We start from the raw sequence: 115,343 nt of genomic DNA on the forward strand, positions 1-115,343 counted from the left end.
TCGGCCACAAAAATTTCTTTCCAAAAACGCCAAAACAAGAAAGCACGGATGAAGTCTTACAGGCTTTTATTTCTCAGTATTATCAGGACAAGCCGATTCCCGGCACAATCGTAATCAATATCAAATTGTCCGAAAAAAAATGGTTGGAAACAGCTCTTTCACAAGTTTCGCAATCCAGTGTGCAAATTATTTCCACTCCTCGTGGTGATAAAAAGAAAATGCTGGAACTCAATATCACCAATATGAATAATGCCTTGGAATTGCATATTTCCAAGAAAGCCAACTGGCAACATAAATGGCAAATGTGGGTGAAACAGTTACAGCTCAAAAATCCACCAAACAGAGTCGAATGTTTTGATATTTCGCATGTTTTTGGTGAGCAAACCAGAGCTTCATGTGTTGTTTTTGACATGAATGGTGCCAAAAAAAACATGTACCGGAATTATAAAAATATCCGACATCACCAAAGGTGATGATTATGCAGCCATGGCACAGGTGATTGAAAAACGCTTGGAATCTCTGAATAAACACAAATACGATTATCCTGATGTTTTTTTAATTGACGGTGAAAATAAAGGAATCAAGCTCAAAAGATTCTAAATCAAAACAAAATTACCAATATTGAAATCATCGGCATTGCGAAGGATGAAAACCGCAAAGCAGGAGAGGAAAGACTATTTGTGCTTAGTCAAAACATTATAGTCAAGCCGGAATCCAATTCTTTGCTTTCCCACATGGTTCAGTATATTCGTGACGAAGCTCATCGCTTTGCAATCACAGGACACCGAAAAAGCATTAGCAAAATCTCGTAAAAAATCATTACTGGAAGGGATAGATGGTATCGGTGAAAAGCGTAGAAATTTGTTACTGCAACATTTTGGTGGTCTTCAAGGATTGAAAAAAGCCGGTGTGGATGAGATGGCTCAATTAAATGGAATTAGTCGTGAAATTGCACAACGATTATATGAACATTTACATTAGTTGATATATAATATTTCTGTTTAAAATATTCAGAATAATTCAGGGGATGTTATGACCAGAATCGCTTTTGTCGGACTTGGAAATATGGGCGGTCCGATGGCTGAAAACCTTATTAAAAACGGACATTCATTAACAGTTTACGACTTAAATCATGCCGCTGTGGAAAAACTGGTTGATTTAGGTGCGAAATCAGCTGATACCGCAAAATCCGCTATCACCAATGCACAAGTTGTTATTTCAATGCTACCAAACGGCTCAATTGTTAAATCACTTTATACCGGAAAAACCGGTTTGGTGAATCATTTGTCAAAAGATGTGCTGGTGATTGATAGTTCCACTATTGCTGCGGATGATGCCAGAACCGTTGCTCAGGCCTGTAAATCCAAAGGAATCAGCATGATTGATGCTCCGGTTTCCGGAGGAACTGCCGCAGCACAAGCAGGGACTCTGACGTTTATCTGTGGTGGTGAAAAAGAGGATTACGAAAAAGCGAAGCCAATTCTACAATGCATGGGTAAAAACATCTTCCACGCTGGAAGTTCAGGAGCAGGGCAGGTCGCCAAGATTTGTAATAATATGCTTTTAGCAATTCACATGATAGGAACTTCTGAAGCTCTGAATATGGGTGTTAAACAAGGTCTGAAAGCCGATGTTTTATCACAAATTATGAAAGCCAGTTCCGGTAATAATTGGTCACTTCAAGTTTATAATCCATTTCCGGATGTAATGCCGAATGTACCATCCAGCAATGATTATCAAGGCGGTTTTATGGTTAATCTAATGAGTAAAGACTTAGGCTTGGCTCAAGAACTTGCCAGTAACCACAGCCCGATTCCTTTAGGCTCAGCTGCTGCACAATTGTATGAATTGCATAAATACAACGGTGCAGGGATGAAGGATTTTTCCAGTATTTTACAAATGTTGCAGGATAAAAGTTAAATTTGTTTCTGTGATTTTTAGGAAATTACCTTTAACAGCAAATTAATACTAATGTAATAAAAGCAATGTACTATCTGATATGCAGAATAGATACATTGTTATGTTGACGAGTATATTTTTGAGCGACGGTAATATTGAAACAAGTGATTACAGAGAAAAACTATTTTTATTTGAGCAAAAGAAAAGATATCGAAAAAAAAAATAATTTCTCTACTTAAAGATTCAACTCTGAATACCAAATTAAAGTTGAACGATTAAAAGTTTTCTGTAATGAGTCTTTTGATTGATTATTTATACTCCACACTCACCAAATAGTAGGTTTTAATTCCACCGGGAGTCTGGACTTCAATTTCATCATCGACCTCTTTGCCAATCAGTGCTCTGGCAATAGGTGAAGAGATTGAAATTGACCGTGACGATGTCAGCCTCGACATCACCAACAATTTGATATTTAACGATATTTTCATCGTCATCTTCAAGTTCCACAGTCGCGCCGAAAACAACTTTATCGCCGACATTTAAAGAAGAAACATCTATAATTTGAGCATTGGAAATAGTCGCTTCCAGAAATTTAATCCGAGCTTCATTTAAGCCATGCTCTTCGCGTGCCGCATGATATTCGGCATTTTCTTTTAAATCACCGTGTGCACGGGCTTCTGCTACCGCTTCAATAATTCTTGGTCTTTCAACGGTTTTTAATCTTTTTAATTCTTCCGATAATTTCTCTGCACCCTTTGCAGTCAATGGAGCTCTGCTCATCTATTTTTCCTCAATTCAGTCCTGTTCACCAAATCATGCAATTCATCGAGTGAATAAATTTCTTTTATATTCAAATGCTTATACGCTTCCAATGTTGCTGCAGCTCCGTATATGGTTGTCGAATAATTAATTCGATGCTGCAAGGCTTCTCTGCGTATGGAATAAGAGTCCGAAATGGCTCTTGATCCTTCGGTTGTGTTGATGATGAAGTCTATTTCATCTGACTTAATTTTGTCAACAATATGAGGGCGGCCTTCGGCAACTTTATTCACTCTTTCGCAGTATAAACCATGTTTGCGCAGTAAATCACAAGTTCCGCCGGTTGCAACCAGTTCAAAGCCCATTTGTTGCAATTTTTCAGCTAAAGGGACAACTGATTTTTTATCGGCCTCTCTAACGCTGATAAATGCTGTTCCTTGCAGTGGCATGTGAGTAGCACTGGCTTGTTTGGCTCGTGCAACAGCCGCGCCAAATGTCGGACCAACGCCCATGACTTCACCTGTTGAACGCATTTCAGGTCCGAGAATCGGGTCAACCCCGGGAAATTTGAGGAAAGGAAAAACCGGCTCTTTGATTGAAAAGTGTTTAAGATTCAAACGCTCTTTCACCCCTTGTTGTTTTAAGCTGACTCCTGCCATGCATAATGCTGCAATTTTTGCTAAAGCCAAGCCGGATGCTTTTGAAACAAACGGAACTGTTCTTGAAGCTCTGGGATTAACTTCCAAAATATAAATATCACTTCCCTGAATAGCAAATTGAGTGTTCATCAAGCCGACAACCCCCAATTCTTTTGCCATGAGTCCAGCTTGTCGTCCAAGCTCTTCCTGAACCTCTTTGGATAACGAAAAAGGAGGAATACAGCAGGAAGAATCACCCGAATGCACACCGGCTTGCTCAATATGCTCCATAATTCCGCCAATCAAAATATCCTCACCATCACATATTAAGTCAACATCAACTTCAGTGGCATGATCAAGGAATCGATCCAATAAAACCGGTGAATCTTTGGAAACCTTAACGGCTTCATGCATGTAGTTATTCAATTCTTTGTCGTTGTGAACAATTTCCATGGCTCGACCACCAAGAACGAATGATGGCCTGACAACCAGCGGATAACCGACTTGTGAAGCCAAATTCAGTGCTTGTTCTACACTTTTGGCAATTTGATTCGGAGGTTGTTTTAATCCTAATTTATCTAACATGGCTTTAAACAACTCTCTGTCTTCCGCCATATCAATGCATTCCGGTTGTGAACCTATAATTGGTACACCGGATTGTTTTAATTCAGTCGCAAGATTTAGTGGGGTTTGCCCACCGTATTGCACAATCACGCCCATTGGTTTTTCCAGATGAACAATTTCCATCACATCTTCGTGCGTCAATGGTTCAAAAAACAAACGATTTGCGGTGTCATAGTCAGTTGAAACCGTTTCAGGATTACAGTTCACCATAATAGTTTCAAATCCGGCTTCTTTCAGCGATAAAGCCGCATGAACACAGCAATAATCAAACTCAATTCCTTGCCCAATTCGATTCGGACCGCCACCAAGAATCATAATTTTCTTATTATCAGTTGGCTCAGCTTCACAAAATTGCTCGTAAGTGGAATAAAAATAGGCGGTCGGAGAATCAAATTCAGCCGCGCAGGAATCCACACGCTTGTAAACCGGACGAATATTCATTCCATGTCTGATTTTTGTTAATTCAGATTCGGATATGCAAAGCAATTCGCTGATTTTAGAATCTGAAAAACCATATTGTTTCAATACTAAAAGTTGTTCTTTAGAGAGCTTATCAACAGGATAACCATTCAAGGCTTTTTCAATATTGATTAAATTTTCAATATGATTTAAAAACCAAGGGTCAATTTTAGAAATCTGGTAAACCTCTTCAATGCTATAACCCAAGCGGAAAGCATCGCCAACGTATAAAAGCCTGTCAGCAGTTGGTTCTCTCAGTTCTTTGTTTAAATCAAAACCTTCATCAATATCATCCTGATTGATAAGTGAACCCAAACCATTCAGGCCTGTTTCCATACCTCGAAGTGCTTTTTGCAAGGATTCGCTAAAATTGCGCCCAATAGCCATCACTTCACCGACAGATTTCATTTGTGTGGTCAAATGATCATCCGCATTGGCAAATTTCTCAAACGCGAAGCGAGGAATCTTTGTAACGACATAATCTATACTTGGCTCAAATGAAGCCGGAGTTGCACCACCGGTGATTTCATTTTGCAATTCATCCAAAGTGTAGCCAACAGCTAGTTTTGCTGCCACTTTGGCAATTGGAAAACCGGTTGCTTTCGATGCCAATGCTGAGGAACGTGAAACACGTGGATTCATCTCAATAACAATGACTCGACCATTTTCCGGGTTGACTGAGAATTGAACATTTGAACCGCCGGTATCCACACCTATTTTGCGTAAAACAGCCAAAGAGGCGTCTCTAAGCTCTTGATACTCCTTATCTGTCAGTGTTTGCGCCGGTGCAACAGTGATTGAATCACCGGTATGAACACCCATAGGGTCGAGGTTTTCTATCGAACAAACAATGATGCAATTGTCGTTTTTGTCACGGACAACCTCCATTTCAAATTCTTTCCAACCTAACAAAGACTCTTCAAGCAGAACCTCGGTCGTCGGTGATTGCAACAAACCATTTGCGGTAATTTCCTCAAATTCCTGAAGATTGTAGGCAATTCCACCGCCGCTGCCACCCATAGTGAACGAGGGGCGAATGATTACCGGATAGCCGATTTTTTTCTGTGCCTCTCTGGCTTCTTCGATATTATGAACCAAAAATGATAAAGGTGTTCCCAGTCCAATTTCAGTCATTGCTTCCTTGAACAATTCACGATCTTCCGCCATATCAATGGCTTCGCGAGTGGCTCCAATCATTTCCACATTGAATTTTTCCAAAACACCTTGTGAAACCAAATCCAACGAACAATTTAACGCTGTCTGACCACCCATTGTTGGGAGCAGAGCATCAGGACGCTCTTGCTCAATAATTTTAGCGACTGTTTTCCAGTTGATTGGCTCGATAAAAATTTTATCCGCCGTTTCCGGATCGGTCATTATCGTTGCCGGATTTGAATTTACCAAAATAACCCGATAGCCTTCATCGCGTAAAGCCTTACAGGCTTGTGTACCGGAATAATCGAATTCACAGGCTTGTCCAATCACAATCGGACCGGCTCCCAATACCAGAATGCTTTTAATGTCGGATCTTTTAGGCATTGGCATTCTCCTGCATTTTTTCTATGAACGGCATAAATATTTTCTTGGCATCATGGGGTCCGGGACTGGCTTCGGGATGTCCCTGGAAGCTGTAAGCAAAACAATCGGTTCGACGAATCGCCTGAACTGAGCCATCAAATAATGATTTGTGAGTGATTTGTAAGGTATCAGGAATATCATCTTCAGAAACTGCAAACCCATGATTTTGCGAGGTAATCATCACTTCCTTTGTTTGTAAATCCTGAACGGGATGATTAGCTCCATGATGCCCGAATTTCATCTTTTCAGTTTTTGCTCCGCTGGCTAATGCCAGAATCTGATGCCCCAGACAAATTCCAAATACTGGAATTTTTGTATTCAATAACGCTTTGACATTCTCTATGGCATAATCACAAGCTGCAGGGTCTCCCGGACCGTTTGATAAGAAAACTCCATCCGGTTTCATATCCAGAACAGTTTGAACATCGGTATCTGCTGAAACGACATGCAGTTCACAATTCAAGGAAGAAAGAATGCGTAAAATGTTATGTTTAACACCATAATCATAACAAACCACTTTAAATTTCCTGGTATTGGACTCAGCAAATTGATTGGAGGTTAAGTCGAATTCCCCCTGTTGCCATTGATAGGGTTTGTCACAAGTCACTTTGATTGCTAAATCCAGATTATTCAAACCCTCAAACTCTTTGGCTTTTTGTAAAGCTAACTTCTCATCAATATTTTGATTCATGATGCAACCATTAAGTGCACCTTTAGTGCGCAAAATTTTTGTCAGTTCACGAGTATCCAAATTGGCAATTGCCATGATTTTGTTTTTTTGTAAGTATTCCTCAAGTGACTCCTGCATTCTCCATGAACTCGCCAGTTTGGGTAAATCCTTAATAATCAATCCTTTGACATAAGTCTTATCCGATTCGTTATCAGCTGAATTACAACCGGTATTACCGATATGAGGATAGGTGAGGGTGACGATTTGTTCACAATAAGACGGATCAGATAAGATTTCCTGATAGCCGGTCATTGCTGTGTTAAAAACAACTTCACCAACAGAAAAACTAGTATCAATGTCTTGATAACCTATTGATATTCCATGAAATATTGTTCCATCTTCGAGAGCCAGAATGGCTTTTTTTTGCCCAGCGAAAAGCACAGAGTCTAAATTATCTACTTGCATAAGATCAGGAAAAAGAAATATTAAGCTGGGAGTGTATTCTAAACTAAACGTGGTTTTTAGTCTAAGTATTCTTGGATTATTTTAGTTGGTTTTAGAAATTATGGTTATAAGCTGTATTCCAGTTGATTTTTAATTCCGGAATACAGCAAAAGTCTCTTTCAAATTTAGTTCGACTTGATAAACTCTTCTAATAACTTTGAATTTTCAATACCCTCATCTGACGAAAAAGGCTGGAAGCTGATAAAACCGCTTGTTAAAGAAGCAACTGAGTAGGATTTTCCGCTTTTTAACGGTTTAAATGTGAGAACTGTAGAGTCATTTGCCAGCTTATTGGCTAATTCCAGACAGTATTCTTCAATTGTACCGTTAAAATATTCGGGGACAGTTTTTAGCCCCACTACGATATTTACACCGTTTGTTTGCTGTTTAACCAGTACTAATCTCATATTTTTGTTATCTTGTGGTGTCATATCATTATTTCCTGCAAATGTGTTAAATGTTAAAAGTACAAATATTAGAGCTAAGAATTCATTCATATTGTTCACTGTTTTGGTATTATGATTTATTACGAAAATTAGGTATTTTTTATGACATCGAAATTCAATCATTTGAAACCCGACTAATGATAACTTCGCCATTTTGTTCTTTTAATAACAATTTGGTTTTACCGAGATTGAGTTTGACCTGAGAATTTATTTCTAAATTTAGTTTTTTTGGCTGAATATTCAAATCAGGTGAGAACCATAACGTGTCTGGGTGATATAAAAAACGAGTTCCGTAATAAAAATAGTTGGTGAGATGTCTTGAAGTCAGTAAGTCAGGTCGATACTTTTTACCATCTTTATCTGCAATTTCAGGTCGCATAAACACAACAAGCGGTTCAACGGAAGCAAATTCGATGATGTATGGAGCATTGATAAACTGTTTTGTACCTTCATCAGTTCCAACGTAAGAACCGGATTTTGGCCATAGCTCCAAATAATTGTTTTCTTTAAAAAATTCATCAATCATTCGTCCATAAGCCGAGGGATTTGGTCTCGATGTTTTGGTAACCCAACGCCAATGTGTTTGGTATCCGGTTGTGGAAAACGGAGCAGAGGTTTGTTTGGTTTCTAAAAAGACTTTAGTATCAGCATCACACCAAGGCAGATCTCTGTCGGTATCTAACTGTTGTTGCCAGCCATTGACCGAACAAGCACCCAAGTACAGACACAATGCCAAAAATAAAATGACCATTATAATTGTTGTATTCATAATTCACTATTTAAAGACTTTCTAATAGTGAATTACGAATTTATAACAATATTTATGACATTGAATTCAAAATTATTGGTTATTCAAAGCCGTTTTTAAAGATCAAGTCAAAATCATAGCTGAATAAGGTTGGGTCATTTTCACCAGTTTCTGTCGGAACGTTATTACAATTTGGATCAGGGTCAATTCCGTGTTCCGATAAATCATAGATAATTTGGCCCATATCTTCTGCTTGAATCTCAATCTGAGATAAATAATTGCCCAAACCAAAGCCTTGATCTACAACATGGGTGATGTCAACAGTCATTCAGAACTGTGCCGTCGCCAGTCCGTTAAAAGTTGAACTCATCGCAGTAAACATATTGGTATCGGCACTGCCGTCATATCCCGGGTTTAAGCTAACGGTGCCACCATTAGCAACATGAAAAGGTGGAGTTATGTAAATAAATTATTTCAATATCAATAAGATATAAAGAGTTTTATTTATGTATAATCCTGATAAGATTTTTCTTCGGTTAAATCGGAACCGAGCAGGGCATTCACTTCTTTTTTAACGGTTGCACGTTTGTCATTTTGGAAATACACACTACGGGCAATCTGAATAAATTCATCGTCAAACTCTTTTTTCATTTCTTTCATGCGAATAGCATCTTCAATATTCCAAAGGTCTTGATTGACGTTTGTGAGTTGAGATTTTAAATCGTCAAGTTGTGAACTTGATTCAACATTTTCTTGCCATGTTTGAGTCAAAATATGGAGTTCATGATTGACATTCTTGAGTTTCTCAGCATCGCTAATATGCTTGGCTTTGATTTCCAAAATAGTAATTTTATCGAGTAATTCTCCAAAAGAGACCGGTGCTGAAACAATGTTCATATTATTTTCCGACTTAAAAATCCCGAATTATACTTAAATTTAGGGTAAATTTCTTTTGATATTATGCTTTCGCAGGTTAGACTTTGTTTTTTTCTATATTGTTAATGAATTCTTGATAGCTTCAAACTATAAAGTTTCTTTAAATAGAATTCTTCTCATTATCCTGTCTTTTGTATTTCTAACAAGCCCTGCAAATAGTCTTACACAATGGCAAAAGATAAAAGAGAAAGGATATTTAAGCTGGATTACTCGCCCCAGTCCGTTGACTTATTACAATTCATTGGATGGTATTATTGGATTGGAGCATGATATTCTCAAAGGTTTTTGTGAGGAAAATAATATCAATTTGATAACATTGTCAGCAAATTCCAACTATGAACTTTTCAAACGATATGATAGTGAGAATATAGACATAGTCGGTGGTCATTTGAGCTTGACCAAAGAAAGATTAACAAAATATAAAGCATCTGATGCTTATGATAAAACATCTGTTCATATCATCAGTTCATTAAGAAAACCCAAAATCAGAGGCTTGGAATATTTGCCGGAGTATCGCGGTGTGGTGCTTGAGAATTCGTCCTATGGTGCTGTTGCTACATCGTTGATAAAAAATCAACAGGCGAATATTGAACTGTATAATGGTGAAAGTATTTATGAACTTTTACAAGATGTCATGTATGGAAAAATAGATTACACACTGGCAGATATTGGCATTTACAATATTTTTAGAAGTTATGTCCCTAAATTAAGGTTAGGTCAAAAAGTATCTAATGAACAGAGTCTGGTTTTTTATAATAAAAATTTAAATGATGACTCTCTAATCGTAGAACTGAATAAGTATCTCAAAAAATACATCTTTCAGAACAAAGTCAATCGCTACAAGAAGTTTCTGCAACAAACTCTGCCCAAAAGCAAGCCGGCTGATACCGTTCAATTTATGAAAAACTATAACAAGCGGTGGCAAGAAGTCAAACCTCTTATTGATACCGTTGCTGAGAAATATGGCATCAATCCTATATTACTGGCCGCTATCAGTTATCAAGAGTCACACTGGAATGCCGATGCGGTGTCTCCGACATTGGTCAAAGGGTTGATGATGTTGACAAAAGCGGTTGCAGAGGAACAAGGGGTCAAAAATCGCTTTGACCCTTTCCAAAGTCTCGAAGGCGGTGTGAAACATTTCCTTAAAATGAAACAAACCATTCCTGAAAGAATTTCAGAACCGGACAAAACTTACTTTGCCTTGGCAGCATATAATATTGGTTATGGAAACCTAGAAAAAGCGAGAGTCATTACTCAAATGAATGGCAAAAACCCGGATATTTGGGAAGATGTCAAAGAACATTTACCAGAATTGAATGATATGGATGGATTTAATGTCGATGGTAAAACGGCGGTTAGATATGTTGAAAACATCCGTGTTTATCAAAAATTGTTACAATGGAAACAACAAATATAGAAATGTTTATTAACTATTTATTCAAGCTAGAATTAATGATAGAATCTTTTCAGTTTGACAGTGTTATAAAAAATGAGCTTTGAAATAGGACATGCTACACATACCGGAATTAAAAGAGATCACAATGAGGATACTTATGGTGTGGGTGAAAACATCTGGATGGTCGCTGATGGTATGGGAGGTCATGATCATGGTGAATTAGCCAGTGCAATGGCGCGTGATTCAATATTACATCATTATCAATCCGGAGAAAGCCTTAAGGATTGTATTATTCACTCTAATCAAACAATCATTGATAGCTCCTACGAAAGAGGTGGCGACTTGCCGATGGGAACAACGGTTGTTATTCTAACTGTTAGAGGTCATAAATTTTATGCGGCATGGGTGGGCGATAGTCGGATTTATAAGTTAAGAAACGGTAAATTATCCCCAGTATCAACTGATCACTCTTATGTTCAGGAATTGGTTGACCAAAAACTAATAACGGAACAACAAGCAAGAACGCATCCTCACCGCAATGTCGTCACACAGGCATTGGGTGTAACCGATAATTCAGAAATTCATATTTCTCTGGCGGAAGGAGATTTACTTTCAGGTGATAAATTTTTGCTATGCAGCGATGGATTAACAGAAGAAGTCGAGGATAGCATTATTGAGGAAATCATGTCTAAGCCGATACATCCTCAGGAAATTACCGATCATCTCATGGTTGCAGCCTTGAAAGGTGGCGGATCGGACAATATTACTGTTCTTGTAATTGAAAATAAAGATTAATCTGATTTTCTAATTTTTTGAATTTTATTCCAATCTGTTCTGGTGTTTACATTGTAAAATATTTCACTTTCTATTGAATGCTGGATTGACTTGGCATTAAGTTGTTTAAATAAATTTTGAATTGATAACTTGTCACTTTCTATTAATGATTTCATCTTTTGCCTGTTTTCAAGTGAGTTTTTGATTGTAAAAGGAAAGACTTGACCAGAAAAGTAGGAGATATCGTATTTTGCTGACATCTTCATCAATTCCAAGACCACATCAACCGTGAGTAGAGGCATGTCAACCGGAATAAAAAGTAAATAATCGGATTGAATTTCTTCCATACAAGTCAAAATGCCACCTAAAGGGCCTTTGTTTTTATATTTGTCGACAATACCGCTTTGACCACTAACTTGTATTTTATTGATACCTGATTTTTGAAGCAAATCTAAAGAATTTTGCAGAAATGTTTTTGAGTTGAATATCAATTCAGACTTATTTTCACCCATGCGAAGAGACTGTCCGCCGCAAAGAACTACACCACAATAATCAACGTTTATAGAATTTTTCATTACTGAAATATTATAAAAGTCAGGTACGATGTTTGGGAAGTATTTTAATTTGAATTATAATTTACCTGCTTATTTTTCTAATTTAAATTATGTCTCATAAACAATCTATGCCATTTAAACCATTGAATATTGTTATCCATACTGTGAGTGACACTCGCACCGAAGAAGATGATAAATCAGGTGCTGTTCTTAAGGAGCGACTTATACAATCTGGACATCGCTTGGTTGAAAAATTAATTACCAAGGATGATGTTTTTCATATTCGTAAAGTGGTGAGTGATTGGATTTTCAGAGATGATGTTGATGTGATACTTATCACCGGGGGAACCGGTTTCACTATTCGAGACAATACGCCTCAAGCTGTTGAACCTTTATTAATTAAAAAAGTGGACGGATTCGGTGAATTGTTTAGACAGATTTCTTATGGTGAAATCGGAACTTCAACGCTGCAGAGCAGAGCTTTGGCCGGAATTTCCAATGCCACTCTGGTGGTTTGTATGCCTGGTTCACCAAATGCTTGCAAAACCGTTTGGGATAAAATTCTTGTCGAACAACTCGATGCCAGTCACCGTCCGTGTAATTTTGTTGAGCATTTAGCAAAGAACTCAAGTAAATAATAAAACGTCCTGTCGCCCTGAACTCGTTTCAGGGTCAATCTAATTTTTTATAGAGTCAATATTAATATCTACATTTGTTTCTTGTCTGAGTGGAATTGTTTGCTCAGAAGACAATAAATCACCTTTCTGAGCCATAGCATTACCGCTAAAGCTGATTCTTGCACCAATGACCACCTCTTTGAATTCACTTAATTTTCGATTCGGTTGTAAATTTTGAGCATCACTCATTGAAATATTCATTGGGAAATCAGAAAGTTGTATCGTTTTCTTTATTACAGCAATTGGCATTGGCATACCTTGTGTTTCTTTGGTGTAAATGTAGAGTAGTGCTTCTTTTCCTTGTAACTGGGATTTCAACGACTCAGAAATATCAACCGTTGCAGTGATTAGAGTTTCATAAACAGGTTCTTCAATGAGCGGCATATCCAGTTTAGAACGAATGTCATTTAATTGCTCAGCAAGTTGCTTTTTCGCACCTTCATCACTGATCATTTCATACAAACCGGTCCATAACTCAAGTGTTTTTGCATAATCCTGCTTTTCGTAGAATGTCATACCATAAAGCCAGATTGCTTTTTGATTTTGTGGATTGAGTTCATAAGCTTTCGCTAAATACTGTTCGGGTTCTCCCAGAAAAGTTCCTTTGTTGTTTTTTAAAGCAATTGCTTCGGCGAGTTCTGTGAGAATCACTGATTCATTAGGAGCCAACTCATTGGCTTTACTATAAGCTGTGACTGCCTTATCATAATTTTTCATAGAAAACTGAGTTCGTGCCAACAGCATTTGACCATCAATATCATCCGGATTTTCTTTGAGCTTTTCTTCCAGTTGAGCAACAGCTTCTTCTAAACTCATTTGTGGTTGTTGTGAGTTTTGCTGGGCTATATTTGTAGTCATCGCCTGGGGTGTCCCACGTTGAGTGTAGAAGTAAATACTCAAAGGTAGTGCCAGTAATAAGATAACAGCAATAAGCTTGAAACTGTTGTTTTCTTCTTTTTGCAACACATGAGCCAGTTTTGTCTCATAGTCTTTTCGATCATCCGCTGATATAGATTTGTCTTTGATTTTTTTAATCAGATATTTTTGTGCTTGTAAAGAATCATTGGATGTGCCTTTATAGAACAACCAAAACAGGAAAATGCCAACAATTCCGATTCCGAAAAAAATCAAATAGGTTTGCAGAGTCATGATTTTTCCTCGGTTTTGCTGTTTTTACGAATGCTGATAATAAGCACAGAAGCGGCAATCAATAATACGATAAAAGGCATAACCCAAAGCATAATTGTATCCATGCGCATGGGCGGAGAGTAACGCACGAAATCTCCATATCTTTCAACCATATAATCGGTAATTTGTTGCTGATTTTGACCTTGTTTGACCATTTTAGCGACTTCATTGCGTAAATCTTTGGCTAATCCGGCATCAGAGTCTGCAATATTTTGATTTTGACAAACCAGACAACGTAACTCTTCTGTGAGTTGCTGATAATCGAGACGTTGTTGTTCGGTATCAAATTCGTGAATGTCAATTGCATTTGCGAACGCAGAAAAAAACAAAAAGATTAAGATAGGTTTTCTCATATTACTGATATTTTTTGATTAATGGCAAAATTTCATTTTGTATGTTTTGCGGGTTCAATTCACCTACAATTTTGTGTCTGATAATTCCATTCTTATCAATCAGGAATGTTTCAGGAGCTCCGTACACTCCGAAATCAATTCCAACCCGACCATCTTTATCAACCAAAATATCGGTGTAAGGGTTGCCAAATTGTTTGAGCCATTGTTTAGCGTTCGCTTCTTCGTCTTTATAATTCAAACCATAAACCGGAATGATTTTTTGTCGTGCAAACTCTGTAACCATCGGATGCTCAATTCGGCAATTCGGACACCAACTTGCCCAAACATTGAGCAAATACATTTGCCCTTTTAATGTATCGTTTGTAATCGTTTTGTCAGACAATAGTGCAGGAACTGAAAAATTTGGAACCGGTTTATCAATCAAAGCCGATGGCAAGAGTCGGGTGTTTTTCCCAAGCCCATTGTATAAAAGCACAATTAGACCAATAAAAATCACCAATGGAATCAATGCTTTAATGACAGTTCTATTCATGCTTTCAGGTAATTCTCAATATTTTGTTTCTGAACTTGCTTGGCATGCAATTTGTACTTGCGGTCAAATGCCGCCCAAAAACCACCAATCATCATTAGTAAACCGCCACCCCACATCCAGCGAATAAACGGTTTAACATAAACCCGAACAGCCCAACCGCCATTATCGTTGATTTGTTCGCCCAGTGAAATATACAAATCTCTGGTGAATCCAGGGTCAATCGCCGCTTCGGTCATTGGATTGCTTCGACGCAAATAAATGCGTTTTTGCGGATTCATATCTGCAACGTGTTCATTATTTTTAGTAACAACGAAATGTCCGACATCTGCCATATAGTTCTCGATTTGTTTTTGCTCCACACCTTTAAATTCAACGGAATAACCCTGAACCATTTGCACTTCATTGGGATACATCAAAGTGTCAATCTCGAAATCTGTATGTTCCGTCATGGAAACTCCAAAGAGATAAACAGCAAAGCCAAAGTGAGCAATATGCATTCCCCATAATCCCCGAGTTAACTTCCAACTGCTCTTCAGTGCAAACAGTATCGAAGTGAATACCCAAAAAGAGGCAAAAACACCTAAGGTGGCTTTAATATTTAATCCTTTAAAATACCAAACCGCAAGTAATGTCATAGAAACTGAAACCACAAAAGCAGGAATCAATTTCATAATGATTCGGATAAATTCATCTTTTCGCCAGCGATATAGAACACCCAAAGGCAACATCATCACTACCGGAATCATAAACATAAAAAACATTGAACCGAAATAGGGTGGTCCAACAGAAATCTTTTTATCAAATGCTTCAAAAATCAGCGGGAATAATGTTCCCATTAGAACCATAAAACAAACTGTTATGAATAAAATTGAGTTTATCAACAGCATCGTTTCTCTGGAACTGAGCTGAAACCCTCCGGCAGATTTAAGTTTATGCGCTCTTATTGCATAAAGAAACAACGAACCACCGGCATAAGCTGCAAGTAGTGCTAGGACGAAAACACCTCTCGTTGGATCACTTGCAAAGGCGTGAACAGAGGTTAATACACCTGAACGAACCAAAAAAGTACCTAGTACACTCAAACTGAATGCTATGATTGCCAATAATACCGTCCAACCACGGAAAGCATTGCGTTTTTCACTCACAGCCTGAACGTGAATCAAACCAACCGCTGCCAGCCAGGGTAAAAATGACGCATTTTCAACCGGATCCCAAAACCACCAGCCGCCCCAGCCGAGCTCATAATAAGCCCACCAACTTCCAAGGACAATTCCTAGAGTTAAGCATCCCCAGGCAATATTTGTCCACGGACGAGACCAGCGAATCCAGTTTTCATCAATTTTTCCACCCAATAATGCTGCAACTGATAATGCAAACGGAACTGATAAACCAACATATCCCATGTATAAAATTGGCGGATGAATAATCAAACCAATATCCTGTAAAAGCGGATTCAAATCATTGCCATCCATCGGTGCGGGAAATGTCCTTAAGAAAGGATTGGAAGTGATATAAACAAATGCTGCGAATCCCAAAGAAATAACACCCAGAATAGCTAAAACTCTGGCAATTTGTTTCAGAGACAAAGATTTTGAGAACAATGCAACCATGGCAGTCCATAATGCCTGAATTGTCACCCAAAGCAACATGGAACCCTCATGAGCTCCCCAGGTTGCAGAAATTCGGTAACGAACCGGTAAAATCAGGTTTGAATTTCGCCAGACATAAGCCACAGAAAAATCCTGAATCACGAATAATGTCACCAGAATTAAAAATGAAGTCAATGTGAAAATCAGTTGCAAATACGCCAATGGACGTGCTGTTTTCATCAACTGTGAGTTATTTGTATAAAATCCCCAAATCGGTAATATTGTCAGCAATAAGGAAACAACCAGTGCAAAGGCGAGGGTGAATTGTCCAATTTCAGCAAGCATTGTTAATCCTTTCCTTTGTAATCCGGGCTTTCTTTGGCTTTTTTCAGCGAGTCAGCAACTTCAGGAGGCATATAGTTTTCGTCATGTTTTGCTAATATCTCTTCCGCATGGAAAACATTATTTTTATCCAGATTGCCAATGGCTACGACACCTTGATCATCTCTGAATAAATCAGGTAAAAGACCTGTGTATTTGATTGCGATGTCTTTGGCATAATCAGTCACTACAAAATCCACATCCAGAGATGTTGTTGACTTGACAATACTGCCTTTTTTCACCATTCCGCCAATACGGAAATTCCGACCTTCTTTTGGATAATCGCCATTATGAACTTCTGTTGGGGACTTATAGAGCAGAATGTTTTCTTTGAATGCGGTTAATATCAGTGCGGTGGCAATGGCTACGCCCAAAAGTATCACTGAAAGAGCTAACAGGCGTTTTTTTCGTGTTGGAGTCATTTTTACCTCAAAATTTGGACTGGATATTATATCTTGTCAGAGCAATTTATGCATTTGAAAAAAGTAGATAAATGAGTGAATTTATTTTTTATCGCAGTATAATCCTTTGAGTCCGAGTAAGTTTGATACCGAAGTGTTATTTTCCATGAAAACTGTACTTACAAAAATGTACAGGAGTATCAAAATTATGACTGACTTTAATATTTTAAATTTCATTCAATGAACCAATAGATTATATTAGTTGATGCTAATATAATGCTTTATTTAATTATTTCAACAGAAAATAGAATTATGAATGCATTAACACCCTTTCATCTGGCAATTCCGGTTAATGACTTAAAGAAATCTCGTGAGTTTTATGGTGAAATTTTAGGCTGTGAAGAAGGCCGAAGTAGTGATATCTGGATTGATTTCAATTTTTACGGTCATCAGTTGGTTTGCCATCTAACTGAAAACAACAATGATGAAAAGCATCATAATCCGGTTGACGGTAAAAGTGTCCCTGTTCCGCATTTCGGAATTGTTATGGAAATGCAACAATGGAAACAACTCAGAGATAAGCTGGAAAGCCACAATCTGGACTTTGTTATTGAACCTTATATTCGCTTTGAAGGACAAGTTGGTGAACAAGCGACCATGTTTTTATACGATTTTTGTGGAAATGCGTTAGAATTCAAAGCATTCGCAAATATTGAAGAAGAGTTATTTAAGAAATAAATTGAAATACTTATGCAAAAATATCCGTTAACCCGAAAAAGAAGGCTCAGATACACCCAATCAATCAGAGATTTAGTCGCTGAAAATACATTGAATTCATCAGATTTAATCTGGCCGGTGTTTGTGCTTGAAGGCGAAAATCGTAGAGAATCCATAAAATCCATGCCCGGCGTTTATCGTTTATCGCAAGATTTGTTGGTTGAAAAACTCACAAAATTATATTCAATGGGTTTGAAAGCCGTGGCGTTGTTTCCGGTAGTGACCGCCGAAAAGAAATCGGAACTGGCAGAAGAGGCTTATAACTCTGACGGCTTGGTGCAACGAACCATTCGCAAAATTAAATCGGCACTGCCTGATATTTTAGTGATTTCTGATATTGCGCTCGATCCGTTTACAATTCATGGGCAAGATGGATTGATTGATGAAAGCGGCTATGTTTTGAATGATGAAACGGTCGAAGTTCTTTGTAAACAAGCGGTTTCACATGCCAGAGCCGGTGTGGATATTGTCGCTCCGTCAGATATGATGGACGGACGGATTCTGAAAGTTCGTGAAGCGTTGGAATCCTATGGTTATATCAACACTTCGATTCTGGCTTATTCGGCAAAGTATGCCAGTTGTTTTTACGGACCATTTCGCGATGCAGTCGGTTCTGCCGGAAATCTGGGAAAAAGCACCAAGGAAAACTATCAGATGAATCCCGCCAATGGCAAAGAAGCGTTGGATGAAATCGCTATGGATATTGATGAAGGAGCAGATATGGTGATGGTTAAACCCGGATTGCCTTATCTTGATATCATTAAATCGGCATCAGAAACATTTAACACACCGGTTTTTGCCTATCAGGTGAGTGGCGAGTATGCGATGCTGCAAAGTGCGATAGATAATGGTTTTTTAGACGAGAAAAAAGCGATTCTTGAAAGTTTGCTTTGTTTTAAAAGAGCAGGGTGCGATGCGATTCTAACTTATTATGCCGATCGGGTTTTAGAATATCTCAATGAGTAAAACCTACAAATTAGCTTTATTCGGTAATCCGGTGAGTCATAGCTTGTCGCCAAAGATTCACCAGAATTTTGCTGAACAATTTGGTTTGAAAATTCAATATGATTTAATAAAAGTAGAATCAGAAAATTTGCATCAAGCGGTCATTGATTTCTTCAAAAATGGTGGACATGGTGCCAATGTGACACTTCCGCATAAACAACAAGTTATTGAATCTATTGGTGATATTTCAGAAACTGCTAAGCAGGCACAAGCTGTCAATACACTATATTTGAATGACGAAAGACAAATTTGTGGAGAAAATACCGACGGAATCGGCTTTATCAATGATTTATTCAACCGCTGTCACTTTGACTGTAACGGTAAGAGTATTTTGATTCTGGGAGCCGGAGGAGCTGCACAAGGAATTGTTCCTGAAATCATGAAAAACCAGCCAAAATCATTAGTTATTGCCAACAGAAGTATCGAAAAAGCCGCAAAAATAGCTGTTTACAACAATTCTAAATCTATGACCTTTGATGAACTCAATCACTTCGATCAATCCTTCGACCTTATCATCCACGCCAGTTCACTCGGCCATAAAGGACAAACTCTCAAGTTCAAACAACATCATTACCACTCAAAAACTCTAGGCTACGACCTCAGCTACGGCAAAGCCGCCAAACCCTTTCTGGACTTTTGTGATTCAATGAAAATTCAAGCCTATGACGGACTTGGAATGCTTATCGAACAAGCCGCAGTTGCTTTTGAGATTTGGTTTGGAAAAAAACCGGAAACTAAAAAAGTCTTGTTTTAATCTCAATTCTCAATATATTCTGATAATGTTGTAAAAATCTCTTCAATCTTTGAAAAATATGCCTCGTGTAAAACATCTCCTTTTTTAGATTTGGGATTTGCCAAGAAAAGTTTAAACTCTCCATTTAGAAGGCTTTTTCCAGAAATTTTCAAGGAAAAATTAGTCGTAGTTTCTTTTGACTTCTGAATTTTCGATTCTTTACAAGTAGTCATAATAAGTTTGTAATTATCGTATATTTCAATTTTTTCAATATCTTTAAACTCGACAACTGATTCCGTGATTTTTTGTTGTTTGTCAGTATCAAACAGTATTGCTTTCTTTGAATTTTTATCTAAATAGATAGCTTTAGTACCCATATAATCAACTATTTTGTTGGATATATCGAACTCTGGAATTAATTTAACTAATTTATCAAACTTTTCATTACTTTGTTTTTCTGAAATTAGTGCAAATAATATAATGAGTCCCAATACCCCAAATATTATACCAATAATAATTGGAAACAAACTTAGGCCTTTGTTCTCATCTTCTGTCATGTAGTATCCATACACAAATGTCCCTTTGGTTCCAGTTCTCTTAACGCTACAATCAAAAAATAAACCAGTTGATGTAAATCCAGACACCTGATCAGGTTTATCAGTTGTTATTTTCATTTTTGATGAATGAGTTTGCATTTTAATTGTTTGAACACATTGTTGAATTGTAAAGAATTCACCACCATATGTTTCAGCATGGAGTGAAAAGGTTAACAGCAATACCAACACCATCTGTAGGAACTTAAATATTTTCATAGATTTCATATTTGTAAATTTCTTTTTATTTCAGAGGGTTAAATTTCCTCACATCCAGTTTTTTCTGTTGAGAAATATCGGTTAACGGCTCACAAGCTTTCATACTTTCAAGGCTTCTGACGGCGAGTTGTTGGTAAAGTGCCGTGCCTTCACTTTTCCATTGGATTTCTTTGTCGGTGACCTGGCGTTTGATTTCAGCGGGAATTCCGGCGATGATGGAGCGGGCAGGGGCTTTGAAGTTGGGTTTGATGTAGCTGAGGGCAGCTATCATGCACTCATCACCAATTTCGGCATTATCCATAATGACGGATTGAATTCCTACCATGCAGTTTTTACCAATGGTACAACCGTGAATCACCGCTCCATGCGAGACATGAGCGTTTTCTTTGAGTAGAGTTACTCCATTTGGAAAACCATGTGCTACGCACATATCCTGAAAGTTGACTCCATTTTCGAGTATGATCGTACCATAATCGCCACGAATTGAGGCATTTGGTCCGATATAGCAGTTCTTGCCAATTTGTACCGAACCAATGATGACCGCTGTTGGATGCACAAAACTGGATGGGTGAATGACCGGTTTGACTCCGTCAATTTCATAGATATTTTTCATGCAAATGAGTATAATCTCTGCTGAACAAAAATACAATCTTGCCAAATGACTAATCATAACTATGAAACGATCAACTTTAGTGTTGAGAACCATGTTGCTCGCATCGAGTTTAACAGACCTGATAAGCTCAATGCTTTTTCAAAAACCATGCATGCGGAATTTTTTCAGATTTTGAAATCTGTTGCCGCGAATGATGATTTACGTTGTGTGCTTTTAACTGGTGCCGGTCGTGGATTTTGTGCCGGACAAGATTTAGGCGAAAGAAAAACCGATCAGCCGATGGATTTGGGTGATACATTGGAAAAAGGTTATAACACGAATCTTAGAATTCTGAAAAAAATCAGAGCACCGATAATCTGTGCAGTGAATGGAGTTGCTGCCGGAGCCGGAGCCAATATTGCGCTGAATTGTGATATTGTGGTAGCCAAAGAATCGGCGAAATTTATCCAGTCTTTTTCGCAAGTCGGTTTGATTCCGGATTGTAATGGCACCTGGATTTTACCCAAGCTCATCGGTTTGGCTCGAGCCAAAGCTCTAACCATGCTTGCAGAACCTGTTTCAGCACAAAAAGCTGAAGAATTGGGAATGATTTATGCGAGTTATGCAGATGAAGTGTTTGAATACAAAGTGAATCAATTGGTTAGTACGATTGCCAATCGACCAACATTAGCGTTAGCAAATATCAAAGAGCTCATGGAGAAATCCTTTCAAAATACTTATGATGAGCAATTGGATGCAGAGAGAGATGTGCAAAGATTAATGGGCTTAACCCATGATTTTAAAGAAGGTGTGAATGCTTTTACTGAAAAGAGAAAACCAAACTTTAAAGGTTCATAATGCTTGAAAAATTTAAAAATGTCGCTGTCATTGGTGCAGGAACTATGGGCATGGGAATTGCTGAAGTAGCAGCAACTGCGGGACACAATGTAAAAGTTTATGATTTGAACTCTGAATTTGCCGAAAAGTCCAAACAAAAAATGATGGACAGACTCAACTCCAGAGTCCAAAGAGGCAAGATTTCAAAAGAACTCAGTCAACAAGTAAATGACCATGTTTCAATCGTAACGACATTATCAGAATTAAGTGATAGTCATTTAGTGATTGAAGCTATTGTTGAAAATATAGAAATAAAACAAAACCTTTTCAAAGAGTTACAAGAAAAATGTAATGCAAATACTCTTTATGCGACAAACACATCTTCGATTTCTGTGACAGCGATTGCATCCGTTTTGAATCAACCTGAAAACATGATTGGTTTGCATTTCTTCAATCCAGCTCCGGTCATGCAATTGGTCGAAGTGATTGCCGGGCTGAAATCCTCTCAGGAAAATTTGGAAGATGGTTTAGAGTTATGCCGAAGTTGGAAAAAAATGCCGGTATTAGCCAAATCGACTCCGGGGTTTATTGTCAATCGTGTGGCTCGTCCTTTTTATGGCGAAGCTCTGAAAATGCTGCAAGAACAAGTCAGCAACCATGCAACCATTGATTGTGTGATGAAATCCGCCGGATTTCGTATGGGACCGTTTGAACTTATGGATTTGATTGGAATTGATGTCAATCTGTCCGTCAGCAAGACGGTGTATCAAGAAATGTTTTATGATCCTCGATACAAGCCATCACTAATTCAACAAGAAATGGTTTATGCCGGAATGCTTGGGCGAAAAAGTGGACTGGGCTTTTACGATTATCAAAACTCAGAGCTGAGTGATTGTATCGGATATGAAAACTTGTACAAACTCGATGAAGAGATTTCCAATCCTTTTGAAAAACTCAATGAACATTATGAAATTGAAATTGAAGGTTGCTTAGTCGCTCTCAGTAATGGACAAACTTGTTCGCAACGTCAGGAAGCAAAGCCGATTGCACAATTTGATTTGTGTCTGAATTATGAAAAAGCAGGGATTTTGACGATTGCTTTCGCTCCGAATTTTCCTCAAGATACTAAACAAAAAATAGTCGCACTCATTCAGAACGCCGGAAAACAGGTTGTTGTTATTGATGATAATCCGGCTTTGATTGCCATGAGAACAGTTTGCATGCTTATCAATGAAGCCGCTGATGCCATTGAAAACGGTGTTTGTAGCAGAGAAGACGTTGATTTAGCGATGCAAAAAGGCGTGAATTATCCCATCGGTCTGATTGATTGGGCTGAAAGGATTGGTATTTCCAAAGTTGTTGAAACGCTTGATAATCTTTATCAATGGTTTGGTGATGACCGTTACCGGGCATCAGCCTGGTTGAGGAAGCAAATTCTATAAAACAAAATTCCCCGAACCGAAATTCGGGGATTGATTGAAGGATTATGCAAATGCTTTATTATCTTTTGCGTGCTTGACTAAAATATCAGCCGGTTTAAAGCGCACTCCGTATTTATCATGCAAATCATTTAGAGTTGCTAAAATGTTACTTGCTCCGTTTGAATTCACATAGCTGAATGGTCCGCCGGTAAATGGTGGGAAGCCCAGGCCTAGTATTGCAGCTAAATCACCATCTGATGCTGAGGATAAAATCCCTTCCTGCAAGCAGAGCAAGGCTTCATTAACCATTGATAAGCCAATTTGGTTTTGAATCGCTTTTTTATCGAGTTCTTTTCGCTCTTCACCACCAAAGTATTTATAAATGTCCTTATTAACCGATTTACGACCTTTTTTCGGATAAGAATAGAAGCCTTTGCCGGATTTTCGACCGAACAGCTTGGCTTCCGAAAGTTTTTGAACGGTATCGTCTTCTTCAACTCCACGTTCTTTGAACAGTTCACCCAATGATCCTCTGGCAATGTGTGCTGCGACATCAATTCCAACTTCATCCAGTAATGCCAATGGTCCAACCGGAAATCCCCAGTCTTTCATGGCATTATCAACATCTTCGATGGATGCTCCTTGTTTTAAAACCTGAATGGCTTCATGAGTCAAGGCTGATAAAATTCTGGTAGTATAAAATCCCGGACCATCCTTAACCACGACAACTGTTTTGCCTTGATCCAATCCAACATTGGTAGCAACTGCTTTGGCTCGGGCTGAAGTTTTATCTGTAACAATAATTTCCAAAAGTGGCATTTTCGGAACTGGTGAAAAATAGTGCATTCCGATAACATTAGCCGGATGATTTGATTTTTCAGCAATTTCAGCAATTGGCAAAGATGAGGTATTGGTTGCAAAAACTGTATTGGCGTTGCAATGAGATTCAACATCCGCAAGAATTTTTTGTTTCAAACCAATATCTTCAAAAACGGCTTCGATGACTAATTCGGAATTCTTCAAATCTTTGTCATTTGTTGTTCCTTTAACCTTCGATAACAATTGATCTCGTTCAACCACACCCATGGCTTTACGTTTTACTAATCCCTCAAAATCGGACCAGATTGTTTTTATAGCTTTACCAATTCCATTCAATGAAATATCTTTCAGAACCACATCATATCCGGCTTTAATAGAAATTTCTGTAATTCCCGCTCCCATAAAACCGGCACCAATCATTGAAATATTATCAACTTGGTGAGTTTTAGCACTACTTTTGAGTTTTTTATTATCCTGCATTGCCAGAAATAATTGAATCAGATTTTTGCAAGCATCAGTTCCATGCAAAAAAGCGAAACCTTCAGATTCCGCTTCCAGACCGGCATCGAATCCGCTATCCAGACCGATTTCCACACAGTCCAGAATTTTTAACGGAGCAGGGTAGTTGCCTCGAGTTTTTGCTGAAACTGTCTGGCGAGCTTTTTTTAACACGAAATTTCGTCCGAACGGAGTGCCTTCAAGAACTTTATCGAGCATGCCTTTTTTGCGAGGTTTTCTTTTCACACCACCTTTATTGGCAAAATCACGAGCGGTTTTAATCGCAGCTTGTAATAATCCTTCTTTGTGAATCAACTCATCAACCAAGCCAATTTTCTTGGCTTTGAAAGGATAAACATTTTTACCGGTTAACAACATATCCAGAGCATTGCGCAATCCGACCAGTTTGACACTGCGTTGAGTTCCGCCACCACCGGGTAACAGTCCAAGTTTGACTTCAGGTAATCCAAAGACTGTTTTTTTATCGGTACTGGCAATTCGGTAATGACATGCTAATGCCAGCTCCATTCCGCCTCCTAAAGTTGCGCCATTGATTGCCGCAATAACAGGCTTGTTTAACTTGGATAATCGGGTTAACAGTTTATTACCACCACGAGATAATTCTCCGGCTTCTTCGCTGCTTTTCATTTGCATGAATTCCTTAATATCTGCACCGGCAACCCAGCAATCAGGTTTCGCACTATAAAGAACTGCAGCTTTTATATCGTTATCTTGCTCTATAGTATCCATAAGATTTGAAAAATCATCGAGCATTTTTGCGGATAACACATTAACCGGTGAATTGGCTTGATCAAGAACGACAACAGCAACATCATCGTGTTTTTGTATTGTGAAATAGGCCATTATGAATTCTCCTTGTTAACTGTTTTCTTTGTGGTTTTCTTCACCACTTTTTTACTCACTTTTTTTGCAGTTTTCTTCGCAACTTTTTTTGTGGTCTTTGGTTTGGCAGTTGCATTTAGTTTTCGTAACAGAATACTGCTGCCTTGCCCGCCTGCTGCACAGGCCGAAATCAAGGCATACTCACCATCCGATTCATTCAATCGTCTGGCTGCGGAAATTAACAAACGACCGCCGGTTGCACCAAATGGATGTCCTAAACTTAGAGAACCACCTTGTGTATTGATTCTATCCATTGGAATTTCACCAAATGCATCATTCAGACCTAATCTGTTCACGCAAAATTCTTTATCTTGCAAGGCTTTTAGATTCGCAAGTACCTGTCCGGCAAAAGCCTCATGAATCTCATAAACATCGACATCATCAATCTTCAAACCGGCTTCATTTAAAAGTTTTGGAATGGTGAATGCCGGTCCGAGTAACAGTTCACCATCAGGATTATGAGCTGAGTATTGATAACCGTAGATGACTAGGTTGGGGTTATAACCTTGCTTTTTAGCTTCTTCAATATCCATGAGCAAGCATGCAGATGCTCCATCTGTTAAAGGAGAGGCATTACCAGCTGTAACTGTGCCATTAGGTTTAACAAAAACAGGGCGTAATTTCGACAGTTTTTCCATGCTACTGTCAGCATAGAACGTATTATCCTGTTCTAAAGGTTCAAAAGCGGGTGCCGGCATGACCGCTTGAACTTCATCTTTAAATTTGCCTTCTTCCCATGCTTTAGCTGCCAATTGATGAGAACGTAATGCGAATTCGTCTTGTTCCTCACGCGTGACACCAAATCGGGCAGCCAGTCTATCCGCGTCTTGTCCCATCGTTTGACCGGTGGAAAATTCAGCAATGGCAGGTGCAACCGGGATCAGGTCTTTAAATTTGAATTGTCTGAATAATCTCCAGTAATCACCAAAGCCTTTGGCTCTTTGGGCTTTCAATAAAACAGCTTTGAAGTTATCTGAGATTCGAACCGGTGCATCAGAAGTTGATTCCACGCCACCGGCAACAGCGGTTTTAAGAGTTCCAGCTTGTATGGCTTCCACAGTATTTGTAATCGCACGATTAGCTGAAATGCAGGCTTGTGTCACTGTAAAAGCAGGGGTGGATAAATCATATCCTGCGCCAATGAGGCTCTCTCTTGCAACATTACTGGTTGCAGAATTATGAATCACACATCCCATTGTAACTTGTTCGCATTGGTCTTGCAGAATGGGGTTTCTTTGCTTGAGAGCGAGCAGGGCTTCTCTACCTAAATCATAAGATCTAAGTTTTCCATAGACTCCGGGTGATTTAGCAAACGGAGTCCGCACACCATCAATAAATGCAACTTTTGCCTGTTTAAATATCATAGCTGTTCCTGATTTTTATTTATCGGAACATTTTCACCATACGCAAGCGTATTGTCAAGTTCAGGAACCGTGTCAACAGAAAATATAACATGAGAATTACAATTTTAAAGCAGAAATTAAAACTTATATAATATTAAAAATTGTAACAATTTTGTCACATTATTTTCATATTATGTCGCCAATTATTAATTTAGGTTTAAATACTATGAAAAAAATTAAATCAACTTTATTGGCTTTATCAGTTGCAGCCAGCTTCAATGTAAGCTCCGCTGAAAGAGATTATATTTCAATTGTTGGTTCTTCAACAGTATACCCTTTCTCAACAGTAGTTGCAGAAAGATTTGGTAAATCAACTGATTTCAAAACACCTAAAATTGAATCGACAGGTACAGGTGGTGGAATGAAACTGTTCTGTAAAGGCGTTGGTGTTGATACTGCCGACATTACAAATGCTTCCCGCAGAATTAAATCCAGTGAATTTGAAATGTGTAAGGAAAACGGTGTTGATGGAATTGTTGAGGTTTTGATTGGATATGATGGAATTGTTATAGCAAATGCCATCGATTCTTATGAATTCAAATTGAGCCGAAAAGATTTATTTTTAGCTTTGGCAAAAGAAGTACCAACTGATAAAGATGGTGAATTAGTAGCTAACCCCTATAAAACATGGAATGAAGTGAATTCAGAACTTCCTGCAATAGCAATTGAAGTTTTAGGACCTCCTCCAACATCGGGAACGCGCGATGCTTTTGTTGAATTAGCAATGGAAGGCGGTTGTAAAAAGTTTGACTGGATTAAAGCAACAAAAGATTCAGATAAAAACAAATACAAATCCATTTGTCATACCATTCGTGAAGATGGTGCGTATATTGAAGCGGGTGAAAATGATAACCTGATTATTCAGAAACTTCAAAAAAATCCGGATGCACTCGGTATTTTTGGATTTTCTTTTCTTGATCAAAATGCTGATTTAGTGAAGGGTTCACTGGTTGATGGTTCAGCTCCTGAGTTTGAAACAATTGCTGATGGTTCTTATCCGGTTTCTCGTCCGTTATTCTTCTATGTTAAGAAAGCTCATGTTGGCAAAATCCCTGGAATTAAAGAGTTTCTGGATGAATTTACCAGCGAAAAATCCATGGGTGAAGAAGGATACTTAACCGATAAAGGATTAATTCCACTTGGTGGGGACAAATATCAAAAAGTTGTCGATGATGTTCAAAATCTAAACGATCTTTCTTTATAAGATGATGTTAATAGGGGGAATGTGGGTACATTCTCCCGTTTTCACGGCTCATGAATATAAAAATGAATACCGGTACAATCGTTTTATTCTTATTGATTTTTGCAGGCTTTAATTACTTTATTAAGCAGCGCAAAATATATGCTGTTTACCGAGTAAACAGAAAAAAACAGTCCAACAAAATGACTTTGCCAAAATACTTTGGTTATGTCGCTTCGATGTGGTCGTTAATTCCCGCTTTGCTCGTTCTTTTAGCCATTGAAATCATTGATGAACCGTTACTCAAAAGTAACATTACCAATTATGTTCAAGCTGAAAATATAGAAATTGGACAAGATTTGGACTTGTATCTAAATGATATTAAAAATATTAAAACAGATAACATAAAGGATGTTGACCCCATCAAATTAAAAGTTCATGAGCATTATCAAAATTTTGAAACTCTGATATCTAAAGCTAAAACAATTATTGTAATTTCATTGGCGGTATTGATGACAATATTTGGTTTCAAAAAAGTCACAATCAATACGCCGGCACGGGTTTATTTTGAAAAAGTCATTGAGATTATTCTGCTGCTAGCAGCGACAATTGCTATTTTGACAACCGTTGGAATTGTTCTGTCTGTTTTATTTGAGTCTTTAAGGTTTTTTGGAGAAGTACCAATTCTGGACTTTATGTTTGGAACGGAATGGTCACCGCAAACAGCGATTCGTAGTGATCAGGTTGGTTCTTCAGCGGCTTTTGGAGCTGTCCCGTTATTTGTCGGAACTATGTTAATTTCCGCAGTTGCGTTGTTTGTTTCCGTTCCGCTTGGATTGATGAGCGCGATATTCTTATCCGAATATGCGTCATCAAAATTCAGATCATTTGCCAAACCAGTGTTGGAAATTCTGGCCGGAATTCCAACCGTTGTTTACGGTTTCTTCGCAGCATTGACCGTTGCTCCTTTTATACGTGAACTCGGAACATCAATGGGGCTTTCTGTAGCTTCTGAAAGTGCCTTGGCAGCCGGTGTGGTTATGGGAATAATGATTATTCCTTTTGTTTCATCGTTGGCTGATGATGTGATTTCCGCCGTTCCAAATGCTATGCGTGAGGGGTCGCTCGGTTTAGGTGCAACTAAGTCTGAAACAATCATCAAAGTGCTTATTCCAGCCGCATTGCCCGGAATTGTTGGTGGTGTGTTATTGGCGGCTTCCCGTGCTATTGGTGAAACTATGATTGTAGTGATGGCGGCGGGTTTGGCAGCAAATCTAACTGTGAATCCTTTGGAAGCAGTTACAACGGTTACTGTGCAAATTGTGACATTACTGACAGGTGATCAGGAGTTTGATAGTGCCAAAACATTAGCGGCATTTGCTTTAGGGTTAATGCTTTTCGTAACAACTTTGATATTAAATGTCATCGCATTGCATGTGGTCAGAAAATACAGAGAACAGTATGATTAGTAAGATTAGTAACACCGAAAAAGTTAAAAAGAGCCTTAAAAGCAGATACTTAAAAGAAAAAATATTTAAGTTCGTTGGTTTGTCTTCTATCTTTGTAGCGTTCTTTTTCTTGTTGATTTTGTTATCTGATGTCATGATGAAGGCATTTCCGGCATTTATTCAAACTAAAGTTGAGTTGGAATTGGATTTATCGGAAGAAAATACTGGGGTGTCTGCAAAATCAGATATCAAAGAGATCAAAGACGTTGATTATAGAAAAATCATTCGAGATGCTCTTTCTGCAGAGTTTCCGGAAGTAAAAAAACGCGCTGAAAAGAAAACCATGTATTCAATTATTAGTACCGGTGCAGAATTCCAATTGAGAGATATGATAGTTGACAATCCTCAGTTGATTGGTAGTAAACAAAAAATTGAGCTAGTCGCTGACGATAATTTTGATGCATTAGCTAAAGGTCAAATCGAGTTGGATGGTGAGCAAAAAAGATTGGACGAACTAACGGTAAGTCTTTACAAAAAATTATTGGCCGAAAACAAAATCAACAAAACATTCAACTGGCAATTTTTTAAAGTTGGCGACTCCAGAGAACCGGAACAAGCCGGTATTAAAGGAGCAGTTATCGGCTCTTTATACACTATTTTAGTCACTTTGTTACTTTCTTTTCCGGTAGCTGTCGCTGCTGCGATTTATCTGGAAGAGTTCGCACCGAAGAATCGATTTATAGATTTTATTGAAATCAATATTAATAACTTGGCGGCAGTACCTTCAATCGTCTTTGGATTATTGGGTCTAGCGGTATTTATTAACTTTTTCTCCTTACCGAGATCGGCTCCGCTGGTTGGTGGTATTGTTTTATCTTTAATGACTCTTCCAACCATTATTATCGCTGCACGTTCGGCAATTAAAGCTGTTCCCCCTTCACTTCGTGAAGCTGCTTTGGGTTTAGGAGCTTCAAAGATGCAAACGGTATTCCATCATGTTTTTCCGGCGGCATTGCCGGGAATATTGACCGGAACGATTATCGGGATGGCTCAGGCACTTGGAGAAACAGCACCGTTATTAATGATTGGCATGGTTGCATTTATTGTTGATATTCCTCAGGCTATTACTGATCCGGCGACTGTTTTACCGGTTCAGGTATTTTTATGGTCAGACTCTCCGGAAAGAGGTTTTTTGGAAAAAACTTCCGCTGCAATTTTAATATTAATTTTATTTCTTATCGCAATGAACGCTTTAGCAATCTACTTGCGTAAGAAATTTGAAAAGAAATGGTAAGATATTGAAACAATGATAGATACACAGATAACAAAAAAGCCAAAAACAATTGCTGAAATTCATGCAGAACACAAAAAGACCGTTGGTCAACCTTTTTGTAAAAATGCCAAATTTTCAACTCGGAATGTGGATGTTTTTTATGGTGATAAACAAGCCATTTTTGATGTTTCACTGGATGTAGGTAAACACGAAGTTGTTGCATTAATCGGTCCTTCCGGTTGTGGCAAATCGACCTATTTACGTTGCCTGAACCGTATGAATGACACCATTGATATTTGTCGCGTTAGTGGTCAGCTTATGCTGGATAATGAAGATATTTATCAAAAATCACAAGATCCGGTTTTATTGAGAGCGAGAGTAGGGATGGTCTTTCAAAAGCCTAACCCTTTCCCAAAATCAATCTACGACAATGTGGCTTATGGCCCCAGAATTCATGGTTTAACTACGAATAAAGCGGAATTAGATGAAGTCGTTGAGCTGTCTTTAACACGAGCAGGGTTATTTGACGAAGTCAAAGATCGTTTGCATGAACCCGGAACCGGTTTATCAGGTGGTCAGCAACAACGTCTTTGTATTGCCAGAACCATTGCTGTTCAGCCCGAGGTCATTTTGATGGATGAGCCAGCTTCAGCGTTGGATCCAATTGCAACTGCAAAAATTGAAGAATTAATCCATGAATTAAAAGAAAATTATACAATTGTTATCGTGACGCACTCAATGCAGCAGGCTGCAAGAGTTTCGCAAAGGACTGCTTATTTTCATTTGGGTAAGTTGATAGAGGTTGGTGATACAAATCAGGTTTTCACCAACCCTGCACATGAATTAACAGAAAAATACATTACCGGTAGGTTTGGATAAATTATGGATACTATTGGATTTAATCAACACACATCTCACGAATATAACGAAGAACTTGAAGAAATCAGAAACCTGCTGCTGAATATGGGCGGCATGGTTGAAAAACAATTGCAAAAGTCAGTTCAGTCAATTTTGCAAACCAACACCAAAATGGCGAAAAAAGTCATTAAGAAAGATTTAGGTGTGAATGCATTAGAAGTTAAGATTGATGAGGAGTGCACACGCATTATTGCTAAGCGACAGCCTGCTGCCAGCGATTTAAGGTTGATAATTGCTGTTATCAAATGCAGTACCGATTTGGAAAGAATTGGCGATGAAGCCGAAAAAATTGCCAAATGTGGTCAGTATTTGATTGAAAATAATTTTCAAGGACAGTTTTACAAAGAGTTTGAAAAATTGAGTAAGGTTGCCATTGAAAATCTTCACCATGCTTTGAACTCTTTAGCACGTTTAGATTTTGAAGCTGCTTTAGCCACAGTAAAGAAAGATGATTTTGTCGATCAGCTTTTTGAATCTCTAAATAATGACATTATTCTCAGCATGTCTGAAGCTCCAAATCAAATACAATCTTTGTTGAGATTGAGTTGGGCTTCTAAAGCACTAGAAAAAGTTGGTGACCACACCAAAAACATTTGCGAATACATTATTTATTTAGTTAAAGGTAAAGATGTTCGACACTTGGATATTGATACATTGAAAGAAGAGTATTTTTAAAATGACTATGAAAAACACAATCCTAATCATTGAAGATGAATCTGCAATCAGAGAGATGTTGTCTTTCTCTTTGATGCAGGCCGGTTATATTGTTATTCAGGCAGGCAGTGCCATGGAAGCATTACGAATTTTTGATGAAATTACACCGGATTTAATCATTGTTGATTGGGGATTGCCACAAATTAGTGGTTTAGAATTAGTGAAAACAATTCGAGAGACTGATGTCATTTCAGAAGCTCCAATCATTATGCTGACTGCCCGCACACAGGAACATGACAAAGTTAGAGGTTTGGATTACGGAGTTGATGATTACATGACTAAACCGGTTTCTGTTAAGGAATTACAAGCCCGAATCAAAGCACTTTTAAGACGATATAAAGGTTTTGGAAAATCAAATGTGATTCATGTTGATGATATTAAAATTGACTTGGACTCTCACCAAGTTTTGATTGAAGAAAAAGATGTTAAAGTTAGTATAACTGAGTTTAACTTATTGAAATTATTCTTAAAAAATCCAAATAAACTTCTATCTCGGGAACAAATTTTAAACCATGTATGGGGGCGAAACTCCTATGTAGAAGTAAGAACTGTCGATGTCCACATCCTTAGGTTGCGAAAAGTATTGAAAAAACACAATAAAGACTTTTTGCTCAAAACAATTCGCGGAGCAGGGTATAAGTTTGTCGCCGAAGCTGATTAAACTGTAATTTGAAGCTACTATTTTTCTAAACGACCATCTGCACCCGGAGGACATTCTTTAAATTTACAGTCATTATAAGAGTCTCTGCCGACATAGGAACCATCAGGACATTGCTTAACATCAGCAGTACACATGACCGGTTCTTTCTTCTCCTTTAACTCTTCACAAGGTTTAAATTCGCAATTATTATTTGGATCACGTCCAACCACTCTGCCATCCGGGCATTGACGAGCATCTTTAGTGCATGCCATCGGCTTGGTTACTGGTTTTTCGACTTTCACTCCATCATCACGTGTAATATCTTCTTCTTGGACGGGCTTGCTACAAGCACTCAAAAAAGCGAATACACATAAAACAAAAATATACTTTTTCATATCATCTACCTATAGAATTTTTTCCCAGAATTCAGCTTTTCCCATCACAGGATCTAATTGATAATGCTGAAAACCAAATTTTTTGTAAGAGTTAATTGCAACGTAATTTTTATCCAAAACTTCTAACGTCAGTTTACAACAATCTCTTTCCATAGCAACTTCCTCAACCATTTTCAGCATTTTTGTACTTAATCCTAATCCTCTGAATTCGGTTGCAACAATCATATCATGTATGTTTATCAATGGCTTACATTTAAAAGTTGAAAAACCTTCAAAGCAATTTACTAATCCGGCAGGTTGCTCATTAACATACGCCAGAATGCTCAAAGCATTTTTACGTTGTGAAAGCTCATAAACCAAATTTTGAGCCACATAATCCGCCAAAGCTTCGTTTCCACCCATTGGATCTGTTGCATAACAATCCAGCAACTCAATAATATGCGTTGAATGTTGAGGGTCGTTGTAATTTGCCTGTACGATTTTAATTGACATAAAATTCAGCCGTATTTTGCTTTTTTAAATTGCTGAAGTTTTTCTTCTGAAACTTCTTCCTGGTATTTTTCTTTCCAAACAGAATAGGGCATTTTATAGACATATTCTCTGGCTTCTTCCTTATTCAATTCTACACCTATTTTTTCAGCTTCTTCACTCATCCAGTTGGAAAGGCAATTGCGGCAAAAATTGGCGAGAATCATTAAATCAATATTTTGCACATCTTTGCGGTTATCTAGATGACTGATCAGTCTGTCAAATGCTCTAGCTTTAATTTCTTGTGCTTTTTCCATCGCTTGAAAATTTAATTGTGTTAAAATTCAATCTTATCAAAAACATCAAAAGTCTTAAAGAATATTATTATGTCAGGGCAAATATTAGACGGCAAGCTGGTTTCTGAAAAATTATTGGATGAAATTGCTAAAAAAATCTCCAAAAGAACCCAAAAAGGGCATAAAGCACCGGGCTTGGCAGTTGTTTTGGTTGGTGATAACCCCGCTTCGGAAATTTATGTTCGCAACAAGGTGAGGGCGTGTGACAAGGTTGGAATCAACTCCAAATCTTACAAATTACCTCGTACAGTTTCCGAAACCGAGCTTTTTCACCTGATTGATGAATTGAATGAAGACGAAAACATTCACGGAATTCTGGTTCAATTACCCTTGCCTAAACATATCAACGAAACTCATGTGACCAATCGTATTCATCCCAATAAGGATGTTGATGGATTTCATGCTGAAAATGTCGGTCGTTTGGCATTGCGCCAGCCCGGGCTTCGTCCTTGTACGCCCAGAGGTGTTATGACGTTATTGCATGAATACAAAATCATTCCTAAATCCAAGCATTGCGTGATTGTTGGTGCATCAAATATAGTCGGCAGACCACTATTACTGGAAATGCTTTATCACGGAGCAACAGTAACTTGTTGTCATCGTTTTACCAAAGACTTGGAAAAGCATGTGCGAAGTGCTGATATTCTCTGCGTCGCCATCGGTAAAACCGGAATTGTCAAATCCGAATGGATTCCAAAAGACTGTATCGTCGTCGATATTGCTATCAATCGCAACGAAAATGGCAAAATTTGCGGTGATGTTGAATTTGAAGAAGTCAAAGACAAAGTCGCAATGATAACACCTGTTCCCGGCGGAGTTGGTCCAATGACTGTAGCTACATTGATACAAAACACTTATGAAGCGAGCTTATTGTAGTTACTAAGGAATGCAAAGTGTACAAAGGAGACGCAGAGATACGCAAAGTTTTTGTCATTCTGAGTGAGTGAAACGAGCCGAAGAATCTTATAATGCTTAATACGATGGATAAATATTGAATGGGTTATTGTATAAAATGAGTTTGAAGTACTTCAGAATTTGGCTATTTTTCTTGGTTGGGATAATTGTTCCGACTTCTGCTATGGCGAGTTATGCAAATGGTTTCTGGGGTTTAATAATACTAGTATATTCTTTCAAAATAGCTATATTTGCTACCTTGGTTACTTTCATTTTTGTTTATCTAGGTTTATTTAGATCAAAACGATTTTTATATATGTATTTTTCTGTTTTTCTAATTTCGGCTTTTATTGCATTAATTTTAACAACAAGAGCAAACGATCCAGTTTCATTTTTTTATGTGCTTATTGGGGAGCCAATTTTATTACCTGCATACATTCAATACAAACGAGCTAACAAAAGTTAATAAATTTGAAATAATCAAACTTTGCGTATCTCTGCGTTTTCTTTGTTCCTAAATATCTAAATACCAAATTCCTCTTTAACTTGCTTAAAACACGCCAAGGCTTTATCAATATCTTCTCTGGAGTGAGCAGCGGAGATTTGCAGACGTATACGGGCTTTATCTTTCGGTACAACCGGAAAGCTGAATCCGATACAATAAATCCCTAGTTCCAAAAGTCGGTCAGCCATGTTTTTAGCGAGTTTTGCATCATAAAGCATAATTGGAACAATAGGATGAGTTTCTCCACTAATATCAAACCCTAACTTACTGATTTCTTTACGAAAATACCGTGTATTCTCGTTCAGTTTCTCACGCAAAGAATCTGATTTTGTCAATAATTCAAAAACTTTAATTCCTGCAGCAATCAATGGAGGAGGGAGTGTATTTGAAAATAAATAAGGTCTTGATCGTTGTCTGAGCAAATCAATGATTTCTTTTTTGCCTGATGTAAATCCGCCGGAACCACCACCTAGTGCTTTTCCAAGAGTTGATGTAAAAATATCAATTTTATCCAAAACACCACACAATTCGGCCGAACCTCGTCCTGTTGGCCCGGTAAATCCCGTCGCATGAGAATCATCAACCATAATCATCGCATCATATTTCTCAGCCAATTCGACGATTTCATTCAGTTTAGCAATCGTTCCATCCATGCTGAATACACCATCTGTGACAATTAATCGAATTTTACAGTCCTGAGAATCTTGCAAGCATTTTTCCAAATCCTGCATGTTACTGTTTTTATAACGAAATCTTTTGGCTTTACAAAGCCTGACACCGTCAATAATTGAAGCATGATTCAATTCATCGCTGATTACTGCATCATCAGCTGTCAGAATTGTTTCAAACAGTCCACCGTTAGCATCAAAGCACGAAGAGTACAAAATAGTATCTTCAGTTGCTAAAAATTCACTGATACTTTTTTCCAGTCGTTTATGCAAATCCTGAGTTCCGCAAATAAATCGAACTGAAGCCATTCCAAAACCATGTGTATCTAAAGCTGACTTAGCAGCGTCAATTATTTCCGGGTTATCCGCCAAACCTAAATAGTTATTTGCACAGAAATTAATAACTTCTTTACCACCGGGTAATGTGATGTGTGATGACTGAGGACTTGTAATAATTCGTTCATCTTTATACAAACCATCATTTTTAATTTCATTAAGAATAGTTTGATAGTGTTTTTTGATATCCGGATTCATAAGAAGAGTAAATTACATAAGGAAATGTAATTTTATCAAATACCTCTTTAAATTCAATAAATAAGGTCTATTCCTAATAATTTATAATTTAACATAATATATATTATACGCATATATGTATTATTAATAATGACATGGAGGAAACAGTAATGGACGACTAACTAATTCTTTTCATTTTTTCCAACTAACCCCCTTGTTTTTCAACTAAACCTCTTGTTTTGTCGTCCAGTCATTTTTTAGCATAATATTCGATATATTTAATATAGAAATTTCATTGTATTAAAATAGAATTTTATTACGAAGACAACTTTAGTATTTGATAATGAAACATGGAGAATTATTATAGCTAGTAATATTGTAGAAATATTTATCTGTTGATTCTATACTTTTATGATTGACAGTATTTTGAAATTTTTGAATTGGACAATTATTTTGCAAAGCATTAATAATAAATGTGCTTCTTGCTGAATGTGGAGTTATATTATTCGGTAACTTTGCTATATTTGAATAGTATTTGAATATTCTATTAAATGAAGATTCAGCCATCGGTTTTATCAAACTCATATCTGATAATTGAACTCTGGTAAAAAATGGGATGTTAGGGTTAGTTAGGTGTAGATGGGTAGATGATTTTATATAAATCTTAAGAATATTTATCACCTCAATATTTAAAGGAACAATGCGATTTGAATTTCTTTTTCTAAATTTAATTGTTGGTAATTCATCATTAATATTTATGTCTGAGTATCTAAGATATTTTAGTTCGGACCTTCTGCAGCCTGTATAAAAATATAAATACATAATCGTACGATCTCTGAGACCTTTGTATGTTGAAATATCAGGAGTATTAAGAAGTGATTCAACTTGTTCCCTGTTTAATAAGATTTTATTTCTAGTATCTGACTCAAATTTTAATCTTTTTACTGTTCCAATTGGATTAATAATTAAATAATCAATTTTTACCAAATAATTATACAAGCTGGATTCAACAACGAAGTGCAACACTCCAGTTTCTAGATTTTACTTCAAGGGGAGTTAAAAAGCCTAATTTTTTTCTGGGTCTGTTGTTCAAAGCGTCTTCAACAGCCTGAACTTCGTTTTCTGATAACTGATCAAGAGTCTTGTTTTTAGGGAAATACTGTCTGATTAAACCGTTAGTATTTTCATTCGTGCCTCTCTCCCAGGAATGATAAGGTTTGGCAAAATAGATGTTTATTCCGATAGTATCACTAATCATTTCGTGTTTTGCGAACTCCAAACCGTTATCCAAAGTCAGGGTATGTGTGATTTCATCCTTTAGCTTTTCAATACAGGCTTGACTGACATCGGTTGCCAGTTTTCGGTTCAATGGTTTGATTTTGACTTCGAGTGATTTTCTGTCAACAAGAGTCAGTAGTGCTCCTCTGTGCTTGCTGCCAATAATTGTATCACCTTCATAGTCTCCAAGGCGTGAACGATTATTTGCAACCATAGGACGTTTATCAATATCTACGCGGTTGCTTATCTTTCCACGTCTGGTTTGACCGGAGTTGTATCGTTTTCTTCTTTGTTTTTGGCATCTCAGGTGTTTAAGCAATGAGGCTTTGTTCTCTTTGTTAGCATAAATGAATTGATAGATTCTTTCGATGCTGGGTACACCATCCCAACCATCGAGTTTTAAACGACCATTGATTTGTTCGGGGGAGAATTTCTTCTTTAACAAGTAAGTGACATAAGCCCAGCAAAAGTCGGTTATTTTATTGGCATTATCAGATTTCCGTTTAACCGCAAATTCATTGGCTTGTTTGGGTCTGTATCCTCGAAGTCCGGTATTGCGTTTAATTTCACGAATTACAGTGCTTTTATGACGATTTAGGATGTTTGCTATTTCAGTTTTGCTACAATTAGTTTTCAGCAGAGCTGATATCTGATATCTTTCTGCTTCAGTAAGATGTGAATAGTGTGACATTTGCAATCTCTTTTTGGGAAGTTCAACTGCAAGTGCAACACATCACATCTTACTTTTCAACTTCGATAAAAATTTTGTTGCACTTCGTTGTTGAATCCAGCACATAAATAGTTTCTAGAGATTGTTACCATAATATAGTTTCTATGTATGAGGGAATCTAGCATCGATTTACCGTTTATAAATGGGGTGTATAATTGAATAATTTCAAAATACACCCTTAATCTGATTCTAGGTTTATGGTGGATGAGAAAACAAGGACTTTGGTTGGAAATTGTATTTATGATTAAAATTTTCTTATGATCTAAAAAAACAAGTGGTTTAGTTGAAATAGCATTATTGAATGTTATTATAAAACAGTAACTTATAATTTTATTTAATAAAATAAATTGCTTGAACGTCCAAGTAAAATTAGTTAATCATGTGTTCTGTTACTTAAGAATTTCTAAAATCTCTTCAAGTTCCATGCGTGTTTGGTTGATAACTTGATAAGATTTACTGGCTTCTTTATCTGTTGCCTTGCCATCGAGTTTGGTTCTTGCACCGCTGATGGTGTAACCGTGATCATACAAAAGGCTGCGGATTTGACGAATCATGATAACATCATGACGTTGATAGTAGCGGCGATTGCCACGACGTTTGATTGGTTTTAAATCAGGGAATTCATTCTCCCAATAACGCAACACGTGAGGTTTGATATCACAAAGCGTACTAACCTCGCCTATCGTGAAATAGCGTTTAGCAGGGATTTTAGGTAAAGAATTATTATGGCCTTGATCCAGCATAAGTTTCTATAGTGTCTCTGATTTTTTGTCCTGGTTTAAATGCGACTATTCTTCTTGGAGTAATTGCGATTTCTTCTAAAGTTTTTGGGTTTCTGCCTGGTCTGCCTTTTTTGTCACGCAATTCAAAATTTCCGAATCCGGATAATTTTACATCATTGCCTTCAACCAACAAATCTTTGATTGTATTAAAAAAAGCATCAACAAATTCATTGGCTTCGCATTTATTCAAGCCTACATCCATGTATAGAGCTTCTGCTAAATCTGTCTTTGTGATTGCCATTAATTCCCTCGAATTTCGATATTTAACTTCGTAGATATAGAAGATAACATTTTAGCCATAAGTTTGTCCACTTCTTTATCTTCAAAAGTGGCATTTTCTTTCTGTAAAATTAAACCGATAGCCAAAGAACGTGAAGTTGAATCTATGTTTTCACCCTTATACTCATCAAATACAAAGGTTTTTACGAGTTCGTCACCTAATTCATCAACTATAATATCTTTAATTTGCTGATAGCTAATATCATTTCCGGCAACTAATGCAATATCTCTGCGTACTGACGGAAATTTCGAAATGTCCTTATAGCTAGGGAGTCTGGTATTTAGTATATCATTTACTTTTATTTCAAAGGCATAGACTTCTTTCTTAATGCCAATTGAACGGCAAATTTCAGGATGTACCTGCCCTATCCAACCGATGTTTTTACCATCAATAATAACATTGGCTTGTCGGCCGGGATGAAGAAAATTATGTTCGCTTTTGGTAAAAGCATATTCAGATTTTGTATTGTCTAAAATATTTTCCAAATCAGCTTTAATATCAAAGAAATCGACATTCGATTTGGTATCGAACCCCCAATTTTCCGCACACCTGTTTCCTATATTCACAGCCACAAGCATATCGTTTTCGATTACATTGGATTGCTCATCTTTCAGGAATACATTGCCGGTTTCAAATAGTTTGACATTGTTATTTTGCCTTCTTAAGTTGTAATTTGCTGTTTCCATGATTCCGGGTAATAAACTGGTTCTCATGATTGCAAATTCTTCTGTCAACGGGTTTTTCAATGGAATAGAATTCTCAGCAAATCCATAGTTTTTAAGTTGTTTCTCTGAAATAAAACTGTAAGTAATTGCTTCTTGATACCCAAGTTGATTGAGTTGAGTTCTGATACGATTTTTAGTAATTTTTTCTTCAGGAAGTGGCAAAATGTTGTTCTCAGTTATTAAATCAACTGATGGCATATTGTCATAACCAACCATGCGGACGATTTCTTCGACTAAATCTTCTGCAATTTCTATATCAAAACGATTCGATGGCGGAATTACTGTCCAGTTCTCACTATCAAATTCTACTTGCATGGATAATCCTTGCAGTATGTTCGTAACTTTATCATCTGAAACTTCGAATCCAAGAATATTATGTAATTTAGTTTTACTCAGTTTGATTTTGTCCTTTTGAGGAATGTACTGCTGAGAGTTTGCTTCTTGTATCGGTCCGGCTTCACCACCACAAATCTGCTTAATTAGTTCTGTAGCTCTCTGCATTGCTTGCTGTTGTAAATAAGGATCTACTCCTCTTTCAAAACGCAATGCGGATTCCGTATGAATACCGATATCGCGTGATTTGCCCATAATTGTTGCCGGGTTGAAATAAGCCGATTCAAGCACGATATCTTTTGTGTCTTCACTCACACCGCTATCCAAACCACCCATAACGCCTGCAATTGCTAAGTGACGTTTTTCATCGGCAATCATTAGGTAGGAGTCATCAAGTGTGATTTCTTTGCCATCCAATAATGTTACTTTTTCGCCCTTATTTGCCATTTTGACAATAATTGAACCATTAATTTGAGCTTTATCAAATCCATGCATCGGCTGACCGAGTTCAAGCATGACATAATTGGTAACATCAACGACTGGATGAATTGAACGAATTCCGCTTCGACGGAGTTTTTCCTGCATCCACATTGGTGTTGTTTTGGTGTTATCAATACCGTTTATCACTCGACATAAGTATCTTGAGCATTCTTTTTCTGCAATCAAGTCAACTTCGATAACTTCATCATGAGTCGCAGGGACTTCATTAATTTCAGGATAATTTAGAGTTAATTCATTCGCACATGCAATATCATTAGCAATTCCTTTAATACAGAAGCAATCGGCTCGATTAGGAGTTAAATCCACATAAATGATTGTGTCGTTGAGCTTCAGATACTCTCTGATATCTTTACCAACAGGAGCATCTTCCGGTAATTCCAGTAAACCGGAATGATCATCACTCAAACCTAACTCAACACTGGAACACAGCATTCCGTGAGATTCAACACCTCTGAGTTTTGATTTTTTGATTTTAAAATTTCCGGGTAAAACAGCTCCAATAAGTGCAAGAGGTGCTTTAAGCCCTGCTCTGGCATTAGGTGCTCCACAAACAATTTGTAACTTGTCTTCAAGCCCCGCGTTCACCTGACAGACATTCAATTTATCTGCATCAGGGTGCTTTTCAATTGATTCTATTTCACCGACAACAATCTGAGTAAACTCTCCGGATGCAGGCATGACATCGTCAACTTCCAGTCCCAACATGGTTAACTGTTCGTTCAGTTCTTCCGTAGAAATTTGTGGGTTTACCCACTCTCTTAGCCAATTTTCACTTATTTTCATCTGAATTAACCTTGTTTATTTGAACTGCTTAAGAAACGCAATATCATTTTCGAAGAATTGCCTTAAGTCTTTCACTCCATATCGAAGCATTGCAAACCTTTCAACTCCTAAACCAAATGCAAAACCTGTGAACTTTTCTGGGTCAATCCCCCCTGCTCTCAATACATTTGGGTGCACCATTCCGCAACCTAAAACTTCCAGCCAACCACTGCTACCATCATCTTTTTTCCACTCAACATCAACCTCAGCTGATGGTTCAGTGAATGGAAAGTACGATGGTCTGAGGCGAATTTTTAAATCTTTTTCGAAAAAAGCATTGACGAATTGGTTAAGAACTCCTTTTAAACCGGCAAAGGTGATGTTTTTACCGACGACTAAACCTTCGACCTGATGAAACATCGGTGTGTGTGTTTGATCCGAATCACTGCGATATACTCTGCCCGGTGCAATAATTTTAATTGGCGGAGTCATTTGTTTCATCGCTCTGATTTGAACCGGTGAAGTGTGGGTTCTTAATAATTTATCATCATTGAACCAGAAAGTATCATGCATCGTTCTGGCAGGATGATGTGCCGGAAAGTTTAGTGCTTCAAAATTATGATAATCATCTTCAATTTCAGGTCCGGTTTTAACTTCAAAGCCCATTCCAGAGAACAAATCAACAATGCGATTCATTGTTCGTGTGACAGGATGCAGATTACCTGTAGGCATTTTTCTGCCAGGCATGGTCACATCAATTGATTCAGCCTTCAGTTTTTCATCCAGTTCCTTGCGTTGCAAGAAATCACGTTGCTGAGCGATTTCTTGCTGGATTTGGATTTTTACTTTGTTGATTTCTGCACCGGCTGTTTTCCTAACCTCAGGATCAAGCTGTCCCAGTTGTTTAAGCTGTTGAGTGATAACTCCTTTTTTGCCCAAATAAGAGACCCTTATGTTTTCCAGTTCCTGAATTGATTGCGAAGTTTCGACCTCCTTTTGGGCTTGTTCCTGTAATTGCTTTAAGTTTTCCACATTGCACCTGTGTGAGCTTTTAATTTTTTCATAAAAAAAGGGAAATAACATTTCGGTGATACCGAAAAGCTAATTCCCTTGTATATATTTCCCTGAAAATTCAGGAAGTTATATTTGATTTATAATGCTGATTTCGCCATTTCTGCAACAGCTGTAAAACCTGCTGCATCATGTACTGCCATATCAGCCAATACTTTACGATCTAAAGAGATATTAGCTTTCTTGAGACCGTTAATAAATCGTGAATAGGATAATCCATTTAAACGAGCTGCCGCGTTGATACGAGCAATCCACAATGCTCTGAATTGACGTTTGCGTTGTTTTCTGTCACGGTATGCATATTGACCGGCTTTGATAACTGCTTGTTTTGCAACTCTGAATACTTTTCTGCGAGCGTTATAGTAACCTTTCGCTTGCTTTAATATTTTTTTATGACGTCTTCTAGCAATAACGCCTCTTTTAACTCTTGCCATTTCTTAACTCCTACGCGTAAGGTAACATTGATTTCACTTGCTTTACATCTGACTCATCAATCATGTCAGTTCCACGCAAGTTTCTTTTACGTTTGGTTGTCATTTTTGTCAAGATATGACTTTTGTTGGCGTAACCTCTTTTGAAGCCCGTAGCCGTCTTTTTAAAACGCTTCGCAGCGCCTTTTTTGGTTTTCATTTTTGGCATGATAATGCTCCTTTTTTTCTGTTAAAACTACAATAAGTAGCACGAAGTGCTTTGTGGCTGTCCCAAACTCATTGCTGTTAGCGAATAAAACTGAATTAAAATTCAGTTATTCTATGCTTTTAAATTCCTTTTCTTAGGTGTTTTTACCAATAGATTAGTTATTTCGCTACTTTAGGAGCGAGTAACATAATCATAAATCTTCCTTCCATTTTTTCAGGGCGTTGTTCTACAACAACTTCATCCTCTAAGTCTGAAACCAGACGGTCGAGCATTCTATTACCAAGTTCACGATGAGTCAACTCTCTTCCGCGAAACATGATAGTTACTTTCACTTTATTGCCTTGATTGATAAATTTTCGTAAATTCTTCAATTTAACCTGATAGTCAGCTTCTTCGGTATTTGGCCTGAACTTCACCTCTTTGAGCTGAATTTTCTTTTGTTTTTTCTTAGATGCCTGCTTTTTCTTCGAGTTTTCAAATCTGAACTTGTTGTAATCCATTATTTTACATACCGGCGGATCAGCTATTGGTGATATTTCTACCAAATCCAATTTTTGTTCTTTTGCTCTATCCAAGGCAGCATCTGTTGCCAGTACGCCAATTTGTTTGCCATCACTGTCAATTAATCTGACTTTCATTGCAGTGATTTGCTCATTCACTCTTGTTTGGTTTTGCTTAGCGATGTTAATTTATCCTCTGGTTAATTAATTTTTTTCAGACTGTTCTTTATTGAAATATTCCAACAATTCAGATTCTGTGAAATTCCCGACAGTCTCACCCTTGAGATTTCGTAATGTGACGGTTCCGTTTTCCATCTCTTTATTTCCAACAACCAGCATATACGAACACTTCTCTAGTGTATGCTCGCGAATTTTATAGCCGATTTTCTCATTTCTCAAGTCTAATTTTACTCTGAAGCCATTGTTTTGTAAAACATTGTAAATATTTTCTGCATAAGCGGCTTGAGCATCAGTGATTGACATGACTACCGCTTGAACCGGAGCCAACCAGAAAGGCATGTTTCCGGCATGGTGTTCAATCAAGATTCCCATGAATCTTTCAAATGATCCAAGAATCGCTCTGTGAAGCATAACCGGGACATGTTTGTTGCCGTCTTCGCCAATATAGGTTGCATCAAGGCGAGCGGGCATTGAGAAGTCAACTTGAATGGTTCCACATTGCCAAACACGACCCAGACAATCTTTTAGTGAAAATTCAATTTTCGGTCCGTAAAAAGCACCTTCACCAGGGAGTTCTTGCCATTCTAAACCTTTATTATCCAATGCTTGTGCCAAAGCCTGTTCGGATTTATCCCAGATTTCATCACTTCCAACTCTATTTTCCGGACGAGTTGAAAGCCGATAAATAATGTCTGTAAAACCAAAATCCTGATAAATTTCGTGAAGAAAGTCGATAAATTCGGAGACTTCTGATTGAATTTGTCCCTCTGTACAGAAAATATGTCCATCATCCTGCACAAATCCTCTGACACGCATCAAACCATGTAAAGCACCTGATGGCTCGTTTCGATGACAGGAACCGTATTCTGCGAGTCTTAAAGGCAAATCTCTGTAGCTTTTCAGGCCTTGATTAAATATCTGAATATGACAAGGACAATTCATTGGTTTAACTGCAAATTTACGTCCTTCTGATTCGACAGAAAACATATCATCGCCAAACTTGTCAGCATGCCCTGAGCGTTGCCACAAAGTAAAATCAACAATTTGTGGAGTATTGACTTCGTGATAATCGCGAAGAGTTAATTTCTTGCGCATATATTGTTGAACAGATTGGTACAAAGACCAACCGCCCGGATGCCAAAAAACCATTCCTGGAGCTTCTTCCTGAAAATGAAAAAGACTCATTCTTTTGCCTAGTTTTCTATGATCCCTTCTTTCGGCTTCTTCTAAACGGAATAAATAATCTTTTAAATCTTTTTTATCGCCCCAAGCCGTGCCGTAAATTCTTTGTAACATTTCGTTGTCGCTGTTTCCTCGCCAATAAGCGCCTGCGACATTCATTAATTTAAAAACTTTTAGCTTTGAGGTATTGGGCACATGAGGGCCACGACACAAATCAATAAACTCACCTTGTTTGTATAAACTGAGAGTTTCTCCTTCCGGAATATCACGAATGATTTCCGCTTTATACTTCTCACCCATGTTTTCAAACAACTTGATTGCATCATTTCTGGCCATAACTTGTCTTTCGACAGGTAGTTGTTGCTTGACAATTTTTTTCATCTCCTCAGAGATTTTTTCTAATTCTTCCTCTGAAAAGTGATGTTCACTGGAAAAGTCATAGTAAAAACCATTCTCAATCACAGGTCCGATAGTAACCTGAACTTTAGGGAAAAGTCTTTTTACAGCCTGAGCCATCAAATGGGCAGTTGAATGTCTGATAACTTCAATTCCTTCTTCATCTCTGGAGGTAATTATGGATAAGGTTGCATCATTGGTAATACTTGTTGATAAATCAACCAGTTCTCCATTAACTTTTGCAGCTAAAGCTGCATTTGCAAGACCCGCACCAATATCGGCTGCTACATCATAAGCTGATACTGTATTACTAAATTCTCTTTTTGAGCCATCGGCTAAAGTGATAATCGGCATAATTACTCAGATATTTGTTTATTTTTCAGTTAAAATTCAACGCAAAAAAAAAGCACATAAAAGTGCCTTTCCGCAAATCTATGTGTAAGACTAAAATTTAATTTATCGTCGTCGTTTTCATAGACTGATTATAACATCTAAAATATTATTTATAATCATTTTGTATTTTTTTTGTTAAAATCTGAGTTAATTTCATTTTATATCAGTAATTATGTCAGTCAGAATTGACAAATGGCTTTGGGCGACACGTTTTTTCAAAACCCGCGCACTAGCTAAAAAACACGTTGAAAGCGGTAAAGTTAAAGTTAACGGACAAAAAACCAAGCCTTCACGTTTGCTAAATTTGAATGATGTGCTCGAAATCAACAAGGAGGATTTAAATTGGGTTGTCGAAGTTTTACAACTGATTGAAAAAAGGGTTTCTGCCAAACTGGCTGCTGAAGCTTATGAAGAAACTCCGGAATCAATTCAGGCTCGCAATGACGCTGTTTTAGAGAAAAAACTGGTTTATTCATCAACACCAAAACCACCCAAACACCCTGATAAAAAGTCAAGACGACAACTGATAAGAATCAAACATAATCAATCTCAGTAAATCTCAGCAAATCAAGTAATAAAAAAGCCTCACAAGGAGGCATTTTTTTTTGTAATATTCTGAAAATTTAATTATTTTCTGGAATATGTGAAACCTACCAAATATTGGTTCATGTCTATTGAAATAGACTGACCTGGATCTAATGGATTTGATCCTGATACTTCTTCGCCATTTCCGTATACGAAAGACATGGTAATTTCAGCATTATCAGCTAATTGCTTAGTGAAGCCGGCTGTAATGTGTTGTTCGATCACGCCTGGAGCCAAGATATTGAAAATAACTTCGCTGGAATCAATCGGTTGATCGGCATTACTGTAACCAACTCTGAATGTCCAGTCATCGCTTTGTTGCCATTCGTAACCGGCTTTGACAATCGTCATATCATTCCAACCGAAACCAAAACCATTGCTTCCACCGCCACATCCAGGTCCTGTTGCTGCTTGTACTCCAGTAAAGAAATAATTATTTAAAGCATCAAAACACTCTCCTGAGAATAATGGCTCAATACCATTTCCGATTGATTTAACATCACTATAGTTAATTCTTTGTACATCAACGGCCAATACACCTTTTTCGCCAACATTTGCTGAAAAACCTACAGTCCATGTCTCTGGAATATCAAAGTCACCACCATCAGCATACAAACCCGCATAGTTATCGAATTCACTCATTTCCATCTTGGTTTGATAAGAAGCTGCGAAACGTAAATTCTCGGTGATACCTGCATTAAAACCTAATTTCAAACCATATCCAAATGATGAATCATATCCATTATTTGAAAGGTTCAATGGATCATTGGTAACACCTGCAAAACTGCTTAATCCTGTTGCTTTAAATCTTTGGAACGCACCGATTAAACTCACTCCTAATGATGAGTCTTCACCAATTTTTCTGGAATAAGTAGGGGCAATAAATAATTGCATCAAATCAACGCCTGTTGTGCCGCCAGCAAATGTACCCGGACCGGTTACAATTGTTTGGAAATCAGGGTGAAAAACATTTGCAGTACCACCTTGATATTCGGTATTCATTCCACCATTTCCGTAAACCATCAAACCGAAAGATGAATTATCATTCAGCATTTTATTCATAGCAAAACTTGGAATTGGGAATAATTGATTTTCTGACTTGATTGATTGTTGACCTAATGCGAAAGGCAATTGACAAGGTTGTACGCCCGGTTGTGAACATGAAGGAATCATGCCAATTGGTGCAAAACCTGCCGGTAATGATGGGTCTCCATCAACAGAATAGGCTCTGTCAGGGTTAAATAGACTTAAGCCTAAATCCCATCTGTCACCTGCAAAAACCATATTTGCCGGATTGTTTGCACCAGATAGAGCATCAATGTTTTTTACTTTAGCAACCCCTGCTCCTGCCATTCCTGATTCTTTTTGAGAATAAGCATGAGAAAAATAACCGTTTGTCGCTGATGCCGAACCAGCTGTCAACAATGCGGCTGAAATCGCAATAGTTAGTATTTTGTTTTTGTTTGAAAATTTCATATGAAAAAAGCTCCTGTTAACATTTTGTTAAAGATTAGCCTAAACAATTATATTTGTAAACAAATTCAATTATATTAGTCCGAGATAAATTAGCCATACCTTATATAGTGCAACTTTATACTGTTGTTGTTAGGGTTGATTTTAATTCAACAATTAATTTATTTTTCTAAACTAAGATTGACTTATTGATTGCATTAACGCAATCTCCGCCAGAGTGAATCGACTTTTCAAGAGCTTGGTTCATCATTATCAACAAATCTTCAATATCGCTTTTATAGGGATCAATGGATGCAACACCAATTGAAATTGATGGATGAAAAATAGAATATACATTGTCGCCGGATGAAACAACTTGCATAGTAGCAATTTTGGATTTTATATCTTCTGCAAACTGTACTGTTTCATAGTGAGAATTCAAGTCATTAATTAAGGCAAACTTGTTTCCACTTATTCTTGCTATACAAACATATTCGCGAGACCTTTGCTCGAAACACAAGAAATTTGAAAAAATGTTAAACTACCGTAGTTCACAAATTTATTAAAATCATGTCTTGGAAACAACTTAGCCAATCAAGCTTAGCCGACTCATTAGCTAGTCACCATAAATCCCTTGAAGAACTCGATGATATTCATGAATTACTGGACTGGAGTCGAATTGAAGCTCATCTGAGAGATATGTTTTCATCCAAACGAGGAGAGCCAGCATGGCCTCCGCTATTAATGTTTAAAATCATGTTACTGCAACAATGGTATGGACTGGAGTATGAAGGCATGGAAAAACAATTGGCACGAGATTTATTATTTCGTCGTTTTACCGGACTTGGTTTAAGTGATGGAACACCGGATCATACTGTTATCTGGCGTTTCCATAAACTGATTGGAAAATTAAAACTGGCAGAGGTTTTATTTGAAGAAATCAACCAACAACTTTGTGAACAAAACATTATGATTAGAGCCGGAGGAGTCAGTATTATTGACGCCACAATAATCGAAGCCAAAAACTCTCGTCCTAAAAATGGAAAAAACGGTGAGAATACACAGGATAAAGATGCTGCTTATACCAGTAAAAAAGGTTCAGATGGCAAGCTCAAAACCACTTATGGTTTTAAACTTCATGGTAACAGTGATGAAGATGCCTTTTACAAAAATACACCTGTACTGCTGCCAATGAGCATGATTCTAAACAATTTAAGAAACTGCTTACAGGAGAGGAATCTCAAGCTTATGCTGATAGTGCCTATAAAAGCAAGGAACATGATGAGTATCTTCAAAGGAACAAAATAAAAATAAAATACACGAGCGAGCCTACCGCAACAAGCCTCTGACTGAGAAACAAAGGCTGGCAAATACTTGGAGGTCTCAAGTTAGGAACCGTGTTGAAAGTGTGTTCGGCATTCTGAAGCTACATTATGGCATTGCCAAAGCCAGACATGGAGGATTAATGCAATTACATACATCAATAGGCTTTGCTGCCATGGCATATAACCTTAAAAGAGCGGTAAAAATACAAAATAGTTGTGCCTGAAATATGGCAAAACACCCCGATTAGCCCTCAAAAAGCTAGTCGGGATTAAGAAAATCGGAACAAATAGTGGTTTTTTATCGAAAATCGAAAAATCAGAAATTTTTATGAATCAAGCAAAAGTCTCTTCGGCACTGTAAATAAATCTGTGTATCTGCTTTAATTGAAATTTGTTAAAGTAGGTACATTATGAAAAATAGAAAAGAACTTGAAGCCTTAGGCAAAGAACTTGCCAAAGGTATAAAAACTCAAAAGGATTTGGCTGAATTCAGCCAAATCCTGAGCAAAATAACTGTTGAAGCAGCCCTCAATGCTGAATTGGATGACCATCTTGGTTACGATAAAGGGGGTTCACGGATTTCCCGAAATGCCCGCAATGGAACACTTCCAAAACAGTGAGAACCGATACCGGAGCATTTATTCTGGACACCCCTCGTGACCGTGATGGGGAGTTTGAACCGGAACTCATCAAGAAGAACCAAACCCGGTTCACAGCCATGGATGACAAGATTCTGAGCCTTTATGCCAAAGGCATGAGTACCCGTGAAATCGTTGATATGTTCCAGGAACTATACAGTGCTGACATATCAGCCGGCCTGATTTCAAAGGTCACCAATGCAGTCATCGACAGAGTCACCGAATGGCAGTCCCGTCCTTTGGATGCCGTTTATCCCATTGTTTATCTGGATTGTCTGGTGGTTAAGGTTCGACAAGACCGAAAAGTAATCAACAAGTCCGTTTATCTTGCTTTGGGCGTTAATATGGAAGGTCATAAGGAGCTTTTAGGCATGTGGCTTGCTGAAACTGAAGGTGCCAAATTCTGGCTGGGAGTCCTCACAGAATTGCAAAACAGAGGCGTTAAAGATATTCTCATTGCTTGTGTTGATGGATTAAAAGGTTTCCCCGAAGCCATTGAGACTGTTTATCCTGATACACAAATCCAGCTGTGTATCGTGCACATGGTGCGCAACTCCATCAAGTATGTTCCATACAAGGATTACAAGGCAGTTACAGTTCGGAAGAGCATTTATAAATCCATCACAGAAGATGAAGCTTTGGCATTGGATGAATTCTGTTCCAGTTGGGACGGTAATATCCACAGATTGCAAATCATGGAGAGCAAACTGGAACAATCTCAACACCTTTTTTGACTACCCTGAAGATATTAGAAAAGTCATTTACACCACAAATGCGATAGAATCACTCAATAGTGTTATCAGAAAGGTGATTAAAAAGCGTAAGATATTCCCTACTGACGATTCTGCCAAAAAGGCGATATTTTTGGCTGTAAAGAGGGGCCTCCCGCAAATGGACTATGCCCATTCGCAACTGGAAGCCTGCTTTGAATCGTTTTGTGATAGAATTTGAAAGTCGCTTAGGTGATTGTGTATGAGCGCAGATACACAGAATTGTTTACAGGCTCGTCTCTTCGCTAATTTCTAATAATTTCTTACTTAATTGAGCCAGTAAATTATCACCAAAAATTTCTCCTCTTTGCGAGTTGATTTCTCTAAAATCATCAATTGCTAAAACTATAATTGACAAGGCTTGATAATTATTCTTTTTCTCTTGCCAAATTTGACTCAGTTTGCGATTAAAGGTTTCTCTGTTATCCAATCCTGTTAAGTAATCCTTTTTTGTAACTCTTCCAACTGAGCCGAGACTGTCTGATACTGTTGTGATTGAGAACGTAATGTCTCATATAAATTTTGTTTAACTAATTTGATTTCACGATTAATGGTTTCGATTGACTTGTAAATTACTTTCAATTCTTCTGGAAGCGTTTCAACATCAGTATCTAATTCTTCACTGTTATAACTAAAGCCCATGTGTTGAATGGCTCTGGAAATATTTGAAAGTCTCTGAGTCCAGTATTTGCTCAGAATCACAGCCACAATTTCTGCTAAGACAATTATAAATATCACCACAATTGAGAATAACGCGATGTAACGATTAATGGCTTCTATTAAATATTTATCATCTTCAAGAAGGATTAGCTTCCAACCCCAATCTAATTTTTCATCATAGAAAAAATAGTTCTTATCGGCGCCAAGATTAATTCTAGTAAAATCCAACCCTATTACTGTTTTCTCATTTTTGGTTGAAGTAAATACAGATAAAGGTTTTAAATTGAGCGAATCTGATGCGAATAACACATTGTTATTCTGATCCAAAAGCACACCTTTATTAAATTCAGACTCATTCAAAAAACTTTTTATCTCTTTGAAATGCTCCAAAAGCATAGAACCTTGGATAATGCCTAATTTATCATTGGATTCAAGATTTGGAACTGAGTGACTAATGACAGCAATATCTTCAGTACCAATCCCTCTTCCCTTAAAACCTGGGGAAATATAGGCAGTATTTGTTTTCATTGCTTCAACAAAATACTCTCTGTCATCAATCATTAATTTGCCGGTTTTGGGTACAGAAAGATGTGATTTTTCAGGTATTGAAACATCAATAACCTCGCCACTACTGTCAGCAATTAATAATGTGTAAAAAAAACTTAATCGGTTATGTGCTGTCTTAAGATGTTTTTTCCTTTCCTCAGGGTTATCCCATACATAAGACATACTATGTACAACTTCGTTTATTGCTAATGAGTTTGAATTGATTTTTACATTAAGATCACTTTTAATCTTGTTGTATAAAACATTGCGTTGGTTTTTCTGATGAGTGTATGCTTCTTGAATTTCAAGGTGAATAATTACGTTAGAGGTACATAAGGTAATTGCCAATAAAATTATCGACAAATGAAGTGCATAAACTTTTCTCAATGTAGTTCTGATACTTTGCCTATCATCGACAAAAAGTTTGTATCCCCATCGATTGGCTATGATTACTGAGGCAATAACCACATTCACCAAGGCGTTAAATATGAGTTTGATATAATACAGGTAGCTTTGATGTTCAAACATTGCATCCAGGTGGTTCCATTGTATTAGGCTGAGTGGAATTCCAACTAAAACCCAATAACATAATGCGCTGAACAATAAATTATTTATATAATTGCGATAGAGGAATGAGATGCATAAGGCTTCTAGCGAATATAAAAGGAATAACCAAAGATTCCAGTTGCTGTCTATTAAAGATAAACTCGAAATGACACCGACCATAAAGGCCGATTTTATATCTCTGTAAACAGCAATAACATAAACAAGAGAAGAAGCTAAAACCAGATTGATTTCATAAAGAAAAAACGGTACTTCCAGCAGATTCAGAAGAGCTCCGAATATACCTAACAGAACCAATTTGAAAAGAATACTCCCTTTAATTTTATGTGTCCCCCGATCCAACCAATCTCGATTTGAACAATACATTGATTAACGTGAGAATTCAACCTAGATAAAAACCGAACCATAAAATTAAACCCTGGAAAATAAATAAGATATATCTATCTAGCTTTTACAGACCAAAAATGAGATAATGGCGAGTTTTGAAATATTTTGGATATCTAAATGAAATTTCTTGATGAATTAGGCGTAAATAAAACCAACCTCGGATCCTGTTTTGGACACAATGACTGGATAGATAATAAAGACTCCGGTTTGATTGAATCATTCAACCCGGCAACTGGGGAGCTAATAGGCTCTGTATATTCAGCGAGTGAAGCTGATTATGAAAAAGTCGTGACTGAGGCTCAAAAAGTATTTAAAGAATGGCGTAAAACACCAGCTCCTAAAAGAGGTGAAGCAGTTCGAGTGATAGGAGATGCGCTTCGTAAACATAAAGACGCGCTCGGGTCATTGGTCGCTGCGGAAATGGGTAAAATCAAATCCGAAGGTGATGGCGAAGTTCAGGAAATGATAGATATGGCTGATTTGGCAGTGGGAATGTCCAGACAGTTATATGGAAAAACCATGCACTCTGAACGCCCCGGGCACAGAATGTATGAACAATGGCATCCACTCGGAGTTGTTGGAATTATTTCAGCGTTTAATTTTCCTGTGGCAGTCTGGTCATGGAATGCTTTTGTGGCTGCTGTATGCGGAAATGTATGTATCTGGAAGCCCTCCCCTAAAGTTCCTTTGTGCTCTATCGCAGTTCAGAATATTTGTAATAAAGCTCTCGAAGAAGCCGGATTTCCTCCAATTTTTATGCTTTTCAATGATGGTTCTAATGAGCTGGCACAAAAATTTGTTGACGATTCTCGAATCAATTTAATTTCGTTTACTGGCTCTTGTCACGTTGGAAAACAAGTTGGCGTTCAGGTTGCCAAACGCATGGGCAGAAGTTTACTCGAATTGGGTGGTAACAATGCTCTAATAGTTGATAAATCCGCTGATTTAAAACTGGCAATTCCTGCAATTGTTTTTGGAGCCGTTGGTACAGCCGGTCAGCGTTGTACAACCACTCGCCGTTTGTTTTTGCATGAAGACATTGCAGATGAAGTGACTGAAAAATTGGTTAATGCATATAAACAAGTCAAAATTGGCAATCCATTAAATACAGATACATTAATGGGACCGTTAATTGATGAAACCTCAGCGAACACGTTTTTGGATGCGGTTCAAAAAGCAAAGGATTCAGGTGGTGAAGTTCTAACAGGTGGAACAAGAGTCGATGGCGAAGGTCACTTTGTTACGCCTTGTATCATTAAAGCACAAGCGGATTGGCAAATTGTTAAAGATGAAACGTTTGCTCCAATTCTTTATGTTATGACATTCTCTGATATTGATAAAGTGATCGAAGAGCAAAATGACGTGGTTCAGGGTTTATCTTCAGCATTATTCACCAATGATTTGCGTCATGAAGAGAAATTCTTGTCATCATTTGGTAGTGATTGCGGAATTGCGAACATTAATATTGGTACCAGTGGTGCTGAAATTGGTGGAGCCTTTGGTGGTGAAAAAGAAACCGGAGGTGGCAGAGAAGCCGGTTCTGACTCATGGAAAGCGTACATGCGTCGTCAAACCAATACAATCAACTATTCTACTGAATTGCCGTTAGCACAAGGCATTAAATTTAATCTTGATTAAAATAGCTTAATTGGGGAAACATACTGTTTCCCCTTTTTGATTATGTTTGAATATCTCGGAAGAAAGTTTTTACAGCAATTACCATCTGAAATGGCTCATGACTTCAGCATCAAGTTGTTAGGTAGTCCATTGTCTCTTATTGCTTGTCAAAAAACCATTGAGAATCCTGTAGAGCTTTTCGGTTTAAAATTTATTAATCCTGTTGGACTTGCGGCAGGTTTTGATAAAAATGCGGATGCGATCAGCGGGTTGTCAAAACTTGGATTTGGTTTTCTTGAGTTTGGAACAGTGACGCCAAAACCCCAACCTGGCAATCCCAAGCCAAGGTTATTTAGATTGCCAAAAAATCAGGCAATTATTAATCGTATGGGATTCAATAACAAAGGTGTGGATTATCTAGTCAAGCAACTTAAGAAAAATCGACCTGATGCCGTTTTAGGAATAAATATAGGTAAGAATAAAAATACTCCGAATGAATCTGCCGTTGATGATTATTTGTATTGTTTTAATAAAGTATGCCTGCTTGCAGATTATGTAACAATCAATATTTCATCACCGAACACTGCTGATTTGCGTCAGTTGCAAGAAACTGAAAAACTCTCACACCTACTGGGAAAACTCAAACAGGCGCAAACTGAAACTCAAAAAAACAATAATAAATATACCCCTATTCTCGTTAAAATCGCTCCGGATCAGGACGAACAAAACACCATCTCAATCGCTGAAACAGTTAAAAATTTAGGAATGGATGGAATTATATGTACAAATACAACGGTTTCACGTGAAAGTCTGTTTGATGAAAATGATATTAACCAGACCGGCGGATTAAGCGGAAAGCCTGTTTTATTGAAATCCAATGAAGTGATTCGAATCGTTCGTTCGACAGTTGGTCCGGATTTCCCGATTATTGGTGTTGGCGGAATTTTGACAGAAGAGGATGCAATGAGTAAAATACACGCAGGTGCAAATCTACTGCAAATTTATACCGGCCTGATTTACAAAGGACCTGAATTAATCAAGAATATTAATAAGACAATCTTGTCAGAAAAGAATTAATTACATGAAAGTAAAAGAAAATTTTAACCTAAAAAAACATAATACATTAGCTTTAGACTGTTTTTGCGACCAATTTATTTTGGTTGAGAACTTACACGATGTGGAGCAAATCGTTCCATTTGTTGGGAAGCAAGGTATCTTTGTTCTGGGTTCAGGAAGCAATATTGTTCTGACAAAAAACATAGAAAAGCCTGTGGTTCATCTGACTTCCAGATTTCATGCCAGAGTGGCCGACGGAATCACTGTTGCCTGGGCAGGCTCAAAATGGAGTGATTTTGTTATGTGGGCTGCAAAAAAAGGACTTGGCGGCATTGAAAATCTGGCTGCAATTCCCGGAACAGTTGGCGGAGCTCCTGAACAGAACATAGGTGCTTATGGTGTTGAAGTTAAGGATACAATCGTTTGGGTCGAAGTTTTCAACTATCGTACCAATGTTTTCCAAAGGCTCAGCAATGCAGAGTGTCGATTTATGTATCGAAGTAGTATTTTCAGAGAAACTGAGAACCCTTGGATTATTACCAGAGTCGCTTTTGAGTTAAGACCAAACTCTGAAAAGAACCTGTCTTATGATGGTATTAAAGCTGAATTGAAATCACGAGATATTCTTGATCCATCGTATCTAGATATTGCAAATGCAGTTACAGCCATCAGACAAAGAAAATTACCCGATTATACAGAGTTGCCAAATGTCGGAAGCTTTTATAAGAACCCAATTATTGATGAAAAACAATATAAAAAGTTATCCAGAAAATACGATGATATTGTTGCCTACCCTCTTGAAAACAACCACTTTAGGTTAAGCGCAGCTTGGCTATTGGAAAAATGTGGCTTTAAAGGACATCGTATGCATGAGTGCGGGTTTTCTGATAAACATGCTTTAGTTTTAGTTAATTATGGCAATGCAACCGGCAGAGAAATCATCAGTTTGAGTAAAGAAGCCATTCGATCTGTGAACCAAAAATTTAAAATTAAGCTAAAGGTTGAACCGCAGGTTGTATAAAGCTTGAAGCTAACTTGTATTTTATAGGTTTTCGAGTAAATAACACCTTTCTAAAAGAAAATCACAACCTTGTTCCTGAAACTTTGGTTCTTCATTAATAATGTCGATTTCTTCGAGTAATCTAATATTGAAATAATCTTTATAAAACTGATTCACTTTCTCAATTGTTGTAGAAAATGGAGGGCCAGTTGGACCTCTTTTTTTCTCAAACTCTAATGTAATCAACAAAGTTTTTACATTTTCATTAAATAACTCATACATTTTCTTAGTATATCTTTTCGCAATATCATCGGGTAATGCGATAAATGCAGCTCGATCATAAACAGCTTTGGTGTTTTCAAGCATATCGTGGTTCAAATTAAAAAAATCACCTTGATAAATCCGAATATTTTGATATTCATAATGAACAAACTTCTCTTCAAATATTTTGGTAAAATTAATTTGATTTTCTGCAAAGAGTTGTTCAACTGCCAATTCACTTAATTCCACACCAATAACTTTATAGCCCAAGTCATTTAACCAAAGCATGTCTATACTTTTGCCACAAAGCGGAACAAAAACTGTATCGCCTTTTTCTAAGGATAAAGAATTGAGATACTTTATCAATAAAGGATGAACTGAATTCTTATGAAATCCGGTTTGATTATTTTGCCACTTTTCCAGCCAAAAATCTTTTTGCATTATTATGTGTTTCCGCTATTGAATTAAATAGATTGCTCGTATATTCTAATGCCAATTAAAAAACAGAACCATAAAGTGACAAAAAACTTACCAAATATTTTAACCGTTTCCAGAGTTGCTCTCATACCGGTGATGATATTGTTTTTTTATTTGCCCTTTGAGTGGAATCGAATAGCTGCTTGTACTGTTTTCTTCTTCGCTTCTATCACAGATTTTTTTGATGGATATTTTGCTAGGAAACACAAAACATATTCTCGATTCGGAGCTTTTTTAGATCCTGTCGCCGATAAAATTACAGTCACAACAGCTTTAGTCATCCTTTTACAAGATCACCCTACTATTTTAATGATGATTGCTACCACAGTGATTATCGGACGTGAAATTACTATTTCAGCACTCCGAGAATGGATGGCTGAATTAGGTGAAAGAACAGCAGTTAATGTGGCATTCATCGGCAAAGTGAAAACATTGTTTCAGATGTTCGCAATCGGTTTTTTACTCTACGAGAGGGACTTATGGGGCATGCCTGTTTATATCATCGGGCTGACTCTTTTATACATTGCAGCAGCTTTAACTTTATGGTCAATGTATGTTTATTTAAGAGCGGCTTGGCCGATGATGAAAGAGACAATATAGATTCTCAAATAAAGTCAAAATAAACACTTTTTTTGAAACTTAATTGTTGACAAATCAACTTCTCAATATAAAATGTGCAAACTCTTTTGCGGGAATAGCTCAGTTGGTAGAGCACAACCTTGCCAAGGTTGGGGTCGCGAGTTCGAGTCTCGTTTCCCGCTCCAAATTTCAGTGCAAATGCAAGCACTATTCAGTTTTAAAATATCAACTACCAGTGATAATTTTTAACGAAAAAAGGGCTGGATGGTAGAGTGGCTATACAGCGGTTTGCAAAACCGTGGACACCAGTTCGAATCTGGTTCCAGCCTCCATTTTCAGCAACAAATTGTACCCTGCCCGGGTGGCGAAACTGGTAGACGCAAGGGACTTAAAATCCCTCGGTGGTAACACCGTGCCGGTTCGACTCCGGCCCCGGGCACCATTTATTTACCATTCTTTATTTCTTAACAACTCTACTCCTCTGTACCAACCCCTGACCTCAGAAATACTCGAATCGTTGGGAAAATCTCTCAGGATTTCTTCCAATAACGCAACCGCTTTGTCTTTGGTTTCCGGTTGGTTATAAAGCACTTGAGCTAAAGTAAAATAGTTTGGAACAATGTCAGCATGATAAGGGTACTTTTTATGAAACTCTCTCACTAAAGTTGGAATATATTGATTCTTGTTATTATTAACAGCATAGCTAACAAGTTCTCTAACATCATCCGGTTTGTGTTCAATAAAAGACTGCCCAGAATCCAAATGATCTCGAAATAGATTAAATGCTTTTCTAGGTTCGTTTAATTCCAGAAGATGATGTATTTTATAGGCAACTTCCTTATTCGTTGGACTGTAAAGTTTTTGCTGCATCGCTCGTTTATAGAGACCTTGTAAAGTAGCTCCTCTGTCACCTTCTTTTTGTTGTTGAATAATAATTGCCAGAGCTCGGTCTTCATCGTCATTATCAAGCAGATTTCTGATAGTTTCATAAGCAGGATTTTCCGGCTTTTTCTCAATATTGATATAATCATTATCTGTATGTTTAATACCAATACCTGCTAAATCAAATTGATAGCGTTTCTGAAAAACGATATACCCCATAATGTGAAAATTTAAAATCAGAAATGAAAACTCTATAAAGCTGGAAACAATTCCATCAATAAAAACAGGGAAATATTTGAAGACAAAAGGATTGATAATAATCTCATGCAAGAAAATCGTAAACAACCAAAAACCGACAAATAACAAATAGGAAATATGGGTGGTTTTAATCACTCTGAAAATATTGATTGGGTTGAGAGCAAATAACAACGAATTCGTCAAAGCTAAACTCATATAAACCGCTGGAGTCACAAAAGCGGTCGCACTAAGCACATAGTACCTATACGCAGCATTGACTCCTTTATACTCCATATATCTGAGCGTTCCTTCAACCAATAATGCAATCACAAAAACCTTAACCGCAATAGCGTTAGTGACCAGATAATTCTGCCGAACTTCATGGGGAGACATATCACCGGCAGCGACATAAGCCAGGATGTCAAATGCCAATTTATAAACCATCATCATGATAGCAACATTACCAAATAAATACAGCAAAGGAGAAAGCGGATAAAGCAGATAGAACAATGAAAAAACCGCCAAGAATGGCATCACCTGCCAGCTAAAAAGATAACTGATAAAATAATGTAAGTTAAAGATAAATAGCTTTTTGGTGTTGATAATTTGTTTTCTATTTTCAGTCATATTTCGGTCAATTTACTATCTTTGGAGCTTTCTCAATTAGTTTCAACCCCTTATACCATGATAATATCTCAGGCATATATCGGTCATTCGGATAATCTTCGATTAAAGTAAGCAATAACTCTTTTGCTTTGGCTCTTGTTTTTCTATTTTTATAGAGCACCTGAACCAGAGAAAAGTAATTCCTCACAATATCTTCATGGTAAGGGTATTTTTCATGAAACCCTCTGACAAAATGTGCAACATGTTCCGTTTGATTGGTAATCATAGCATATTGAACTAATCGGCTAATGTCAAATGCGGCGACTTCGGTGTATTCATTTCCAGATTTGATATGATTGATTACAAGATGAAATGCTTCTCTGCGTTTATTCGCATTGAGATATGTATGAGCTCTGTCTGCGACATCCATATTGGTTGGAGTGTATTTTTTTCTGGTTTCAGCCTGTTGTTTTAACTCCTCTAATTCAGGGCTATAATCCCCGTTTCTCTGTAAATCGGCAATCAAATTGAGGGCATTATCAAACTCATGAAAGCGAATATGTTTTTTTACTTCCTCGTGAGTGGTGACTATTTTATTGTACTTAACTTTTAAAATATCATCATCAATATTCTTGAAGCCCAAATATTCAAGGTCGTATAAATATCTGTTTTGAAAAACCAGATATCCCATAATATGAAAATTTATAATCAGGAGTAAAAACTTAAAGAAAACCGACACCACTTGATTGGCAAAAACAGGTAAATATTCATAAGCATAAATATTAATTACGGAATCATATAACTTTGAAGCTCCAAACCAAAATAGTACAAACACAATATACGAAGAAAACGAAGCACCAATTACTTTTATCAAAACTCTTGGGTGGAAAGCTAATAATAAAGAGTCAGTTAGTGCCAAAACCATGAATATAGCTGGCGTTATAAATGTTGTTAATATCTGAAAGGAATACGCCACTTGCTCTCCATAACCTTTCTCAGCTATCAGGAACAATATCATTTCTATCATCAGGCTTAGAAAAGCAACTTTTAGAAATACTTCATCACTAACAGGATAGCTCTTATCAAACAATGGAGACATATTCCCTCTTGCTGATTCAACAAGTACCTCAAATGCAAAGTTGTAAAACAACGCCAGAAAAACAAGGTTTACTAAATATGAAATTATTATGGTGTAATTATTTGTATCAAGGTGAATGGAAAATATTGAATAGAAGATGAGCGTAAATACAACTTGTCCACTCAAGGCAAAGCGAATAAAGTACCAAATATTAAAAAGAAAGAACTTTCTGGTATCAATATAGGCTTCCTTTTTAGCCATAGTTTGATTCTACAAAATCATTCATAATCTGTAAGAATTCATCAGCGATATTTTCACCTCGAAGCGTGTGTGTTTTTTTGCCTTGAATAAACACTGGTGCCGTTGGTGCTTCGCCGGTTCCAGGCAATGATATGCCAATATCCGCATGTTTGCTTTCCCCAGGACCATTGACAATACAACCCATAACGGCGACATTCATATTTTCTACACCGGGATATTGAATCCGCCATTGCGGCATTTTGACACGAATAAACTCTGTGGTTTTCTTTGCCAATTCCTGAAAAAACGTGCTGGTCGTTCGACCACAACCGGGACAGGCCGTCACCATTGGCGTAAAAGATTTCAAACCCATGGTTTGTAAAAGCTGCTGAGCGACTATGACCTCCTCAGTCCGGGATTGATTCGGCTCAGGCGTGAGAGAAATTCGAATGGTATCCCCTATTCCTTGTTGTAAAAGAATACTTAAAGCAGCAGTCGAAGCTACTATTCCTTTCGAACCCATACCGGCTTCGGTTAATCCCAAGTGCAAAGGATAACTACATCGTTGAGCTAGCTTTTGATAAATATTGATTAACGGCTGAACACCGCTGACCTTGCAGGAAATAATAATTTTATCTGCACTCAATCCGAGTTCTTCAGCTTGTTTGGCACTTTCCAGTGCCGATACAATCAACGCTTCTTCCATCACATCCTGTGCCTCATGAGGTTCGTCCAACTGATTGTTTTCATCCATCATTTTTGCCAGTAGTTTCTGATCAAGACTTCCCCAATTAGCTCCTATGCGAACCGGTTTGTCATTTTTAATGGCAATTTCAATGATTTGAGCAAACTGCGTGTCTTTCTTCTTGCCAAAACCAACATTTCCCGGATTTATGCGGTATTTTGCCAGCTTTTCAGCACATTTGGGATATTTTGAAAGCAATACGTGACCGTTATAATGAAAATCGCCAATCACAGGAACATTGCAACCGGCAGCACCAAGCCGATCAATAATTTCAGGAATGGCTGCTGCAGCCTCTTCTTTATCAACTGTCACACGAACCAACTGTGAACCCGCTTGCCAAAGTTGATAAATCTGCTCAACAGTTGACTGAACATCGGCTGTATCGGTATTGGTCATGGATTGCACTATCACTTCATTGCCACCGACAATGCAATCACCGACTCTGACCGGAATTCTGGATAAGTTTTTCATTATTATGATTCGCTAGGTTGTTTGATTAAAGCTAAAAGCTGTGAATATCTCTGTGCTCCAATTATACTTCGTGACAGCATAATTGACACCGATTTTGTTGAACCTTTGAGCCAGATAAACAGATATCCTCGCGTTATCCAATAATCTTTAACAGAGACGTCATGCTGGTTTTGACCTTGCTTACAAATCCATTGATTTTGTTGATTCACCCAAAATTCCGCACCATAATTTGAACTGATTTTCCGTGATAGAAAGTAGAAAATAACAACCAAAACAATCTCAATAGCAACTAAAAGCCAACCTCGAAGTCCTGCAAAAAGCATAAAAATCATTTGGAAAATGATGAAAATTTGCCCGAATCGGTTCAAGTTCAGAAATTCATTGCTCTTAATTTTAAGCATTAAACTTTATCAGCTAATTTCGGATTGATTTTATGAACCAGCTGTTTATCATTCTCGTTTTCAGGTATTAAATGACCACAAAACCAATCCCAAAGCAATGTGTCTTGATTATCTAGTAGCCGGTCAAACTCTATTAGTTCTTCATCTGACATTTGTTCATAATGGCTATCCATAAAGCGGATTAAAATCACATCCAGCTCTTTAGTTCCTCGACGACAACGCCATTGCAGATAGCCTTTTTTGAGTCTTTCACTCATAAATCCACCAGTTTTCCGGGGTTTATAACATTATTTGGGTCAAACACTTGCTTGATTTGCTTCATGATTTCTATTTCAGCATCACTTCGAGTGTAACCCAGATAGGGTTTTTTAATCAAGCCGACACCATGTTCCGCCGAAACACTGCCTTTCATGTCCTGTATCAAACCATAAACATGTTTATTAACATCTTCACAAGCGGACTTAAATTCAGCAATGGTCATTTCCTCAGATTTGATAATATTCAAATGCAAATTACCATCACCAATATGGCCAAACCAGACCAGTTCAAAATCAGGATAATATTCATTAACCAAAACATCTAAACGATTCATAAACTCAGGAACTTGCGAAACTTTTACTGAAATATCATTTTTATAAGGCGAAAAATGAGCAATTGATTCACTGATTCCTTCACGGTATTGCCAGAATTGTTCGGCTTGTTCTAACGATTGACTAATCAGCCCGTCGACAATGTCACCGTTTTCCATACCTTGTTCAAAGACTTGCATAACCGCTTCCTCTGAACTTTGTTCAGGATTGTCAAACTCACACAAAACATAGCATGGAGCTTCATCTTCAAATAGCCTTTCCAGCTGCCGGTGGCTGCAAACATGTTTCAAGGCGATATCGGTGAAAAACTCATAGGCTGATAAGGTTAAATGCTTTTTCGCTAACGTAAATACTCTCATAACAGCATCAAGAGATGATAAAGCTAGCAACATGACACTCTGTTCAAGCGGTGGCTTGACCAATTGTATAGTTGCTTCTGTGATAATTCCAAGAGTTCCTTCAGACCCAATAAACAAATGACGTAAATCATAGCCTGTAGCGTTCTTAATCAAACCATTGTTAAGTTCCAGAACATCACCTTTTCCGGTAACCACTTTCAAGCCAACAATGGAATCACGTGTCATTCCATAACGCAAAACACGAATCCCTCCGGCATTTGTTGCGATATTTCCACCAATCTGACTAGAACCGCTTGAGGCAAAATCCACCGGATAGAACAATCCTTTTTCTTCGGCATAATTTTGAAGCTGTTCGGTAATCACACCGGATTGAACAGTTACCTGAGCATCGTGCTGATTAAATTCGACAATATTTCGCATTTTTTCCATTGATACAACGACTTCTCCCTGAGTTGCAAAAGCTCCGGCGCTATAACCGGTACGTCCACCTGAAGGAACGATTTTAAAATTGTGCTGATTGGCGAGCAGAATTAACTTTTGTATATGCTCTGTGGTTTTCGGAAAAACAACACAACAAGCATTCACTTCATGAAATCGTGTCCAGTCACGACCGTAATTGAGTAAATCATCCAGTTCGGTCGAAAGCTCTATATTAGCAATCTCTAATTTTATGCAATTAATAATTTCAGATATATCCATGAACGGTTACAATAGTCGCGTCAAAGTTCCAATTATCGAAGATTATGAGCAAACTGTCATTAAGTAAAGAGAAAATAAAAGTAGTTTTATTGGAAGGTGTCCACCCTTTGGCGGAAGAATTGTTCCGAAAAGATGGTTATAACAATGTTCATTATCTGAAAGATTCACCTGAGCCGGAAGCTCTGAAAGAACTGCTTTCAGATGCTCATATCCTTGGAATTCGCTCCAGAACATTTCTCACCGATGATATATTAAGTGCCTGTGATAAATTGATGGCGATCGGCACATTTTGCATTGGCACCAACCAAATCAACTTGGAAATTGCAAAAAAACAAGGGATTCCGGTTTTTAATGCACCATTTTCAAACACTCGATCCGTTGCTGAACTGGTTTTGGCAGAAATCATCTTCTTAATGCGTGGAATTCCGCAGAAAAATGCGGCCGCTCACCGTGGAGAATGGCAAAAAACCGCCTCGAACTCTTATGAAATTCGTAATAAAAAACTGGGAATAGTTGGATTTGGACATATTGGTTCTCAACTTGGCGTCCTCGCGGAATCTATGGGAATGCAGGTTTATTTTTACGATATTGAAAACAAACTGCCGATGGGAAATGCAAAGGATTTGGAGTCTCTGGAACAGCTTTTATCTGAAGTTGACGTGCTTAGCTTACACGTTCCTTCAACTCCTGAAACCCACAATATGATTGGCAAGAAACAATTACAAAAGATGAAGCCAAACAGCTATCTCATCAACGCTGCCAGAGGCGATGTGGTAGTGATTGAGGATTTGATTGATGCTTTGGAGTCCGGTCATCTTCAAGGAGCAGCTTTAGATGTTTTCCCCGAAGAACCGGGAAGCAATCTAGAACCATTCACCTCGGAACTGATAAAATATGATCAGGTGATTATCACTCCGCATATTGGTGGAAGCACTCAGGAAGCACAGGTCAACATTGCCAATGAAGTGGCAAACAAACTGATTAAATACTCAAATAACGGCAGCACTTCTTCCGCTGTCAACTTCCCGCAAGTTTCTTTGCCTGAACTTGTCGAGGGGCGAAGTCGTATCATGCATATTCATGAAAATAAACCAGGTGTTTTAGAAAAAGTAAACCATGTGTTTTCAGTGTTAGGCATGAATATTTCGGCACTTCATTTACAAACCGAAGGTGAAATTGGTTATGTGATTTTGGATGTGAACGGCACTGATGTTGATGATTTGAAAAATAATTTGGAGCAAATTGACGGAACCGTTCGTGTTCGTATTCTGCATGGAAGTTAACTAGTGGATAAAGGCAAAATTTCAGGAATTATTTTAGTTGTAATTGTCGCTGGAATTGCGACACTAATTGCTCAAATCCCGGCAGTAAAATCTCTAGCAATCAGTCCGCTTGTGATTGGAATTGCTTTGGGAATCGTGATTGCAAATACCGTAAGAAGTAAAATTCCGCAATCGTGGTTAACCGGAGTGTTATTTTCGGCAAAAACATTGCTGAGAATAGCGATTGTGTTTTACGGATTTCGTATCACTTTTCAGCAAATCGCAGAAATTGGTTTAGAGGGGTTATTAGTTTCAATCATCATGCTCACAAGCACTATGATTATTGGTACTTTGGTTGGTATTAAACTTCTAAAACTGGATCGAGACACTTCCATCCTGGTCGCCTCAGGGAGTGCGGTATGCGGTGCAGCAGCTGTTCTGGCAACCGAAGATGTGCTCAAATCCGAAGCCTACAAAACCGCAATTGCTGTAGGAACGGTGGTATTATTCGGTACGATTTCCATGTTTCTCTACCCTATTCTATTTAAAACCGGAATCTTAAATATGCAAGCCACTCAATATGGGCTCTATGTCGGCGGTAGCGTGCATGAAGTGGCTCAAGTTGTTGCTGCAGGTGGTGCGATTGATGCCGCTGCAAGCGATACAGCAGTGATTGTTAAAATGACCCGTGTGATGCTAATCGCTCCGATGTTGTTGATTCTCGGTTGGATATTGGCTAAAACACAAAATCACTCTTCAGATACCAAATCAAAAATAGTCATTCCGTGGTTTGCTGTGTTATTTATTGCAGTAGCAGGATTTCACTCTTTGCACTTGCTCCCGCAAAATATCGTCAGTTCAATCAATCACGCGGATACATTTTTACTGACAATGGCAATGTCTGCTCTCGGAATTGAAACTCATCTTTCAAAATTCAAACAAGCCGGATTAAAGCCAGTCCTGTTGGCTTTGATTATATTTGCTTGGTTACTATTTGGCGGATATTTTGTAGTATTGAGTTTAAGTTGAATTAGGTTATTAACTTCTTAACTCAATAATTATTGGTGGAATTTCAGGCTTTTCATTCGAAAAATCAATATTACTTAACAATTTTTCTGATGCTTCTTTTGCATCCTGTTCAGAGGAAGCGTGAATAGTTGCTATCGGTGTTTGAGAATCAACAAAGTCACCAATATGAGCAAAATCACTCAATCCAACCGAGTAATCAATTGAATCTGTTGCAACTTTTCTTCCTCCACCTAAATCCACCACAGCCATGCCGATTTCGCGACAATTCATGGATGTTATAAAACCTGACTGTTTGGGAAATACTTTTTTAATAACAGGAGCTTGTGGCAAGTATTTGGCTGAGTTATCGACAAAATCATTTGGACCTCCATGAGCAGAAACCATTTTGGCAAAAATCTCCGCAGCCTGACCATTTTGTAAAACTTTTTCGACTTGCAAAATACCTTGCTGATTGTTTTCAGCGAGATTTCCTATCACTAACATATTTGCACAAATATTTGTGACCAGTTCATGAAGCACTCTTTCTTGTTTGACACCTGTTAAATAATCAATGGTTTCCTGAACCTCGAGAGCATTTCCGGCAGTGTAACCAATAACCTGACTCATATCGGTGATTAAAGCTCTGGTGTTCACTGTGGAAACAGCAACAATCGTCTCAGCCAGTTCCTTTGCCATACCCAAACTTTCTGCAAATGCTCCACTGCCACATTTAATATCCATAACTAAACCATCCAGGTCTTCAGCAAGTTTTTTGGAAAGAATAGATGCAGTAATCAGAGGAATACAATCGACGGTTGCGGTAATATCACGGGTTGCATAAAAGCGTTTGTCAGCCGGAGCTAAGTTCGCCGTTTGTCCAATGATTGAACAACCGATGCTTTTAACAATTTGTCTGAATTTTGAGTTATCAGGAGTTGTACTATATCCCGGAATGGACTCCAATTTATCCAAAGTTCCGCCAGTATGACCCAATCCACGTCCTGAAATCATTGGTACATAACCACCACAAGCTGCAATAATTGGCGCCAGCATCAAACTGATTTTATCACCAACACCACCGGTTGAATGTTTATCCAAAACCGGACCATTGAGATTTTCATTCTGCCATGAAATCACTTCACCTGAGTTCAACATACTTGTTGTCAGATGAACAGTTTCATCGGGTGTCATTCCACGAAAATAAATGGACATTGCCAAAGCGGCAATTTGACCTTCGCTCACTGAGTGATTTACCACGCCACGAATAAAATACTCAATCTCGTCTTTGCGGAGGATATTACCGTCACGCTTCTTTCTGATGATTTCCTGAGGTAAGAACTTCATTTAATTTATTGTTATAACTATTTATTTTACAAGGAATTTTATTATCATGATTGCATCATAATTTATTTCCGGAATAAATCAAATAATTAATCACAAATTAAGATAATTATCCTCTATAAGCCAATTTATAAACACCTGTTAAAATTAACAAACATACAAGAAAAGAACTAATGTCGTGAGAAATAAAATGAGCGCCACGAAGCTGTTGTACGACTCCAAACACAACCCCAAGAGTGATCCCAAATAATAGAGCCTTATTTTTCAAATGATGGTTATTAACCTTTAAATAGTAAAAAAATACAATTCCACTATACCCAATACCGGCATGACTGGCGGGAAAACAATGTTTTGATGTAAGGCTAGTTTCGGAATATTCAAACAATGAAAAGAAAGGTTTATCACCACCATATCTGAGCAAGTCCCAAGGACAATCTGCATCAAATATTTGTTTGAGTATAGCTATAGAAGCAACACACAATACAACTGAAATCAAAACTACAGTCAAATCATAAATATTTTGCTTGTCAGCTTGATTGCGGTACATTTCAAACAAGGAATATATTAAAAAAAGAAATATAACAATTACAAGATAGCGTGCGCCTTTATGCATAATTGTTTCCGTCCAGAAAGCATATTTTAAATCCCAATTTGTAAGCTGATAAATTTGGTCAGCTAGCACAAAATCTATATTAAAACTTTTGACAACAATCAGTAACAAGATACATGCTGAAATTAATAGAATTTCAGTTTTTCCAACAGTGTAACTAGTTCGATTATTAGTCAAAGATTCACTGTTTTGATTGACATTGATAGAAAATATCTCTGGATTGATCATAGTATTCTGTTTGTATTTGAGCTATGCCAAGCATAGAGTGAAAGAAATTGTCGTGAGATAAACGGATATCTTTACCTGTTAGTAAACATTGAAAATCGAGTGAAGTTGACTCTTGCAAAGAGTCTGACAACCAAATGATAAATGGAACTTTTGTTTGCTCATTTGGTGCAAACATATAAGGTGTTCCATGCAGATAAAGATTGTTTTCACCAAGAGATTCACCGTGATCTGACAGGTAAATCATTGTTGTTAAAGTATCTTTTGGAAGTTTCTCCAGTAATTTAATGGCAGAATCAATGATATAATCAGCATAAAGGATTGTATTATCGTAGCTGTTATCGATTTCCTGCTTTTCACATTTTTGAAGTTGAATATCTTGACATGTTGGTTGAAAAACTTCGAACCGCTTTGGATAACGCAAGTAATATGCCGGTCCGTGGCTTCCTTTAGGATGAAGAACATAAACTTGATTATTAGGATTTTGGGTGATTTTTTCATACAAGTCTTTAAACAGAATTTCATCATAGCACTCTTCTTCATTGCATAATGAATTTCCATCATCCATTGTTAAGTCCAGAAAGTCTTCCTGTTTGCAGATTCCCTTACAACCGGTATTATTATCACGCCATTGAACATCAAATCCTGCGCTTTTGAAAAAATCCAGTAAAGAGTCAGTATTTTTAGCAATTTTGTGGCTGTAATTAGCTTGATCTAAATGTGAAAACAGACATGGTAATGATGTTGCAGTATTGGTTCCGCAAGATGCTGTATTGGTAAAATTCACAATATCATGTCGTTCTTTAAGGTTTGGGTTGGTTTCTCTTTGATAGCCATTCAAGGAAAAACGATCGGCTCTTGCCGTTTCGCCAATAATTAAAAAATAAACCTGTTTCTTATCTTTAAACGAATCTCGCTGTGTCGCGTCGCTTGCAATTGGATTGTACGGAATTTTTGCTGAGTTAAATTGTTCTCCAGCGTATGAAATTAGAGCAAAAATAAAGTTTGTTGGCAGAATGACATGGGACAAATTTCTATTATTTCTCGCGATTGATGCAAATGAAGCATAATTCAGATAAATGACTAAAAGTATCACAGCAATTGATATCGCCATAGACTTTATCTTTGTAAACAAGAAGTTACGATATGTTATTCTTGTACTTTTAAGTTTATAAACCAAGTATGATGGCAGAATTCCAAGTAAAAAAAGTACGAATATTAAACCTGAACTAATTAAATCCTTTCCCTCCGAAGAGCTAGTTTCCATCACATTCCGGACCATTTCCTTGTCAATAACAATGTTATATTGATAAATGAAATAAAAGGATGCTGATGCAATGAGGAAAATTAAAATATAAAAAAGTTTATAGCTTTTTTGCCATGTAAAAAGGCTGAGAATCAGGTTGATAACAGCAACCAAAAAAACAAAAATAGCAGCAAATAGAAAATAATCACTTGCTGTTTCAGGTTTTATTATTTGATAAGTTTCTTTCCAAAAAGCTATATTGTATAGAATGACAAAAAGAAAACTTGCAAGCAGGTTCAGTTGCCAGATTTTAAAATGTGAATATTTCACTCATATTTATTATTGTAAGTTCTCTATTAGAGAATCAAACGAGTGAAATCAATCGTTAAAATTTAACTTTTTTGCTTTTTAATAAACTCTGTTAATAATGTTTTGAATGTTTGAGCAGCAATCTCCGCACACTTCATGGTTTGAGCATGTGAAAGCTCTTCAGAATCCATTCCCGCTGCAAAGTTGGTAATCACGGATAATGCCATCACTTTGAGTTGTTGATGCCTCGCAAGGATGGTTTCCGGAACGGTGGACATACCGGCAGCATTCACTCCAAGGATTCTCAAAGCATTGATTTCCGCCGGAGTTTCAAATTGTGGTCCGCACATCCAAGCATAAACTCCCTGGCCTAATTCGATTTTGTGTTGTTCAGCAATGTGCAACATTTCTTCCCGCAGTTCTTCATCATATGCATTAACCATGTTTACGAAACGATTATTGCCTGTTTCAGAAAATAATGGCGAAACACCGGTAAAGTTGATGTAATCATTTATCAGCATCACAGAACCAGGTGGTTTGTTTGTATCTAAAGAACCGGCAGCATTGGTGAGAATAATCATTTCACAACCCAACTCCTTAAAGCAATGAATCGGCGTTCTCATAGCCTCAGCCTGAGCATTTTCGTAATAATGAACTCTACCCTGCATGGCGATAATTTCTACTCCTTCGACTTTGCCCAAAATCAATTTTCCGGCATGTCCGGCGACTCCGGATTGCGGAAAACCATCTAAATCTGCGTAAGAAATTTCACGAATTTTATCAATCGAATCGGCAAACTCACCCAAGCCTGATCCTAAAACGAGTGCAATTTGCGGTTGAAAACCAGGTGCTACAGACCTGATATGCTCTGTACTTTTCATATAAAATTATTAATGTAATTGATTGAATTTTAACAAAACAATCATCTGAATAAAATTGAATGCATCTAATTAACCAACTTGTCACATATAAATAATTCGAATTGATTTAAAAGAACAAGATTTATCTTTATAATCGGTGTGTTTTCTTTCAATCAACAGGAATGTTATCAACCGATTTAACCGCCCTATTTCTGAGTTTTAAATTAGCTGCAGTTACTGTTGTCATTTTGTTGATTATTTCTATTCCATTAGCTTATTGGCTGAGTTTTTCCAAAAGCCGATGGACTGCATTTGTGAGTTCAATAGTTGTATTGCCTTTAGTTCTCCCACCAACTGTTTTAGGTTATTACCTTCTCAGCATCATGAAAAATGACACCTGGTTAGGCTCATTGTTTATTCAATTAACTGGAAATCAATTGATATTCAGTTTTTCCGGGTTAGTGATAGCTTCTGTGGTTTATTCATTGCCCTTTGTTGTACAGCCTATGGTTTCAACATTTAAAAATATCAATCAAAATACGATTAACACTGCTATGTCGATTGGAGCTCCAAAGCAAAAAATATTATATTCAATAATATTACCTCTGGCTCGTAATGGAATCATCTCTGCTGCAATATTAGGTTTTGTTCATACTCTAGGCGAATTTGGCGTGGCATTGATGGTTGGAGGAAATATTCCCGGCGAGACCCGTGTTGTATCCATAGAAATATTCAATCATGTTGAAAACATGAAACTGGATCAGGCAAACTCGCTTTCTTTAATTTTATTGTTGATATCATTTGTTGTCATACTTTGGATTAACAGAAAAAACAATTATCGAGTTATTTCATGATTGTTAAAATTCAAAATCTCAAACCTGACTTTGAGTATGATTTCCAAATACCGGATACAGGAATTGTAGGTATTTACGGTGTTTCCGGAAGCGGTAAATCCAGTTTGCTTAATGCTATTGCCGGTTATACAGACTCTGTTAAAGGTCGTGTTGAATTTTCAGGAGATACATTATTCGATACGAATAACAAACAAAAAGTAAGACCATATCAGTGTGGATATATGCCTCAACACTCGCTTTTATTCCCACATTGGACAATCCGTGAGAATTTAGATTTTGTTGAGAAATATAACCCCAATCCCAAAATAGATCTCAAAAAACTTCTGGATGTTCTAGATTGCCACGAAATACTCGATAAATACCCTAATCAAATTTCCGGTGGAGAAAAGCAAAGAATTGCACTCATTCGAGCCTTATTACAAACCGGCCATCAATCACTTTTATTATTAGACGAACCATTTTCTGCTCTCAATTCGGAACTACGGAAAAATGCTCTTAATTTATTAAAACAGTACAAAGAAAACAACCTGATTTTGTTCGTCACTCATGATATTGTCGAAATTTATAAAGTCACTGATCAACTTCTTTTAGTTAAGGATAACCGTATTCTCTATCAAAGTGATATTGAATCTGCCTTCAGTTGTGGAGAACACAATTTACCAGTTGCCAGCAGAGTAAAAATCAACAATAAAGAACATATACTTTTTGCCGATTATGTAAGCATTAGTCTTGAAAAAATTCCTAATAGCAGTATCACTCATCAACTTCCAGCTGAGATAAAGTCAATCAATCCTTACGGAAGAGATTTTATTGTTGAATTACGAACTCTTGACAATTTCCCTCAACTCATCCGATCTCAACTCACTGAAAAATCGGTAGCAAAGCTAAAACTCGAAATTGAAAAAAAAGTTTTGGTCAATTTTAAAGCAACATCTTACAATCGATTCTAAATATGAAGAACCAACAAGAAAATATCATTGAAATAGAAACAAAAATTGTTTATCTGGAAGATACCGTTGAGCAATTAAACAGTGTCATAATTAACCAACAAAAACAAATTGACCAACTAAAAAAACAAATCTTAAATCTTTCTCAAAAAGTGGATGAAGAAAGTTCCCAATGGCATCAAAACACCAACCCGGCTGATGAAAAACCACCTCATTACTGATATAATGTTATTGTGGGGCGTGATTATTGAGAGGTAGTTTAATGAAAGAAAATATAAAAATTTATTCCTGTTCCTTGTATCCTGCTCAAATCAATCAAAAGCTTTCAGTTGATATCGTCAATTTAAATCAAATTCAAGATTTTGACTTTGATAAAGATTTGTTATCAATTGTTCTATTTGAATGGAATGATTATCAAAAAATAGCAAAACGTTTAAAGACTTTTCGAGACAAAAATATTTCCTTAATTTGTATAGATGATGATATTAGCCCGGATAATCGAATAACCCTTTTAAATAATGACATTGAATTCATTTCGCATAAGAAGTTTATTCAACTGGAGTCAGAAGAGCTTAGTCAATGGGTTAAACACTCGAAATATATAGTCCTGATCATAGAAGATAATCAGGCACTTGCCCTGAATGAAGCCAAATCACTCAGAGATTCAAAATTTATAGTCGAGATTAGCACTCCTGACACTATGTCGAATCTATTTGATAATGACTTTGTTCCTGACTTGATACTTCTTGATCTCAATAAAACTAAAGATTCAGAAGTTGCTGATTGTGTTTTTTACTTAACAAAACACTATGAAAGTATCCCAATATTGGCAATGTCTGATGTACTAAGACCTCAACAAAACAATCAATTAAAAAGTATTGGAGTGGATGAGATTCTGACAAGGAACAGTCAAGTCGATGTCCTGATTTCAAAAATTCTCGAAATGATTCAGAGAAAAACGGCTCATTCATCTCACTCAGTTCGTGAGTCAGAGAAAATTTATGAATTTGAAATTAATGATGATAAATTTAATGAGCTCAACCACTTTATTACAACGAATGGAACTTCTGATCGAAGCTCAGTTATCTGGCTTAAAATTGCTAACAAAGTTTCACTTCAACAGAAAATAGGATTTTCAGGCTTTAATAAACTTCATAAAACATTGCATGTTCAATTACCCGATTTCGGATTTAAATTCGATATTAAACAAACTATAACTGATGGAATTACAGTTTTAGCGAGCGATGATATGAGTCGTCAACAAACTCAGGATTATCTCAATGAAGTTTTTAGTTGGGTTTCCAAAACTTATTTTAATCTTCACAAAAAAAATATTACTGTGGCGTTACAAGCATTTGTGCTGACCGATTTATCACATAAGTCAAACAAGAACATGCTTATCAATGAAGCGGAAAGACTGATTCTTAATCCAAAACATAACGAGAATATTCAATATATTGCCGAAAGTGAAGAACGGAAGAAGTTCTATCTCACCAAAACGAAGTTAATCAATGCCATTCGGCAACAAAGTTTTAAGTGGTTGTATCAGTCGATATTAAATGCCAAAAATGATGATATGGAACTTTTCCAAGTTATGTTGAGAGTTATTTCGCATGATGGTCCTGAGTTACAAACTTTAGATTATTTCAATGTCGCGAATGAAACCGGTCTGTTAAAAATATTAGACCGTTATACACTCAAACAAGCGTTATCTGTTATTCAGGATGGTGAAGAAAAAGGTGTCAAAAGATATATTCTTATCAACCAAAGTATATCCGATTATGAATCCGCTAAGCATCGGCAGGAAGTCTTGGAAAACATTCAAGGCCACAATATTCCTGAATCTCGGCTGTTTTTTCAGTTCCGACAAGACTTAAGTGAAGATCACCTGTCGGTTCTTGATGAGATTTCTCAGGATTTGAAGGGTTCGGGGATTGGTATTTGTATTTCCGAATTCGATGGAAGTGATAAATCCTGGGAAATTGCAAAACTATTTGATGCTGATTGGATTCGTTTGAAACCTTTTTCCAAAGATTCAGAGGTTCTGCACCATAATCATCCGGATTTTGTCGGAAACCAAATCAAAAAGGCACAATCACTTGGTTATAAAGTCATTGTGCCTAATATAGATAGTGCTGATTTTACAGCTCAGATTTGGAATTTAAACGCTGATTTCATACACGGCAACTTTGTACAATCGCCTGTTCCTGATATTAAGTATATTGAAAATGACCAATAATTAAATACTGGTCATTTTTAAACCTTGATAAATCTGTTTCGTCATTTTCTGGATCGTGATAAATCCCCAATGACAGCTTTGATATTTTTCTTTCAAAGGATTCATATTTATGATTTCGTCTTCTGATTTGCCTTCGTCAATCAGTTTAGTAATGATAGATTTAGCATCTTCCAGCATATTTATCGAGTCAATCAAATCTTGTTTCGTTGCTAAAGGCCCATGACCGGGAATGATTTTTGTCTCATCATCCACTAATGCTAAGACAGTTTTCTGGGCTTCTATATAACCATCTAAAGTTCCTCCGGAGGTATAATCAATAAATGGAAAGATTTTATTAAAGAATGTATCGCCCATGTGGATAGCGTTAATATTGGTGAAATGCACTGCTGAATCACCATCTGTATGTGCATGAGGAAGGTGAAATACATGAGCTTCGTGACCATTGAGATGAAAATCAATGGAGTCGCTAAAAGAGATTACTGGAATTGCTTCTTTTGGTGCAGGAATATTGCCATCAGGTGTTGCAATTCCTTTGGTAAGCAAATGTTTTCTCATGTTCTTATGTGAAACAATATGAGCCCCTTTTCCTCCAAAAGTCGTATTATTTCCTGTATGATCGCCGTGAACATGTGTATTGATTAAGAAATCAATATCATCTTCTGTGATACCCTTGATAGCATCATTCATAATGTTAAGTGTTGATGGCATCGCATCATCAATCAATATCACACCATCTTCACCCACCGAAAGTCCCAGATTTCCTCCGGTAAAACCACCTTCACCAATCAACATATACAAATTTTCCGCTACAGGAATAGTTTTCCAGCTCAGATGTGATTGTGTTTTCACTTCATCCTTTGCAGCGATATTTAATGCCACTGCCATGCAGGCAATGGATGTTATTATTTGTTTTTTCATGTTTTGAGACCTTTGTATAACTATTTTAAAATTAATTGTGCAATGGATTTCGCATTATCTATGTCTTCTTCCATCGTTCTTGCAATCATTGGTGAAATTATCATGTTAATATTCCCGGAAAGAACATGTAAAGAGCCTTGACCGACATGACTCCAATAAGCAGCATCTCCAATTCCTTCAACTGCCAGATTGTTGTTATTCTTTCTTAACATAGATTCCATCATATTTGCACCGCTATCACCGAGAATTTCCTTTTGCTTGTCAGTCAGACGTTTTGCCGCTTGCTCCTTAGCTCGTTCGATCTGTTGTTGCAACTGCTCTTCAGACAATTTAACCGGAACAAAAGTTTTCGCTGTTCCTGAATATTCAGACAAAGCAACAGTAAAATTCACATCCAGCAACTTCTCACGCATTGAGGTTTTGCCGGCAGTTCCACTAGCTGCATTCTGCATATTGGATAAAAATTGTGTTCTACGCTCCTCGATATCTTCCGGTTCCCATGAGTAAGAACAAGTCAAAGTTCCGTAGTTTGACTCTTCGGTTCTTAATTCAGACTGAATGTTAAAAGCAGTTTTGACTTCATCCGCTGAAAGAATTTCGCATATCTTTCCTGCTTGCATAAATGAACCAATCTTTGAATTTGATTTTGATTGAATCTCTGTCGTCATTTCCGAGACTTCGGAACTTTGTGTTTTTAGAGCTGAATTCGGTGTTGATGCTTGATCCGAAGAGTTCTCACAGGAAACCAGAATCAATAAAAGGGATAATACAGACAGTAATTTGATTTTCATAAGTATTGAGGGTGGTTGAAAGCTATAATTCTAAACGATTAGATAGATTGAGTAAAACATTTTTACAGACAATAAAAAACCGCCGTGTATTTCTACAACGGCGGTTTTAATAAGATTAGAAGAATGGATTACCAGATTTTAACTTGTTTCTCAGTTGGCAAATACATTCCATCACCTTCTTTCACACCATACATTTTATGGAATGGAGGGAAGTTTCTTAATGGACCATTTCCTCTGAATTCAACCGGTGAATGTGGATCGGTAGAAATTCTGTTTAACAGCTCTTCATCACGATACATCCCTCTCCAGATTTGAGCCCAACCGAAGAAAAACCTTTCATCAGAACTCATGCCGTCAATCACGACATCTTCAGGGTAAGCATTTTTAAAGGCTTTGTAGGCTATGGTTAAACCACTTAAATCACCAATGTTTTCGCCCTGAGTGAGTTCACCATTTACATGAGTGGTTCCATCCAGAACTTCAAAGTTGTTGTATTGCTCAATCAACATTGCTGTTCTTTCTTCAAATTTGCTTCTATCTTCGTCAGTCCACCAGCTTTTTAGATTGCCGTCACCATCGAATTTTGAACCTTGGTCGTCAAAACCATGACCCATTTCGTGACCAATAACCGCACCAATAGCACCATAATTAACCGCATCATCCGCATTCATGTTAAAGAATGGTGGTTGCAGAATACCGGCAGGAAATACAATTTCGTTCTTTGTCGGGTTATAATAAGCATTCACAGTTTGCGGGTTCATTCCCCATTCTGTGCGGTCAATTGGTTGCCCCAATTTACTTCTGTTTCTGTCAACACCCCATTTGGTTATCGCTTTCATGTTGTCAATCAATGAATGACCTATGGACAAATTGCTGTAATCTTTCCACTGACTCGGGTAGCCAATCTTTGGATCAAATTTATGCAGTTTCTCCAGAGCTTTTTCTTTTGTCTCTTCACTCATCCAATCCAAATCTTTGATACTTTCTCCATAAGCGGTACGAAGATTTTCAATCAAATCATCCATACGCTGTTTCGCAACAGGAGGAAAATAAGATTTTACATAGACTTTACCAACCAATTCCCCAACACTGTTGTTGACGGTCTCGATTCCTCTTTTCCATCTGTCTTTTTGTTTGGTTGTGCCTTTAAGAACTGTTCCGTAGAATTTAAAGTTTTCTTCTTCAAAATTTTTCGGTAAAAACTGTGCCGCAACATCAATTAGTTTCCATTGAAAATATGTTTTCCAATCCTCTATTGAAGTTGTTTTAATAATTCCATTCAATTTTTCAAGATAATCCGGCTGTCTGACAACAACTTCCTGAACATTTTCCAGGGTTGTACCATTCATCCAAGCATCTAAATTCAAATCCGGCATTAATCCTTTAAATTCATCATAAGATTTCATGTTGTAGGCTTTTTCAGAATCCCTGTTTTGAACTTTAGTCCAATGACCACCGGCTAATTGCGTTTCAATATTCATTACTGTTGCAGCGGCATCTGATGGATTTTTGAAACCGGCCATGTCAAACATGTTATGAATCAGCTCTACATATTTTTCACGAATATTTTTAAACTTATCATCTTCATTGAAATAGAAATCTCTATCCGGTAAACCCAAGCCGGATTGCGAAACATAAGTCACATGACGATTTGAATCTTTCAGATCAATATAAACATACAATCCCATAGGTGCATTGGTGTACATGTCAGCATAAGCCATATAAGACATCAAATCATCGTAGTTTTTGATATTGTCGATTTTTTTAAATTCATCATTTAAAACATCCAACCCGGCTTTTTCGATACTTTCGGTATCCATGTAACTGTTGTATAAATCACTGATTTTTTGCTCGTCTGAGCCTTTTTCATAAGTGTTTTTTGCGAGTTCATCAATGATTGATTTAACATCTTTTTCGCTTTTTTCACGCAATGCATTGAATGCACCATAGCGTGATTTGTCTTCCGGCATTTTGTACTCTTTCAACCATTTGCCATTCACATAACGATAAAAGTCATCTTGAGGACGGACTGATTTATCAACGTATTGCAGCTCAACTCCTGAACTGAGTTGTTTTGTATCAGCAGTCGTTTGTTGTTTATTGGCTGAACAACCAACTAAAGCAGAAACTGCCAATACCAAGTAAATTGATTTTTTCATGGTGATTACCTTATCTTAATAAATTTTCGAAATTTTAATTTATATAAGCAATATTGAATATATGCCAATAGTCATGAAAGCTCTTTTAAAAGCTACTATTGACAAGTTATTGCTTAATATTTTTTTTCACCTGCCTCTATAAATGCTCTGAGACGATTTTGCGGTGGCGGCAATGGACAGGTCGAATAATCAGTAAACGCACAAGGTGGATTGTAGGCTTTATTAAAATTGATTTTTGTCGTTGTTTCGCCCTCTTTTGGCTTGTCTGCATATAAAAATCGTCCCGGACCATAGGTGGTTCTGCCACTGGTTCGGTCAGCAAAAATGATGTAATAGCTATCTCCTGCATCCAACACATCTAAAGCATAAATCTCATCATCAAGTTTGAATTCTAACTTACCCGGAGATTCATCTTTACTAATCAACCCTAGAACATTAACGATTTCAACTTCTTTTGCCGGTTGATACGGAATAAACTCAGCATCAACATAGAATTTTTCTGAAACCGGAAAATATTCCACTCCTCTAAATTCTAAAAGTGTTTTGGCTTGAGAGTCCTTGATTCTTAACGCAGGCTTTCCTCTTTCAATCACGTAAAACTGAAAAGTATCAACTGTAAAGACAGTTGGTGAGCCACTTGAATCCATTTTGACTTCTATTTTTTCAGTTACCGGATTATCGTTGGCTTTAATATCGACTCCTGTTGACGGTGTAAAAGTGATTTTATCTCCATCCAGATTGAAAACTCCGATATTTTCCGGACCATGTGATAAAGCTATTTTACTTTCTGGATTAGAACCGATGGAGTTATTTCCTTTATATAGCCACTCCATTCCTACCAAACTCACCCAGCCATGGGGCTTTCTTAAACTTTCTGAACGGGCTTGCTTCCATTCTTCTAAATCTTTTTGCCAACTTTCAGCTGCAAATGCACTTAAATTACTCAAAAATAAACAAATAATTATTATCTTTTTCATTTTTTCTCTCTTTATTGGTTAATTACACAACCGAAATTTCTGTTGAGTTTTTTGGTTTCGCCACTACTACTCCATGATCCGGACAATGGAGATACCAAATCAATTTCCGCAGACATTAATCCGGTTGAATCAGAGTTGTATTGAGTCGTTATTGTTCCCACTGGAATCAATTGTAAAGGAGTTGCTTCACAATCTGGACAAAAGCCATTTGCAATTTGATTCATTATTGTTTGATTATTATCTAAACTACTATTACCGATGACCCAGCGTGGTCTGCCAGAGTCATCGTAATAATAAAAAATAATATTTTCATCAGACTCACTTGCTATTAACGTACTTCCAAAACCAGATTTATCCGGGTGATGCCATAATCCTGTGACATCAATTTGAGTATCATGAATCGACGGACAATTTTGTCCTTTTGCGTATATAGAACGTATTTTTTCACTATGCGTCTTATCTGGTAAAGAAATAGAAATCACTCCATTTCTATCATTAAGATAAATCAGTGATATGATTCCAAGTTCTTGTCCTCGAGCGTTTTCCCCATTCCAACCGAATTGCCTTAGTGTTCCCGCCCACTGGTTCTGAAATGTTATTGCTCCGGCAGCCTGATACCATGTTGGCTGGTTATTTTTATCGTATGTGTACCATGTTGTTGCTTGAAATGAGTTTGTTTGTATTAAGTCTATACCCCAGCCACTTCTTTGCGGATTAAACCAAAGGCTCTGATTAGGAGAAATAAGAACGTCTTGATTATATTCAACACTCGCTTTAAGTACCCAATAACCTGTGTTTGTATGTTCTGAATCTACCACCTCAATATACCACCTTGCAGGTTCGTAACCACTAATATCGACTTCCTTAGTGTATTCAGGAATCCAACCTGGTGGTGGAACTCCGATAATTGGTGCATCTAAATTGATAGTAAAATCTGCAGAAATATTTGATAAGTCCGGTTTTATACTTAATGGATTAAATTCAAATGAAGTTTTATAAAAATTAATTTGGCCATTTTTATTATAACTTGATAGTTTTATTTTTGTTGTACCAAGTCCTGTATCAATATACATATTAGAATAACTTTCATTACCAGTAAGATTAAATTCAGCAACCTCATTATTGAGTGAATATAGCTTTTCATTGGAAAAATCTGGGGCAATGATTTTGACAGGAATAACTGCTGTTTTACCGATACTTTCAGCATCAGCTCCGACGGAAATCACTCCATAATAATCATCTGAAGTTTCAAATTGCGGTAATTCATAGATAACATCAAGTTCCACATTTTCTGAGGTTTTTACAGGGCCTTGTACATAGAGTCCAGAGCCATTGATGAGCCCTATCCCATAATCAAAATTTGCTTTTTGTGCCTTTTCACCAACAGTAAAATCAGCTCTTTTTGACATTACATTATTGTTCCCTGAGTACCTATTGTCAGTCAAAATCCAATATTTACCGGGTTTTACATTTCGTAGGACACAGGTTTTTGATGAAGAGAATCCGACTTTTTCACATAGTATTTCACGTTTATCAGGTGTGTCATTAATGTCTAAATCTTGTCCGATATACAAATCAGCTTGATTATCACCTTCAATTTCAACAATTAAAGCGACTTTTTCATTATTAATTGCAAATGTTGAATAATGAGAGCTTGATGAGGAGATGTATTCACCATCGTCATTAAAAGGATAAGTATTATCGTTTGGACTTAAAAAGAAACTTTGAGTTTCCGGGGCAATTATTTTAGAGCCTTGATAAACAGCCTCAGTCATTGGTGTTATTCCACTCAAATTAATTTCGAAACGTCCATGACGCGTTGTGCTGGTTCTACTGACAATTTGAGGATAATTCCCAGACGGAACATAGACCGCAACGGGTAGTTTAGATACAGATGGTGCTAAAGTATCAACCATTGGATTGCTGTTACTTGCTGATTTGACCTCAAAAAGTATTTTGGCTTCTGCCCAATCACCAATAACATTATTTGCAGTTGCATCAATATCAATGGTTAATTCAACTTCACTACCATTGGAAAAATCAAAACTATCAGGAGTGACTGTTATACCTAAATCATTACTTTTTTCAATTGAAACTTGCCAATAGGCATCGACCACATTGAAAGTCCCAAGCATTTTTACTTTTCGGGTGAAACTACAAGTTGGGTAGCAGTTGTTATCAACAATTTCCGGTAGGTTCAAATAACGTACATCTCCTCCTTCTTGTGGATTTGCTGCAAGAAACTGACTTCTGGAGACATCAAAATACAATGAATTTCCTATCGCTGTATCAATTCTTGTTCGCCCTGCTCCCATATCGGCAAAATCTGCTTTTGTTGAACTGTCTTCTTTCAGCATAAATTGATTGTCAGCTGTAAGAACCAATGAGCTCACAATCTGTGACGGTGTGTAATTGGGATATTTTGCCTTTAATAAAGCAACTGCACCACTGATATGAGGTGCTGACATTGAAGTTCCACTTTTTACTGCCAGACCTGAAGTTTGATAGTCAGCAGCTAAAATGGAAGTTCCAGGAGCTGAAATATTAGGTTTCATGAAGTTTTGTTCAACCGCTCCTGCATTCGATGATGTTGGAGTGTTGTAAATAATGGTTGTTGGACCTCTTGAACTGCTTGAGTTCATCACATCACCCAGTGCATCATCATAAATTAATGACTGACCGGTGATTTCTGCCATGTGATTTGAGCCGGAATCTAACCAATTTCTGAGACGAGTTCCTGCAATATTGCCTAGGTGAGTTCCCGGCAAACAATGATTATCTGCGGTGATACTTTCTTGTTGACCAACTGTATTTGCCAGCACAAAACCGGCTGCACCCGCTTGTTTGACATTAAAACCTTTCTCAACACGTCCGTATGTTCCTCGATCACAAACAACGATTTCTCCGTTAAACGTCCCCGGCGAAAAAGGGTTACTGGCACCGGTCAATACATCGTTTCCGGTTCCTGAACATTGTGATTTAAGCTCAGCTTCTCCTTGACCGCATAGAGCATTGCCATAATCTTTGGCATGAACAATTCGTAGCGGACCAATGCCATTCGTTGCACTAGCGCCTATCAACTCATCAGAATGATTTAAGACGCTATTACCTCCCGTAAAACTCTTCACCGAACTTTGAAGTTGTCTTGAATGTGTTGAATTTGCAGCGGTAATGACCCAAGGAGCATTTCCGGGAGCTCCTATAGTTGATTTGCCTGGGCCTGAATTTCCGGCTGATACCACAAACAATACTCCAGCATTTCTGGCATTAAGCATCGCGGCGGCGGTTTGATTGACTCCATAATTTCCACAATAATCACCGTTCCCATCCAAACTTCCCCAAGGCGAACACGGAGTATCCGAGCCAATTGAATAATTAACAACATCAACCTGATTGGCTGTGGCTTGATCAATTGCACCGAGTAAACTAGAGTGAGAGCAGCTACCGCCTGAGTTTTCTTCCGAATAATGACACGCCTTGTATGAAATAATATTGGCTCTGGGAGCAACACCTGAAACTGTAAAAGACAAGCCTTGATAGGTTGTACTATAAACATTTCCGGCGGCTGTACCGGCAACATGAGAACCATGTCCGACTGTATCTATTCCATTTGAACCTTCATCGGTAAAATCATAAATTCCAATCAATTTATTATTACAAATCTGAGAGTTACATAATCCATAATATTGTCCTCGAGGATTGGAATGAACATATTGATTAGCTGTTCCTGCTTGTGAAACCTGTTGAAATGATGGATGCTGTGGATAAATTCCGGTATCAATGATGCCAACAACAACACCTTCGCCTTGATTACCCGGAGTATCAAGAGCCATTCCGTCCCAAACATTCTCTGCTCCAATCCATTGAGGTCCTGCGTCAGTATGCAGATTTACAATAAAATCCTTTGACACAGATTTAACATTGGGCTGTTCTTTGGCCCATTTCAACTGAGATTTGTCCAGTTTAAGAGCTATTCCATTCAAAGCGTAATAATAGTTCTGTGAAACTACAGTCGATTTCTGTTTAAATTGTGATGACAAAGAGTTAAGAAATAAATTATGCTCATCTGCCAATATCTGTTTCTTTGAAGTAGCTTCTGTAGATTTCAACTCGGTTCCCATAGACAATGCCAAAGGTTCTGATTTAAACTCAATAACATAAACTTCTTCATTAGCATTTGAAGAAAATGAAATAATTAATAAGCATAAAAAAACAATTCTCATCATAATTCACCTCATGGTTACAAGTTCCTCAGCCGATGTCGGATGTATTCCAATGCATTGATTGAGTTTTTTCTTTGTAATTCCTTGTTTGATGGCAACAGCAAAACCTTGAATAATTTCTCCGGCATCTGTTCCAGCTATATGACAACCAACAACCAAATCCGTTTCCTTTTGGACGATTAATTTCATGAATGTCTGATCTTCAATGTCAGTCATTGCATACTTCATTGCTCGGAAGCGGCTTTTATAAATCTCAAGTTCACCAAAATGTTCCTTGGCTTGCTCTTGAGTATAACCACAAGTCGCTATTTCGGGTTGTGAAAACACAGTTGTCGGCAAGTAATCATACTCCGGGTATGTATTTCCACCTCCATACAGCCTGTCCATCAACAAATGTCCTTCCTTGATAGCAACGGGAGTCAGATTATGTATATTGCATACATCGCCAACAGCAAATATTGAATCGACGCCACAATTTTGTTCACTATCAACTTCAATTTGTCCATTATACTTGAGCTTAATACTTACATTTTCTAAACCTAAGTTCTGAGTGTTGGCAACTCTACCTGCTGCACATAAAACCACATCCTGATTTTTCAGACAAATATCTGAATCTAGCAACAAATTAAATTGATTATCATGATTTTGGATTTCAATAATATTTGAATTTGTAATGATGTTTATACCACTCTTAATAAACATTTCTTCTGTAAAATGGCGAATATCTTCATCAAAACCTCTTAAAATCTTATCTCCTCGATAAACCAAATTAACTTTGGATCCTAAAGCATTAAAGATACAGGCAAACTCAACAGCAATATAACCTGCTCCCATGATGGTTATTTCTTTGGGAAGTTGTTGCAAAGATAATGCTTCATTAGAGCTTATTGCGTGTTCTATTCCAGCAATTTCAGGAAAAAAAGGCGTACTCCCTGTCGCAATCAATATTCGTTCAGCAGAATAGCTTATTCCATTTGCAACAACGGTATTCTTATCCACAAATGAGGCATGATGAGGAATCAACTCCACACCGGAGTTTTTTAATAGGTTCAAATAAATTTTATTCAGCCTTTCAATTTCTGCATTCTTATTGGAAATGAGCCTATCCCAATGAAATTGAGGTTGGTTGACATCCCAACCGAATGCTTTGGCGGATTTAAATGTTTTGACAAAATTTGAAGCATAAACCAAAAGTTTCTTCGGCACACATCCACGAATGACGCATGTTCCCCCGACTTCTGAAGACTCAAAAATTGCTACTTTTTTCCCATAACTGGCCGCAATTCTGGCTGATCTGACACCACCTGAACCTGCACCAATTACAATAAGATCATAATCGTATTGCATACTTTACAGTCTGATAAATATTTAGTTGTAATATTATCATAAAATTAAGAAAGCAGAGAATTGATTTTGATAGGGGAGTGTTTAAATAAAATCAAGTCCTTAGTTGAGAGAGTTGGAGGAGGTTAGAAAATCTAATCACTCGAAATTATTTAAACACGTTTTTATTTTAGTGACTTATAGACAGGATTTTAATAGTCCATAAGTCACAAATTCAGGCATTTTTACTGAAAAACCTCTTCAACAGCGACAATTTTGATATTGTTGGCGTCGAGACTAAGAGGAAAATCTTGTAAAAATTGGTCTTTTTTCAAAATTTCTTCCGGTTTTTCTGAGTTATATGTCATTGGTGATGTTTGTTCAGAAGCTAATCTATTCTTCATATCGTTAGCATCTTTACTGATAAAGACAAAATGCACATTGTCTTCTTGCAAATATTTATTAATCACTTCGTTGACCTGTTCAAGTGTCAGATTTTCAAGATTTCGTTTTACATATTTTGTGAATTCATCAATTCCGTAAAATTCACTATCTAAAGCATATCCAAGAATTCTGTCCTGACTTTTAACTAATAACCCGGCATATTTCATCAGATAATTTCGGGTTGCTTCGAATTGTTCCTCAGTCAAACCGTGTTTGAGTAAATGATGTAATTCGTACATTGCAACACGTGTGGCAAAATGCGCATCATTATTATCTCTCAATGGTCTCAGCCATACTTGGAAAATCTGCGAACTTCTTGATAAATTCGCATTAGGTTGTGTTCTGAACATTCCTCTTGGGAAATACTCTATGTATGCGTAGTCTCCATAATTCATTCCACGTTTTTCGCGAATTTGTCCGTACAAGTGGCTATTGGAATTGCGATGTTCACCAAAGAACGAACGTACTAACCACAATGCCGCCCAGTCTTTATCAGCACGAGTGATATCGATAGGAAAGCCAAATGACACTGCTGTTGCTAATGTATCTTTTTCTACAATCGTAGCAGAGCGACCTTTCAACTCTGGGGCTTGAGCAATTCTTTGGTTGGCTTCGCCTTTTTGTAACTTTTTAGAGATTGCTGATTTCAGTTTATCTAGCTGTTTATCGCTTAGATTTCCGGTAACGCCAATTGTCAGATTGCTTTGAGTCAGTTGGTTTCTATAAAAATTTCTCACGTCATCAATGGTAATTTCCTCAAGTTCTGACACGTCGCCAAGGTTGGTTGTTTCATACGGATGTCCTTGATAAAGTTTGTGATACAATACTTCCTTACCAAGTTCTTCGTCATTATTGCCTTTTAAATCAGTCACAATGGCATTAACTTGTTGTTGTTTTAAACGGCTAAAATCATCATCTCTAAAACCCGGATTAGTTAAACTTTCAATAACCAAATCCAACCATTCATCTGCTTTTTCCTGGTGAACACGTCCGGTAAAACGGAGCATTTCTTTATCAATTTGATGTCCAAAACTTGCTGACATCGGAAACATTTTTTTACTAATTTCAGTCGCTGAATACAACTTGGAACCACCATCTGTCAACATTGCTGCAGTTAATTCAGCAACACCGTTTTTGCCAGAGTCTTCGTAGGCTGCGCCGGTATTTAACAATAAATTGATATCAATAATCGGACTGGAATTACGCATATCTACAACTTTAAATGAGTTAGAAAGCGGTTTATCGGCTTCTGTAACCAGTTTTTGCAGATTTAATTCATTTTGAAGCGCAGGAACATCTTCCGCTTCTGATAACGAAACAATTACCCTGCCCTCATCAATTAAATATTTATTTGCTACATTCTTTAAGTCACTTGGCGTGACTTTCTTTAAGGCTGCGAATTGTTGATTAAGTAATTCAGGTGTTCTGTTCATTTGAACAACGCTAGCCAAAATCGCACCAATTGTTGCGGAATTATCCAATGAAGTTGCAAAACCATAACGTGCGGCTGATTTAATGTCATCCAGTTTATTTTGTTCAACCAATTCGGTTCTTGCTTTGACAATGGTATCTACAATGGCTTGTTGTACTGATGAATAATTTTCAGAATCCGTTAATCTGGCTGCCAAATAAATTAAGCCCGGATCTTTTCGAGATGGAAAGTAAGCAAAAAATTGATCAGCCAGACGCTTATTTGTAACTATTTCTTGATAGAGTTCAGATGTATTGCCAAAATAAATTCTCAACAATAAATCCAATGCCTGTTTGTCGAGAGATTGTTGTGGGTTATCTGCAGGTCCATGAAAAGCCATAGTTAGCCAAGGTTGAGTTTTTGAACTCCATTTGATGTGCTTATAGACCGAATCTCCTATTTCCGTTTCTTGAGGAATTTGTTCGCTAAAACTACCTCTCTCCCAATCCCCAAAATATTTTCTCACTAATTGAAACGTATTCTCCTCGTCCACATCACCAACGACAATGACTGTGGTTTTTTCAGGGCGATACCAGCGATCAAAAAACAGTTTTGCATATTCCATTTGGTTTGGCATTTCTTCGATGTCTCGGAAAAAACCCATGGTTGTGTGTTTATAAGTGTGTTTATCAAAAGCATTATCACGGACAGTTTCAAATATTTTTGAAATTGGATTCGCACTATTTTTCAGATATTCACCTTTCACGGCTAATGCTTCTGTGCGAAATTCGGCTTCAGTGAAACTCAGATTTTTGAATCTGTCAGCCTCTAGCATCAAAAGTGTTTCCAAATCATCTTTTGTAACCGTTGTGTGATAGTTTGTATAATCATCCGTAGTATAAGCATTTTGGTCTGCACCGGCATTTTTTAGGATTTCACCGTATTTATCCGCAGAATAATTCGGTGTACCGCGAAACATCATGTGTTCAAAGAAATGTGCAAAACCGGATTTGCCTTCTTCGACTTCATTTCTTGAGCCGGTTTGTACGGGAATTTGAACCGTAACTACATCCGGATAATCCGTTGCAACAACAATCACTCGTAAACCATTATCTAAATCCCTCATCAGATAAGGTAAGTTGAAAATTTTATCAGAACCTGAGTCTGATTGAGTATCTGAGTGAGTCGGCTTGACCGTTGTTTGCGAACAACCTGTTAACAAAACAATCGCTGCGACTAATAGAAAATTATTTTTAAAATACATATTTTGAATCCAATTTTAGTTAACCTCGGAATTCTAACTTTATTTATACAACCAAACAATAGGTATAAAGTCACAGATATTTTTTTATTGCTTGATTAGAAGTGGTAATTAAGTTAATATTCCGCACCCGTTAAGGAACAACAATTTTAGATGTCCGAGCGGTTGAAGAAGCAAAGCCTGACTAAATCGTCAGGAACGATTTGAACAGCTTTAGCTGACTCGAAGGGCGTAGGACAGGAAGTCCGAAGTCAAAGTGTGTATGATGCAAAGCATTCGCACGACAAAAGGAATACGAATTACAATTTAACAAATACGGTGAGATGTCCGAGCGGTTGAAGGAGCAAAGCCTGACTAAATTGCAGGAGCAATTTGAACAGCTTTAGCTGACCCGAAGGGCGTAGGACAGGAAGTCCGAAGTCAAAGTGTGTATGATGCGAAGCATTCACACGACAAAAGGAATACGGAATTACAATTTAACAAATACGGTGAGATGTCCGAGCGGTTGAAGGAGCACGCCTGGAAAGTGTGTATACGGCAACGTATCGAGGGTTCGAATCCCTCTCTCACCGCCAATTTCTAGTCAAAACTAACTATTTTCTTTACCAAAACTTTGTTAATTACATTGTCTTCATCAACATTCAAAATAGTCAACTGATATCCATCTAACTTAATTGCTGTGTTGTTATTTGGCAAGTTGCCCAAATGCTCTGTAATTAAGCCACTAAGAGTTGATGCATCTTCGAGCGGTAAATCCCATTGCAATCGACGATTCAGCGAACGGATTTGAATTCGTCCATCTACCAGATATTCGTTTTCCCCTTTTTTGATGATATGACGACCGCGATTTTTAGGTTCGGAAGTAAAATCACCGACAATTTCTTCAAGAATATCATCAATGGTAACCAAACCCTGAATGTCACCATATTCATCAACAACCAAACCCATGCGCCGTTCGCGTTTTTGGAACTCCTTGATTTGTGTGGTTAAATTAGCACCTTCAGGAACAAAATAAGGCTTTCTTAGAACTGATAACAGACCTTCCAGATCCAGTTTTCCTTGTGATAATCGAGGTAAAATGGTTCGAATATGTAAAATTCCAATCACATTATTGATGTCTTCTTCATAAATTGGCAAGCGCGTGAGATAGGTATTAACCAACTGTTTAATGATATCATTCCAATCGTCAGTAATATCAATACCAACCACTTCGCTTCTTGGAACCATAATGTCATCGACTGTTATATGTTCCAAATCAAGAAGATTGATCACCATTTTTTGTTTGGCATCAGGACGAATACTGTGATTTTCAATGACCAAGGTTCTTAACTCTTCTCGTGATAATGCCTGCTCAGCCACATCTTTGGGAACTCCTAAAATTCTAAGTATCCCGTTGGTCATTAGATTTGTTGTCCAGACTATTGGATAAAGAATTTTTAATAATGGTGTCAGAATATAGGAAGCCGGAAAAGCAATTCTTTCCGGGTGTAATGCAGCATATGTTTTCGGTGTTACTTCTGCAAAAATCAATATTAACAATGTCAATATTACCGTTCCGTACGCAGCAGCTGCTTCAGGAGTGAGTGATGAATCATTGGCAATTTTGAATGCAGCAATCGTTGCGATTGTCGATGCGGCAATGTTAATGAAATTATTTCCAATCAAAATCAGACCAATCAGTCTGTCCGGCTGGTTTAATAATTTTTGAGCCAGTTTTGCACCTTTACTGGTTTTAGCCAGGTTTTTCAACTTTAAACGGTTCAAAGTCATTAAAGCTGTTTCTGAACTAGAGAAAAATGCGGAAAACACTATTAAAAGTGCCAGTATTCCCATCAAAACACTTAACGGAATCTCACTCACTTATAAAATCCACTCGATGACAATTTTGCTTCCCAAATATCCCATTGCCAGCAACGACATGCCCAATATGGTCAAACTAATAAGTTTCTCGCCTCGCCAACCTTTAGTTAACCTTCCGGCAATAAGAATTCCGAATATGAGCCAGGCCAAGAATGAAAAAACGACTTTATGTCCGATATGTTGATTGATAAAATCATCAATAAACAAAACACCGGAAAGCAATGAGGTCGTTAAAACCAGCCAACCCAAAAAGATAATATGAGATAGTTTTTTCTCTTGCTCAATTAAAGCTCCAAGTCCCGAGTGAGACTCAAAACTATTACTTCTGATTTGTTTAATATTAACCCATAGCGATACCGCAAAAAGCGTTGCCACTGAAAGTATCGAATAAGCTAACATAGATAAAGTGATGTGCAAGTCCAATTGCCATGAAAATTGTTTAGCTTCTTCAAGCTCTCCGGAACTGAGATGATACAAAATAAACGCCAGAACAACAAATATCACCAACGGTAAAATAACCCAGCGACTTTTAATCCGAAATAGAAAAACCACCAGAACCGACAACCAGGAAACCAGCATCACCGAGTTTGCAACGCTCATTATCCAGCCGTTTGCGTCAAACAGGGTGTGAAAACAAACGTAAGCATGCAATAACCACGCAAGATACGCAAGGATGATACCGAATTTGAATTTATCTGCCGGTAGCAACCATAATAAGTAGAAAATAGCAGACAGACTAATTACTGTAAGCATTTGAGAATAGTTTGAGATTTAACCATACGAAGTATTATAATGAACGGCTCGTAAAATACCAAGTGAAAAGAAAAACACATGTTTGATAATTTAAAAGAAAATCTGGCGAAATCCATACAAAAGATTAAAGGACAATCTACATTAACGGAAGATAATATCAAATCCGCATTGCGTGAAGTGCGTATTGCTCTTCTAGAAGCTGATGTCGCCCTGCCCGTTGTTAAAGATTTTATTGAACAAGTTAAACAAAGAGCAATTGGTGAAAATGTTATCACCAGTTTAAAACCGGATCAGGTTTTAATCAAAATTGTAAAAGAAGGACTCACACAAACACTTGGGGCCGAAACTCAAACGCTTAACCTTTCTACTCAGCCACCGGCAGTTATTTTGATGGCAGGCTTACAAGGTGCCGGTAAAACCACATCAACAGCTAAACTTGCTAAGTATTTGATCGAAAGAGAACGTAAAAAAGTAATGGTTGTCAGTGCTGACGTTTATCGTCCGGCTGCGATTGAACAACTGCAAACAGTTGCTGAACAAGTCGGAGCAGCCTTTTTCCCATCATCAGTAATAGACGAGCCGGTAAACATTGGAAAATCCGCAATTGCAGCTGCTAAAAAAGGCTTTTATGACGTTTTGATTGTTGATACCGCAGGACGATTGGCGGTTGATGATGCAATGATGAAAGAAATTAAAGCGATGCAACAAGGTTTAAATCCAATTGAAACTTTGTTTGTTGTTGACGCTATGACCGGTCAGGATGCAGCAAATACAGCAAAAGCTTTTTCTGAAATTCTTGATTTAACAGGTGTAATCATCACCAAAGTCGATGGTGATGCCAGAGGCGGTGCAGCATTATCGGTTAGAAATATTGTAGGCAAACCCATTAAATTCATGGGTGTTGGTGAAAAGATGGAAGCACTCGAACCATTCCATCCTGATCGGATTGCATCCAGCATTTTAGGTATGGGCGATGTTCTCTCACTGGTTGAAGAAATCGAACGCAAAGTTGATAAGAAAAAAGCCGAGCAAATTGCCAAAAAGGTTCAAAAAGGACAAAGATTCACTTTAATTGACTTCAAAGAACAACTGGAGCAAATGCAAAACATGGGTGGTATGTCATCTATGCTTGATAAACTTCCCGGAATGGGCAATCTCCCTGATGCGGTTAAAGGCCAGGTTAGTGATAAATCGACCAATAAAATGATTTCTATTATCAATTCTATGACTAAACAAGAGCGTAAATTCCCGCAACTCATCAAAGGCTCAAGAAAACGCCGGATAGCCAATGGTTCCGGCAATGAGATTCAGGATGTAACCCGCATGCTCAAACAATTCACCCAGATGCAAAGAATGATGAAAAAATTCAGTGGCAAAGGCATGATGAAAATGATGAAGCGTTTAGGCGGAAAAATGCCCGGAGGAATGCCACCGGGCGGTATGCCATTCTAAATGATTCTCATTCATTGCATTAATTAATTCCTATACCTTTCTTTTTGTAAACAAAAGTTATATTTGGTTGAATTAGCATTGTATATAGTATTAGAATCAATCGTTATTAGTTAAAAAGAGAGGAAAAATGAAGCGTTATATTATTTTATTGATTTTATTTACCGTTATTTCGGGTTCAATAAATGCAGAAATTCTCCAAAGCCTTGGTGTGGATCAAAGAGTTGATTATAGTTCTCTGACACAATACGGCCCTTGGGATGACAGAAACTATCAAGTTACAAAAGAAGACTTAGATATTTTGCCAAATGATGATCAATATCTTTCAAATGTTCCGGTTTTTTTCAAAATCAAACATAGAAAAGACAATCCGCAAATTGGAAAATACTATCCTCGTTCCACTCTACAAGCTTTCCAAATACAATATGGTGGCTTATTGGTTGATGGAAGTTGGTATAAAGAGGGCCTAGGTATCGGCTATCACCCAGAAGATACTTACGGTAAAACTCCTGAAAATACCACACTTGCTGTTCCATCATCAGAAACTCCATTGGAAATTGGAGTCAATGGTAATGAAGCATCAGTCGAATGTAATCCAACCAATCAAAATATTTGTGTTGCAGGCTCCAATGCAAGTGGTGGTCAGGCGATGTATTATTCAACGAATGCGGGCGCAACATGGACAAAATCACAAACAAACCCATCAAGTTGCTGTGACCCAACTATAGATTGGTCATCTGATGGAAGTATTGTCTATCAAGCAGATCTAAGTAGTTCTATCGGTGTTCGTTGGTCTCGTTCATTGGATCAAGGCGTAACTTGGGAGTCAATGAAAGTTTTAACTCCTAGCGGAAGTGATAAAGAATGGGTTCATGTAGATCGCTCACAATCATCGCCATATAAGGATAATGTGTATTTAACGTATCATAATAGCAACGTGATGCAGTTTGCAAAATCTGAAGACTTTGGTGTGACAATGTCTACACCAACATCATTTGGATCTGAACCACAAGGAATTGGTAGTGATATAACAACCGATACCAATGGCAACATTTATTATTTCTATCCGACGTTAAGCAACTCTCATATCAGAGTGTTAAAGTCAACAGATGGAGGTGATTCTTTTGCAACAGGTGTTCAAGTAGCTCCTCTTAATGGTACTTTTGATTTCCCCATACCTTCAATGGAATCCAGAGAGGCATTTATTTACACTTCAGCTGATGTAGATACCAACAATAATACGATTTATGTTGCTTGGACTGATGAAACAGACGATAGTTTTGGAGGTGGAAATGGTTCTGCATCACAAAATCATGGCTGGATTCAAGTTGCGAAGTCAACAGATGCTGGAGCGAATTGGACAATGTGTGCGCAGCCTCATGACACAAGTGATACTATTGGATCCAACCCAATTGATAGATTTCATCCTTGGCTAAAAGTCGGTGAAAATGGTGTTGTTCATATAGTTTATTATGACACCAGACACTCAACAAACAGAACCGGTGTAGACTTATTCTATACAAGTTCAACGGATGGTTGTGCGAATTGGGATGTTGAAGAGCGTTATACTACGGAAACCTCTGTAAATATCAACAATGGACAAGAATGGGGAGATTATAACGGTTTATCGGTTGTGCTTGATAGAATTGTATCCACTCACACAGATAACAGACTGGTCGGTGGTAGTGCTCAGCAAACTGCAATGGCATTAGCAGGTGAAAATCCAAAAGGTTCTCCAACATTTAACCTTTCCGTTGACAATTCTCAAATTGAAGTTTGCTCCGGAGATACAGGGGTTGCAAAAACAATTAATGTAACTCCACTTATGGATTACACCAATCCTGTTACATTAAGCGTTCCATCAGCTCCGGCATTTGTATCCGGTGTGGCCTTTTCAGTTAATCCGGTATCTCTTGCAGGGGGTGCTAATACATCAGATTTAACATTCAATGTTGGAGCTGGGGGCACGACAGGAAATCATACATTGTCTGTTGAAGGAACAGGTGATGAGATGGTTGTATTGGGAGTACCCCAAATCATTAAATCTATCAATTTAAATATTTTATATTCCGGTGGTACAACATCTCAGACCAATTTAACTGCTCCTGCAAATGGAGCTTCAAATGTATCACTATCAGAAACTTTCACATGGGATGCTGATGCAAATGCAACCAGTTATAGAATACAAATTGCTACAGAGATAACTTTTACTAATATTGTTGTGGATGAAGTGGTAGATACAAATTCATATCAGGCTTCAGAATTACCATCATCAACTCAACTGTATTGGAGAGTAGCCACTCAATCTTCATGTAATGCACAAGATGTATGGTCATTTGCTGTTTTCAACTTCACAACTACAGCTTTGCCGGGAGATTGTGTCATAGGACTTATCCCGGTTGCTACTGTTGCTTATGATTTTGAATCAGGAAGTCAAGGTTGGACACACAGTGCTGCTGTAGGTCAAGATGGTTGGAGCATTTCTACAGCAAATCCTCATTCAGGTAGCCAATCATTCTTCGGAGCTCCTTTTACCGGTAATAATGATACAAGTCTCACATCACCGCAGGTTTCACTTCCAATTGGCAGATCTCCATTAACGCTTCAGTTTTGGAACCATCAATCAATGGAAGACAGATCCGGCGGCGGTTGCTGGGATGGTGGTCTTCTGGAAATATCTACCGATGGTGGCAATAACTTTGATCAAGTGCCTAATAGTGCCATGTTCTCAGACCCCTATGATGGAGAATTGGGCGGAGGACCATTATCAGGTTCAGATGCTTGGTGTGGTGATCCACAGGATTATTTAAACTCTATTGTTGATATTGACTCATACAGTGGTCAGGATGTTGTTTTCAGATTTAGAAAATCAAATGATGGATCTGTAGCCCATGGCGGATGGCATATTGATGATGTCAAGGTCATTGGGTGTGATACAGACCTCATCTTTGAAAATGGATTTGAAGTTATACCTGCCCAATAAATAACAATTATTTTGTTGAACATAAAGCCTGCAACCTTGCAGGCTTTTTTTTGAAAAAAATAACCCTTTTGTTTCTTGTATTCGATTAAACCTCTGAAACTAACAATCAATGAGGTTAAAAATCATGAAAAGAACAGTATTATTCCTATCCATCGCTGCTATTACGGCTTGCACACAAACTCAAAATGATAAGCAAGACTATGAAGTTTTCGTTGATTCTGATGAAAGTAAGAAAGAGCAAATACTCGTAGCAGAGGAAGCTGAAGCGGGACGTGCATTAGCACCAAGAACCGAACAATTTCATTCAAATAAGCCAGCAAAAGTCAAATCCGCAGTTGCTGATAGTTTAGGATATATAGCACCGGCTCCTTATATTAATGTCGTTGAAGAAAATAGAGAAAACTACAATCATTTTGACGACAATTCGGTTCAAATCGTACAAAACAACCCGGTTTCAACATTCAGCATTGACGTTGATACCGGAGCTTACAGCAATATTCGCCGAATGCTCAATCAAGGAATGATACCACCCCATGATTCAGTTCGTGTTGAAGAAATGATTAACTATTTCAATTATGACTACGAAAATCCGGATATTTCCGAGCAACCTTTTTCAATCAATACCGAGATTGCTCCCTCGCCTTGGAATTCGAATGCTCACTTATTACATATTGGCATTCAAGGTTATGAAGTTAAAAATGAACAACGCCCTGCTTCCAATTTGACGTTTTTAATTGATGTTTCCGGTTCGATGGACTCTCCTGATAAATTGGGGCTGTTGAAACAATCATTTAAACTGATGACAAAAAATCTTCGCAAAGAAGATAAAGTTGCCATTGTAGTGTACGCCGGTGCGGCAGGTGCTGTACTCGATTCCACCAGTGGTGATCAGAAATCCAAAATACTTCAAGCCTTGGATAAGATTTCAGCGGGTGGTTCAACCAACGGTGCCGGAGGCATCAACCTTGCCTATCAAATTAGCGAAGATAATTTCATCGAAGATGGAATCAACCGCATTATCATTGCAACCGATGGTGACTTTAATGTTGGTACAACCAATTTTGAACAACTCACCGAACTGGTATCTCGAAAAAAAGAAAAAGGAATTTCATTAACAACCTTGGGATTTGGTCAAGGAAACTACAATGATCATCTCATGGAACAATTGGCCGATAAAGGCAATGGCAATCATGCTTACATTGACACACTCAAGGAAGCTAATAAAGTTCTGGTCAACGAAATGAATTCCACACTGATGACAATTGCTAAAGATGTAAAAATCCAAATCGAATTTAATCCTGACAGCGTGTCACAATATCGTCTGATTGGTTATGAAAACCGCATTTTAAACAATGAAGATTTCAATAACGATAAAATTGATGCCGGAGAAATCGGCTCAGGTCATAGTGTGACTGCAATTTATGAAGTCGTTATGAAAGGTCAACAAGGTTGGATTGAACCTTTAAAATACCAACAAACCCATGATGGCAAGCCATTTTCTGATGAAATTGCGACATTAAAAGTCAGATATAAAAATCCGGATACCGATACTTCAAAACTGATAACCAATACAGTCAAACGCAATCAAATTGTTGACGATATTTCAAAAGCATCAAATAACTTCAAAATGTCAGCTGCTGTAGCCGGGTTTGGTCAGCTATTGAGAGGAGGTAAAATGTTAAACGGTTTTAATTTTGATGATGTGCAAAAATTAGCCGGTCAAACGATGCAAAATGATCAATTTGGTTATCGTGGTGAATTTCTACAACTTGTATCTCTGGCAGAAAGTTTGACAGAACAACATGCAAATAATGTAGAATAACGAGGTTTAATTTACCAAATTTTGAATGTCAGAACGTAGCGATGAAGAACTCATGTTAGCATTTGCAAACAATGATGCTCAGGCCTTTGAGACACTATACAAACGTCACAAAGATGCTGTTTATCGCTATTTTCTGCGCCATATTGGCAATCCTGATACAAGTAGCGAGCTACATCAGGACTTATGGTTGAAAATCATTAACAGCAAGCAAAATTATCAAATTAAAGCTAAATTTAACACCTGGATGTACACACTGGCTCACAATCGATTGGTTGACTGGTATCGCAGAAACAATCTAGAACAGCAGTCCTTTCAAGCCAATGAAGACGATAATCCGATTGAAGGTTCAACAGACTGGAATCCCGATGATGAACTTCAAACAATGCGACTTTCCAAGCAGTTAAAAACATGTATCGGCAAACTTCCTTTTGAACAACGTGAGATTTTTTTGTTGCATCAGGAGGCTTCACTCACTATTCCACATATTGCAGATATGTTGCAGGAAGCTGTTGAAAAAATCAAAAGCCGTTATCGCTATGCGATTGATAAGTTAAGAAAATGTCTGGAGGTGATTCGATGAATCAGAAAGACATAGAAAAATTATATCAAAAAGGTCAAACCGAAAAATCTCCGGTTGCAATTGATAATTTTATTCTCGCACAAGCTAAAAACAGCTGTCGCAAAAATAATACAACAACACGAAAATGGTTTTATAGTCTCTCAACTGCGGCTGCATTGGTGCTTTGTTTTTCAATCATTATCAATTTACAGAATCAAAACTCAGATTATTTGGTCAATACCGAAGTTCTTAATAAATCAGTCCCCAGAAAACAAAAAACTCAAACCCCTGCTCCAGCTCCTTTTCAGGAAAACAAAGATGAGGGTTTGATTAATGACGAAGACAAAATTAAAAGTGACCAAGCAGGTTCAACTCCTGATACCGAGTTGTATTCTGCTCCGGCAGCCCAAAGTGCTCCGAGAACTGAAGAGCAAAGAAATGAAGCGGATGATACATTTTTGATAATGAACGAAGAAATTGAAGAATCACCCGAGGAAATAGTGGTTGACCCAATCATTGAATACGCAGATTCGCTTGAACAGAATACTGATACAACCAATCAACCGCCAGTTAGTTTATCAGAATCAGAAAAAAGCATTAACGAAGAAAAACCCAAAGCACTTGGACGAGTTTCAGCTAAAAAAGAACAAAAAGAAAACAAATTTAACCAACAAATTCAAAGAGTTAAAGAATTAATTGAATCTAAAATGTTCGAAGACGCAGCTGAATTACTGATACAATTAAAACAACAATATCCAGATTATGATTTTTCAGAAATTGAAAAAAGGATTTCGGATTCTCAGTAGTTTTTTGTCAAATCCATACCTTTGTACAAGTCTGCAACATAATCGCCATAACCGTTGAATATTTTCGTGTCAATACGAGGATTGAATAGAGAAAATCCGCCCCCTATTCTCCTTTCTGTTGCCTGAGACCAACGTGGATGACTCACTTCAGGGTTTACATTTGCATAAAATCCGTATTCATTGGCGGCAATTTGTTGCCATGAATTTAATGGTTGTTTGTCGGTAAATTTAATTTTTACAATGGATTTAATGTTCTTAAATCCGTACTTCCAGGGAACGACCAAACGCAATGGAGCTCCATTTTGATTCGGTAATTTCTTACCGTACATTCCAATTGCAATAAACGCCAGTTCATTCATTGCTTCATCCATACGCAAACCTTCCCGATAAGGCCAGGGAATAACCCTGCGATGTTGCCCGGGAAATTGTTCAGGATCATATAAAGTTTCAAAATAAACATATTTTGCATTACTTTGAGGTTCAAATTGTTTGAGGAAGTCTGCCAGTTTAAATCCAAGCCACGGAATCACCATCGACCATGCTTCCACACAACGAAAACGATAAATACGCTCCTCAATTTTCTGTTTTGGAATTAAATCCTCCAAGTTAAAGACACCTGTTTTATTTGCCAAACCTGAGATTTCAACATTCCATGGCTCGGTCTTTAAGGAATCTGCAAGCGATGCCGGTGCGTCTTTTGACGTGGCAAATTCATAGAAGTTATTGTAAGTTGAAGCACTTTTAAAAGAAGTCAATTCATCATCCGGACCTCGGAATTTGTCAACCTTTTCATACTTATCAATTTCAAAGGCATTTGTTAATGTTGATGAAAGCATTAAACCGGTGCCAAATAGCGCCGAGGATTTCAAAAAATCACGTCTGGATTTATAGAGTTTTTCATCCGTGACATCATTCTCTTTGATAGTATTTTTAAATTTCATGTTATTATCCGAAACTGTTTTAATATAAGAACCAATCAGGCAATTTATCTTACAAAAAATTATGTCACAAGGAAATAACCCCATTTATAATTTCGCTCCGGGACCGGCAATGTTACCTGAGTCAGTTAAGCAACAAATCATTGATGATATGCCAAATTGGCGTGGAAGTGGCTGTTCGGTGATGGAGGTTTCACACCGCGGCACTCTATTCCGCCAATTGATTAAAGAAACGGATGAATTGATTCGTGAAATTCTAAACGTCTCGGATGAGTATGATATTCTTATGACTCCCGGTGGTGCAAGACTACAATACTCCATGATGCCGATGAATTTCTCCAGTTTAACCGGTAAAGCCATGTATTTTGTTCATGGTCATTGGGGCAAATCAGCAATTCTCGAAGCTCAAAAATTTTGTAATGCCAGACCGTTAGTGCCATATAATCAGAATGAAATCTACAGTTCTATTCCGAAATATGATATGAGTCAATTGGATAGCAGTTTCGATTATTTTCACTACACATCCAATGAAACACTCGAAGGTGTTGAGTGGCAATTTATTCCTGAAAACAATAACATACCGATGTTTTGTGATATGACATCGAATCTGATGACTCGTGAAATTGATGTCAATAAGTACAGTTTGATTTATGCCAGTGCGCAAAAAAATCTCGGAATTGCAGGAATTACAATCGTCATTGTTAAAAAAGAAATGCTGGAAAAAGCTCCCGAAAACTTACCGTTGATGCTGGATTATCGAACCTATTCCAAACATGATTCGCTTTGGAATACTCCTCCAACATTTCCGTGGTATGTAATGAATCTGGTTCTTAACTGGATTAAAAATACCGGCGGACTTTCAGCAGTTGAAAAACGCAATCATGAAAAGGCAGCCAAACTTTATGAATACATCGATAACAGTCAATTTTATAAAAACAATGTGGATATGGATTGTCGCTCGAAAGTCAATGTCACGTTTTTATTGAATGATGAATCACTCAATGAAAAATTCGTATCCAAAGCTGAAGAAGCCGGAATCAAAGCCATCAAAGGACATCGTGCGGTTGGTGGAATGCGAGCCAGCATATACAACGCCATGCCAATGGCCGGAATCAATGCCCTCATCAATTTCATGAAAGAATTCGAGAAAGATTATGGCTAAAAAGGATAAAGACAATCAAGTTGATTTATCAAAATTACGGGACAAGATTGACGGAATAGATGCGGATATTCAAAAACTAATCAGTCAGAGAGCCAAAATTGCCGCAAAAGTAGCGAAAACAAAGCACATAGCTGAATCCGGCGGAGCATTTTATCGCCCCGAACGTGAAGTTCAAGTGTTGAGAGCAGTTAAAGAACGCAACAAAGGACCTCTATCCGATGAAACATTAGTCCGTCTTTTTCGTGAGATTATGTCTGCCTGTTTAGCTCAGCAAAAGCCTTTAAACATTGCCTATTTAGGACCTCAGGGAACATTTTCTGAAATGGCGACTTACAAATACTTCGGACATTCTGTTGCAGCACTTCCGGTCACCAGTATTGATAATATTTTCGCAGAAGTTGAAGCCGGAGTTGCTGATTTTGGAGTGGTTCCGGTTGAAAACTCAACGGAAGGAGCTGTGAACAACACATTGGATATGTTTATATCTTCACCACTCAAAATTTGTGGAGAGCTTGATTTACCAATTCATCATAATTTAATGAGTCGATTCACCGAACTCTCTGAGATTAAAGTGGTTTTTTCACATCGTCAATCTCTGGCACAATGTCGTGGATGGCTGAAAGAAAACTTACCGAATGCTGAATGCATCGCTGTCAGTTCCAACGCCGAAGCGGCAAAGCGTGTGCAATATACAGACCATTCAGCAGCTATTGCCGGCGAAAGCGCCGCTGCAATGTACGGATTAGACATTCTACACAAAGAAATTGAAGATCGAACTGATAACTCCACCCGATTTTTAGTCATCGGTAAACAAATCGTCACTCCGAGCGGAGATGATAAAACTTCATTATTAGTGGCTGCCAAAGATCAACCCGGAGCTTTGTTTCACATTCTTAAGCCTTTAACAGAATGTGATGTCAGTATGACTCGAATTGAATCGCGTCCATCCAAACAAGGCAAATGGGATTATGTTTTCTTTATCGATATCAATGGTCATGTCGAAGATGAAAATGTTGCCAAAGCGTTAAGATTATTACAGAGAATTACGACTCTTTTCAAAGTGTTAGGCTCATATCCTAAATCTATTTCTGACAGTTAGTCAACTCTGCCTCAACACTGATTCGTGGATTACTGAGATAAACCTGCTATAATTCGCTTCTTTGTTAATGCATTCCTAGCCAATATTAAGAGATGAATACAGAAATCATGCAGGCGTATGCCAGTTGCCCCAAATATATTGAGTTGTTACTTAAAGATGAGCTACTCAATTTAGGTGCGAGTTCCGCCTCAGAAAAATTGGCCGGAGTGAATTTTGAGGCAACATCCGAAACTTTAATGAGAGTTTTATTGTGGTCACGATTAGCAAATCGAATTTATGTTTTGCTAAACACCATCAAAATTTCCAACTCCGATGATTTGTATAACGCCATTTCACATATCAAATGGAATGAACAACTCAACAAAGTTCCGCAAACTCTTTCTGTGAGTTTTAAAGGGACAAATAAAGAGCTCCGAAACACACAGTATTCCTCACAAGTTGTCAAAGATGCAATCTGCGACCAATTAAGAGATATCACCGGAACACGTCCTAATTTTGTTAAATCACAGGCTGATTTATCAGTTTCTGTCGTTCTCAAGCACAATCAGGCGTTGATTTATCTGGATATTAGTGGCAGAAGTTTGCATTTGCGAGGTTATCGAAAAAATTTAACTGCTGCACCACTCAAGGAAAATTTGGCATCCGCAATTCTCACAAGGGCTGATTGGCAAAACCTTTCGCAAAAGAATTACAATCTGATTGATCCAATGTGTGGTTCAGGTACTTTGCTCACTGAAGGTTATTTAATGGCTTGCGATATTGCACCCGGTCTTACGCATCCAAAATACAGCGTTTTCAGTTGGATACACTTCGACCAAAACCTTTGGGATTCATTGATTGAAGAAGCAAAAACCCGGATGCTCATAGGAATGGAAAACTACAAAGGGCAAATCATTGGAGCCGACCATCATAAAGACTCCGTTGAAATTGCCAATGAACACGCCTATCAACTCAATGCCGAAAGTAAAATCGACTGTCAGCTTAAAACTCTGGATAGTTTTAATATTCCACCCAAAAATAATCTCATTGTCTGTAACCCTCCTTATGGAGTTCGCCTGAAAAAGAATGTCGATAGCAGTTGGAAAAATTTGGCCCAATGGCTTGCTGATAAAGCATCGGAAGCAAAAGCAGCAATTATTACGCATAACAAAAATCAGGGGTTCATTTTAGGTTTCCGAGCAGAAAAATCATGGAAGTTTAAAAATGGCGAATTGGATATCAATTTAATTGCATTTAATATCAACCAAGATAAAAAGCTCAATGTACCTGATGGCCAAAATTTCGCTTTGCCTGAAACAGCTCAGATGGTTGCCAATCGAATTAAAAAGAACCAATCTAAACTATCAAAATGGATAAAGAAAGAAAATATCAACGCTTATCGTGTTTATGATGCAGACATTCCTGAATATGCTGTTGCGGTTGATGTTTACAATAATCACATAAACATTCAGGAATACAAAGCTCCGGCAAGTGTGCCTGAATCCAAAGCCAGAAAACGTCTGGATGAAGCCATCATGGCGGCACAATCAGTATTAAAAATTAAGAACGAGAACACCCATGTCAAATCACGTTTTCGTCAGGTTGAAAACCAACAATATGAAAAGAAAAACTCAAACACTCATAACTTCAAAATTGTAGAAAGTGGTCGAAAATATCTAGTCAACCTAGAACAATATCTCGATACCGGAATTTTTATCGATCACCGTTGGGTGAGAGATTATATTCATGCCAATTGTAAAGATAAAACACTTTTAAATTTGTTTAGTTATACAGGTAGTGTGACTGTTGCAGCAGCTTTGGGTGGCGCAGAAAAATCAGTGAGTGTGGACACGTCGAATGCTTATTTGCAATGGACAAAAGAAAATTTCAAAATCAATCACATTGATTTATTAAAGCACAAGCTAGTAAAAAGTGATGTTTTGGAATACATATTTTCGTGCAAAGAAACATTTGATATTATTTTTGTCGACCCACCGACCTACTCCAATTCGCATTCCAGAAAAGAAGACTGGGATGTTCAAAGAGATCATGTCAAACTGCTCCTCGCATGTAAAAAACTTCTGAATGCGGGTGGTGAAATCATATTCTCCAACAACTACCGTAAGTTTAAGTTGGATGAAAGTCTCAATGAACAATTCGTTATCAGTGACTGGACTAAGAGAAGCACGTCTCCGGATTTTGAAAAAAGTAAAATTAAACGAGTTTGCTATCAACTAAAATCATTATGAACCAAATAACACAAAAAACCAAAGAAGAGCTGGCTCAGGAATGTGCACCTATTTACTACAAAGAAATCGAACGTTTTTTTGCCAAAGGTGTATTAATACTTGTAGGCAAAGACTTGGATATTCTTGATATTGCACTCGTTGTTCAAAATGATGATAGTGAGCAATTAAAACAATGGTTGGAATCCGGAAAAGTATTACCCGTTAACGATGAATACGCTGTTAAATGGAGTCAGAGTGAAACACAATTGCTGGCAGTCACAGTTGTTCCTTGGTTATTGGTCCAGGAGATTATCTGAAAAATTTGATGCAAATCAATGTAATCAAAATCAAAAAAAAGTATCATAGGGTTTTATTAACAATTAAACACAAGGGGTAAAAATGTACGGAGAAAAACACGATCTTCATCATGAATTTCCAGAATTTGAAGCAGAAATCAGACACTTAAAAATGAATAATGGACATTTCGCCAGATTCTTTACTGAATATGACGAAGTTGATGATGAATTGATGCGCATTCAACAAGGAATTGAAACACCATCAGATGACTATATCGAGGAACTAAAGAAAAAGCGTTTGTTTTTAAAAGATGAAATGTATTTTATGCTTCTGAAGTACAAAAGAAAGCAAAAGAAAAAAGAAATTAAAAAGGAACGCAAGAGATTAAAGCAGAAGTCTAAAGATTAAGACGAAGAAAACCGAAGGGCTTGAAAAATACATTCAAGCCCTTATTTTTTGCAATATCAGAAATTAAAAGGAACTGACATGACAGATCAATTGTTTTACTTGTTTTCAGCATTATTATTAGGACTCGTAATCGGTGCCATGATTATGTATTTCACCTCCGGTTCAAATAAGGATTCAGCAAAAACCATTGAAGAACTGGAATCAAAAATTAGGAATTATCAAAATGATGTTGCAGAACATTTTGAAAAAACCGCTGATCTTGTCGACGAACTCACACAAAGCTACAAAAACGTCTTCGATCATCTCGGCAAAAGTGCCAGAGAATTAATGACCGATGATCAAATCAAACTCATTGAAAAACGAAAAAGCAATAAAGTCACACTCGAGTTTCTTCGAACTGAAGAAGAACTCAACATTGAAGATGACAACGAAGAGCTGGAAGAACTTTTAGAAAAAGTATCTGAAGAACACAAAGAGGAGTCTTTAAATTCAGAGGTCGCTCAAGAAGATACTATTCAAAGACACCAGAAGAAGAAAAACAAGCTGATACACAAAGAAAAAGACAAAACCGCCTGACGATTCTTACGATGAAAACGGCTATGTTTGATAAAGCACATTAATTTCAGGCATAAAAAAGGGCTTCTGAAAGCCCTGATATGATTAAATGGTACGAGGGCGAGAATCACATAATTTTATATATTATTGATAATGAAAGCACTATTTATTTTTTACTATCGTGTTTATATAACAAATGTACCAACAAAAATACAAAGTGACCTGTGAAATAAATTACACCGCTTTTTTATGTTTAGGATAAAATCAATTTCCAAGCCGATATAATCCAGAAGTTTGATAAGTGTATCAAATCTGGGGTTTCCCCTTTTTACTTAGGGGTTCTGTATATACTTTTTCCCTAGCCAAACCGGTATCTTGCTTGTGATAACTTTAGCTCATACCACCATAGAATCGATAATTTCACGCATGGCAAGCAAAATCAATTTATCATCATTACTTTCCAAGCCACTTTCAAATATTCGGCTCTATCTTGTTCTGATTGTAAATAATCACTTGTTTTATACTCAACTGTTTTACCCATTTACATTAAGACATTTGGTAATTTCAATCACATTGAGAGTGTAACTTATATATTACAACATTACAATCTATGACTGTTATTGAATATAAAAATTCAATTCTGAAATGTTCATTTTGTGGATATAAAAAATCTTTAGGCAAACGAATCCCAGCGTGAGCATGTATCAGGTTCTGGCCTCCCCCTATTAAATATTTCTAATCGTGACCTATTAAAATTGGTTCTTCTCTGGGTGTAAGGTCTCTGGCTGTTTTTTATTGGAGTGGCTTTTAAATCAACCCTGAGATTATTTGTTAATAAGTCGCTGAAAATTTCGCTATCTGTAATTTTGGGACTTAACCACATGTTGATTAAATCAGTATCATCATGGTTAAAAATTAAGGAATTGATTTTTTAATGTATGTTTTTGAGTTTAGGATTTCCCGGACATGTGATAATTGAGGCTGTAGTAATAATTTCATCATTGATTTGATAATGTTTGCAAATACCCAAAGCCAAAGCGTTATCAGAGTTTTCTAAAAAATGATACTTTTTATTCTGACCTTCAATGAAACCATTGGCAGGAATAATACAACGAGACTTTTGAAATAGTCCTTTAGTCAATCGGCTGGAATAAAGTTTATCATATCGGCTATTGAAAGTTGCATATTTATAGTGGGCTTTCCGCTTTTTTCGAGCATCAACCACCATTTAGCATCAATCAGATTTCTGCCTCTTTCCTCATGTTCGTAGACAATTTGGATATTTGAAGCCGGTACCCTTATCCCCCTGCTTTCAATATCCTCTACACTAATTTTAAAGTCAGATTTTCAACTTTAAAATCACTGATTGCTACCAAATGCCCACACATATAAATATTGTAAAATAAATATTTTGAAAACTGAAACAACAACCCATTAAGAAAATAAATTTGAGGTTTCGAGGCTTTGCAATCCCCCGTAAGTGGAAAAGGCTGGAAAACACCTTTTTTATAGTGTAAGAAAATGTCTGTATAAATCCCTTTTTTATAGTGTTAAAATTCTTTTTATCGAGTCGATAAATTGCTTTTTATAAAACCGCAAAAATTCCTTTTTATGGCTACGGAAAATTACTTTTCTTAACGTGTCTAAAAACTCTTTTTATAGTCGGAAGTAATTGTTTTTTATATGACCGACAAAAAGCCTTTTTTATAGTGTTACTATTATTTTTTATAGTGCCGATAAAACCCTTTTTTATAGTGCCAAAAAATTCGGGTGCAGGGGGGTTCAAAAGTCTTTTAAGTGATACATGGAAAACGAGCGACCAGATAAATTTTACATTCCCAGAATTTCATATTGGAAAATAAGTTTTGGAAAAGTCATATATACTTTTACTTGTTTATGAAAAATATCATAATAGTATCTCTAAAGTATGTTATATTAAAATCATACTAATAATTCTATTGTAAACAGCATGAAGAAAAGACTACTACTGCTATTAATTGTTATTTTAAACCCAGTCAATCTGAAAACAATATACCATCCTCTGGGATTTTGCACATTCAAAATAGTCCAGATAAATCATCAGTAACATACAGATGTGACTTGATTGATAATACAACCATCAAATTATTGCATTTTAATCAAGTTATGCTTTCCTACGCTTTAAAACTTGATGAATTTAATAAAGCGATGAAAGAGTTAAAAGATGAATTTAGTAAAGACTCTGATGATTCGATTAATGAACTATATAATCAAATGTGTAACAACTATATGAAAATGTAAAACACAAAAATAGTGATATTGGAAAGAAAATATGAAGTTGGCGATTGAAAATTGTAATAAAAAGCTATATCAAACAACAATAAAGTGTCATTTTTGAGCTAATCTCACTAACACAATTAATAAAAACACAAACATGTGAAATTAATACAATGAACAGCTGGGATGAAACATTTAAATTACAGAACAGGAGGTATATGGTTAGCCAATGAGACTGGATATAGCGATTGTGGGGTTGTGAATATTTCCACATTTAAAAGACATTGAACAAGACTTCTTCTGGCAATATCACTCTAAAAGAGTTGCTTAACAAATCCAGAGGCGAAGGTGGTATCATTCCATGTAATCTACTAGAAGAAGAAACACTTTATCGTTATATAAATCAGGAATATGAAATGAACTGCAAATATGTAAATTAATTAGAATTATTGATAGTTTTGATATGAAAAAAATCATCTATATATATTAATCGCTATTTCTACTTTCGCAAAAGCAAGCAATTGGCAAATGATACCCGAATTTGATTCTTATAAACTACTTAATGTTACTAAAAATCAATCTGATGCAAAAATCGTGGTACTTCTGGCTTATCATGGGCTGATGGCAGACAAGCAATAATTATTTTTATAAGTATTTCACAAAATGGTAAAACAAATCATTATCGTTGTAATCAATATTTTCTGACATGCAACAAACTGGTAAAGAATGTTTTCTCAACTTACAAAATAAATTTCTCAGGACTTTTGAAAAACGCACCTAAACACCAGAAACACCCTTAAATTTTGTCTAAATAAGGGTGGCTGGGCATTGGGCATTATTTCCCAAAAGTGTTTAAAAAAAATCAAACAACACATTCACTGTAATTTGTCATATACTCGAAATTAACTGGCTGTAATATGCTTTTCACCAAAGTATGTTTAGCACTTTCATAGTTCTTTCAAATCCCTGTCTTTCAAGTCTTTGGAAAAACTTACTTCTACCAATAGCAGGACGACCACAATCCCAACAATATTCTTTATAGTTGAAATATAAGTCACTGCCTTTGGTTAAAAGAACCACCATTAGTATCTGTTTCACTGAGAAAAGCCAGAACAGTATCAGCATCAATCTGATATTGTTTAATCGCTTTTTCTGTTGTGTCACATTCAGAAAACCGTTTGTTTGACAAGAAGTCTGTTTAAGCCACCAATAACCCAATTCAATACACCTGATAATTCTTTGTTGATTATCTTTTGAGCCAGTCTTGAGTCTCTTTCTTCTGGTTGGATAAACTCATTGAAAGGGATAATTAAAAACCGCCTGAAAAACCCGTCTGTCATATCGGAAGTGGTTGGCAGATTGTTTACATTGAATATCAGCTTTGTATCTGGAAATGATAACGGGGTCTTTTTATATGGAAGTCTCGCTTCCAATGGTTCACCATAGCCATAGATTTTAAAGAAGTTGGTACTTTGTATTTTATTTCCGCTTAACTTCTGTACAGTAGTTAAGCAATACATTCTCTATCATTGCCCTGTGATCGCCTTTATCATCACAAAGACTTTCCAGTGAAAACTTGGTTATATTGTGCGAACCCAGCAAGGCATTTATTACATCAAAGAAAACACTTTTACCATTTGCACCCGATCCGTACAGTAGTAAAAACTTTTTCAAGGTTTAATGTTTACTGGTAACAAAAAGATAACCAACAAGCTAGATAAAACCATCTAGGCGGTTATCTGGTAAACGCCTATCAAGGTATGATTGAAACAAGTCTGTTCTTGAATTTACATCAAAAGCAAAAGGAAGTTGATATCTGATATAGTCAAATTTATTGAAGTCCTTTAACTCTGGCTTTGGGATTCAAACCGCAAAGTTCCGTTTGCAGATTTATAACCGTATCAGTTGTAAGTTGTGGTTTGGGGCTGAACTGGCAAATTGTTTAGCAATGCTTCTTTTTACCTGTAATTGGTTTTGTGATAGCCCAAGGAATACCCAGACTGACCGCAAACTCAAGCAAAAAGTTTTCCATGATATTATCATCAATCACTTGCCAATAAGTACCGTTAAAAACAAGAGCTTGATTATCCCAAGCAAAACCATAATAATCTGGTAATCTAACAAATAAAACATCAATGCAAATTACATGATACTGGGCGTTTGTTGGCTCTTTTGTATCATTTCTTGTATAGGTCGCAGTCTACCCTGCCTTTTTATTTCACTAGTGCTAGTTCTTAAAATCCGGTTCAATATCATTTTCATTTGAACCTCCTTTGTTTTAACAGGTTGATAGCTTGTCTGTAGTGTGAACAAAACCCGCCTTTCAATAAGAACTTGACTGCATCAGAAAATGAATTGAATCTATGCAAAAAATCCCTTGATGAGCCTGTACCCTGCCATATCTCAAAATAGGGTCATTCCCAACCTTTACTAAGTTATAACCAAAACCAACGGATATAATAAATATGAGTTCATTGATTGCTTGAGTATAATGATTTTTGTATAGAATCAATTTTCAGATTGTTGTTTGTAATAATCTCTAGGTCGTGACTTCCGCCAAGAATCTCATGACCTTTTTTGTTTTTAGATTTATTCACTGTCTCTTTGCTCCATTTGCTGATTTATAAAATCCTGAATATCGGACTCCAAAAAAGCCAACGGCTCTGGCTGATATTTTTATGGGTTTCTTGAGTTTGCCTTGTTGTACCATTCGCCAAAGTGTGGTTTCGAAACATTTAGCATTTTTGCCGTCACTTTAGGACGGTGTAAGAAGTTGTTTTTACTGTCATATTCTTTCTCTTTTGTTAATAGGAAATCATTATGATAGCAGAAGTTTCTTTAATAAAATGTTGAAAAATTATGTGGTTTGGATGTGGTCGAGATTTACTTTTGTGGGTCATTTGTGGGTGTTTCTTTGTTTCTTAAACTCTAATACTTGTCTTGTATAATTGGTTTACAGTTCTATCAAGACGCAGTTTACCATCTGGAAATAGATAAATATTGTTTGTATCAATATCATGTATAAAGCCCAGTTTATCTATTTTGTTCTTTCAAGGATAAACCTTATTAATCTCTGGAATAATTATCATTTCCACCTTTTATATTCAATTAATTGAAACAAAAATCAATATAATCTGTTTGTCTGCAATTTTCTAAATACTTTATGAATTTTCTAGGTCTGTATCATTGATTTCTGGGATTTCGATTGGTTTCAAGTCAAAACCATGAATATCGTTCTCAATCTAATGGCTTGCTCAATAATTTCCAGACTGGTTGTAGTAATAAACTATAAGATTATCATCTTCATTAAAGTAATCCCATAAAGCTAAGCCATGTATTTAATAAATCTGCATTATTAAAGAATTTTTTTGTTTCCGTTTTTCCCGACAAATCAAAATAGCCCCATCATGAAAGCCTTTTTTTTTTCAACTTCATCCATATAAACTATTTCTATAGATGTTGTCATAGCATTTACAAGTTCGTTAATAAATGCAGGAAAATTAGTAAGCCACAGCTCTATATAGCTATTTTGAGCTAATACACTTGAACATTTAGTTTGACTTATTGCTAAACACCAAATCTGTTTATGTTCTTCTCTAAAAATAGGTTTGGTTAGTAAAAAAACCATCTAAGAAAATTGATTTTATTAGCCAACAAATTTGGCTGGCTCTTCAATATTCATACTTGCAGGTGCTGAGTCATTTTTTTGATGGTAATCAAAATATTTCTCTAAGCTAAGCTGTGATTTTCGAGTGTGTTTAAATAAGCTCTTATTGTGCCTTTAAGATGAATATGGGCTTTGGGCGTGATTAGTGATTGAGTATTTAATATATCATCTGTTTTAGACTTTCCTATTTTTTCAATTTCAGTTCTTGTATAAAACTTTTCACCATTAAATTCTTTCTTACACTCTTCCAAGTGAAAACTTCCAGTTAGCAGGAATCAAGCGAAAGCGGTTGGAAGTGTTCACTTGTACATTGTGACCTATCGCTTGATTGTTGTTTTATTATACTCAATTCAGCTTAATCATTTATCTGTTTTCTTGAGTTTATCGGTATTATTTGACGTTGGCACTATCACAAATCCGCCCAGAACTGCATCATTTTAATTCTATCGGGTAAATATTCGGCTTTGTTGTAAGTGGCTTCAATTTTATTTTTGTTTTCGTGGCTGAGTTGTTTTTCTACCAAGTGGCTGGGATAGCCTAATTCTCTTAAACTGGTACTGGCAAGGTGTCTAAAGCCGTGTACGGTCTTGATTCCATGATAACCAAGCCGATATAAACCGTATAACATAGCATTATTGCTTATTGGCTGAGTTTGTGGCTTGTGGCTTGATGCAAATATGTAATCATACTCTTGGTATAGTTTTGCAGTTCTCTGAATATTTCAATCACTTGTTTGCTCATGGGTACGATATGTGATCGTTTCATTTCATTCGGGCTTCGGTATCGTCCATAATTTGTTTTCAAAGTCGATTTCATCCATGTGGCATTTCTGATTTCGTTGGTTCTGAGAAATGTGTATAAGGCAATTTTTAATCCGGCTTTGGTTGTGGGTTCGCCGTCAAAGTTGTTGATTGATTTTACCAGTTGGGGTAACTCTTTCAGTTGGATTGAGTTGTAATTGGTGCGTGTGGGCGATTTTAAAACCGTTTCTATACCTTCACATGGGTTGGACTTGATAAAGCCGTGAACCTTTGCAAATATAAAAATATGATTGCATCTTTGCCGAATCTTTTTGAGTTGTTCTAAAGCTCCCCTATTCTCAATAATCCTCAAAACCTCAATCATTTCCATTGAGTCGATTTTATCAATCGGTCTTTCCCCCAAGTGATAGAAAACATTATCTTCTAAAGATTTCCAGATATTACGGGAGTGAATTTCTGTCCATTTTTCTAAATTGGTGTTATACCATTGTTTGGCTACTTTTAAAAAAGTGTATTTCTTTATCTTTCTTTTTTGATTTTTTCTTTGTTCACTGGGGTCAATGCCATTAGCAATCTTTGATTTTATTTCATGTGTTTTATCTCTGGCTTGAGCCAGTGAAATATCGGGATAAGTTCCTAATGCTATGGTTTTTTGTTTATCATCAAAGCGATAACTTAACCGCCAATACTTCGAACCATTGGGATGAACCAGTAAAAACAAACCCCTGCCATCACTGACTTTGTATTGTTTCTTATCCGGTTTGAGTGCCTTTATTTTAGTGTTGTTTAGCTTCATTTTAAGCCTGTTTGTTGGTACATCGTGTTGGTACATAGCATCTCCACACACATTTTCGTGTTGGTATATGCTTATATACCCACAATTGTACCAACAAATTTATTGCGTTGTAAAGAAGTCTTTTGAAACCTTATGAAATTAAAACCCCTTGATATATAAGGGTTTGCGAAGATTTTAGGCATAAAAAAAGGGCTTCTGAAAGCCCCTGATTGAGTTAAATGGTACCGAGGGCGAGAATCGAACTCGCACTCCCGTAAAGGAACCGGATTTTGAATCCGGCGCGTCTACCAGTTCCGCCACCCCGGCACATTTGAGGTGTGTAAGTATAAAGATTTCTTCAGTTTGTTCAAGATAAATTGCTCAAATATTTAAACTTTTTAACTATTTGTTTTAAGCGTTAGTGCAATTCTGAAACCCACCCTTGCATCGGTAAAATCTGATTTTGCGGTTGAGCGATTACTTGATGAAAACTCCTCTTTGGCACTACTCCATGCACCACCACGAATCACATGATTTTCGCAACCCGGATTAAACCATGCTGTTCCATCAACTGGCGCACGAACATAGGAATCGTGCCAACAATCCATAACCCACTCCATAACATTTCCAGCCGTATCATTTAATCCAAAACTATTTGCAACAAAACTGCCAACAGGTGCTGGTCCCCAATGTTTGTCATTATAGTTTTCAAATCCCTTTTCCCATTTGGAACGAATCACTCCTTTCGACTTATCTTGTTTTCCGGTTAAATTCTCAATGATTTCGGTTGGGTTTCCATTCCCCCAAGGGAAAATAGATGTAGTATTAGATCTCAGTATATATTCAAATTCAGACTCCGAAAGCAGGCGATAATTTTTACCGGTCTTATTTGCAAGCCATTGAGTATAAGCCAATGCATCGTTCCATGAAATGTGAATTACCGGCAAGTCATCTTTGGATTTCTTGCCTAAATAATCACGCTCCCAGGTTATTTTGCTTTTGTTTTTTAAGCGACCCGTTTTTAAATCATATATTTTTGATGATTTGTTCTTTTCAGCATCAGTCACATAGTTTGTATCTTTAATGAAAAGTCTGAAGTCCTTAACGGAAATTTCATTCTTACTGACTGCAAAACCATATTGGATATCAACTCTATGTAACGGTTGTTCATTATTTAAGCCTTGAGCATTCCCCATAAGAAAACTTCCTGTGGGTATAACAACCATCTTAGGAAGTTCGCTATTGTTATAGAAATCTGCAAAGTTATCTAACGGCTTATATCTGCCAAATATCTGAATTCTTTGAATTTCAGAGTTATATTCTGCAAATTGTTCATCATCAACTCCTAACATTAGCAATTGTTCATACATTTGCTCAGCCCGTTGTAAATTAGCTGTGTCAATTGCAGATTCGGTTTGCTGTTTGAGCCACAATAGTCTTTGTTGCTTCAAATCAGTGATTCGTTGCTTTGTTGGGAGAATATTTTCAGATTCAGGATTGAGCATTTCCAATTGTTCCAATGAGGAGTTTGCCAATTGAAAGTCAATTTCCTCTGCGGCCAACAGGGCTTCAGCCACTAAAAAATCTTCAACTTTACTAACCAATTCAATACTTTTGGGATTCTCAGCATCCAACATAAAACTTCGTTTTGCAATATGCCATGCATCATTATTATCAGCATTTATTACATTGCCCTCAGCAAGGAATTGCAATCCTTTTG

Annotated in this window: 100 protein-coding genes, 5 tRNA genes and 3 pseudogenes (2 of these 108 cut by a window edge); 46 read left to right on the forward strand and 62 right to left on the reverse strand. The window is 37.2% G+C overall.

Annotated elements, in window-relative coordinates; all coding sequences use genetic code 11:
* From R3F25_00260 to mmsB, 3 genes are all read left to right on the forward strand, one after another.
* Window positions 1-473, forward strand: partial view of a UvrB/UvrC motif-containing protein gene (locus R3F25_00260; GenBank protein MEZ5495264.1) — the 3' portion only. It extends 214 nt beyond the left edge of the window; 473 of the gene's 687 nt are visible here — the last part of the coding sequence; the start codon falls outside the window, past its left edge; its stop codon occupies window positions 471-473.
* Between the two features lie 277 nt (window positions 474-750).
* Window positions 751-981 carry a helix-hairpin-helix domain-containing protein gene (locus R3F25_00265; GenBank protein ID MEZ5495265.1) on the forward strand — a complete coding sequence of 77 codons (231 nt, stop codon included), beginning with the start codon at window positions 751-753 and terminating at the stop codon, window positions 979-981.
* Between the two features lie 51 nt (window positions 982-1,032).
* Window positions 1,033-1,920 carry a 3-hydroxyisobutyrate dehydrogenase gene (gene mmsB, locus R3F25_00270; GenBank protein MEZ5495266.1) on the forward strand — a complete coding sequence of 296 codons (888 nt, stop codon included), beginning with the start codon at window positions 1,033-1,035 and terminating at the stop codon, window positions 1,918-1,920.
* Between the two features lie 287 nt (window positions 1,921-2,207).
* On the opposite strand, the pseudogene greA reads toward mmsB, so the two are convergent.
* The 7 genes and pseudogenes from greA to R3F25_00305 form a co-directional block, all read right to left on the reverse strand.
* Window positions 2,208-2,679 (reverse strand): annotated as a pseudogene (gene greA / locus R3F25_00275) (transcription elongation factor GreA).
* Window positions 2,676-5,918 (reverse strand): carbamoyl-phosphate synthase large subunit, encoded by a 3,243-nt coding sequence (carB, locus tag R3F25_00280; GenBank protein ID MEZ5495267.1) that lies wholly within the window; start codon window positions 5,916-5,918, stop codon window positions 2,676-2,678. The pseudogene greA and the gene carB overlap by 4 nt, the downstream one beginning before the upstream one ends.
* Entirely contained in the window at window positions 5,911-7,092 is a 1,182-nt protein-coding gene (carA, locus tag R3F25_00285) for a glutamine-hydrolyzing carbamoyl-phosphate synthase small subunit (GenBank protein ID MEZ5495268.1), read from the reverse strand. Before carA ends, carB begins: the two co-directional genes overlap by 8 nt.
* Window positions 7,093-7,256: 164 nt before the next feature.
* The gene (locus R3F25_00290) at window positions 7,257-7,628 is read right to left on the reverse strand and encodes a hypothetical protein (protein ID MEZ5495269.1); all 372 of its coding nucleotides are present in this window, start codon (window positions 7,626-7,628) and stop codon (window positions 7,257-7,259) included.
* 64 nt (window positions 7,629-7,692) lie between these two features.
* A complete protein-coding gene (locus tag R3F25_00295; GenBank protein ID MEZ5495270.1) occupies window positions 7,693-8,346 on the reverse strand; it encodes a hypothetical protein in 654 nt (217 codons plus the stop codon).
* A gap of 79 nt (window positions 8,347-8,425) precedes the next feature.
* A complete protein-coding gene (locus R3F25_00300) occupies window positions 8,426-8,653 on the reverse strand; it encodes a hypothetical protein (GenBank protein ID MEZ5495271.1) in 228 nt (75 codons plus the stop codon).
* A 176-nt stretch (window positions 8,654-8,829) separates the two neighbouring features.
* Window positions 8,830-9,222 (reverse strand): DUF6165 family protein, encoded by a 393-nt coding sequence (locus R3F25_00305; GenBank protein ID MEZ5495272.1) that lies wholly within the window; start codon window positions 9,220-9,222, stop codon window positions 8,830-8,832.
* Between the two features lie 112 nt (window positions 9,223-9,334).
* Between R3F25_00305 and R3F25_00310 the strand changes: the two genes are divergently transcribed.
* Both R3F25_00310 and R3F25_00315 read left to right on the forward strand, forming a co-directional pair.
* A complete protein-coding gene (locus R3F25_00310; protein MEZ5495273.1) occupies window positions 9,335-10,681 on the forward strand; it encodes a transglycosylase SLT domain-containing protein in 1,347 nt (448 codons plus the stop codon).
* Between the two features lie 72 nt (window positions 10,682-10,753).
* A complete protein-coding gene (locus R3F25_00315) occupies window positions 10,754-11,455 on the forward strand; it encodes a protein phosphatase 2C domain-containing protein (protein ID MEZ5495274.1) in 702 nt (233 codons plus the stop codon).
* Here the strand turns inward: R3F25_00315 and R3F25_00320 are convergent.
* Entirely contained in the window at window positions 11,452-12,009 is a 558-nt protein-coding gene (locus R3F25_00320; protein MEZ5495275.1) for a molybdenum cofactor guanylyltransferase, read from the reverse strand. The two genes, R3F25_00315 and R3F25_00320, sit on opposite strands and share 4 nt — an antisense overlap.
* Before the next feature lie 89 nt (window positions 12,010-12,098).
* On the opposite strand from R3F25_00320, the gene moaB reads away from it, so the two are divergent.
* Complete coding sequence (gene moaB, locus R3F25_00325; GenBank protein ID MEZ5495276.1) at window positions 12,099-12,626, forward strand: molybdenum cofactor biosynthesis protein B; 528 nt, start codon at window positions 12,099-12,101, stop codon at window positions 12,624-12,626.
* A gap of 39 nt (window positions 12,627-12,665) precedes the next feature.
* On the opposite strand, the gene R3F25_00330 is transcribed toward moaB, so the two are convergent.
* From R3F25_00330 to ccmE, 5 genes are read right to left on the reverse strand one after another with little or no spacing between them, the layout of a single operon-like run.
* Entirely contained in the window at window positions 12,666-13,814 is a 1,149-nt protein-coding gene (locus R3F25_00330; GenBank protein ID MEZ5495277.1) for a tetratricopeptide repeat protein, read from the reverse strand.
* A complete protein-coding gene (locus R3F25_00335; protein MEZ5495278.1) occupies window positions 13,811-14,206 on the reverse strand; it encodes a cytochrome c-type biogenesis protein in 396 nt (131 codons plus the stop codon). The genes R3F25_00330 and R3F25_00335 overlap by 4 nt, the downstream gene beginning before the upstream one ends.
* Window position 14,207: 1 nt before the next feature.
* Window positions 14,208-14,738, reverse strand: coding sequence for a DsbE family thiol:disulfide interchange protein (locus tag R3F25_00340; GenBank protein ID MEZ5495279.1), 531 nt, complete (start codon window positions 14,736-14,738; stop codon window positions 14,208-14,210).
* Window positions 14,735-16,672 carry a heme lyase CcmF/NrfE family subunit gene (locus R3F25_00345; GenBank protein MEZ5495280.1) on the reverse strand — a complete coding sequence of 646 codons (1,938 nt, stop codon included), beginning with the start codon at window positions 16,670-16,672 and terminating at the stop codon, window positions 14,735-14,737. Before R3F25_00345 ends, R3F25_00340 begins: the two co-directional genes overlap by 4 nt.
* 2 nt (window positions 16,673-16,674) lie before the next feature.
* Entirely contained in the window at window positions 16,675-17,130 is a 456-nt protein-coding gene (gene ccmE / locus R3F25_00350; GenBank protein MEZ5495281.1) for a cytochrome c maturation protein CcmE, read from the reverse strand.
* 291 nt (window positions 17,131-17,421) lie between these two features.
* On the opposite strand from ccmE, the gene R3F25_00355 reads away from it, so the two are divergent.
* Genes R3F25_00355 through aroE form a run of 3 tightly spaced genes read left to right on the forward strand, consistent with a single transcriptional unit; the run spans window position 17,422 to window position 19,645 of the window.
* On the forward strand, window positions 17,422-17,847 hold the full coding sequence (locus R3F25_00355) for a VOC family protein (GenBank protein MEZ5495282.1): 426 nt from the start codon (window positions 17,422-17,424) through the stop codon (window positions 17,845-17,847).
* Window positions 17,848-17,859: 12 nt separating this feature from the next.
* On the forward strand, window positions 17,860-18,852 hold the full coding sequence (gene hemB / locus R3F25_00360; GenBank protein MEZ5495283.1) for a porphobilinogen synthase: 993 nt from the start codon (window positions 17,860-17,862) through the stop codon (window positions 18,850-18,852).
* A complete protein-coding gene (gene aroE / locus R3F25_00365; GenBank protein MEZ5495284.1) occupies window positions 18,845-19,645 on the forward strand; it encodes a shikimate dehydrogenase in 801 nt (266 codons plus the stop codon). The genes hemB and aroE overlap by 8 nt, the downstream gene beginning before the upstream one ends.
* Before the next feature lie 2 nt (window positions 19,646-19,647).
* Here aroE and R3F25_00370 read toward each other — a convergent pair whose 3' ends face one another.
* Together R3F25_00370 and R3F25_00375 are read right to left on the reverse strand one after the other, a co-directional pair.
* On the reverse strand, window positions 19,648-20,445 hold the full coding sequence (locus R3F25_00370; GenBank protein ID MEZ5495285.1) for a hypothetical protein: 798 nt from the start codon (window positions 20,443-20,445) through the stop codon (window positions 19,648-19,650).
* Window positions 20,446-20,461: 16 nt separating this feature from the next.
* On the reverse strand, window positions 20,462-21,049 hold the full coding sequence (locus R3F25_00375; protein MEZ5495286.1) for a transferase hexapeptide repeat family protein: 588 nt from the start codon (window positions 21,047-21,049) through the stop codon (window positions 20,462-20,464).
* Window positions 21,050-21,094: 45 nt separating this feature from the next.
* Between R3F25_00375 and R3F25_00380 the strand changes: the two genes are divergently transcribed.
* Entirely contained in the window at window positions 21,095-21,886 is a 792-nt protein-coding gene (locus R3F25_00380; protein ID MEZ5495287.1) for an enoyl-CoA hydratase-related protein, read from the forward strand.
* Entirely contained in the window at window positions 21,886-23,307 is a 1,422-nt protein-coding gene (locus R3F25_00385; protein ID MEZ5495288.1) for a 3-hydroxyacyl-CoA dehydrogenase, read from the forward strand. The genes R3F25_00380 and R3F25_00385 overlap by 1 nt, the downstream gene beginning before the upstream one ends.
* A 42-nt stretch (window positions 23,308-23,349) precedes the next feature.
* On the opposite strand, the gene R3F25_00390 is transcribed toward R3F25_00385, so the two are convergent.
* Both R3F25_00390 and R3F25_00395 read right to left on the reverse strand, forming a co-directional pair.
* Window positions 23,350-25,467, reverse strand: a complete 2,118-nt coding sequence (locus tag R3F25_00390; protein MEZ5495289.1) for a 3-hydroxyacyl-CoA dehydrogenase NAD-binding domain-containing protein — start codon at window positions 25,465-25,467, stop codon at window positions 23,350-23,352.
* The gene (locus R3F25_00395; GenBank protein ID MEZ5495290.1) at window positions 25,467-26,870 is read right to left on the reverse strand and encodes an acetyl-CoA C-acyltransferase; all 1,404 of its coding nucleotides are present in this window, start codon (window positions 26,868-26,870) and stop codon (window positions 25,467-25,469) included. Before R3F25_00395 ends, R3F25_00390 begins: the two co-directional genes overlap by 1 nt.
* 205 nt (window positions 26,871-27,075) lie before the next feature.
* Here R3F25_00395 and R3F25_00400 point away from each other — a divergent pair, with 205 nt between their 5' ends.
* From R3F25_00400 to R3F25_00425, 6 genes are all read left to right on the forward strand, one after another.
* Window positions 27,076-28,113 carry a PstS family phosphate ABC transporter substrate-binding protein gene (locus R3F25_00400; GenBank protein MEZ5495291.1) on the forward strand — a complete coding sequence of 346 codons (1,038 nt, stop codon included), beginning with the start codon at window positions 27,076-27,078 and terminating at the stop codon, window positions 28,111-28,113.
* A gap of 62 nt (window positions 28,114-28,175) precedes the next feature.
* A complete protein-coding gene (gene pstC, locus R3F25_00405; protein MEZ5495292.1) occupies window positions 28,176-29,558 on the forward strand; it encodes a phosphate ABC transporter permease subunit PstC in 1,383 nt (460 codons plus the stop codon).
* Window positions 29,551-30,831 (forward strand): phosphate ABC transporter permease PstA, encoded by a 1,281-nt coding sequence (gene pstA / locus R3F25_00410; protein ID MEZ5495293.1) that lies wholly within the window; start codon window positions 29,551-29,553, stop codon window positions 30,829-30,831. The genes pstC and pstA overlap by 8 nt, the downstream gene beginning before the upstream one ends.
* A gap of 12 nt (window positions 30,832-30,843) precedes the next feature.
* The gene (gene pstB / locus R3F25_00415; GenBank protein ID MEZ5495294.1) at window positions 30,844-31,689 is read left to right on the forward strand and encodes a phosphate ABC transporter ATP-binding protein PstB; all 846 of its coding nucleotides are present in this window, start codon (window positions 30,844-30,846) and stop codon (window positions 31,687-31,689) included.
* Between the two features lie 3 nt (window positions 31,690-31,692).
* Entirely contained in the window at window positions 31,693-32,403 is a 711-nt protein-coding gene (gene phoU / locus R3F25_00420; protein ID MEZ5495295.1) for a phosphate signaling complex protein PhoU, read from the forward strand.
* 7 nt (window positions 32,404-32,410) lie between these two features.
* Window positions 32,411-33,103 carry a response regulator gene (locus tag R3F25_00425; GenBank protein MEZ5495296.1) on the forward strand — a complete coding sequence of 231 codons (693 nt, stop codon included), beginning with the start codon at window positions 32,411-32,413 and terminating at the stop codon, window positions 33,101-33,103.
* Window positions 33,104-33,120: 17 nt separating this feature from the next.
* Here the strand turns inward: R3F25_00425 and R3F25_00430 are convergent, their stop codons facing one another.
* Genes R3F25_00430 through R3F25_00440 form a run of 3 tightly spaced genes read right to left on the reverse strand, consistent with a single transcriptional unit; the run spans window position 33,121 to window position 34,262 of the window.
* A complete protein-coding gene (locus R3F25_00430; protein ID MEZ5495297.1) occupies window positions 33,121-33,477 on the reverse strand; it encodes a hypothetical protein in 357 nt (118 codons plus the stop codon).
* Between the two features lie 9 nt (window positions 33,478-33,486).
* Window positions 33,487-33,969: a GNAT family N-acetyltransferase gene (locus tag R3F25_00435; protein MEZ5495298.1), complete on the reverse strand. Its 483-nt coding sequence runs from the start codon at window positions 33,967-33,969 to the stop codon at window positions 33,487-33,489.
* A 5-nt stretch (window positions 33,970-33,974) separates the two neighbouring features.
* Window positions 33,975-34,262 carry a DUF1244 domain-containing protein gene (locus tag R3F25_00440; protein ID MEZ5495299.1) on the reverse strand — a complete coding sequence of 96 codons (288 nt, stop codon included), beginning with the start codon at window positions 34,260-34,262 and terminating at the stop codon, window positions 33,975-33,977.
* A gap of 69 nt (window positions 34,263-34,331) precedes the next feature.
* On the opposite strand from R3F25_00440, the gene folD reads away from it, so the two are divergent.
* Window positions 34,332-35,177 (forward strand): bifunctional methylenetetrahydrofolate dehydrogenase/methenyltetrahydrofolate cyclohydrolase FolD, encoded by an 846-nt coding sequence (gene folD, locus R3F25_00445; protein ID MEZ5495300.1) that lies wholly within the window; start codon window positions 34,332-34,334, stop codon window positions 35,175-35,177.
* A gap of 540 nt (window positions 35,178-35,717) precedes the next feature.
* On the opposite strand, the gene kbl is transcribed toward folD, so the two are convergent.
* From kbl to thrS, 11 genes are all read right to left on the reverse strand, one after another.
* Window positions 35,718-36,902: a glycine C-acetyltransferase gene (kbl, locus tag R3F25_00450; protein MEZ5495301.1), complete on the reverse strand. Its 1,185-nt coding sequence runs from the start codon at window positions 36,900-36,902 to the stop codon at window positions 35,718-35,720.
* Between the two features lie 309 nt (window positions 36,903-37,211).
* Entirely contained in the window at window positions 37,212-37,868 is a 657-nt protein-coding gene (locus R3F25_00455) for a site-specific integrase (protein MEZ5495302.1), read from the reverse strand.
* A gap of 19 nt (window positions 37,869-37,887) precedes the next feature.
* A complete protein-coding gene (locus R3F25_00460) occupies window positions 37,888-38,850 on the reverse strand; it encodes an IS30 family transposase (protein MEZ5495303.1) in 963 nt (320 codons plus the stop codon).
* A 428-nt stretch (window positions 38,851-39,278) separates the two neighbouring features.
* Window positions 39,279-39,632 carry a MerR family transcriptional regulator gene (locus R3F25_00465; protein ID MEZ5495304.1) on the reverse strand — a complete coding sequence of 118 codons (354 nt, stop codon included), beginning with the start codon at window positions 39,630-39,632 and terminating at the stop codon, window positions 39,279-39,281.
* A complete protein-coding gene (locus R3F25_00470; protein MEZ5495305.1) occupies window positions 39,613-39,912 on the reverse strand; it encodes an integration host factor subunit alpha in 300 nt (99 codons plus the stop codon). Before R3F25_00470 ends, R3F25_00465 begins: the two co-directional genes overlap by 20 nt.
* Window positions 39,912-42,293: a phenylalanine--tRNA ligase subunit beta gene (gene pheT, locus R3F25_00475; GenBank protein ID MEZ5495306.1), complete on the reverse strand. Its 2,382-nt coding sequence runs from the start codon at window positions 42,291-42,293 to the stop codon at window positions 39,912-39,914. Before pheT ends, R3F25_00470 begins: the two co-directional genes overlap by 1 nt.
* A gap of 15 nt (window positions 42,294-42,308) precedes the next feature.
* Window positions 42,309-43,304 carry a phenylalanine--tRNA ligase subunit alpha gene (pheS, locus tag R3F25_00480; GenBank protein MEZ5495307.1) on the reverse strand — a complete coding sequence of 332 codons (996 nt, stop codon included), beginning with the start codon at window positions 43,302-43,304 and terminating at the stop codon, window positions 42,309-42,311.
* A 119-nt stretch (window positions 43,305-43,423) separates the two neighbouring features.
* Window positions 43,424-43,777, reverse strand: a complete 354-nt coding sequence (gene rplT, locus R3F25_00485) for a 50S ribosomal protein L20 (protein MEZ5495308.1) — start codon at window positions 43,775-43,777, stop codon at window positions 43,424-43,426.
* 10 nt (window positions 43,778-43,787) lie between these two features.
* Window positions 43,788-43,982 (reverse strand): 50S ribosomal protein L35, encoded by a 195-nt coding sequence (gene rpmI, locus R3F25_00490; GenBank protein MEZ5495309.1) that lies wholly within the window; start codon window positions 43,980-43,982, stop codon window positions 43,788-43,790.
* A gap of 158 nt (window positions 43,983-44,140) precedes the next feature.
* Window positions 44,141-44,671: a translation initiation factor IF-3 gene (gene infC / locus R3F25_00495; GenBank protein MEZ5495310.1), complete on the reverse strand. Its 531-nt coding sequence runs from the start codon at window positions 44,669-44,671 to the stop codon at window positions 44,141-44,143.
* A 15-nt stretch (window positions 44,672-44,686) separates the two neighbouring features.
* Complete coding sequence (thrS, locus tag R3F25_00500) at window positions 44,687-46,594, reverse strand: threonine--tRNA ligase (protein MEZ5495311.1); 1,908 nt, start codon at window positions 46,592-46,594, stop codon at window positions 44,687-44,689.
* A gap of 211 nt (window positions 46,595-46,805) precedes the next feature.
* Here thrS and R3F25_00505 point away from each other — a divergent pair, with 211 nt between their 5' ends.
* Window positions 46,806-47,189, forward strand: a complete 384-nt coding sequence (locus R3F25_00505) for a S4 domain-containing protein (GenBank protein MEZ5495312.1) — start codon at window positions 46,806-46,808, stop codon at window positions 47,187-47,189.
* 71 nt (window positions 47,190-47,260) lie between these two features.
* Here R3F25_00505 and R3F25_00510 read toward each other — a convergent pair whose 3' ends face one another.
* Both R3F25_00510 and R3F25_00515 read right to left on the reverse strand, forming a co-directional pair.
* Window positions 47,261-48,694, reverse strand: coding sequence for an outer membrane protein transport protein (locus tag R3F25_00510; GenBank protein ID MEZ5495313.1), 1,434 nt, complete (start codon window positions 48,692-48,694; stop codon window positions 47,261-47,263).
* A 166-nt stretch (window positions 48,695-48,860) separates the two neighbouring features.
* Complete coding sequence (locus R3F25_00515) at window positions 48,861-49,190, reverse strand: diguanylate cyclase (protein MEZ5495314.1); 330 nt, start codon at window positions 49,188-49,190, stop codon at window positions 48,861-48,863.
* A 50-nt stretch (window positions 49,191-49,240) separates the two neighbouring features.
* Here R3F25_00515 and R3F25_00520 point away from each other — a divergent pair.
* Together R3F25_00520 and R3F25_00525 are read left to right on the forward strand one after the other, a co-directional pair.
* Window positions 49,241-50,219, forward strand: a pseudogene (locus R3F25_00520) (IS5 family transposase).
* A 186-nt stretch (window positions 50,220-50,405) separates the two neighbouring features.
* Window positions 50,406-51,609 (forward strand): annotated as a pseudogene (locus tag R3F25_00525) (IS256 family transposase).
* A 20-nt stretch (window positions 51,610-51,629) separates the two neighbouring features.
* Here the strand turns inward: R3F25_00525 and R3F25_00530 are convergent.
* Both R3F25_00530 and R3F25_00535 read right to left on the reverse strand, forming a co-directional pair.
* On the reverse strand, window positions 51,630-51,833 hold the full coding sequence (locus R3F25_00530; protein ID MEZ5495315.1) for a diguanylate cyclase: 204 nt from the start codon (window positions 51,831-51,833) through the stop codon (window positions 51,630-51,632).
* 5 nt (window positions 51,834-51,838) lie between these two features.
* On the reverse strand, window positions 51,839-53,470 hold the full coding sequence (locus R3F25_00535) for a hypothetical protein (GenBank protein ID MEZ5495316.1): 1,632 nt from the start codon (window positions 53,468-53,470) through the stop codon (window positions 51,839-51,841).
* A gap of 207 nt (window positions 53,471-53,677) precedes the next feature.
* Between R3F25_00535 and R3F25_00540 the strand changes: the two genes are divergently transcribed.
* From R3F25_00540 to murB, 3 genes are read left to right on the forward strand one after another with little or no spacing between them, the layout of a single operon-like run.
* A complete protein-coding gene (locus R3F25_00540) occupies window positions 53,678-55,198 on the forward strand; it encodes an aldehyde dehydrogenase family protein (GenBank protein ID MEZ5495317.1) in 1,521 nt (506 codons plus the stop codon).
* Window positions 55,199-55,240: 42 nt separating this feature from the next.
* Window positions 55,241-56,254, forward strand: a complete 1,014-nt coding sequence (locus tag R3F25_00545) for a quinone-dependent dihydroorotate dehydrogenase (GenBank protein ID MEZ5495318.1) — start codon at window positions 55,241-55,243, stop codon at window positions 56,252-56,254.
* Window positions 56,255-56,258: 4 nt separating this feature from the next.
* A complete protein-coding gene (gene murB, locus R3F25_00550; protein MEZ5495319.1) occupies window positions 56,259-57,254 on the forward strand; it encodes a UDP-N-acetylmuramate dehydrogenase in 996 nt (331 codons plus the stop codon).
* A gap of 21 nt (window positions 57,255-57,275) precedes the next feature.
* Here murB and R3F25_00555 read toward each other — a convergent pair whose 3' ends face one another.
* On the reverse strand, window positions 57,276-57,935 hold the full coding sequence (locus R3F25_00555; GenBank protein MEZ5495320.1) for a thiopurine S-methyltransferase: 660 nt from the start codon (window positions 57,933-57,935) through the stop codon (window positions 57,276-57,278).
* 75 nt (window positions 57,936-58,010) lie between these two features.
* Here R3F25_00555 and pgsA point away from each other — a divergent pair, with 75 nt between their 5' ends.
* The 4 genes from pgsA to R3F25_00575 all read left to right on the forward strand — a co-directional run bounded on the left by pgsA (window position 58,011) and on the right by R3F25_00575 (window position 58,992).
* Window positions 58,011-58,571 (forward strand): CDP-diacylglycerol--glycerol-3-phosphate 3-phosphatidyltransferase, encoded by a 561-nt coding sequence (gene pgsA, locus R3F25_00560; protein ID MEZ5495321.1) that lies wholly within the window; start codon window positions 58,011-58,013, stop codon window positions 58,569-58,571.
* A gap of 88 nt (window positions 58,572-58,659) precedes the next feature.
* Window positions 58,660-58,735, forward strand: a tRNA-Gly gene (locus tag R3F25_00565).
* Window positions 58,736-58,808: 73 nt separating this feature from the next.
* Window positions 58,809-58,882, forward strand: a tRNA-Cys gene (locus tag R3F25_00570).
* Between the two features lie 23 nt (window positions 58,883-58,905).
* Window positions 58,906-58,992, forward strand: a tRNA-Leu gene (locus R3F25_00575).
* Window positions 58,993-58,997: 5 nt separating this feature from the next.
* On the opposite strand, the gene R3F25_00580 is transcribed toward R3F25_00575, so the two are convergent.
* From R3F25_00580 to R3F25_00605, 6 genes are read right to left on the reverse strand one after another with little or no spacing between them, the layout of a single operon-like run.
* The gene (locus R3F25_00580) at window positions 58,998-60,296 is read right to left on the reverse strand and encodes a hypothetical protein (GenBank protein MEZ5495322.1); all 1,299 of its coding nucleotides are present in this window, start codon (window positions 60,294-60,296) and stop codon (window positions 58,998-59,000) included.
* 7 nt (window positions 60,297-60,303) lie between these two features.
* Entirely contained in the window at window positions 60,304-61,614 is a 1,311-nt protein-coding gene (locus R3F25_00585; protein ID MEZ5495323.1) for a hypothetical protein, read from the reverse strand.
* Entirely contained in the window at window positions 61,607-62,809 is a 1,203-nt protein-coding gene (gene ispG, locus R3F25_00590; protein ID MEZ5495324.1) for a flavodoxin-dependent (E)-4-hydroxy-3-methylbut-2-enyl-diphosphate synthase, read from the reverse strand. Before ispG ends, R3F25_00585 begins: the two co-directional genes overlap by 8 nt.
* Window positions 62,810-62,811: 2 nt before the next feature.
* On the reverse strand, window positions 62,812-63,210 hold the full coding sequence (locus tag R3F25_00595; GenBank protein MEZ5495325.1) for a hypothetical protein: 399 nt from the start codon (window positions 63,208-63,210) through the stop codon (window positions 62,812-62,814).
* Entirely contained in the window at window positions 63,210-63,467 is a 258-nt protein-coding gene (locus R3F25_00600) for a succinate dehydrogenase assembly factor 2 (protein ID MEZ5495326.1), read from the reverse strand. The genes R3F25_00595 and R3F25_00600 overlap by 1 nt, the downstream gene beginning before the upstream one ends.
* A complete protein-coding gene (locus R3F25_00605) occupies window positions 63,464-64,858 on the reverse strand; it encodes an FAD-binding oxidoreductase (protein ID MEZ5495327.1) in 1,395 nt (464 codons plus the stop codon). Before R3F25_00605 ends, R3F25_00600 begins: the two co-directional genes overlap by 4 nt.
* 44 nt (window positions 64,859-64,902) lie before the next feature.
* Between R3F25_00605 and serA the strand changes: the two genes are divergently transcribed.
* On the forward strand, window positions 64,903-66,141 hold the full coding sequence (gene serA, locus R3F25_00610; GenBank protein ID MEZ5495328.1) for a phosphoglycerate dehydrogenase: 1,239 nt from the start codon (window positions 64,903-64,905) through the stop codon (window positions 66,139-66,141).
* Window positions 66,142-66,144: 3 nt separating this feature from the next.
* The gene (locus R3F25_00615; protein MEZ5495329.1) at window positions 66,145-67,149 is read left to right on the forward strand and encodes a YeiH family protein; all 1,005 of its coding nucleotides are present in this window, start codon (window positions 66,145-66,147) and stop codon (window positions 67,147-67,149) included.
* A 9-nt stretch (window positions 67,150-67,158) separates the two neighbouring features.
* Here the strand turns inward: R3F25_00615 and deoA are convergent, their stop codons facing one another.
* The 4 genes from deoA to R3F25_00635 form a co-directional block, all read right to left on the reverse strand.
* Window positions 67,159-68,472: a thymidine phosphorylase gene (gene deoA, locus R3F25_00620; GenBank protein ID MEZ5495330.1), complete on the reverse strand. Its 1,314-nt coding sequence runs from the start codon at window positions 68,470-68,472 to the stop codon at window positions 67,159-67,161.
* Window positions 68,473-68,578: 106 nt separating this feature from the next.
* The gene (locus R3F25_00625) at window positions 68,579-69,307 is read right to left on the reverse strand and encodes a phosphatase PAP2 family protein (GenBank protein ID MEZ5495331.1); all 729 of its coding nucleotides are present in this window, start codon (window positions 69,305-69,307) and stop codon (window positions 68,579-68,581) included.
* A complete protein-coding gene (locus R3F25_00630; protein ID MEZ5495332.1) occupies window positions 69,261-70,880 on the reverse strand; it encodes a phosphoethanolamine--lipid A transferase in 1,620 nt (539 codons plus the stop codon). The genes R3F25_00625 and R3F25_00630 overlap by 47 nt, the downstream gene beginning before the upstream one ends.
* 62 nt (window positions 70,881-70,942) lie before the next feature.
* Window positions 70,943-71,740: a purine-nucleoside phosphorylase gene (locus R3F25_00635; protein MEZ5495333.1), complete on the reverse strand. Its 798-nt coding sequence runs from the start codon at window positions 71,738-71,740 to the stop codon at window positions 70,943-70,945.
* Between the two features lie 161 nt (window positions 71,741-71,901).
* On the opposite strand from R3F25_00635, the gene modB reads away from it, so the two are divergent.
* The 4 genes from modB to R3F25_00655 are packed head-to-tail and all read left to right on the forward strand — an operon-like array spanning window position 71,902 to window position 75,759.
* On the forward strand, window positions 71,902-72,573 hold the full coding sequence (modB, locus tag R3F25_00640) for a molybdate ABC transporter permease subunit (GenBank protein MEZ5495334.1): 672 nt from the start codon (window positions 71,902-71,904) through the stop codon (window positions 72,571-72,573).
* On the forward strand, window positions 72,570-73,523 hold the full coding sequence (locus R3F25_00645) for an ATP-binding cassette domain-containing protein (protein MEZ5495335.1): 954 nt from the start codon (window positions 72,570-72,572) through the stop codon (window positions 73,521-73,523). Before modB ends, R3F25_00645 begins: the two co-directional genes overlap by 4 nt.
* A gap of 2 nt (window positions 73,524-73,525) precedes the next feature.
* Window positions 73,526-73,741, forward strand: a complete 216-nt coding sequence (locus tag R3F25_00650) for a SlyX family protein (GenBank protein ID MEZ5495336.1) — start codon at window positions 73,526-73,528, stop codon at window positions 73,739-73,741.
* Window positions 73,742-73,782: 41 nt separating this feature from the next.
* Window positions 73,783-75,759: an EAL domain-containing protein gene (locus R3F25_00655; protein MEZ5495337.1), complete on the forward strand. Its 1,977-nt coding sequence runs from the start codon at window positions 73,783-73,785 to the stop codon at window positions 75,757-75,759.
* Here the strand turns inward: R3F25_00655 and R3F25_00660 are convergent, their stop codons facing one another.
* The 7 genes from R3F25_00660 to R3F25_00690 form a co-directional block, all read right to left on the reverse strand.
* Window positions 75,760-76,677: an MBL fold metallo-hydrolase gene (locus tag R3F25_00660; protein ID MEZ5495338.1), complete on the reverse strand. Its 918-nt coding sequence runs from the start codon at window positions 76,675-76,677 to the stop codon at window positions 75,760-75,762.
* Window positions 76,678-76,697: 20 nt separating this feature from the next.
* Window positions 76,698-77,468, reverse strand: coding sequence for a hypothetical protein (locus tag R3F25_00665; GenBank protein MEZ5495339.1), 771 nt, complete (start codon window positions 77,466-77,468; stop codon window positions 76,698-76,700).
* Window positions 77,469-77,596: 128 nt separating this feature from the next.
* Window positions 77,597-79,627, reverse strand: coding sequence for a M13-type metalloendopeptidase (locus R3F25_00670; GenBank protein MEZ5495340.1), 2,031 nt, complete (start codon window positions 79,625-79,627; stop codon window positions 77,597-77,599).
* 113 nt (window positions 79,628-79,740) lie between these two features.
* Window positions 79,741-80,604, reverse strand: coding sequence for a DUF1684 domain-containing protein (locus R3F25_00675; GenBank protein ID MEZ5495341.1), 864 nt, complete (start codon window positions 80,602-80,604; stop codon window positions 79,741-79,743).
* Between the two features lie 11 nt (window positions 80,605-80,615).
* Complete coding sequence (locus tag R3F25_00680; protein MEZ5495342.1) at window positions 80,616-84,830, reverse strand: S8 family serine peptidase; 4,215 nt, start codon at window positions 84,828-84,830, stop codon at window positions 80,616-80,618.
* A 3-nt stretch (window positions 84,831-84,833) separates the two neighbouring features.
* Window positions 84,834-86,174, reverse strand: a complete 1,341-nt coding sequence (gene gorA / locus R3F25_00685) for a glutathione-disulfide reductase (GenBank protein MEZ5495343.1) — start codon at window positions 86,172-86,174, stop codon at window positions 84,834-84,836.
* Between the two features lie 221 nt (window positions 86,175-86,395).
* Window positions 86,396-89,269 (reverse strand): pitrilysin family protein, encoded by a 2,874-nt coding sequence (locus R3F25_00690; GenBank protein ID MEZ5495344.1) that lies wholly within the window; start codon window positions 89,267-89,269, stop codon window positions 86,396-86,398.
* A gap of 484 nt (window positions 89,270-89,753) precedes the next feature.
* Here R3F25_00690 and R3F25_00695 point away from each other — a divergent pair.
* Window positions 89,754-89,841: transfer RNA gene (locus R3F25_00695), tRNA-Ser, on the forward strand.
* Between the two features lie 4 nt (window positions 89,842-89,845).
* Here R3F25_00695 and R3F25_00700 read toward each other — a convergent pair.
* Window positions 89,846-91,126, reverse strand: coding sequence for a CNNM domain-containing protein (locus R3F25_00700; protein MEZ5495345.1), 1,281 nt, complete (start codon window positions 91,124-91,126; stop codon window positions 89,846-89,848).
* Window positions 91,127-91,879 carry a cytochrome c biogenesis protein CcsA gene (gene ccsA, locus R3F25_00705; protein ID MEZ5495346.1) on the reverse strand — a complete coding sequence of 251 codons (753 nt, stop codon included), beginning with the start codon at window positions 91,877-91,879 and terminating at the stop codon, window positions 91,127-91,129.
* A gap of 78 nt (window positions 91,880-91,957) precedes the next feature.
* Between ccsA and ffh the strand changes: the two genes are divergently transcribed.
* The 5 genes from ffh (at window position 91,958) to R3F25_00730 (ending at window position 99,498) form a co-directional block, all read left to right on the forward strand.
* Window positions 91,958-93,331 (forward strand): signal recognition particle protein, encoded by a 1,374-nt coding sequence (gene ffh, locus R3F25_00710; GenBank protein MEZ5495347.1) that lies wholly within the window; start codon window positions 91,958-91,960, stop codon window positions 93,329-93,331.
* 127 nt (window positions 93,332-93,458) lie between these two features.
* A complete protein-coding gene (locus R3F25_00715; GenBank protein MEZ5495348.1) occupies window positions 93,459-96,311 on the forward strand; it encodes a hypothetical protein in 2,853 nt (950 codons plus the stop codon).
* Between the two features lie 124 nt (window positions 96,312-96,435).
* Window positions 96,436-98,133: a VWA domain-containing protein gene (locus R3F25_00720; GenBank protein MEZ5495349.1), complete on the forward strand. Its 1,698-nt coding sequence runs from the start codon at window positions 96,436-96,438 to the stop codon at window positions 98,131-98,133.
* Between the two features lie 25 nt (window positions 98,134-98,158).
* On the forward strand, window positions 98,159-98,713 hold the full coding sequence (locus R3F25_00725; GenBank protein ID MEZ5495350.1) for a sigma-70 family RNA polymerase sigma factor: 555 nt from the start codon (window positions 98,159-98,161) through the stop codon (window positions 98,711-98,713).
* On the forward strand, window positions 98,710-99,498 hold the full coding sequence (locus R3F25_00730) for a hypothetical protein (GenBank protein ID MEZ5495351.1): 789 nt from the start codon (window positions 98,710-98,712) through the stop codon (window positions 99,496-99,498). Before R3F25_00725 ends, R3F25_00730 begins: the two co-directional genes overlap by 4 nt.
* On the opposite strand, the gene msrP is transcribed toward R3F25_00730, so the two are convergent.
* Window positions 99,492-100,439: a protein-methionine-sulfoxide reductase catalytic subunit MsrP gene (gene msrP / locus R3F25_00735; protein ID MEZ5495352.1), complete on the reverse strand. Its 948-nt coding sequence runs from the start codon at window positions 100,437-100,439 to the stop codon at window positions 99,492-99,494. The genes R3F25_00730 and msrP overlap by 7 nt on opposite strands.
* Before the next feature lie 61 nt (window positions 100,440-100,500).
* Between msrP and serC the strand changes: the two genes are divergently transcribed.
* From serC to R3F25_00765, 6 genes are all read left to right on the forward strand, one after another.
* Complete coding sequence (gene serC, locus R3F25_00740) at window positions 100,501-101,598, forward strand: 3-phosphoserine/phosphohydroxythreonine transaminase (protein ID MEZ5495353.1); 1,098 nt, start codon at window positions 100,501-100,503, stop codon at window positions 101,596-101,598.
* A complete protein-coding gene (pheA, locus tag R3F25_00745; GenBank protein ID MEZ5495354.1) occupies window positions 101,591-102,697 on the forward strand; it encodes a prephenate dehydratase in 1,107 nt (368 codons plus the stop codon). The genes serC and pheA overlap by 8 nt, the downstream gene beginning before the upstream one ends.
* A gap of 92 nt (window positions 102,698-102,789) precedes the next feature.
* Window positions 102,790-104,925 carry a bifunctional 23S rRNA (guanine(2069)-N(7))-methyltransferase RlmK/23S rRNA (guanine(2445)-N(2))-methyltransferase RlmL gene (gene rlmKL / locus R3F25_00750; protein ID MEZ5495355.1) on the forward strand — a complete coding sequence of 712 codons (2,136 nt, stop codon included), beginning with the start codon at window positions 102,790-102,792 and terminating at the stop codon, window positions 104,923-104,925.
* Window positions 104,922-105,221, forward strand: coding sequence for a DUF2288 family protein (locus R3F25_00755; GenBank protein ID MEZ5495356.1), 300 nt, complete (start codon window positions 104,922-104,924; stop codon window positions 105,219-105,221). Before rlmKL ends, R3F25_00755 begins: the two co-directional genes overlap by 4 nt.
* Window positions 105,222-105,303: 82 nt before the next feature.
* Complete coding sequence (locus R3F25_00760; protein MEZ5495357.1) at window positions 105,304-105,609, forward strand: DUF465 domain-containing protein; 306 nt, start codon at window positions 105,304-105,306, stop codon at window positions 105,607-105,609.
* Window positions 105,610-105,687: 78 nt separating this feature from the next.
* The gene (locus R3F25_00765) at window positions 105,688-106,185 is read left to right on the forward strand and encodes a DUF1043 family protein (protein MEZ5495358.1); all 498 of its coding nucleotides are present in this window, start codon (window positions 105,688-105,690) and stop codon (window positions 106,183-106,185) included.
* Window positions 106,186-107,095: 910 nt separating this feature from the next.
* Here the strand turns inward: R3F25_00765 and R3F25_00770 are convergent.
* The 6 genes from R3F25_00770 to R3F25_00795 all read right to left on the reverse strand — a co-directional run.
* Window positions 107,096-107,392 carry an SOS response-associated peptidase family protein gene (locus R3F25_00770; protein ID MEZ5495359.1) on the reverse strand — a complete coding sequence of 99 codons (297 nt, stop codon included), beginning with the start codon at window positions 107,390-107,392 and terminating at the stop codon, window positions 107,096-107,098.
* A gap of 2,194 nt (window positions 107,393-109,586) precedes the next feature.
* Window positions 109,587-109,940, reverse strand: coding sequence for a hypothetical protein (locus tag R3F25_00775; protein ID MEZ5495360.1), 354 nt, complete (start codon window positions 109,938-109,940; stop codon window positions 109,587-109,589).
* Between the two features lie 2,556 nt (window positions 109,941-112,496).
* On the reverse strand, window positions 112,497-112,805 hold the full coding sequence (locus R3F25_00780) for a tyrosine-type recombinase/integrase (GenBank protein MEZ5495361.1): 309 nt from the start codon (window positions 112,803-112,805) through the stop codon (window positions 112,497-112,499).
* Window positions 112,727-113,680, reverse strand: coding sequence for an integrase arm-type DNA-binding domain-containing protein (locus tag R3F25_00785; GenBank protein MEZ5495362.1), 954 nt, complete (start codon window positions 113,678-113,680; stop codon window positions 112,727-112,729). Before R3F25_00785 ends, R3F25_00780 begins: the two co-directional genes overlap by 79 nt.
* Before the next feature lie 183 nt (window positions 113,681-113,863).
* Window positions 113,864-113,950 (reverse strand) — tRNA-Leu (locus tag R3F25_00790).
* Window positions 113,951-114,021: 71 nt separating this feature from the next.
* A protein-coding gene (locus R3F25_00795; GenBank protein ID MEZ5495363.1) for an SUMF1/EgtB/PvdO family nonheme iron enzyme crosses the window boundary here: on the reverse strand, window positions 114,022-115,343 show its 3' portion. It continues 559 nt past the right edge of the window; only the last 1,322 of its 1,881 coding nucleotides appear in the window; the start codon falls outside the window, past its right edge; it ends in the stop codon at window positions 114,022-114,024.

It is taken from the genome of Gammaproteobacteria bacterium (assembly GCA_041395445.1).
In the GTDB taxonomy this organism is placed as follows: domain Bacteria; phylum Pseudomonadota; class Gammaproteobacteria; order Xanthomonadales; family Marinicellaceae; genus NORP309.

Coding starts and splice junctions, on each gene's coding strand:
- R3F25_00715 (MEZ5495348.1), top strand. CDS start 93,459: ATGAAGCGTTATATTATTTTATTGATTTTATTTACCGTTATTTCGGGT.
- R3F25_00330 (MEZ5495277.1), bottom strand. CDS start 13,814: ATGACTCTGCAAACCTATTTGATTTTTTTCGGAATCGGAATTGTTGGC.
- R3F25_00390 (MEZ5495289.1), bottom strand. CDS start 25,467: ATGGCCTATTTCACAATACAAAAACACGATGATGTTGCTGTTGTCGTT.
- R3F25_00665 (MEZ5495339.1), bottom strand. CDS start 77,468: ATGAAAATCAAATTACTGTCTGTATTATCCCTTTTATTGATTCTGGTT.
- kbl (MEZ5495301.1), bottom strand. CDS start 36,902: ATGAATCCGGATATCAAAAAACACTATCAAACTATTCTTAATGAAATT.
- msrP (MEZ5495352.1), bottom strand. CDS start 100,439: ATGAAATTTAAAAATACTATCAAAGAGAATGATGTCACGGATGAAAAA.
- R3F25_00770 (MEZ5495359.1), bottom strand. CDS start 107,392: ATGGTGGTTGATGCTCGAAAAAAGCGGAAAGCCCACTATAAATATGCA.
- R3F25_00290 (MEZ5495269.1), bottom strand. CDS start 7,628: ATGAATGAATTCTTAGCTCTAATATTTGTACTTTTAACATTTAACACA.
- rplT (MEZ5495308.1), bottom strand. CDS start 43,777: ATGGCAAGAGTTAAAAGAGGCGTTATTGCTAGAAGACGTCATAAAAAA.
- R3F25_00395 (MEZ5495290.1), bottom strand. CDS start 26,870: ATGATATTTAAACAGGCAAAAGTTGCATTTATTGATGGTGTGCGGACT.
- carA (MEZ5495268.1), bottom strand. CDS start 7,092: ATGCAAGTAGATAATTTAGACTCTGTGCTTTTCGCTGGGCAAAAAAAA.
- R3F25_00335 (MEZ5495278.1), bottom strand. CDS start 14,206: ATGAGAAAACCTATCTTAATCTTTTTGTTTTTTTCTGCGTTCGCAAAT.
- R3F25_00305 (MEZ5495272.1), bottom strand. CDS start 9,222: ATGAACATTGTTTCAGCACCGGTCTCTTTTGGAGAATTACTCGATAAA.
- R3F25_00600 (MEZ5495326.1), bottom strand. CDS start 63,467: ATGAGTGAAAGACTCAAAAAAGGCTATCTGCAATGGCGTTGTCGTCGA.
- modB (MEZ5495334.1), top strand. CDS start 71,902: ATGTTATCAACCGATTTAACCGCCCTATTTCTGAGTTTTAAATTAGCT.
- moaB (MEZ5495276.1), top strand. CDS start 12,099: ATGTCTCATAAACAATCTATGCCATTTAAACCATTGAATATTGTTATC.
- pstC (MEZ5495292.1), top strand. CDS start 28,176: ATGAATACCGGTACAATCGTTTTATTCTTATTGATTTTTGCAGGCTTT.
- R3F25_00545 (MEZ5495318.1), top strand. CDS start 55,241: ATGTTTGAATATCTCGGAAGAAAGTTTTTACAGCAATTACCATCTGAA.
- R3F25_00295 (MEZ5495270.1), bottom strand. CDS start 8,346: ATGAATACAACAATTATAATGGTCATTTTATTTTTGGCATTGTGTCTG.
- mmsB (MEZ5495266.1), top strand. CDS start 1,033: ATGACCAGAATCGCTTTTGTCGGACTTGGAAATATGGGCGGTCCGATG.
- R3F25_00650 (MEZ5495336.1), top strand. CDS start 73,526: ATGAAGAACCAACAAGAAAATATCATTGAAATAGAAACAAAAATTGTT.
- R3F25_00730 (MEZ5495351.1), top strand. CDS start 98,710: ATGAATCAGAAAGACATAGAAAAATTATATCAAAAAGGTCAAACCGAA.
- R3F25_00645 (MEZ5495335.1), top strand. CDS start 72,570: ATGATTGTTAAAATTCAAAATCTCAAACCTGACTTTGAGTATGATTTC.
- pheA (MEZ5495354.1), top strand. CDS start 101,591: ATGGCTAAAAAGGATAAAGACAATCAAGTTGATTTATCAAAATTACGG.
- R3F25_00580 (MEZ5495322.1), bottom strand. CDS start 60,296: ATGACTGAAAATAGAAAACAAATTATCAACACCAAAAAGCTATTTATC.
- R3F25_00370 (MEZ5495285.1), bottom strand. CDS start 20,445: ATGAAATCTATGAAAATATTTAAGTTCCTACAGATGGTGTTGGTATTG.
- R3F25_00765 (MEZ5495358.1), top strand. CDS start 105,688: ATGACAGATCAATTGTTTTACTTGTTTTCAGCATTATTATTAGGACTC.
- R3F25_00315 (MEZ5495274.1), top strand. CDS start 10,754: ATGAGCTTTGAAATAGGACATGCTACACATACCGGAATTAAAAGAGAT.
- murB (MEZ5495319.1), top strand. CDS start 56,259: ATGAAAGTAAAAGAAAATTTTAACCTAAAAAAACATAATACATTAGCT.
- R3F25_00430 (MEZ5495297.1), bottom strand. CDS start 33,477: ATGAAAAAGTATATTTTTGTTTTATGTGTATTCGCTTTTTTGAGTGCT.
- R3F25_00510 (MEZ5495313.1), bottom strand. CDS start 48,694: ATGAAATTTTCAAACAAAAACAAAATACTAACTATTGCGATTTCAGCC.
- R3F25_00675 (MEZ5495341.1), bottom strand. CDS start 80,604: ATGAAAAAGATAATAATTATTTGTTTATTTTTGAGTAATTTAAGTGCA.
- R3F25_00540 (MEZ5495317.1), top strand. CDS start 53,678: ATGAAATTTCTTGATGAATTAGGCGTAAATAAAACCAACCTCGGATCC.
- R3F25_00460 (MEZ5495303.1), bottom strand. CDS start 38,850: ATGTCACACTATTCACATCTTACTGAAGCAGAAAGATATCAGATATCA.
- R3F25_00720 (MEZ5495349.1), top strand. CDS start 96,436: ATGAAAAGAACAGTATTATTCCTATCCATCGCTGCTATTACGGCTTGC.
- pstB (MEZ5495294.1), top strand. CDS start 30,844: ATGATAGATACACAGATAACAAAAAAGCCAAAAACAATTGCTGAAATT.
- R3F25_00690 (MEZ5495344.1), bottom strand. CDS start 89,269: ATGTATTTTAAAAATAATTTTCTATTAGTCGCAGCGATTGTTTTGTTA.
- R3F25_00775 (MEZ5495360.1), bottom strand. CDS start 109,940: ATGTATTGCTTAACTACTGTACAGAAGTTAAGCGGAAATAAAATACAA.
- serC (MEZ5495353.1), top strand. CDS start 100,501: ATGTCACAAGGAAATAACCCCATTTATAATTTCGCTCCGGGACCGGCA.
- R3F25_00655 (MEZ5495337.1), top strand. CDS start 73,783: ATGAAAGAAAATATAAAAATTTATTCCTGTTCCTTGTATCCTGCTCAA.
- ffh (MEZ5495347.1), top strand. CDS start 91,958: ATGTTTGATAATTTAAAAGAAAATCTGGCGAAATCCATACAAAAGATT.
- R3F25_00505 (MEZ5495312.1), top strand. CDS start 46,806: ATGTCAGTCAGAATTGACAAATGGCTTTGGGCGACACGTTTTTTCAAA.
- R3F25_00320 (MEZ5495275.1), bottom strand. CDS start 12,009: ATGAAAAATTCTATAAACGTTGATTATTGTGGTGTAGTTCTTTGCGGC.
- R3F25_00725 (MEZ5495350.1), top strand. CDS start 98,159: ATGTCAGAACGTAGCGATGAAGAACTCATGTTAGCATTTGCAAACAAT.
- gorA (MEZ5495343.1), bottom strand. CDS start 86,174: ATGCAATACGATTATGATCTTATTGTAATTGGTGCAGGTTCAGGTGGT.
- R3F25_00470 (MEZ5495305.1), bottom strand. CDS start 39,912: ATGGCAATCACAAAGACAGATTTAGCAGAAGCTCTATACATGGATGTA.
- R3F25_00465 (MEZ5495304.1), bottom strand. CDS start 39,632: ATGCTGGATCAAGGCCATAATAATTCTTTACCTAAAATCCCTGCTAAA.
- R3F25_00355 (MEZ5495282.1), top strand. CDS start 17,422: ATGAATGCATTAACACCCTTTCATCTGGCAATTCCGGTTAATGACTTA.
- R3F25_00425 (MEZ5495296.1), top strand. CDS start 32,411: ATGAAAAACACAATCCTAATCATTGAAGATGAATCTGCAATCAGAGAG.
- pstA (MEZ5495293.1), top strand. CDS start 29,551: ATGATTAGTAAGATTAGTAACACCGAAAAAGTTAAAAAGAGCCTTAAA.
- R3F25_00380 (MEZ5495287.1), top strand. CDS start 21,095: ATGACTAATCATAACTATGAAACGATCAACTTTAGTGTTGAGAACCAT.
- thrS (MEZ5495311.1), bottom strand. CDS start 46,594: ATGCCGATTATCACTTTAGCCGATGGCTCAAAAAGAGAATTTAGTAAT.
- R3F25_00755 (MEZ5495356.1), top strand. CDS start 104,922: ATGAACCAAATAACACAAAAAACCAAAGAAGAGCTGGCTCAGGAATGT.
- deoA (MEZ5495330.1), bottom strand. CDS start 68,472: ATGAAGTTCTTACCTCAGGAAATCATCAGAAAGAAGCGTGACGGTAAT.
- folD (MEZ5495300.1), top strand. CDS start 34,332: ATGTCAGGGCAAATATTAGACGGCAAGCTGGTTTCTGAAAAATTATTG.
- ccsA (MEZ5495346.1), bottom strand. CDS start 91,879: ATGCTTACAGTAATTAGTCTGTCTGCTATTTTCTACTTATTATGGTTG.
- phoU (MEZ5495295.1), top strand. CDS start 31,693: ATGGATACTATTGGATTTAATCAACACACATCTCACGAATATAACGAA.
- ccmE (MEZ5495281.1), bottom strand. CDS start 17,130: ATGACTCCAACACGAAAAAAACGCCTGTTAGCTCTTTCAGTGATACTT.
- R3F25_00585 (MEZ5495323.1), bottom strand. CDS start 61,614: ATGGCTAAAAAGGAAGCCTATATTGATACCAGAAAGTTCTTTCTTTTT.
- R3F25_00440 (MEZ5495299.1), bottom strand. CDS start 34,262: ATGGAAAAAGCACAAGAAATTAAAGCTAGAGCATTTGACAGACTGATC.
- R3F25_00785 (MEZ5495362.1), bottom strand. CDS start 113,680: ATGTACCAACACGATGTACCAACAAACAGGCTTAAAATGAAGCTAAAC.
- R3F25_00760 (MEZ5495357.1), top strand. CDS start 105,304: ATGTACGGAGAAAAACACGATCTTCATCATGAATTTCCAGAATTTGAA.
- serA (MEZ5495328.1), top strand. CDS start 64,903: ATGAGCAAACTGTCATTAAGTAAAGAGAAAATAAAAGTAGTTTTATTG.
- R3F25_00625 (MEZ5495331.1), bottom strand. CDS start 69,307: ATGATCAATCCAGAGATATTTTCTATCAATGTCAATCAAAACAGTGAA.
- R3F25_00340 (MEZ5495279.1), bottom strand. CDS start 14,738: ATGAATAGAACTGTCATTAAAGCATTGATTCCATTGGTGATTTTTATT.
- R3F25_00375 (MEZ5495286.1), bottom strand. CDS start 21,049: ATGAAAAATATCTATGAAATTGACGGAGTCAAACCGGTCATTCACCCA.
- R3F25_00595 (MEZ5495325.1), bottom strand. CDS start 63,210: ATGCTTAAAATTAAGAGCAATGAATTTCTGAACTTGAACCGATTCGGG.
- ispG (MEZ5495324.1), bottom strand. CDS start 62,809: ATGAAAAACTTATCCAGAATTCCGGTCAGAGTCGGTGATTGCATTGTC.
- hemB (MEZ5495283.1), top strand. CDS start 17,860: ATGCAAAAATATCCGTTAACCCGAAAAAGAAGGCTCAGATACACCCAA.
- R3F25_00300 (MEZ5495271.1), bottom strand. CDS start 8,653: ATGACTGTTGACATCACCCATGTTGTAGATCAAGGCTTTGGTTTGGGC.
- rlmKL (MEZ5495355.1), top strand. CDS start 102,790: ATGAATACAGAAATCATGCAGGCGTATGCCAGTTGCCCCAAATATATT.
- rpmI (MEZ5495309.1), bottom strand. CDS start 43,982: ATGCCAAAAATGAAAACCAAAAAAGGCGCTGCGAAGCGTTTTAAAAAG.
- carB (MEZ5495267.1), bottom strand. CDS start 5,918: ATGCCTAAAAGATCCGACATTAAAAGCATTCTGGTATTGGGAGCCGGT.
- R3F25_00400 (MEZ5495291.1), top strand. CDS start 27,076: ATGAAAAAAATTAAATCAACTTTATTGGCTTTATCAGTTGCAGCCAGC.
- R3F25_00435 (MEZ5495298.1), bottom strand. CDS start 33,969: ATGTCAATTAAAATCGTACAGGCAAATTACAACGACCCTCAACATTCA.
- aroE (MEZ5495284.1), top strand. CDS start 18,845: ATGAGTAAAACCTACAAATTAGCTTTATTCGGTAATCCGGTGAGTCAT.
- R3F25_00670 (MEZ5495340.1), bottom strand. CDS start 79,627: ATGAAAAAATCAATTTACTTGGTATTGGCAGTTTCTGCTTTAGTTGGT.
- R3F25_00660 (MEZ5495338.1), bottom strand. CDS start 76,677: ATGAAAAAACAAATAATAACATCCATTGCCTGCATGGCAGTGGCATTA.
- pheT (MEZ5495306.1), bottom strand. CDS start 42,293: ATGAAAATAAGTGAAAATTGGCTAAGAGAGTGGGTAAACCCACAAATT.
- R3F25_00385 (MEZ5495288.1), top strand. CDS start 21,886: ATGCTTGAAAAATTTAAAAATGTCGCTGTCATTGGTGCAGGAACTATG.
- R3F25_00635 (MEZ5495333.1), bottom strand. CDS start 71,740: ATGAAAAGTACAGAGCATATCAGGTCTGTAGCACCTGGTTTTCAACCG.
- R3F25_00345 (MEZ5495280.1), bottom strand. CDS start 16,672: ATGCTTGCTGAAATTGGACAATTCACCCTCGCCTTTGCACTGGTTGTT.
- R3F25_00680 (MEZ5495342.1), bottom strand. CDS start 84,830: ATGATGAGAATTGTTTTTTTATGCTTATTAATTATTTCATTTTCTTCA.
- R3F25_00555 (MEZ5495320.1), bottom strand. CDS start 57,935: ATGCAAAAAGATTTTTGGCTGGAAAAGTGGCAAAATAATCAAACCGGA.
- R3F25_00605 (MEZ5495327.1), bottom strand. CDS start 64,858: ATGGATATATCTGAAATTATTAATTGCATAAAATTAGAGATTGCTAAT.